We start from the raw sequence: 115,343 nt of genomic DNA, 5'->3' as shown, positions 1-115,343 counted from the left end.
GCCGCCCGACCGACTCGTCCGCGCAACCAGGGTACGGTAATGGCTCATGGAGCGTGTCGAGGTGGGGTTCGAATCGGAGGGTCACCGCTGTGCGGGGTGGCTGTATCTACCGGACGGACCGCCCAAACCGCGCCCGCTGGTCATCATGGGGCACGGGCTGGGGGCGGATCGGGAAATGGGCCTGGACCGCTATGCCCGGCGGTTCGCGGCGGCCGGAATGGGTGTGCTGGCCTTCGACTATCGACATTTCGGCGGTTCGGAGGGTGAGCCGCGGCAGGTGATCAATATCGCCCGCCAGCGGGCGGACTGGCGGGCCGCCATCGCCTACGGGCGCACCCTGCGCGGCTTCGACGCCACCCGGATCGCGCTGTGGGGCAGTTCCTTCGGCGGCGGACATGTGCTCGCGGTGGCGCCGGAGGACGACTACCTCGCCGGTGTGGTGGCGCAGTGCCCGTTCACCAGCGGCTGGTCCTCGGCCATGGCGAAGGGGCCGATCAGCCTCGCCAAAACCGGCACGCTGGCGCTCACCGACCTGGTCGTCGGACCGCTGCGCCGTAAACCCGTCGGGGTGCGGCTGGCCGGACGCCGACGCACCGCGGCGCTGATGAGCGCCGCCGACGTCCCCGAGGGGTTCGGCCGTCTCGCCGAGGAGAGCACCGCCTACCGCCCGAAAGTCGCTGCCCGCGTCGGGCTCTCGGTACTGTTCGACAAACCGGTCAAGCGCGTCAAGGACATCAAGGTCCCGGTGCTCTACGCGGTCTGCGAGCACGACAGCGTCGCCCCGCCCGGCCCCACTCTGGAGGCCGCCGCCCGCACCAAACACGCGGTCGTCAAGCAGTATCCGATCGGACATTTCGACATCTACTTCGACGACTGGTTCGAGAAGGCGGTCTACGATCAGACCGAATTCCTGACCGCGGTGCTGCGTCCGTAGCGCGGGTCCGGTTCCGTCGGATCAGCTCGACACCGTGGGGGATTCGGGTTCGTCACGGTGCGGCAGGAACGGCTCCACCTCCGGCGGCAGTCCCTGCGCGATACTGCGCGCCCGGGTCAGCTCGGCGTTGAACTCCGCGCCGAGCAGTACCGCGGCATTGGACAGCCACAGCCACATCAGGAACACCACCACGCCCGCGAGCGAACCGTAGGTCTTGTTGTAGGAGCCGAAATTGGCTACGTAGACGGTGAATCCGGCCGAGGCGACCACCCACAGCAGTACGGCGAGCACGCTGCCCGGACTCAGCCACCGGAAACCCGGCTGCACGGCATTGGGCGCGGCCCAGTACAGCAGGGCGAACACCAGACTCATCAGCAGCGCCAGCACCGGCCATTTGGCGATATCCCAGACGATCACCGCCTGCTCGGCCAGTCCCAGCCAGCCGCCCACCCGGTCGGCCACCGCGCCGGTCACCACCACACCGGTGATCACCACGGCCAGCAGCACCAGCATCAGCGCCGTCAGCCCGACCCGCACCGGCAGTTGCTTCCACAGCGGACGCCCTTCGCGCATCTCCAGAATCGCGTTGGACGCTCGCATGAACGCCCCGATGTACGCCGACGCGGTCCACAGCGCCACCAGCACACCGATGATGGCGAGCTGCCCGGCGAACGGCCGTGAGCCACGCAGCTCCTCGATGGCGTCCACCAGCAGTTCGGTGCCGCTGCCCGGCCCGATCTGGCGCACCGTGTCGACCAGCGACTGGGTGGGCTCGGGACCCAGCAGCGCCAGCCCGGAGGTGAGCACCAGCAGCCCGGGAAAGATCGACAGCACGCTGTAGAACGTCAGTGCCGCGGCGAGATCCAGCACACTGTCTTCCTGGAATTCGCGCACCGTCCGACGCAGCACACCCCGCCATGCTCGCCGACTCAGTTTCGTCGGTCCCACCGGCGCGCCCACGCCCACCGCCGCCTCGGCCATACGTCCACCTCCAGACGCCGCCGAAGTACCCCGCGTCGTACCCGGCAAACGCCCGCGCCGGGTGGGCCCTACAGGTAGGAGGTGTCGTTGACCAGACGGACCGAGGAGCCGCCGTCGGCGTAGAACTCGGCGATGGAGAGCGAGGCCAGGTCCAGATGCAGGCGGTAGAGCAGCGACGGCCCGACCCCCAGCGCCAGTTGGAGCAGGGTCTTGATGGGCGTCACATGGCTGACCACGAGCACATTCTCACCGGGATGCAGCGCCACCAGGTCGCGGCGCACCGTCTCGACGCGTTCGCGCACCTGGTCGAAACTCTCACCGCCCGGCGCGGGCAGCGACGGATCGCCCAGCCAGCGGGTGTGCAGTTCCGGATCGTGTTCACGCGCCTCGCCGAACGTCATCCCCTCCCACACGCCGAAATCGGTTTCGATGAGCCCGTCCAGCACCCGCACCGGCACACCCAGCGCGTGCCCGGCGGCCTCCGCGGTCTCCCGCGCCCGATCCAGCGGCGACGAGACGATCGCCCCGATACTGCCTTTGCCCGCAAGCATTTTCGCGGCACCCGCCGCCTGCTCCCGCCCCAGCGCCGTCAGCGGCGGATTCCCGCGCCCCGAATACCGCCGCTGCACCGACAGTTCCGTCTGCCCGTGCCGCAGCAGCAGCAACCGCGTCGGTCGCCCGACCGCCCCGGTCCACCCGGGCGCGGTGTGCGCGGCGCCGCTCGACGAGACGTCACCGGGCGCCGCCGGGACGCCTGACGGTCCCGAGGTGTCGCCGGGCGACATCTCGGATGTGCGACCGCGCGTGTCGGATGTGCTACCGCGCGTCACGATCTCACCGCTGGTTTCGCGCCTGGCACCCCGGTCGGGTGTGCTCTCTTCGCGATGCGAATCCGGGGCGGTCGTGCCCGCCGGGTGCACCGGATCGGCGGCGCTGTCGGCCAGCGCCGTGCGCACCTCCCCCACCAGATCTCCGTCGTCCATGGCCTGATTGGCAAGGCGGTCGGCGTGCGAGTTCGCCGCGCGGGGAATCCAGTCGAAGCGCACCCCGTCGAAGCCCGCGACCAGCTGCCGCGCGCGGTCGGCCAGCGGAATCATGGCCGCGTGCTTGACCTTCCAGCGGCCCGACATCTGCTCGACCACGAGTTTGGAGTCCATGCGGACCGCCACCTCGGTGGCCCCGAGTTCGGCGGCGGCCTCCAGACCGGCGATGAGGCCGCGGTATTCGGCCACATTGTTGGTGGCCACACCCAGGTACTCCCAGCGCTCGGCGAGGACCCGCGCATGGTCGGCGTCCCAGACCACCGCGCCGTAACCGGCCGGTCCCGGGTTGCCGCGCGAGCCACCGTCGGCTTCGACGATCACCTTCACCGTTGTTCGCCCTCCCCGGCGCGGCCGCTCACAGTCCCGATTGCTTGGTGCGCACCAGGATCGCGCCGCATTCCGAGCAGCGGACCACCACCTCGGGGGCGGTCTTGGCGATGCGGGCGATCTCGCCGCGATCGAGTTCGATCCGGCAGGCGCCGCAGCGCCGGGCCTGGAGCAGGGCCGCGCCCACGCCGTAGCCGGCGCGCTGCTTGTCGTAGATCGCGGTCAGCTCGGCGGGGAAGCGACCGGCCAGGGCGGCGCGGTCGGACGCGCAGCGCTGCGCGGCGGCCTCCAGATCCCGCAATGCCTCGTCGCGCTTGCGCTGGGCCTCGGCGAGCAGCTGTTCGGCGTGGTCCAGATTGGCCCCCGCGTGATCGTGGTCGGCGGCCGCGGCCTCGCGACGCTCCATCACCTCGATGAGGTCGTCCTCGAGTACCGTGCGGCGGCGTTCCAGACTGGTCAGCTCGTGCTGGAGTTCCGAGAGCTGCTTGGCCCCGACCGATCCGGCGGTCAGCATGCCGCGGTCGCGCTCCTCGCGCTTGCGCACGGCGTCGATCTCGCCCTCGAGCTTGCGGATATCGCGATCCAGGTCGTCGATGAGGATCTCCACCTTGACCGCCGCGTCCTTGCGTGCCGTCCGCTCCGACTCGAGCTGCCGCACCTCCTGCTCCTCGGGCAGCACCTTGCGGCGGTGCTCGATCCGCGTCAGCTCGGCGTCGACTGCGGCGAGGTCGAGCAGCTTGGCTTGGATCGATGGTTCGACATTCAACGCGGAGGCTCTCCTGGACGCTGTGGACAGTTCAAGACCCCCACCGTACTCCGTCGACAGCGCCGATTTTCCCAACCCGCCCGCCAGCTGGGCCGATGGTCACCGCGCGGGCCGCGGCCGTGACCCGGCCCACGAATTCCGGTGGGCAGCGGCGCGGAGATCGGACACACTCTCGGTAAGAGTGGTCCGGCGCGGAGGAGGCAGCGAAGCGTCACCACGGAGTGCCCCCACTCGTACCAGAAAGGACAACAGCGTGAGCGAACATCGGTACGAGGTCGAGGTGGTGTGGTCCGGGGCGACGACGGACTACCGGTCCTACAGTCGCAATCACGAACTGCTGACCGCGGGGCGACCGCCTATCCTCGCCACCTCCGACCCCCAGTTCCGCGGCGACCCGGAACGCTGGAATCCGGAACAGCTGCTGGTGGCCTCCCTCTCCGACTGCCACATGCTCTGGTACCTGCACCTGTGCGCCACCGCCGGGGTGGTGGTCACCTCCTATCGGGACACCGCGCTGGGCGTGATGGACGACGAACGCTTCCGCACGGTTACCCTGCGCCCGCACATCACGGTCACCGACGCGGCGATGATCGACAAGGCGCAGGGTCTGCACGCCGAAGCACACCGGCGGTGCTTCATCGCCAACTCGGTGAACTTCCCGGTGCTGCACGAAGCGACGATCGTGGCGGAATAGCGCTCACCGCAGCGGATGTCGTGCCGGGTGCGCGGCCGGGAGCCGCAGCCAGGGCGGCACGACGTCCGACACCGGGACGGCCGCCGACTGCGGGCGGCGGCGGTGCCCTCGGCGATGGTCGGGCCGTGACGCGACAGCCCTACCCGGGAACGACCGTCCGGACGTGGGGACGACATTCAGGGAGTGGGCCGACAGCAGGCCCGCGGGTCGATGGCCCGGTCAGGGTGGCGGCGAGCCGACGTCGAACGGCGCGGCCACCGTCGCTCCGGCCACCTCCGGTCAGCAGTCGGCCGCGCCGATCGTCCACGGGTCGGTGCGCAGCGTCGAGACACGCGTCTCGACGCCCGGCAGCGCCGCCCGCACGACCCCCTCGGCCTGTGCGCACCAAGGGAATTCGGTGGCCCAGTGCGCGGCGTCGATGAGCGCCGGCCCGCCCGAGCGCAGGTGCTCGTCGGCGGGATGGTGGCGCAGATCCGAGGTGAGGTAGGCGTCCACGCCGAGGCGGGCCACGGTCGACAGGAAGGAGTCGCCCGCCCCGCCGCACACCGCCACCGTGCGGACGACGCGCTCGGGGTCTCCGGCGGCGCGCACCCCCCAGGTGGTGGCGGGCAGTGCGGCGCGGACGCGGGCGGTGAAGGCCCGCAGCGGTTGTGGCTGCGCCAGCTCGCCGACCCGTCCGATACCCAGTCCGGACGGCAGGGGTGCGCGCTCGGTCACATGGTAGGCCGGTTCCTCGTAGGGATGCGCCGCCCGCAGGGCGCTCAGCACCGCCCGCCGGGCCGACGGCGGCGCCACCACCTCGATCCGGTCCTCGGGCACGATCTGGAGTTCCCCCACCGCCCCGATGGCCGGGGCGGCCCCGTCGAGCGGCCGGAACTGTCCGGTGCCGGACACCGACCAGCTCGCCTCCCGATAGTTACCCACCGCACCCGCACCGGCCGCGAACAGTGCCTCCCGCACCGCCTCGGTATGCGTGTGCGGCACCAGCACCTGCCACTCATCCTGCGCCCCAACCGGTTTGGGGTCGAGCGGTGCGGTGACGCGGAGCCCGATGGTGTGCGCCAGCGCGTCCGACACCCCCGGATCGGCGGAATCGGCATTGGTGTGCGCCGTGAACAGCGCGCAGCCCGAGCGGATCAACCGGTGCAGCAGAACGCCTTTCGGCGTGCTCGCCGCCACCGTGTCCACGCCGCGCAACAGCAGCGGATGATGCACCACCAGAGCTTGCGCACCCCATTCGAGAGCCTCGTCCACCACCGCGGCGGTCGCGTCCACCGCGAACAGCACCCGGGTCACCGCCTCGCCCGGATCGCCGCAGACCAGCCCCACCGAATCCCAGGATTCGGCCAGCCGCGGCGGATACGCCGCGTCCAAGACCTCGATGACGTCCGCCAACCGCACCGCCGTCACGATCAACCTCCTCCAACGCCCGAACGAATGTCGTTCACCGGATACCCGCGTCGGATCACAGACCGACGTCTTCGATGGCCGCGACCAGACGGTCCACCTCGGCCGCCGGACGAACCGCCACCCGCAGGCAACCGGCGTCCAGCCCCGGGAAGGTATCACCCCGACGCACGGCGATCCCCTTGTCCGCCAGCCGTTTCCGCAACAGCTCCGCGTCGGGGACACGAATCAGCAGGAAGGGACCGGCGGCGGGTTCATGCACCGCGACGCCGAGCGCGCGCAGCCGGGGAATCATGGCGGCGCGGTCGGCGGCAATGGCCTCCGCCGTGCGCCGGGTCTCGGCCACGGCGGCCGGAGCGCTGGTCGCGGCAATGGCCTCCAGTTGCAGGGAGCCCAGCGGCCAGTGCGGGCGGCCGTGGTTCAGCCGCGCCAACACCTCCGGCGCGCCGAGGGCGTAGCCGCAGCGCAGCCCCGCCAGCGCCCAGGTCTTGGTGAGGCTGCGCAGCACCAGAACGTCGGGAAAGTCCTTGCCGGACAAGGTTTCCGGCTCACCCGGCACGGCATCGGCGAAGGCTTCGTCCACCACCACGATCCGCCCGGGGCGGCGCAGCGCCAGCAGCGCCTCGGCCGGATGCAGCACCGACGTGGGATTGGTCGGATTGCCCACCACCACGAGGTCGGCCTGCTCGGGCACCAGTCCGGCGTCGAGCGTGTACGGCGGCTCCAACACCACCCGCGCCACCGGCACGTCCGCTTCCCGCAGCGCCAATTCCGGTTCGGTGAACGACGGATGGATCACCGCCGCCAGCCGTGCCCCCAGCCGCGGCAGCATGGCGAACCCCTCCGCCGCCCCGGCCAGCAACAGCACCTCCTCGGTCCGCCGCCCGTGCCGCGCCGCGACCGCCGCCCGCGTGGCCGCCTCCTCGCCACCGTCCGGATACCGCCCCAGCTCCCCCAGCCGCCCGGCCAACCGTTCCCGCAACCACTCCGGCGGCGCGGTTCCCCGCACATTCACCGCGAAGTCGACCATCCCCGGCCGCGCGTCGACATCCCCGTGATGGCGCAACCGCTGACGATCGACGGAGCCGGGCGGGTCGGTTGCCGCACGAGCCGGATCGGCGGCCGACACATCCGCCGTGTGCCGATCGGCGGGAATCACCCCGACGGATCCCCCGCGCCGGTCGACTCCTGCGGCCTCGGGCGTGGCCCGCGGCGATTCGTGCCTCGATCCCTCGACGCGCGGCGGCGCGGGAATCCCCTCGGCCGACTCCGGCCGCGCGCCACGGCGCAGCGCGGCGGGCGCGCTCTCGGCCGATCGCTCGACCGCCGCGCGATCACCCGCCGCGTCGAATTCGCGTCTCACCGCACCTCCCGATCCACGACTCACCGTTGCTCCCGACACATCGCCCGCCGCTACTCCTGATTCACTACTCGCCGCGAATCCCGACTCACCGCCGCCGCCGAAGCACAACCCACCGCAGCCCCGGACGCACGGCTCGCCGCAGCCCCGGACGCACGGCTCGCCGCGGTGTCCTCCGGCACAGCTCAACACCCTACGTGGCAGCCTCGTAGGTGGACCCGACACAATGGCTGTTGTGGGCGAGCTGCATGTGACCTTCATCTGCACCGGCAATATCTGTCGGTCGCCGATGGCCGAGAAGATCTTCGCCGCGCATCTCGAGCGTGCCGGGCTGGCGGACCGGGTGCGGGTGAGCAGCGCGGGCACCGGCAGCTGGCACGTCGGCGACGACGCCGATCCGCGTACCACCGACGAACTGCGGCGACACGGATACCCGGTCGGCCATGTGGCGGCGGTGATCGGTGACGACCACCGCGACGCCGATCTGCTGATCGCACTCGACACCTCGCACGAGCGGGCGCTGGCGCGGCTGGGGGTGCCGTCGGAGGCGCGGCGGCTGCTGCGCAGCTTCGACCCGGAGGCCGACGGTCCCGATATCGCCGATCCGTACTACGGCGATCGGCGCGATTTCGAACTGGTGCGGCAGCAGATCGAGGCCGCCGTCCCCGGCCTGCTGGACTGGCTGCGCGACCAGCTCGGCGAGCCGCGGCGGGGCACGGCATGAGCGGCCGGTCGGCGCTGCGGCGCCTCGGCTTCCTGCTGCGACCCAGCTGGCTGATCCTGGCCGTGGTGGTGGCCGGTTTCGCCTACATGTGCTTCACCGTGCTCGCCCCCTGGCAGCTGGGCAAGAACTCCGCCACCGAGCATCGCAATCAGCGGATCGCCGATTCGGTGCGGGCCGCGCCGGTCGATGTCACCGCCCTGCTCGACGGCACCGACACCGACAGCGAATGGCAGCGCGTCACCGCGAACGGCGGCTACGTGCCCGACTCCACGCTGCTGGTGCGTTTGCGGCATCTCGACGGCGCACCCGCCTTCGCGGTGCTGGCCGCCTTCCGGCTCGACGACGGCCGCACGGTGCTGGTCGACCGCGGCATGGTGGCCGCCGTCGACGGCACGAGACCCCCCGCCATCGCGGATCCGCCCGCCGGGCCGCAGCGCCTGGAGGCGCGGGTGCGCAGCTCCGAGGGCGTTCCCGAGGACAAGCTGCCGATGACCGAGAACGGCCTGCGCCAGGTGTACTCCATCGACACCACGCAGGCGGCGCAGGTGCTCGACCTGCCGATCACCGCGATCCCCACCGACGGCCGCGGTGGCTACCTGCAGCTGTCGGAGGGTCAGCCGGGCGTCTTCACCCCGGTCCCGCTGCCGCAACTCGACGCCGGGCCGTATCTCTCCTACGGCCTGCAATGGTTGGCGTTCGGCATCATGGCCCCACTCGGCCTCGGCTATTTCGTGTACGCCGAACTACGCGCCCGCCGCCGCGAGAACGCGGCGACAGGCTCCGACGCCCCGGTCACAACCGATTCGACAACCCCGCCGGACACGGTCGGAGGCCCCACCACCCCGCCTCCCCCGAACAAGGCGCAGACCACCGAGGCCCGGTTGGCCGACCGCTACGGCGGCACCCGCCGCTGAGCGCCGAGTATCACGCGAGCAACCGCACTCGGGCGACGATCCGGAGTACCGCCGCGACCACGGCGACACATTCGACTCAGTCGGTGCGGGTGACGCGCTGCGTGATTCGCATATCCGGCCACGGCGGCCGACGCAGCATCGCGGCGGTGGCGAGACCGGCCGCCACCAGCCCGATCAACTCGGCCAGCAGGGCGATCCGGGTGTGATCGAAGGCCGGTTCGAACCGCACCGTCCCCGCACGGATCACGTACATCCCGACCGGCCGGAGCGCCTTCCGGAAGTACCCTGTCCGGCTGACCGGGACGATCGTCGTCCCGTCCGGCGTCTGATACGGCGTCCCGAACACCTCTCCCTCATCCGCCGTCGGCAACTCGGCCAGTCGATCCCGCACGGTCATTTCGCCACCTCAATCGTGAGTCCCTGCGCCACATCGTGTTTCGAAACGACGCATAGACCAGGGTAGGCCGGGACACGTCGCATCCGTGGTGGGCCACGCGATCACCGGCGATTCCGCGCCCCCGAGCCGCTTTGGGCGCGTTGCACAGCCGATCCCGGATTCCAAGGCAATTCCACAAATTCGCGACAATGCGTCGTCGCCACTGTGATCCACGCCATAGATTCCGAGCCGCTCCACCTCGTCACGCTCTACCCCAGGAATACCTATGCGCCAGCGCCTCACTCTTCTCGCCGCCACCACCGCCTGCTGCCTGTTCGCCACCGGCACGGCGTCGGCCGGAACCATTTCCTTCGCCCCGGCGGTGAATTCCCCGACGGGCGGCAATTTCCCGTCCTGGGGTCCCGGCCCGGCCCCGATCGGCGTGGTCACCGCCGATTTCAACGGTGACGGCAAAGCCGATATCGTCAGCGCCGATTTCGGCGGTCCGGGTCCGGTGCTCATGACCGGCAAGGGGGACGGCACCTTCAACCCGGGGACGCGGGTCGGCACACCCGGCAATGGGTACGGCGCGGTCGCCGCCGGTGATCTCAATGGCGACGGCCGTCCCGATGTGGTGGCCCAGGCGTGGACCTTCGTCGCGACCTTCATCAACAACGGCGACGGCACCTTCGCCGACCCCAAGACCTATCCGACGCTGGAGGGGGCGCAGCAGGAGGTGATCGTCGCCGATGTGAACGGCGACGGCGAACAGGACGTGCTGAGCCTGGTGCCGGCGGGGGTGAAGACCTGGCTCGGCAAGGGCAACGGCGAACTCGACGGCAAGGGTTCGGTGACCATTCCGGGTGCCCCGACGGCCTTCACCGTCGGGAATTTCGATGGTGACGGGAAACCCGATATCGCCGTCAACAATACTGTGCTGCAACGGGTGCACGTGGCGACCAACCGCGGCGACGGCAGTTTCGACCTGCGCGGCGGCAGCACCTCCGGACTGGTCACCGAGGATATCCGTGCCGGTGATTTCACCGGTGACGGAATCGACGACGTGATCACCGCCGATTCGTTCTCGTTCAGCACTACGGTGCTCATCTCCGACGGCAAGGGTGACTTCTCGAAGACCAACCGGGTACCGCTGTCCGGGCTCGGCCCCACCAGTATCGCGGTGGGCGATTTCGACCGCGACGGCAATCTCGACGCCGTCATGTCCGCCGTACTGAATTCGAAGATCATGGTGTTCAGCGGGAACGGGGACGGCACCATCGGCCGCGCCGGTGACCACGACGTCACCTCGCAGCCGCAGACTCCGGCACTGGCCGACTACGACGGCGACGGCAAGCTGGATGTGGTGGTGGCGGGCAGCGCCAATGAGCTCTCCTTCCTGAAGAACCAGTCCTGACCACCCCGCCGCGCCCCCACCCGCCGGGGGCGCGGCGGCGCGTCGACTACCCTCGCCGAGTGCGTACCGGGACCTCGACCGCAGCGGGACTGCTGCTCGGATTCGCGCTGGACCGCCTGCTCGGCGACCCGCGCCGCTGCCATCCGGTCGCCGGATTCGGTTCGGCGGCAATGGCGTTGGAGACCAGGACCTATCGGGACAGCCGCGCGGCGGGTGTGCTGCACGAAGTGGTGCTGGTGGGTGCCGTGACCGCTGTCGGGGTGGCGGCACACCGGGCGGGATCGGGCCGGGTGCCGCTCACCGCCGCCGCCACCTGGACCGTGCTCGGCGGCCGCAGCCTGGCCCGCACCGGCCGCGCCATGGCCGACCGCCTGGAGGCCGACGACCTGGCGGGGGCGCGGGAGTTGCTGCCGTCCCTGTGCGGTCGCGACCCCACGGTCCTCGACGCCGACGGATTGGCCCGGGCCGCACTGGAATCCATCGCCGAGAACACCTCGGACGCGACGGTCGCCCCGCTGTTCTGGGGTGCGGTGGCCGGTATTCCGGGCCTGCTGGCCTACCGCGCGATCAACACCCTCGACGCCATGATCGGCTACCGGAACGAGCGCTACCGGAAGTTCGGCTGGGCCGCCGCCCGCACCGACGACGTGGCCAATCTGGTGCCCGCCCGCCTCACCGGCGCGCTCACCGCGGCGCTGGCCCCGCTCGTCGGCGGTCGCCCGGCCGCGGCGTGGCGGGCGTGGCGGCGCGATGCGGGCTCGCATCCCAGCCCGAATGCGGGGGTCGCCGAATCCACCATGGCCGGGGCCCTCGGCGTCCGCTTGGGCGGCCGCACCCAGTACCGCCACGGCGTCGAGATGCGTCCGACGCTCGGCGACGGTCCCCCGCCCCGCGTGGCGGACCTGCGCCGCGCAGTCACCCTCTCCGAAGCCGTCCAGCTCGCGGCGGCCATCACCGCGGCGGGTATGGCGGCGGCTCGGGGCCGCTGAACGGTGACCGCACCCCGCCGCCGAGGATTCCGCGGCGACCACCGCCGTACCCGCCGACGAAAGCGGGCGACCGACCGGTTCGTGTAGAAATATCCCGACGCTCCGGACGACCGGTGGCCGCCTCCCCGCAGCGGGGTGTCACACCCGCCCGTCCCGTGTCGTCCTCCTGGTACACAGGCAGTCCGTCGCCCCCGGGCGACCCGAATGAACGGCGAGACAGTGGCGACCGACAACACCCCCGACCCGACCGACCTGGCCCGGCAGTTCGAGGAGCATCGCCCCTATCTGCGCCGGGTCGCCTACAGCACGCTCGGCAGCCTCAGCGACGCCGACGACGTGGTGCAGGAGGCGTGGCTGCGCTTGCAGCGATACCACGAGAGCAATCCGGGCGCGGAGATCGAGAACCTGCGTGCCTGGCTGACCACGGTCACCGGCCGCCTGGCGCTCGACCACCTGGGTTCGGCGCGCGCCCGCCGCGAACAGTACGTGGGTGAATGGCTGCCCGAACCGGAGGTGAGCGCCTGGGAGGACGATCCGGCCGACCGGGTCACCCAGGACGACCGGGTCACCACCGCCCTGCTGGTGGTGCTGGAATCCCTCTCCCCCGCCGAGCGCACCGCCTTCGTCCTCCAGGAGGTGTTCGGCATGACCGGCCCGGAGGTCGCCGAGGTGGTGGGCCGCACGCCGGCGGCGGTGCGGCAATTGGCCTCCCGTGCCCGCAAGCATGTGCAGGAGGGCACGCCGCGCTTCCCGGCCAGCCGCGACGAGCACGCCAAGGTGGTGTCGGCCTTCGCGGTGGCGTGGCGCTCGGGCGATCTGAACACCCTGGTGGGCATGCTCGACAAGGACGTCACCTTCACCGCCGACGGCGGCGGCAAGGTACTCGCCTTCCTGGAACCCCTGCACGGCGCGCGGACGGTGGCCGACACCTTCATGTCCTTCCTGCACGCGGCCAGCGAGATCGGCACCGCCTGGGTCCGCAAGGTCACGGTCACCGGGCGGCCGGGTCTGGTGGTGTTCGACGGCAAGCACATCGGGGTCTTCTCCTTCACCGTCGACAACGGCCGGATCACGGCCATCGACGCGGTGCGCAATCCGGACAAGCTGCGCGACCTGCCGATGGACGGCGACCCGGACTGGACCCTCGGGCGTTAGCGCACCACTACGGGCAGGCCGCCGCGCCGACCACTACGAACGGGCGGCCGCGCCGACCACTACGAACGCGCGGCGGCACCGCCGATGGTGCCCAGGCCGTGCGCCTGGGCCACCTCCACCGCGTAGAGTTCGCCCGCGTCGGCCGTGAGCCCCTGCGCCAGACCCGGATCGGCATCGCACGCTGCCCGCCAGCCCAGATCGGCGATGGCCTTCGCATACGGCAGGGTGGCGTTGGTGAGCGCCGTGGTGGAGGTGTGCGGTACCGCGCCCGGCATATTGGCCACGCAGTAGAACAGCGAATCCGCTACCCGGAAAGTGGGATTCGCGTGCGTGGTCGGATGTGAGCTCTCGAAGCAGCCGCCCTGGTCGATGGCGATGTCGACCAGGACCGAGCCGGGCCGCATACGCGCCACCAGGTCGTCTGTCACCAGTTTCGGGGCGCGCGCACCCGGCACCAGCACCGAGCCGATCACCAGATCCGCGCTCAGCACCGCCCGCTCGACCTCGGCGGCGTTGGAGCCGATGGTGGTGATGCGGCCGGAGAACCGGGCGTCGAGTTCGCGCAGCCGCCGCAGGTTGGTGTCCAGCACGGTGATGCGCGCCCCCATCCCCACCGCGACGGCGGCGGCATTGGTGCCCGCCACCCCGCCGCCGAGCACCACCACATTGGCGCGCCGCACGCCCGGCACCCCGCCGAGCAGCACCCCGCCGCCGCCCTGCGGCGACATCAGGTGATATGCCCCGACCTGGGTGCCGAGCTTGCCCGCCACCTCACTCATGGGCGCGAGCAGCGGCAGCGAGCCGTCGGCGGCGCGGACCGTCTCGTAGGCGATGGCGGTGATCCCGGATCGCAGAATCGCCTCGGTGCACTCCCGCGAGGCGGCCAGATGCAGATAGGTGAACAGCACCTGTCCGGCACGCATGCGCGAATACTCCTCGGCGATGGGCTCTTTCACCTTGACCACGAGTTCGGCCGCGTGCCACACCTCGTCCGCCGTCGGCAGCGTCCGCACCCCGACCGCGGTGTAGTCGTCGTCGCCGAAGCCCGAGCCGACCCCCGCCCCGGCCTCGATCACCACCTCGTGTCCGTGCCGCACCAGCTCCCCGGCCCCGGCCGGGGTGAGCGCCACCCGATACTCCTGCTGCTTGACCTCCCGCGGTACCCCGATCCTCATACCGCCATCGTGGCCCACCCGACCCGCCCCCGCCATCACCGCCGCGCCCGAGTCGCCGGGTGGCAATCAGACGGCGGGAATCGCGCGAGATTCCAGTCGGACTGCTCGTCTACCGCACGGTCACCGTCAGCGTCTCGCCGGGCCACCGGAACGCGCAACTGCGCGGCGCGACCCGCGTACTCGAAGTTGCGCGTCAGATAGTCGAGGGTTTCGGAGAAGTGCGCCCAGCCCTCCGCGTGAACGGGCACGATCAGGGCGTCGCCGAGCACCTCGGCGGCCCGCACCGCGGTCCGGCCGTTCAGGGTGACATCGCTGTCGCCGAAGCGGTCCGGATTGGCCCCGCCCACATTGAGGATCGCCAGATCGATGCGGCCCATCCGCTCGACGATCCGCTCCACCCGCTCGACGCTGGCGTTGTCGCCGGAGACGTAGACGGTGGGCAGCCCCTCGGCCCGCAGCACGAACCCGGTGACCACGCCCGTCACCGGCTCGCAGCCCTCCGGACCGTGCAGTGCGGGCACGCCGGTGACGGTCACCTCGCCCAGCCGGACCGATTCCCAGTTCTCCAGTCCCCGCACGCCGTCGATGCGCTCGGCGGCGCCGGGCGTGGACAGTGTGGTCTCGACCCGCGACAGGAAGGCGCGTCCGGCGCGATCGAGATTGTCGGGGTGTTCGTCGTGCGAGAGCAGCACCACGTCCACCAGCCCGACCCGGTCGGCGGGCACGGCGGGACCGGTCAGCTTGTGCAGGGTCACCGGGCCCGGGTAGACGCCCGGCTCGTCGAAGGTCGGGTCGGTCAGCCAGGTCAGGCCGCCGTAGCGGAATCGGACGGTGGGACCGCCGATATGGAGCAGTTCGACGGTGGTGGCGAGGTCGATGGTGTTCGTCATGCCGACGAGTCTCGTCCGCCGGATCATGATCGATAAGTGGCCCGCAGGCCGAGCATCGCTAAAATCGGGCCATGCACACCGTGGTCACCCTCGCCTACGACGGCATCAGCCCGTTCCACCTCTCGGTACCGAGCCTGGTGTTCGCGCGGGCCGGGGTCGGTCCCGAGGACGACCCGCCCTATCACGTGGAGGTGTGCGCCGAGCACCCCGGAACCCTGTCCACCCCGGCGGGTTTCGATATCGCCGTGGCGCACGGCCTGGAGGCGATCGCGCGCGCGGACACGGTGATCGTGCCCAGTTGGCGACCGCACGCGGAACTGTCCGACGCCCTGCGCACCGCCCTGCACCGCGCCCATGAGCGCGGCGCCCGCCTGGTGGGCCTGTGCCTGGGCTCGTGGGCGGTGGCCGCCAGCGGTCTCGCGGACGGCCGCGAGGTGACCACGCACTGGTCCGCCGCGGCCGCACTGCAGCGCGCCCACCCGGCGGTGCGGGTCCGCGCCGACACCCTCTGGTCCGACCACGGCGATGTGATCACCTCCGCGGGTGTGGCGGCCGCCCTGGACTGCTGCCTGCACCTGGTGCGCGCCGACCACGGCAGCCGCCGCGCCACCGAACTCGCGCGCGCCCTGGTGCTGGCCCCGCACCGCAGTGGCTCCCAGGCCCAGTACATTCCGGTCGCGGTCCCCGAACCGCTCGACGACGACCCGCTCGAGCACGCCATGGTCTGGGCGCGCACCCATCTCGACGACGCCATCGACCTGGACGCCTGGGCGCACACGGCTCTCATGGCACGGCGCACCTTCACCCGCCGGTTCCGCGAGCGCACCGGCTCCAGTCCGCAGCGATGGCTGCTCCAGCAGCGCGTCGACCGCGCCCGGCTGCTGCTGGAGACCACCGACGCCACCATGGACCGCATCGCCGCCGAGACCGGGTTGGGCACGGCGGTCAATCTGCGCCACCATTTTCACCGGGTGCTCGGCATTTCGCCCGCCGCCCACCGCGCCGCCTTCCGCGCGGCCGGACCGGACCACGCGACCGGTTGACCGTGCTCTAGGTTCAGGCTCATGAAGATTCGTTTGGGCGAGCACGAGCCGCAGATCGACGAGAGCGCGTGGATCGCGCCGAATGCCACCGTGGCCGGTCGGGTGAAGCTCGGCGCGGAGGTGAGCATCTGGTACTCGGCGGTGCTGCGCGGCGATATGGACGACATCACCGTGGGCGAGCGGACCAATATCCAGGACGGCTGCGTGCTGCACGCCGATCCGGGTTTCCCGTGCACGGTGGGTGCGGGAGTCTCGGTGGGCCACAATGCGATCCTGCACGGCTGCACGGTCGGCGACGATGTGCTCGTCGGCATGGGCGCGACGGTGCTCAACGGCGCGGTGATCGGCTCGGGCAGTCTGATCGCGGCCAATGCCCTGATCCCGGAGGGTGCGCAGATCCCGCCGAACTCGCTGGTGGCGGGTGTGCCCGGCAAGGTGCGCCGGGAGTTGAGCGAGCCGGAGTCGCAGCGGATCAAGCTCAATGCCGCGGCGTACCTGCACAACACGAGCCTGCACCGCGACGGTCAAGAGGCGTGACTCGCCGCGGCGTGTGAGACTCCACACACTGATCAAGCGACCATATAAGTCCGCTGCTAGCATCGTGCGCAGCGCTCCCGGCGGACCGGGCTCTGCCGTCGCCTGTCGGGCGCGCGCACGGGGCTAGCAGGAGGTTGCAACGGTGTCGTACGAGCAGGACGGTATGCACCGACGGCGGATCAGTGTGGCCGATATCGCGGCCCAGCCGGGGGGCATGGAGGCGCTACAGCGCCGGGTTCACGAATTACGCACCAATGGAATCGATTTCGCGGCGAATGCAATCGAGCGGGAAATGGCCGCGCTGAACGTGCGCTGACCCTCCCGACCCGAATCGGTGGGGCGAGGAGTCCGCGCCACGCGAGGGCGATGCGATGAAATAATGACGCACGCCTTACCGCATCGACGCGGTCACCCCAACCGATCGACTGGAGATTCGATGCCTTCCGTGCCCAGCATGCTGCAGCGCATTCTCGACAAGCCGCGCCAGGACGGCGAGCAACTGCTCGAGAGCGCACTGTCCGCCTTCCTGGATTTCGGGATCAAGCGGACCAGCATGGGTGAGATCGCGCGTCGTGCGGGTATCAGCCCGGCCACGCTCTACCGCCGCTTCGAATCCAAGAACGAGCTGGTCGAGGCCGTCAGTGTGCGCGAGGCTCAGCGCTTCGTCGCCGAAATCGACAAGCGGGCGCAGGCATTCGACTCGACCGAGGACCAGTTGGTGGAGACCTTCGTCGCCTTCATCACCGCGCTGGCCCGCAATGAGTTGCTGCGGCGGCTACTGCGCACCGAACCCGATCTGGTGCTACCCCGCCTCACCACCGAGGCCGGGCCGATTCTCGAGGTCGGCCGCATCTATCTGGCGGGCAAGTTGCGCGAACTCCAGTCCGCCCAGGACACCACCGACTTCGACGCCGACCTGGTCGCGGAGATCATGGCGCGGTTGGCGCTGTCGCTGGCCCTGACGCCGGACGGTCTCATCCCGCTCGGTGACGCGCAGGCGGCCCGGGATTTCGCCCGCCGCACCCTGCTGCCCATGGTGGGTGTCAAGCCCGCCGTCCGGCGAAGCGCTTCATGATCGGCACATCGGCCCAGTGATACAGGGCGGCCGCGGCCACCAGTGACAGCACCAGGCTCAGGGCCGCGAACCCGGCCCAGCCGAGAACGCCGAACTGATTGCCGCCGATGAGATGTCGCGTGATCACCACCATCACCGGGAACTGGATCAGATAGAACGCATAGGACACGTTGCCCAGCCACACCATGCGCGGATGGGCATTCACACCGCGGATACCCGCCATATCCCGCGTGGCGAGGGTCGCCACGACGGCCGTCATGGGCACCAGCAGCAGCGCCGACATCTTGTAGTTCACCGGCACCACCCAGGTGGCGGCGTAGGCCACCGCCAAACCCAGCAGCGGCGGACCGAGACGCGTACTGCGCCAAGCCCCTTCCAGCACCATGCGAGCGGCCAGCACCCCGAGGAAGAACTCCGGCAGCCGCGACAGCGGGAAGTTGTAGCTCAGCCAGTACGACGGCGAGACGGGGATGTCCGGCTGTGCGAACCAGCGCGGATCGGCATGCAACTCGAAGAACGGCGAAGCGTCCCCGGGCAGCAGCCGCGGCGCGAAAGCGTTCGCGATCCCCTTCGGTCCCGGCACCCACAGGTAGTAGGCCGTGTGCAGCGCGAAGATGAACAGCACCAACAGCCCGGCGGCCACCAGCAGCCGCCGGGTCGGAATCCGCCGAATCAGCGGGAACGCCAGCGGAAAGCACAGATAGAACAGCATCTCCGAGGCCAGCGACCACGCGGGCACATTCAACCCGCCCACCGTGGTCCACTTCGGCACCCAGGTGTGCACCAGCAGCAGATTCGGCACCCACACCACCAGCCGCGACAACGGCACACTCGCCGCCACCACGAACACCACCCCCGCCAGCACATGCGTGGGGTAGATCTTCAACACCCGCCGCCGATAGAACCCGCGCACCGACATCCCCGGGCGATACGACCAGTAGATGATGAACCCCGACAACACGAAGAAGAACGTGACCCCCGCCGCCCCCAACTGCATCGGCACCAGATTGTGCACCTGCCGGAACAACTCCGACTTCTGGAACGGATACACCGGCAGGAACACCAGGGCGTGCAGCGCGAACACCGCGAACGCCGCCCACCAGCGCGCCCCCGTCAACGACGGCAAGGCGGGCCGCCGCTGCGCCACCGACGCGACCGCGCCACCCGCGGCGGCGGGTGCGACCTCGACCATCAGCGCCCGACCTGGGCATGGATCCCGTCGGCCACCACCGCGTCACCCTGTTCGGAGGGATGGAACGGAATGGCGTCGGGGTCGCGCGGATCCTGGAAGTCGTTGATCCACGGCTCCGGTGAGCACAGTCCGTGTCCGGCCGTCGCCGCCCGGGTGTCGTAGAAGTCGATATCGAGCAGCCGCGCCGCCTCCCGTTGCGCGGTGTCGAGCCGGTTCACGAATTCGATGGCCGCCCGCCCGCGCGGCTGCACGAAGCGCGCGACGCCGAAGGCGTCGAAGCACACCGATTCCGGTCCCGAGCCGAACAGTTCGGGATAGCCGACCATGAGAATGCGGGCATGGGGTGCGTAATACTTCACGTACTCCACCACCGGGCGAATCCGGGCGGCGTAGGCGGCGCCGGTGACCTCCCGGTAGTCGGGGATGCGCCCCTGTTCGGCGGCATCGGGCCCACAGCCCTGGATGAGATTGAGCACGCATTGTTGCAGCGCGAACCACATGGTGGTCTCGTGCGTGCCCCAGCGGTCGTTGAGTCCGAATTGCAGGGTCACCAGTTCGGTGCGCGGACCGAACGCGCCCTGCTTGTCGGCCTGTTTGGCCTCCCAGGCGGCGGTGTAGTTCGGCGGTGTGTCGAGTGACGCTCCGGGACAGGACATATCGAGGAAGTCCGAGGTGCCCGCCACGCCCATGCGCTGACTCAGCTGGGTGGGCCAGGAGGTCTCGCCGTGCCAGCAGTCGATGGTCTCGGATTCCAGTATCCAGGCATTGGAGCTGAACGAATCACCGAGTACGACAAGTGTTTTGCCCTCGGCGGGCGCGGCGGCGCCGACCCCCGCCCCTGTCCCGGACGCGGCGAGCGCCAGTACCGCCGCCGCTACCCAGCGGGCACCGATCCACGTTCCCACCCGTGCCCCCGCTCAGTATCCGGCTCGCGGCTCGAATCCCGGATCCGGCAGCGTCGGAGCGGGTTTCGGCGGTTCCGGTGCGGGCTGCTGCACCGCGGGCACGGTCGGAGCGGCGGGCGGAGCGGGGGCCTGCGGCGTCTGCGCGGCCGGCGCCTGCGGCACGACGGTGGTCGTCGGCGCGGGGACCTCCGCGGGCGGCGGCACCGGCGACGGCTCCGAGGCCCGCTCCGAGGTCGGCTCCGCGGTCGGTTCGGCCACGGTCGAGGGCGGCACACTGCTGGACGGCGCCGGAGCCCGCTCGTCATCACCCCCGGAACACGCCACCGCACCCGACAGCAGTGCGATGCCGCCGATCACCGCCACCGCGCCCCGCGTCACCGCGAGCCGACCTCGGATCCAAGACTTCATATGAACCTCGTACATAGATCTGAAACAACTACAGTTCACTAGCCCGAGAGTGTAAGCACGCCGACACACAACCCGGACCGGTTCCGCGATCATTTCCCACCCGGCGCCCGCTGCACATCCCCGAATTCCGTGGGCGGCGTGGCCGAATGCCCTGCGCAGCGCGCCCACCCGGCGTAAATCCGCCATCCTTCGTAAGCTGCCGCCATGACGAGATCGCACGCCACCCCCGCCGAGACGGCGCGGTACTGGGCCCGCTATCCCGACCGGCACGGCTGGGCAGCGGGCGAGAAGGCCACCACGGTCGTGCGACGCCGGGTACTGCCCGACCGCGTCTACGACGAATCGTTTCGCACCTGGGGCGGCTGGGCTCCCACCGCGACCCTCTACGACATCGACGACCCGCGCCCCTCGACGGTGCCGCATCTGGTGGAGATCAGTGCCGCCGAGGCCGATCTGCTACTGGGTGACCGATTCGGCGTGATCGGCGCGACCGGACAGGCGGAGTCGGTGATCGAGACCCCGGAATTGCCTGCGGCGGAAGCGGATTCGCTGCGCGCCCACTGGGACCACCTCGCCCGGGTCGCCGCCGCGACGGCGAAGACGCTCGACGAGCTGCTGGACGAACTGCCCGCGTCCTGGGCCGCACGCCGAGTAGACCTCGCCCCTGTGAAACCGCCCGAGTCGGTGCGCCGCCAGGTCGCGGTGCTGTGTTCGGAGGGCGTCGCGCTGCCCACCGCCCTGCGCGTGATCAACGACATCATCCGCTTCACCGTGGTGCTCGACGCCGACGCCTACCCCGAGGCCGTCGCGCGGATCACCGCCCTGCTGGCGGCGCGCGGATGCGCTCCGGTCCCAGGCTCATCGGCGGACTCCCGGGAGAATCCGCGCTATCGCGACCGTCGCACGCTGTGGACCGCCCCGGACGACCCGGCGCGTTTCGAGATCCAGTTCCACACTGCCGCCACTCTCACGATCCGGGAAAGCGACCAGCAGCTGCACGACTTCGCCCGGCAGTCCGAACTCTGGCCCGCCGACCCCCATCCCGGCGGGGCGGCCTTCGTCCGGCACAGCTCGTGGTGGTGTGTTCCCGAATCACCGGAGAACGGCCGTGCGGTGGCCGCCCTGCTCGGCTATCCCACCTGCGAAGAGGCGCTGCGCGATCTGGTGGCCGCGCCCACCCGCCTGGCCTATCTGCTGAATTTCCCGACCAACGACCTGTACCCGCTGCTCCAGCTGCGCCGCCTGATCACGGCCTTCGTCACCGGTCCGCCGGTGCCGCCGGTGGACGACGCCGACGCGATGGCGGCGGCGACGGTCGCGCTGACCTCGGTGCTGCGGTCCGAGATCGGCGAATCCGACGGCAGCGCGGTGATATTCGGCGTACCGCATCCGACCGCCGACGATGCCGTTCTCGAGATTCGCCGGGCCGCCCGCCTGCTCATCGGCGCGGCCGTCGTGCGGCGCGGCGATCTGGACGGCCAGCGGTGTCCACGCGCCGCCGCCCCGGCCGGGTCCAAGGCCGAGGTGGTCGCCGCCCTGCTCGGTCTCGCGGAGGCCGCGAGCGTGTACCGCGAACCCGCGCTGGCCGCCCGCCGACTCGCCTATCTACTGGGCATTCCCGCCCGCAACCCCACCGCGCTGCGCGTCCTCGCCAACGTGCTGGAGGTGTTCGTCGAGCAGGCGCGGATCCCACCGCTGGGCCATACCGACGAACTGGTGGTGCAGACCGATCGGGTGGCGGGGGCGGCCACCCCGGCGGATTCGGAGCTCTACCGCACGGCGGCGAAGGGTTTCGGCATCTCCGACCTCAGTGCCGACGGCGCCGGGATCTACCGAATCTGTTCCCACGCGGCGGTTTTCCTGTTCAAGGCGGTGTTGATCCGACGGATCGACTGAGCGACCGCGAGCGGCGCGCCCGCGGCCGCCTCGCTTCACGCCCGCACTTCGCTGCGGTCTCCGCTCCAGAGGGTGTGGAACTTGCCCTCGGCGTCGACGCGTTCGTAGGTGTGCGCGCCGAAGAAGTCACGCTGGCCTTGGGTCAGCGCCGCCGGGAGGCGCTCGGCGCGCAGCGCGTCGTAGTAGGACAGCGAGGACGCGAACGCCGGAACCGGGATGCCGAGCAGGGTGGCCGTGGACACCACACGCCGCCACGAGTCGATGGCGGTCTCGATGGCCGCGCGGAAATACGGCGCGAGGATGAGCGAGGGCAGCTCCGGATTCGCCTCGTAGGCCTCCTTGATCCGGTTCAGGAACCGCGCGCGGATGATGCAGCCGCCCCGCCAGATGGTGGCCATATCACCCGGGTTGAGATCCCAGTCGTATTCGGCGGACCCGGCCGCGATCTGATCGAAGCCCTGGGCGTAGGCGACGATCTTGGAGGCGTACAGCGCCTGGCGGATGTCCTCGGTGAACCGCGCGATATCGGTGGGCCGCGCGGCCAGGGTGCCCGACGCCAGCCCGACCGCGGCCTTACGCTGGGCCCGTGCACCCGACAGCGCCCGGGCGAACACCGCCTCGGCGATGCCGGTGACCGGAATGCCGAGATCGAGCGCGGATTTGACCGTCCAGCGGCCGGTGCCCTTCTGCTCGGCGGCATCGACGATCACATCGACCAGGGGTTTGCCGGTGGTGGCGTCGACCTGGTTCAGCACCTCGGCGGTGATCTCGACCAGGTAGGACTCCAGATCCCCAGAGTTCCAGTCGGTGAACACGTCGGCGATCTGCTTGGCGTCGAAGCCGAGGGCGTCGCGGAACAGGTGGTAGGCCTCGCCGATGAGCTGCATGTCGGCGTACTCGATGCCGTTGTGCACCATCTTCACGAAGTGCCCGGAGCCGTCGGGGCCGATGTGGGTGCAGCACGGGGTGCCGTCGACCTGCGCGGCGATGGACTCCAGCATCGGCCCCAGCGACTCGTAGGACTCCTTCGGCCCGCCCGGCATGATGGCCGGACCGTTGAGCGCGCCCTCCTCACCGCCGGAGATGCCCGCGCCCACGAAGTTCAGCCCGCGCGCGGCCATCGCCTGCTCGCGGCGGATGGTGTCGGTGTAGAGGGCGTTGCCGCCGTCGATGATGATGTCGCCGGGTTCCATGGCGTCGGCGAGCTCGGCGATCACGGCGTCGGTGGCGTCACCGGCCTTGACCATGATCAGCACCCGGCGGGGTCGTTCGAGCGCGGCGACGAATTCGGCGATGGTCTCGGTGCGCACGAAATCACCCTCGTCGCCGTACGCCTCCAGCAGGGCGTCGGTCTTGGCGACACTGCGGTTGTGCAGGGCAACGGTGTAGCCGTTGCGCGCGAAGTTGCGGGCGATATTGCTGCCCATGACCGCCAGGCCGGTGACACCGATCTGGGCACGCGCTTCCGAGGTCGCCATGAAAGAGCCTCTTTCCGTTCGACAGGTGTGAATGCGAGGCAACCCTACCTGGACGGCACGGCCGGATCACCGGGCGGTGAACTCCACCGGCAGCCGCTCCAGACCGCGGATGACCACATTGGGTTTGAACACCGGCTCCGCCGTGCACAGACTCATCTCACCCACCTTGCGCAGCAGCACCTTGAGCAGGACCTCCATTTCCAGCAGTGCCAGCGGCGCGCCCAGGCAGTAGTGGATGCCGAGGCTGAAGCCCAGATGCTTCTTGGCGGGACGCATCGGATCGGAGTAGCGCGCGACGTCCATGCGGTCCGGGTCGGAGTAGGCGTCAGCGTCGCGATTGGCCGACGTGATGAGCACGACCACGCCCTCACCGGGTTCGAAGTCATGACCCGCCACGGTGAGCGGCCGGGTGGCGGCCCGGGTGGTCATCTGCACCGACGGGTCCAGGCGCAGCAGTTCGTCGGGCGCGCTGGCCAGCAGGTCGGGTCGCTCCCGCAGGACGGCGAGCTGGCCGGGATTGCGCAGCAGGCGCAGCATGCCGGTGCCGATCAGGTTGGCGGTGGTCTCGTGCCCGGCGACGAAGGTGGTGATACAGGTCGCGAGCAGTTCCTGTTCGGTGAGCACGTCACCGCGGTCCTCGACCCGGGAGAGCACGCTGAGCAGATCGTCGGCGGGTTCGGTGCGGCGCTGGTTCAGCAATTCCCGGAAGTAGGCCATGAATCCGCGCGAGCCCGCGCTGCGCGCCCGCAGCGCCTCCTCGGGCAGGGTGTAATCGTGATCGAAGCCGCGCGCCAGATCCTGCGACCAGCGGTGCACCTGGGCGTAGGCGTCCTGCGGCACCCCAATCAGCTCGCAGGCGACGATGAGCGGCAGCGGGTAGGCGATCATCTCGACGAGATCGAATTCGCGGGCCTGGAGCGCGTTGTCGATCAGTTCCTCGCACAGCAACTCGATGCGCGGGCGCAGCCGAGTCACCATGCGCGGGGTGAAGCCCTTGGTCACCAGGTTGCGCAACCGGGTGTGGTCCGGCGGCTCCATCCACAGGAACGAGGTGGGCAGTTCCTCGGCCGCGTCGTCCGGGGAAACGGTGGGGTGCATCATGGCCGCCTCCTCCGCGTGGCTCCACGCGGTGGTGGACAGCACCGCCGCGCAGTCCTCGTAGCGGGTGAGCACGTGATGGCCCAGCGGGGTGCGGTGCAGCGGCCCGGCCTCGCGCAGCACGCGGGCCGGGGTGTAGGGGTCGGCGCGGCCGTCCGGTCCGAAGACCTGCGCCATGGCGGTGAGGATGGCCGAATCCGGTTCGGCGACGGCGGCGTTCACGTGCGGTGCGGACATGTCGAGCCCTTCTGTGAGAGGTCTACCGGAGCGCTGCGGCCAGGGGGTTGCCGCGCAGCAGGATTCGTCCCGCCGTGCGGGGATCGGCGAGTGCGGCGGGCGGATCGACCAGGTGCGCGACCCGCATGAAGGCGCGCGCCACCACCGGGTCACCGTGCGCGACCCGATGCGCCTGCGCCACATAGGCGTTGGTGAGCCGGGTGCGTACCGTGCGCGGTCCGCGCACCCCCGGGTGCCGCAGATCCGAGCCGGTCGCCATGCCCCAGGCAATGGCGGTGGCGTCGGCGGCGGCCCGATAGAAGCGGGCGGGCAGGTCGGTGGGAGCGGCGTCCAGGCTCGCGCGCAGCGCGCGGGCCTGGAGTGCGGCGACCGTCATCCCCTGCGCGTAGAGCGGATTGAAACTGCACAGCGCGTCACCGAGCACGATCAGTCCCGCCGGTGGTGCGACCAGCTGGTCGAACCGCCGCCGTACCGCGGTGCGGAAACGGTAGGGCGTCGGCGCGTCGACCGCCTCGGAGGCGGTGATGATGTCGTGGATATCGGGGGCGTCCAGACCGGCCGCGAAGCGTTCGAAGCCCGCGGCGTCCACCGGCGGGTGGTCGCCGACCATGCCCGCGAGCGTGACGTGCCAGCGGTCGCCCTCCACCCGCACCGCACCGCCGCCGCGCCCGTCCGCACCGGTGGAGATGATGACCGAGGACTGCCCGCCGAGCTGTCCGGGCCGATGCCGATAGAACCGGGAGGCGTAGCCGAGATCGATATCGAGGCGTTCCTCCCGGGGCGCTCGCGCACCGAGCGCGGTCAGCCATTCCCGGATCCGCGAACCCCGTCCGGCGGCGTCGACGACGAGGTCCGCGCGCAGGGCCGGTTCGCGGTCGGTGGCGACGGCGGACACCCACCGCGCGTCCCCGACCAGACCGCGTGCCGAGGTCCGTTCGCGCAGTTCGATATTCGGCAGTGCGAGAGTGCGTTCGCGCAGCACCGACTCCAGCAGCGGCCGGGTGGCGATGGCCGAGGTGAGTCCGGTCGGGGTGGCGGCGAGCCGGGAACCGCCCACGTACCAGCGGGTTCCGACCAGGACCTCGGCGGTGGTGGCCCCGCGCCGCACCAGATCGGCGGTATAGCCGGGATACAGCTCCTCGATGATCGTGCGGCCCCGGTCCAGCAGCCCGTGCAGATGTCCGGCCTGCGGCACTCCGCGCCGCGGGCCGGTTCCCACCTCGTCGCGTTCGAGAACGGTGACACGCGAACAGGTGTCGGCCAGCACCCGGGCCGCCAGCAGTCCGGCGACACCGGCTCCGATGACGACCGCGTGCCCGCCGTTCACAGCCGCACCGGCAGCGCCATGACGCCGCGGTGGATCAGGCTGGGCCGGTATTCGACGGTGTCGGCGTCGAGGTGCAGTTCCGGTGCGCGCGCGAGCAGCGTGCGCAGCGCCGCTTCGGCCTCGATCCGGGCCAGTGGCGCGCCCACGCAGTAGTGCACGCCGAGACTGAAGCCGAGATGCTTGCGCGCGGGCCGATTTCCGGCGTAGCGGGTGATGTCGAAGATGTCGGCGTCCGGATACACCCGGTCGTCCCGGCTGGCCGAGGCGGTGAGCACCACCACCCCGTCGCCGCGCCGGAAGCGGTGCCCGCGCACCTCGGTGTCGGCGAGCGCGACCCGGATGGTGAACTGGGTGGGGGCGTCGTAGCGCAGCATCTCGTCCAGCGCGGGACCGATGAGTTCCGGTTCGTCCCGCAGTCTGCGCAGTTGCTCGGGATGCCGGAGCAGGGCCAGCATGCCGTTGCCGATCAGGTTGATGGAGGTCTCCATACCCGCCACCAGGGTGAGCACCGACATGCCGATCACCTCGGGTTCGGTGAGCGTGTCGCCGTCCACGCTGGCGGCGACCAACTCGCTCAGCAGGTCCGGGGTGGGGGCGGACTTCTTCGCGGCGATGAGGGCGGCGAAATGTCCCATGCACTCCATGGCGGCCGTCCCCCGCGCGGCGATGGCGGCGGCGTCCAGCAGGGAATCCGGATCGCTGCCGCGGGCGATGGCCAGCTGCCACTGCCGGAAGCGGTCACCATCGGCCGGATCGGCGCCCAGCAGTCGCACCGGAACCATGGCCACCGCGAGCGGCACCGCGAGATCGGCCAGCACATCCAGGCCGCCCCGCTCGACCGCGGCGTCGACCAGGTCGTTCACCACCGCCCCGGCGACCGGTACCAGCTCGGCCATCATGCGCGGGGTGAACGCCTTGGCCACCAGCTTGCGGTAGCGGCCGTGCTCGGGCGGGTCCATGCGCACGAACGAGCCCGGGATGGCCGCGGTGGTGTCGCGGAACGGGCTGATGCCCGCGGCGTAACCGTGCCCCCAGTCCGATCCGGTCAGGATCTCGGCGCATTCCTCGTACCGGGTGACGAGAGTGACCGGCACGTCGCCGAATTGGTAGGGGAACAGCGCGGCGGCGTCGCGCACCCGCCGGTAGGCCGGATACGGGTCGGCGCGGAACTCGGGATCGAAGGCGTCGAAGGTGATGTCGGGAACGGCGGTGCTCATCGGCCCTCCAAGCGGACTCGCAGCTGTGACATGCCGCGCACGACCACATTCGGCCGGTACGGCGGTTCCTCGAGCAGGGTCAGCGACCGCACGCGGGTGGCGATGGCGCGCAGCACCGTCTGCATCTCCAGGCGGGCCAGCGGCGCGCCCAGGCAGTAGTGCAGCCCGAGTCCGAACGACAGGTGCCGTTCGGGACGGTGTCCGGGCTGGAAGCGGGTGATGTCGAAGCGGTCGGCCACCGGGAAGGCCGCCGGGTCCCGATTGGCGGAGCCGAGCAGGACGATCACCGCCTCGCCGGGCGTGAAAGTCCTTCCGCCGACGGTGATCTCGTCGTGGGCGGTGCGCGTAGTGAGGTGGACTGGCGGGTCGTAGCGCAGCACCTCGTCCACCGCCGAGGCGCTCAGTTCGGGGTGATCGCACAGTCGCCGGAACTCGGCGGGATTGCGGATCAGCGCCAGCACGCCGTTGCCGATCAGGTTGACGGTGGTCTCGTGTCCGGCGACCACCAGGATGAGCAGGGTGCCGATGAGTTCGGTCGGGGTCAGCCGCACCCCGGATTCCTCGGCCTGCACCAGTGCCGTGATCAGATCCGCGCGTGGTGCGCGACGCCGCTGCTCCACCAGATCGCCGAAGAATTCCGTGAATTCGTGCACGGCGGCGGTGCGGGCGGCCAGGTCCTCCGGGGAGAGCAGCAGATCCGGGTCCAGCCCCCGGGCGATGCCCGCGGACATGGCCCGTACTCGCTGGTGCGCCTCGGCCGGAACCCCCAGCAGTTCGCAGATGAGGGTGAGCGGCACCGGATACGCCAGCGCCTCCAACACCTCCACGTCGCCGTCGGCGAGCATATGTGACAGCAGGTCGTCGACCAGTTGCTCGGCCCGCTCGCGCAGCCCGTGCACGGTGCGTGCGGTGAACGCCTTGCCGACCAGTCCGCGCAGCCGGGTGTGGTCCGGCGGTTCCATCCAGAGGAAGGAGCCGGGCAGTTCCACATCGCTGTCGCCGTGCAGCAGGTCGGGTTCCTCGGCGTGGCTCCAGCGCGCGTCCTGCAGAATGGCCTGCGCGTCCGCGTGCCGGGTCACCAGTTGGGTATCGTGCGGACCGGGCACGAAAGGCCCGGCCGCGCGCAGGATCTCATAGCTGTCGTAGGGATTGTGCCGCATCTGCGGCGCGACGCTGTCGATCACAGCCCGCTGCACCGGGGTCAATTCCCGCACCGCGGAATGGTCCGAACTCACCGGCAACTCCTGAAAAGAATTCCACGCGATAATTCATCGGTGGTGAGCACTGTTTCGGCGTCCATCGTGCGGGCACTATCGCCCGGTCGACCGGCGCGATCGGCCACGCCTATCGCTCCATAGCCGAATTCGGTTATCGCACACGACGATTGGCCGATCGGCGCTGGTTATCAGCGCTCAGGATTCAGCGGCAGTTCAGGGCTCGGTCACCATTCGCTGCTGTCGTGGCGGATATGAATTCCTCGAATTCGCCCGATACGCTGCCGGGCCGTTTCGCGGGTATCGCGACCGACCATCCCCGGGTTTCGGCGACATTCTGGTCATCGGCCGAGAGCATCACCTACGCCGAGCTGCACCGCCGCGCCCGGGTGGCCGCGACCGAGTTGATCCGGCGCGGGCTGCGCCGCGGCGAGCCGGTGGGCATCCTCTCGCCCAACGCACCGGAATTCCTGATCGCCCTGTTCGCCGTCACCACCGCCGGTGGCGCGGCCACCCCCCTGCCGCTGCCCGCCGGTATCCGGCACGCGCGCGGCTATCCCGAGAAACTGGCCGCCATCTCGGCGGCCGCGGGGATGCGGACCATCCTGATCTCGCCGCGGCTGGCCGAGCTGGCGCCGCTCGTCGGCACCGCGCTGGACGTCGAATTCCTGGATGCCACCGCGCTCTACGAGCGAGACCTGCCGGAGAACTCGGTGCTGCCGGGAGAACCTGGGCTGCCGGGAGAGTCTGGGCTGCCGGGAGAGTCTGGGCTGCCGACCGACCTCGGCCCCGATGATCTCGCCATCGTGCAGTTCACCTCGGGCAGCACCGCCCTGCCCAAGGGGGTGCGCCTGACCCACGCCAATGTGCTGAGCGGCCTGGCGGCGATCCGCTCCGGCATCGACCTGAGCCGGGACGACCAGGGCGGATTCTGGCTGCCGCTGTTCCACGATATGGGTCTGTTCGGCACGCTCTCGGCGATCCTGCGCGGTATTCCGGCGCACATCTGGTCGCCGCTGGCGTTCGTCAAGGATCCGGCGCGCTGGCTGCGGGAATTCGCCGCCAGCGGCACCACCATCACCGCCATGCCCAATTTCGGGTACGAGGCGCTGCTCGCGGCGGTGCCGCCGGAGCGGGTAGCCGAATACGATCTGAGCCGCTGGCGCATCGCCTTCAATGGCGCAGAACCCATTTCGCACGACGTGGTCACGCGGTTCTGCGACCGCTTCGCCCCCGCCGGATTCCGCCGCGACACCATGTTCGGGGTGTACGGCATGGCCGAGGCCACCCTCGCGGTGGCCTTCCCGCCGCTGGGCCGTGCCCCCGTCTTCGAATGGGTGGACCGCGAGCTGCTCTCCGACGCCGCGGTGGCCCACACCGTTCCACCGGAACAGGCCGATGCCCGCGCGGTGGCGGGGGTGGGCGCGCCCGTGGCGGAGATGGAGATCCGCATCGTCGCCACCGATTCCGGCATCGACCTGCCCGACGGCTGGGTCGGCGAGATCCTGATCCGGGGCGCGGCGGTGACCGACGGCTATTTCGCGGTCGATCCGGAGAGTGTGGCGGACCGCTTCGAGGACGGCTGGCTGCGCACCGGCGATCTCGGATACCGCCGTGCTGGTGAGCTTTTCGTCACCGGCAGGTGCAAGGACATGATCACCGTGCGCGGCGTGAACTACTACGCCCAGGATGTCGAGGCGGCCGTGCGCGACCTCGACGGCGTGTACCAGGGCCGCTGCACCGCCGCCGTCGATCCCGACGGTGACGATGTCATCGCCCTCATCGCCGAATCCGAATACACCGGCGCGACCGCCGATTCCCTCGCCGACGCCATCCGCGCCCGCATCACGGCCGATCTCGGCCTCGCCGCGGTGCGGGTGCACCTGGTCGCGCCGCGCACCATCCCCCGCACCAGCAGCGGCAAGCTCCAGCGGCTCGCCGCCCGCGACCTCATCGCCCAGCACCCTTGACGCGCAACGCTATTCGACCCGACCCCAGGAGTCCCCGTGCACAGCTACGACGTCTTCCGCCACTACGAGCGCCTGCATTGGCAGCTGGGCGACCTCGCCCTCGACACCGTAGACCCCACCCTGGTCCGACCCGAGTACGTGACCCTGGCCAAGAGCGCCGCCATGGGCGAATCCAATGTCATCGCCGCCGTGCACGGATTCCTCCAGGAGTTCGTGGACGACTACGACTTCTCCACCTTCGCCGTGGTGTGGGGCTACCAGGAGGTGCAGCATCACTACGCCTTCCGCTCCTGGCTGCGGGCCATCGGCGAGGATGTGGCCGATACCGCGGTGGACGCCATGCGCGAGCCGTACGCCCCCGGCACCACGCCCTCGGCGACCCTGGCCACCAATATCATCTCCGAACTCACGGTCAATCACGTCTACCGCGCGGTCTCGAACTGGGTGGCCGAACCGGTGCTGAAGAACCTGCTGCTCAATGCCAGTCGCGATGAGGCCGGGCACGCCCGGGAGTTCATCCACTACACCACCGAGCGGCTGCGGCGACGGCCCGAGGAGCTGCCGTCGGTGCTGGAGACGCTGTACGTGTACAGCTCCGAGGCCAAGATCAAGCATCCGGTCAGCACCTTCAAGGCCGGAATCGCCGAACTGGGCGATCACGAGACCATCGACACCGGATTCGAGCTGTTCCTGGCCGAGGTGGCCGCGGAGGGCGAGCTCGACGTGCTGCACGACAAGGTGCGCCGCACCTTCGCCGGAATCACCGGCCTGGATCTGTCCAGCAATGCCAAGGTGCGTCGCGCACTGGCCGATGTGATCGCCTAGCCGTGCGGCACAGCGCCGACGCCGATATGGGCACCGACAGCGCCGTGCGGGTGCCGTGGTCGGTGATCCCCGACTACCGCTGTTTCGGCTGTTCACCGCACAATCCGTCCGGGCTGCGACTCACCTTCACCCCGCATCCGGAGGGACTGGCCGCATGCCTGCGGCTGGACCGGTCCTTCGAGTCCTATCCGGGTGTGGTGCACGGCGGCCTCGTCGGCGTGGTCTGCGACGAGGTGATGGGGAATCTGATCGTGCTGGCCCGGCGGGTGCCCGCCTTCACCGTCTCCCAGCGCACCCGCTTCCTGACACCGCTGCTCGTCGACCACGAATACCACTGCATCGCACGACTTTCCGACAGCGACAACGGCGACCTCATCCAGACGTCGGCCGATGTGCTCGACGCCGACGGGGCGGTGTGCGCCACCTCGTCGGCCACCTACCAACCCTTCGCGCTGACCGACGTACGCCACCGACTCACGCTCGGCGACGACGAGGTCGCCCTGCTCTCCCACGCCATCGCCACGGCGAATCCCCTCTCCCCGAATGGAGTTCAGCCATGACCACCTCCACCGACGACATCCTGCGCACCGTCACCGAGATCGCCGCCGCGGAAACCGGACTGGCCGAATCGGCACTGCTGCCCGACGCCGACCTGCGCGGCATGGCCGGTGTCGACTCGGTGCGCGTGCTGCGCATGATCGCCCGCATCGAACGCACCTACGACATCGAACTCGACGACCAGGACGTCTTCGGCACCGCCACCCTGGCCGACGTGGTGGCCGAGGTGGCCGAGGCGCTGCGCGAGGCGGCGGCGTGACGGTCACGGCGGACACCAATCAGCACTACGACCTCGATCCCGATATCTTCGGCCAGTTCCTGGACCCGCTGCGCAAGTACAGTTCGGCGCTCTACGAATCCGACGGCGACACCCTGGAGGTCGCCCAGCGCAACAAACTGCGCTTCGTCGCCGACCGGCTCGGGCTGCGCGGCGGCGAACGGCTCATGGACGTCGGCTGCGGCTGGGGTGCGCTGATCCTGTTCATGGCCGAGGAGTTCGGCTGCGACACCCTCGGCATCAGTCCCGCACCGCGCCAGCACGAGTACATCGCCGCGCAGGCGACCGCGCGCGGGGTGGCCGACCGGGTGCGCACCCGAGTCGGGCACTTCGAACGGCTCGAACTGCCCGCCCGCGGCGTGGACGCGGTGACCATGCTCGGCTCCATCGTGCACATGCCCGATCTGGACGAGGTGTTCCGGCGGGCCCGCGCGGTGCTGCGCCGCGGCGGCACCCTGTACGTCTCGGAGAGCTGCTTCCGCAATGCCGCCGCGCACCGCGCCTTCGACGAGCGGGCCGGTACCGAGTTCGTGCGCGCCGACATCTTCGGCTGGGGCGATCTGCGGCCGCTGTCGGATCTGGTCACCGCCGCCGAGGACGCCGGTTTCTCCATCGTCTCGGTGGACGATCTCACCGAGCACTATCGGCGCACCATCGACGACTGGATCGCCAATGTGGACGCCGCCGCCGACCGCATCGACGTGCACCGCACCGGGCTGGCCGCGACGCTGCGGCACTACCTGGAGATCGCCAATGCCGGATGGGGTTACACCACCAAGCATTACGCGCTGGTGTGCCGCAATGCCCGCTGACGCCCGGGAGGGATCGTGAATCTGGAATCCGCGCTGCTACCCGCGGACGAACTGACGGCGGCCGTGGACGGCTTCCTGGCCGCCTCGCCCGCCACCCGCGCCTGGGATGTGGAGACCGCGTTCGACTGGGCGGCCGCCGACGCCGACCGCCTGACCGAGGGACAGCGCTCCGCGGTGCGGTTCGTGACCTACATCGAGGACCACCTGCCCGGGTATTTCGATGTGTACCAACGGAACTTCCCGATCGACGACAGCGTGGACCTGGCCACCGCCGTGCACAATCGGGAGCTCTACCACTTCACCGTCCGCTGGGCGCTCGAGGAGGACACCCACGCCCGCGCCCTGACGCGCTACCAGGAGGCGGCGGGCCTCGCCGAACGCGGCGCGCTGCGCGAGGAACTGGCGGTCGAGGGGCGCAAGCCGTTCGACCTGCCCTACACGCATCCGGTGCAGTTCTTCGCCTACGCGCTGGTCCAGGAGAAGGCCACACAGATGTACTACCAGCAGCTGCGGGAGGTGTCCGGTGATCCGGTGCTGGGCGCGGTGCTGACCAGGCTGTCGCGCGACGAGGCGCGGCACTTCAGCTTCATGGCCGATGTGGTGACCCGCTACCTGCGTACCCAGGGCGACTCCGCGGTGGAGCCGATCCGCGACGTCATCGCGGGATTCCGCATGCCCCTGGCGGATACGCTGCGCGGCTACTGGCGGTGGGCGCTGCGCATCGCCGATGTCGCCGACTACGACCACACCGCGGCCTACGAACACCTGCTCAAGGTGATCGATCGGGCCGTGGACGCACGCTCGGACCGGGTGGACGAACTGGCCGCCTTCATCGCCCAGTGCCGTTCGCTGGCCTGACCCGCGTCGATCCCGACCGAAAGGGCCCCTCCACGAGGGGCCCTTTCCCGTCCCACTCAACCCTGCGGCCGCAGCACCAGAATCGTGGTGGTGCCGTGCGCGATCAGCTTCCCGTTGGCGTCGGTGATCCGCCCCTCCGCCGTCGCCGTGCTGCGCCCCACGTGCACCGCGGTGGCCTCGCAGGTGAGCCGACTGCCGTCGAGGGTGACCGCGCGAATGAAGTTCACCTTCAGCTCCAGCGTCGTGTACGCCACGCCGTCACCGAGTCTGGTGAACACCGCACTGCCCATGGCGGTGTCCATGAGGGTGGCGATCACCCCGCCGTGCACGGTGAACATGGCGTTGATGGTGGCCGGATTGGGGTCCAGGTAGTAGCGGGTGCACCCGTCCCCGGCGCTCTCCAGGCGAATGCCCAGCGATGCGCCGACGCCGAGGTTCTCCTGTAGTCCCCGCGCGAAGACCTCCGTCAGCTCGCTCACGCGCGTGGCGACGGTGCCGTTGACCGGGGTGTCGGTGCTGGTCATGAATTCTTCCTCCCTGGCGATCGAATGCCCGGCCATTCGATCGAATCCGGGTGAATTCCGCATGGCCGCAAGCCATTCCATTCCGATATCCGATCGGGTGATCGAGATCGCGGCCGCACCGAACTCCCCCGTCCGACCGACAAGACCCCCGCCCGGGCCGAGGTCCGAGCGGGGGTCCCTGTCCCCCCGGCGCTACGCGCCGGAGTCCTTACTTCGCCGGCTTGTTGGGCATCGGCGAATTGATGGTGGTGAAGTACTGCACGGCCGCCATGATGGCGACGGGCGCGGTGATCAGGATCTGACCGGCGACCGCGCCCAGCGATCCCATGGCCAGGATGCCGCCGATGCAGCCGACGGCGGCGGCCGGGATGAACGGACCGAACAGGCCGACAATGGTGGCCGAGGCGATGGTGGCACCGGCGATGCCGCCCAGGATGCAGCCCACGCCCGCGCCACCGATACCGCCGACCAGGGCGGCGACCGCCGCGCCCAGGCTGATGGTGGAGGTCATCCGGCTCCAGGCGTCCTTCTCCCGGTCGTATTCGGTCTTCCAGGACGCCCGGTCCTCGAACGGCAGGGCGACCGGCTTGTACTCCGCGTGCGCGAGGCTGAACAGCGGGGTGAGCGTGACGGTGCGGTCGACGATGTCGGCGGCGATCGGGAAGACGAATTCGTCCACCCGGAAGGACAGTTCGGTGCCCGCGATGACATCGCCGTTGGGGGCCTTGATCTTCAGCACGCCGTTGTCGACGTCCAGGGAGCCCGCGTCGGTGGTGATGACGGTGGAGGTTTCGGTGGTGGTCGCGGTGTAGTTGACGACGCCCTCGTCGGCCTGCGCCGTACCGGTGGCTCCGGCGGTGATGCACAGCGCGGCGGCGAGCAGCGCGGACGCCGCGGCAGTTTTCCTCATCGGTGTGTGTTTCCTTCTACTTCTCGTGTTCCCGAACGGGAGACCGGCGCGTGGGGTACGCGCACGCTTGTGTGACCCGATTCCGGCACCGACCGCGCATTACAGATCCAGGACCAGCACATCCGTGTGCGCCCGCGAGACGCACAGCATCATGGTGTCGCCGCGCTCGCGCTCGGCGGCGGTCAGGATCGTGTCGCGATGGTCGATCTCGCCGTCCAGGACGGCGGTCTCGCAACTGCCGCAGGTGCCCTCGCGGCACGAGGTGATCACCGGCAGGCCCGCGCTCTCCAGCACCTCCGCGATGGACCGGCCGACCGGCACCCGCAGGGTGCGGGCGCTGGCGGCCAGGCGGATCTCGAACTCCCGGTCGACGGCGTCGCCGGTGTCACGGGCGGTGAATCGCTCGGTGTGCACCGCGAGTCCGCTGCTGCCGCAGAGCTTCTCGACCGCATCCAGCAGCGGTGCGGGCCCGCAGCAGTACACCGTGGCGGCGGTGTCCGCGAGTATCCGCTCCAGGGGCAGCACACCGAATTCGTTCTGCGGCACCAGGTTCACCACCCCCGGATAGCGGCGGGCCAGCTCATCGGCGAAGGCCAGGTGCGCCCGGGTCCGAGCGCCGTAGTGCAGGGTCCACCGCGCCCCGGCCCGCTCGGCGGCCGCGAGCATGGGCAGGATCGGGGTGATCCCGATCCCGCCCGCCACGAAGAGGTACTCCGGGGCAGCGACGAGTTCGAAGTGGTTGCGGGGCAGCGAAACCGACAGCTCCGTACCGGGTGCCGCGGTGCGGTGCAGGTGGTCGGAGCCACCCCGCCCGCCGGGCTCGTGCAGGATGGCGATGCGCCAGCGGCGGTCGTCGCCCGGGTCGCCGCACAGCGAGTACTGCCGCACCCCGGCCGCGCCGACCCCCACGTCGATATGCGCGCCCGCCGACCAGGTCGGCAGCGCGCCGCCGTGGACTGCGGCCAGATCGAGTGCGAACACACCCTCGGCAACGTCACGGCGATCGGTCACCCGGACCGTCAACTCGGTCATCGCATCCCCTCGGAATCGGTGTCGCCAACACCCTGACCGAGCCGCGCGCCCGATCCGCTCCGGCCGAAAGGAGTCGATTAGACCGATCGAGATTGACTATCGCCCCGGTGGTGTCCCCCGCCGCCGCCACAGACTGACCCCATGAGCGCTGTACCGGAACTGGTCGACAGGACCAGACAGTTCGTACTCGACCAGGTGATCCCGGTGGAACGCGAGGTGGTGGCGGGCGGCCGCGTCACCGACGACGCGCTGCGGCTGGATCTCCAGAAGAAGGCCAAGGAGGCGGGGGTCTTCGGCCCGCTCTCCGATCCGAGCCACGGCGGTCTCGGACTCGACACCCGCGGCCAAGCCGAGGTCCTCGAAGCGGCCGGGGCCAGCCTGCTCGGCCCCCTGGCGGTGAACGCCTGGGCTCCCGACGACGGCAATATCCACCTGCTCAGCCATGTCGCCGATGCCGAGCAGCGCGAGCGCTACCTGGCCCCGCTGGCCTCCGGCGAGGTGCGCTCGGCCATCGCCATGACCGAACCGGCCCCCGGTGCGGGCTCGGATCCGCGCATGCTGCGCACCGTCGCCGAGGAGACCGACGACGGCTGGGTCATCAACGGGGACAAGCATTTCACCACCGGCGCGCAGGGCGCGGCGTTCGTCATCTGCGTGGCCGCGACCGCGGACGGTCCCACCATGTTCCTGGTCGACCAGGACAACCCGGGTATGCGGGTGGGCCGCCGCATGCCCACCCTGGACCACACCAGCGCACCGGGCGGGCACTGCGAGGTGCGGTTCACCGACTGTGCGGTACCCGACTCCGCGGTGCTCGGCGAGGTGGGCCGGGGCCTGGAGCTGGCGCAGGTGCGGCTGGCCCCGTCGCGGCTGGTGTTCTGCATGAACTGGCTCGGCCTGGCGGTGCGGGCGCAGCAGCTCACCGTCGAGCACATCACGCACCGCTCGTCCTTCGGTGTCCCGGTGGCCGAGCACGGCATGGCGCAGGCGCTGATCGCCGACAGCGAGATCGATATCGCCGCCGCTCGCGGCCTGGTGCGCGGCACCGCCGCCACCATCGACGCGCACGGCCCGTCCTCGCCGCAGGCCCGGCACGAGGCATCGATCACGAAAACCTTCGTCTCCGAGGCGGTCTGGCGGGTGCTGGACCGCGCCGTGCAGCTGCACGGCGGCCTCGGCGTCTGCGAGGACCACCTGGTGGCCCGATTCCTGGTGGAGGCCAGGGCCTTCCGCATCTACGAGGGCCCCTCGGAGGTCCTGCGCTGGTCCATTGCCCGCCGCGTTCTGCGCGGACCCCGTTGAAGGGAGTAGCACCGATGACCACGAGAACCATGTCCGGCTTCGCCGCGGCGTACCCGGAACTCGACCCCGACGCCGTGGATTACGGCTACCTGCGCGATGTCTCGCAGGCCATGGTGCCGTTCGGCCGCCAGGTCGGCACCGTCGTCACCGAGATCTCCGCCGACCGCGCAGTGGTCGAGATCCCGGCGGGCGACGCCGTGGGCAATCACATGGGCACCGTGCACGCCGGGGCCCTGTTCACCGCCGCCGACATCGCGGGTGCGGCGGCCTTCGTGGGCGGGGCGGCCACCCGGCTGCACACCATCGCGCAACTGGTACTGCGCGGCGGATCGGCCTCCTATCGCAAACCGGCGCTGGGCCGCATCCGCGCCGTCGCCACCGTCGATCCGCGCGAGCTGGCCGAGATCCTGACCACCACCGAGTCGCGGCGCTTCGAAGTGTCCGGCAAGGCGGCCCTGCTCGACGACAACGACGTGACGGTCGCCAAGTTCACCTTCGACTACGTGTGCGATGTGGCCATCGCCGGGGCGGAGGCGTGATGACCACCGCGACCCCCGAATCGCGCTCGGAGTTCGGTGACCTGGCGTCGACCCGCGTCGAGACCTCCGACGGTGTCGCCTTCACCGTGCGGTGGCTGCCCGCCGAGCGCGCCGACGCGCCCGTCGTGCTGATCTTGCCCGCCATGGCCATGAAGGCGCGCAACTACCTGCCGCTCGCCAAAGCGTTGCACGCCCAGGGACTTTCGGTCGCCACCGTCGACCTGCGCGCCCATGGTGAGGCGACGCCGCCGCTCGGCGAGCACACCGATTTCGGCTACCGCGAAATGCTGGAGATCGACCTGCCCGCCATTGTCGGCGCGGTCGAGCAGCGCTTCCCGGGCGCGCCGCTGCACCTGTTCGGGCACAGCCTGGGCGGCCAGCTCGCCCTGCTGTTCGCCGCCGCCGAACCCGAGCGTGTCGCCGGGGTCACGGTGATCGGCACCGGCACGGTGTTCTGGTGGGCCTTCGGTCCGCGGCGCTGGTTCGAGGCGCTGAGCCAGATCCAGTGGATCGGCCTGGTCGCGCGGTTCAAGGGCCATTGGCCCGGCGGGGTGCTGATTCCCGCGCCCATGCCCGGCGGCGTCATGGTCGACTGGTCGGTCCACTCGCTCACCAGCTACTACCGCCCGCGCGGCACCTCCCGGCGCTACAACAGCCTGCTAGCGCGCATGACGCTGCCCGCCCTGGTCATCTCGCTCTCCGACGACGTGCTCGGGCCGAAATCCAATGTCGATTTCCTGGTCTCGCGCATGCCCGCCGCGCGGGTGAGCCGCTGGCACATCGACGAGGACTCGGAGGTGGCGCATCGCGACCATTTCCGGTGGGTGAAGGACGCCCCCGCCATCGCGGCCGGTGTGGCGACATGGATCACGACCGGCACGCCGGTCTGAAGGAGAACCGGTGGCCCGGCTGCACATCGACGCGGTATCCAAGAAGTTCGGCACGGAGTACGCGGTGCGCGAGGTGAGCCTCGACATCGCCGACGGTGAGTTCATGGTGTTGCTCGGCCCCAGCGGCTGCGGCAAATCCACCCTGCTGCGCATGATCGCGGGGCTGGAGGAACCGAGCTCGGGGCGCATCCTGCTGGACGGCGACGACATCACCGACGCCGCACCGCAGCGGCGGGATCTGGCGATGGTGTTCCAGAGCTATGCGCTGTACCCGCATCTGACGGTGGCGAAGAATATCGGCTTCCCGCTGCGGTCGCGCCGCCAGCCGCGCGCCCGCATCGCCGAACGGGTCGCCGAGGTGGCCCGCACGCTGGAGCTGTCGGCGCTGCTGGATCGCCGCCCGGCCGCGCTGTCGGGCGGTCAGCGGCAGCGAGTCGCGTTGGCGCGCGCCATGGTTCGCGATCCGGGCGCGTTCCTCATGGATGAGCCGCTGTCGAATCTCGACGCCAAACTGCGCAGCGCCACCCGCGCCGAACTCATCGCCCTGCACCGCCGTCTCGGGGCCACCTTCCTGTACGTGACCCACGACCAGGTGGAGGCCATGACCATGGCCACCCGGATCGCACTGCTCGACGCGGGCCGGGTGGAGCAGGTCGGCACCCCCGAGGAGCTCTACGACCGGCCGCGCACCGCCTTCGTCGCCGGATTCCTCGGCTCCCCACCCATGAACCTGTTTCCCGCGGTCGTCACCCGGCGCGACGGCGGGTTGCGGGTGATGGCCGACGGCATCGACGCCGCTCTGGACATCACGGCGGATTCCGGCGAGGACACCGTGGTCACCGCCGGAATCCGCCCCGAACGGCTGCGCGTGGATGCCGCCGCCACCGCCGTGCGCGGGCGCGTGACCATGGTCGAGAACCTGGGCAGCGAGGAGCTGGTGCACGTCGACACCGGCACCCACACCCTGTGCGCCCGCGCCCCGCGACCGGCCGGGGTGCGCGCGGGCGAGGAGGTCGGCTTCCGAGTCGACCCCGCCCAGATCCACCTGTTCCATCCCGACTCCGGACTGCGCCTGACCTGGCAGGAGCCGCACGCGGATCCGACACCGACCCCGGACGCGGCAGCCGTGCCCGTCCCCTGATGTCCGCACCACCATTCGATGAGGAGAATCCCGTGAAACGCACCGCGCCCTTCCTGGGCCTGGTGTTCGCCACCGCCGTCGCAGTCAGCAGCTGCGGCCTCGGCGGCACCACCGCCACCGAGGCCACGACCACCGCACAGGTCCCCGAACTGCAACCCGACCAGCAGGTGTCGATCGTCTTCGAGTCCTACAACTACGGCCTGGCCGGGGCGTGGACCGACACCTTCAACGAACTGATCTCGGAGTTCGGCGAGCAGCACCCCAATATCAAGGTCACCGCGCAGAAGCCGCAGGGCAACAGCCCCAACCCGGCCACCGACACCATTTCCAGCATCCAGAACCAGATGGTGGCGGGCACCACCCCCGACGTGGCCCAATTGGGTTTCAGCGACCTGGATTTCACCATCCACCAGTTGCGGGCCAAGCCACTCGACGTACTGTTCGGCGCGGACGAGGTGCAGCGCAACTTCGACGGCCGGATACCGTACGCCGACCGCGCCCGCACCCTCGACGACTGGGACGGCCACACCTACGGCGTGCCGTTCGTGTTCTCCACCCCGGTGCTGTACTACAACGCGACCCTGTTCACCGAGGCCGGTCTGGACCCGGCCGAGCCTCCGGCCACGTGGGCGGAGGTGGCCGACGCGGCACAGGCCATCAGCACGAAGACCGGTAAGGGCGGCGTCTACATCGACTGCCTCACCAAGACGTCGAAGGACTGGTGCTTCCAGGCGCTGGTGCGCTCCAACGGCGGCCGCGTCATCTCCGAGGACCGCCGCACCCTCACCTACGCCGACACCCCCGTCGTCGAGGTCACCCGGATGGCACAGGATCTCGTGAACTCCGGCAGCATGCCCAAGCTCGCGCAGAAGCAAGGGTACGAGGGTTTCGCCCGCGGTGAGATCGGCATGATCCTGGAGACCAGCGCCGTGCAGGGCGTCTTCGTCAAGGGCGCGAAGGACAAGTGGGATCTGCGCTCGACCACCATGCCGCGCTTCGGCGACAAACCGACGGTGCCCACCAATTCCGGTGCGGGCCTGCACATTCTGTCCAACGACCCGGCCAAGCAGCGGGCGGCCTGGGAGCTGATCAAGTTCCTCACCAGTGAGGAGTCGTATGTGAAGATCTCGCAGAACATCGGCTATCTGCCGCTGCGCACCGGCCTCATGGACGAACCCGGCTCGCTGGGGGCGTGGGCGGCGGCCAATCCGCTGCTGGCCCCCAATGTGGCGCAGCTGGCGGCCATGGAGCCGTGGGTGTCCATGCCGGGCGACAACTATCTCCAGATCCGCGACGGCATGATGGATGCCGTCGAGGCCATCGTGTACCAGGGCGCGGATCCACAGTCCACCCTGACCGCCGCCCGCACCGAGGGCTCGAAACTCCTTCCGGCCGCATGAGATCCCACGAGATGCGGGACCTGACCGTCATCCAGCTCACCGACACCCACATCCGTCCCGCCGGTGAACGCCTCTACGACGCGGTGGACACCTACGAGAATCTGCACCACGTGCTGGACCGGCTGCGTGCCTCCGGACCGGTCGACGCCCTGGTGCTGTCCGGCGACCTCACCGACAACGGGTCGCCGGAGGGTTACCGGCGGCTGCGGGAAGCGGTGGAGCCCGCAGCGGCCGAACTGGGCGCGGTGGTGGTGTACGCGATGGGCAACCACGACGAACGCACCGCCTTCGGAGTCGAACTGCTGGGCCACGCACCCGGTGCGGTGGCACAGGACGTCCCGCACGATCAGGTGGTCGAGGTGGCGGGCCTGCGCATCATCGCGCTGGACAGCACCACGCCGCGTCGGCATACGGGCAAGCTGGAGCTCGACCAGCTGGCCTGGCTGACCGACCAGCTGCGGCGACCCGCGCCCCGCGGCACCCTGCTGGTGCTGCACCATCCGCCGCTGCGCTCGGCCATCCCGGCGGCCGAACTGCTCGGCCTCGGGCAGATCGAGCTGCTGGAGGCGGCGGTGGCCGACAGCGATGTGCGGATGATCCTGTGCGGGCACAACCATATGACCGCGGCGGGCAGCCTGGCCGGTATCCCGGTGTGGGTGGGTCCGGCGCTGGCCTACCGCATCGACGCCATGGCCCCGGTGGGCCGCCAGCGGGCGGTGAGCGGATTCGGTTACAGCCGTGTCGATGTGCTCGGCTCGGCCTTCGTGGTGAGCGCGGTGGAGGCCACGCCCGCCCCGGAGCTCTACAACCGGGCCGAGGGCGACATGCTGGAGTATCTACGGTCCATCGACCAGCGTGGCGATCACGCGGGAACCCGGTGAGCGGTGTTCGTCGTCGCTGAACGAGCTGAACGACCGGCGGCGTCGCGGCCCACAGTGGCCGCGGCGCCGCCGCCGCGTCGCCCCGTGGTCCGGCGGATCGTGCGGGGGCTGTCCCCGTACCTGTATCTCGCGCCCGCGCTGTTCCTGCTGTTCGTGTGGACCTATCAGCCGCTGGCCCAGGCGTTCCAGCTGTCCACCTACTCGTGGAACCTGCTGCCCAGCTCACCGATGCGCTCGGTGGGCACCGCCAATTACGAACGGCTGCTGGACCTTCCGGCCTTCTGGGACTCCCTGGGCCGGACCGCGGTGCTCATCGCCGGCATGCTGCCGTTCACGGTCGTGCTGCCGGTGCTCATCGCGCTGGCGAGCCGTCGGGTGCGCGGGCGGTCCCGCACCCTGTACCACGCGCTGGTGTTCGCGCCGTTCCTGGTCGCGCCGGTCGCCGCCGCGGCGGTGTGGCGCTGGCTGCTGCATCCCGGCAGCGGGTTCGTGGACCAGGTGCTGGGCACCCACCGCAACTGGGCCTACGACGCCACCACCGCCCACGCCGTGATCATCGGCATCACCGGCTGGCAGCTGCTGGGCTTCGCGGTGCTGGTGGTGTGGGCCGGATTGGCCGGTATCAGTGGGGATTACGACGAGGCGGCCCGGGTGGACGGCGCGAGCCCGGGGCAGATCCGGCGCTGGATCACCCTGCCGCTGCTGTCGCCCACGCTCATGTTCCTGGTGCTCACCACCGTGCTGCTCAGTCCCACCCTGACATTCCCGCTCATCGACTCCATGACCCAGGGCGGACCCGCGCAGGCCACCACCAACATCTACTACCTGCTCTGGGACTACGCCTTCCACAGCTTCGACGCCGGACTCAGCGCGGCGGCGGGGGTGCTGCTGTTCCTCGGCTTCGGCGTGCTCGCCGGAATCCTGGTCTGGATCTCGGAAAAGGTTGCCTTCCATGACGACTGACCGCATGACGACTGACCGCATGACGATCGACCGCGTGCGGACCCTCGGCAGCCATCTGCTGCTGGCGGCCGCCTCGCTGCTGTGCGTCTTCCCCATCTACTGGCTGTTCGCGACGGCGCTGCGCCGCCCCGAGGACATCACGTCGCTGTCCCCCATCCCCTGGCCGGTGTCGCTGGGCAACTACGCCGACGCCGCGCACAAGGTGGACATCACCGGGCTGATCGCGAACACCTTCTTCGTGGCGGTGCTCTCGGCCACCGGACAGCTGCTCATCGCGCTGCTGGCGTCCTACGCCTTCGCCATGTACACCTTCCCGCTGCAACGGCTGCTGTACCTGGCGTTCGTCGGCACCTGGCTGGTCCCCTTCCAGGTGACCATGCTCCCCAACTACATCCTGCTCAACCGCCTGGGCCTGATCAATTCCCTGATCGGCGTGGTACTTCCGACGCTCTGCTCGGCCCTGGGGGTGCTGCTGCTGCGCCAGCACATGGCGGCCTTCCCCAAGGAGCTCATCGCGGCCGCCAAGATCGACGGCCGCTCCTCCTGGTCCATCCTCTGGACCGTGGTCGTCCCCAACCTGCGCCCGGCCCTGGCGGCGCTGGGCATCCTGCTGTTCATCAACGCCTGGAACGAATATTTCTGGCCCGCGGTCGTTCTCCGCCAATCCAACAGCGTGCTGCAATTGGGCCTGCGCAGCTTCATGGGCACCGAGGGCGATCAGTGGGGCCCCATGATGGCCGTGGCCAGCCTCGCCTGCCTGCCCGTCCTGCTGCTCTACCTGGTCCTGCAACGCCACATCGTGAACGCCTTCGTTCGCTCGGGTCTGAAGTAGCGTGACCGAATACGCCTGCGGCCCACCACGGATCACTCCGTGGTGGGCCGCTCGGTTGTCAGGGTGTGCAGGACCGGACCGCCGCGCGGGTGGTGAGGGTGCCGATGAGGGCGGTGTCGTGGGTGGCGGCGCGGAAGCGGGGGTGGTCGAGGATGTCGTGCAGGAACTCGGTGGTGGTGGCGATGCCGGGACCGCGCAGGACGGTCTCCGCGAGCGCCCGGCGCATACGGGCGATGGCGGCCGGGCGGTCCGGAGCCCAGACGATGAACTTGGCCAGCAGCGAATCATAGTGCGGCGGAACGGCATATCCGGTACGGATGTGGGTGTCGACGCGGACGAAGGGGCCGCCCGGCAGCAGGCATTCACCGAGTGTGCCCGGGGCGGGGGCGAACTCGCGCTCCGGATCCTCGGCATTGATCCGGCATTCGATGGCCACGCCGTGCGGACGGACAGCGGCGGCCGTGAGCCGTTCTCCCGCGGCGACACGCAGTTGTTCGGCCACCAGATCGACGCCGGTCACCATCTCGGTGACCGGATGCTCCACCTGCAGGCGGCAATTGACCTCCATGAAGTAGAACTCGCCGTCGGGGGCGAGCAGGAATTCGAAGGTGCCCGCACCCACGTAGCCGACCGACCGCGCGCCCCGCACGGCCGCGGCCCCGATGCGCTCGGCCAGCTCCGCGGACAGCCCGGGGGCGGGCGACTCCTCCACCAGCTTCTGGTGTCGGCGTTGCAGCGAGCAGTCGCGCAGGCCGAGATGCACCACGGTGCCGTGCGTGTCGGCGAGGATCTGCACCTCCACATGCCGGGCCGATTCCAGATAGCGCTCCACGTACAGGCGGCCGTCGCCGAAGACCGCGGCGGCACCGGCGCGGGTCTCCTGCCAGGCCACCGCGAATTCGGCGGCGTGGCGGACCACCCGCATGCCGCGCCCGCCGCCACCGGCCACGGCCTTGATGATGACCGGGTAGCCGATGTCGTCGGCGAGCGCCTGCGCGGCCTCCACCCCGTCGATCGGGTCGTGGCTGCCGGGCAGCAGCGGCAGTCCGGCAGCGCTCATGAGCGACCGCGCGGTGGACTTGTCGCCCAGGCGCGCCATCACGTCGGCGGGTGCGCCGATGAAGACGAACCCCTCCGCCTCGCACACCTCCGCGAAATCCGGGTTCTCCGACAGGAATCCGTAACCCGGATGGATGGCGTCGGCCCCGGTCGCCCGGGCCGCCTCGATGATCGCCGGAATGTGCAGATAGCTGCGTTTGGCCGGACCGGGGCCGATGCGCACCGCGCGATCGGCCAGCCGGACCGCCGCCGCATCACGGTCCGCCTCCGAATACACGGCGACGGTGGCGATGCCGAGTTCGGCGCAGGTGCGGATGACGCGCACGGCGATCTCGCCGCGATTGGCCACCAGCACCGTGCGGATGCGGCCGATCACCGGACTTCCTCGAAACGGATGAGCGGCTGCCCGTACTCCACGGGTTCGGCGTCGCCGACCAGGAATTCGACCACCCGCCCGGCGCGGGCGACCGTCACCGGAATCATGAGCTTCATCGCCTCCACGATGCCGACCTGCTGACCCGCCCGCACCGGGTCACCGTCGGCGACGAAGGCTGCCGCACCGGGCTCGGGAGCGCGGTAGAACACACCGACTGTCTCCGCGTCGAGAGTGAAAGTGCCTACGTCCGAGCCGTTTCCCTGGACCGGCACGACCGCATCCGACCCGGCGGCGGCCGACAACGCATCCACGGGCGCGACCGCGCCATTGGCGACGGCGGGGGACGCACCGGCATGGGCGGCGGACGGAGCCGCATCGCACGCGCCCCGGTCCTCCCAGCTGATCCGCAACAGCACCGGCCCATTGGCGACGGTCACCGAGGTGGGTGCGGGCGCGGTCCCGGACCGCACGGTGAGCGCGTGCCGGGTGAGCACCGCCAGGCTGTGGTCCGCCTCGGCGGCGCTCACGGCGCGGCCCGCGGTTCCGGTGGGCAGGGTCTCGGTGGGTAGGGTCTCGGTCATCGTGTCTCCTGAAGGTCTTCCCGGGCGATACCGAAGGCGCGGAAGCGCTCCTGCCGCCCGGCGAGCAGGTCGGCCGTCGGCCAGGTCCGCAGTTCGTGCACCGCCAGCCGCAGGGCGCGGCCCAGCGACTCGGTGGCGGCGAGGGGATCGCGGTCGGCGCCGCCCTCGGGTTCGGGGACGACCGCGTCGGCGATGCCGAGTTCCAGCAGGGCGGCGGCGTCCACCCGCAGTGCGGCGGCGGCGCGGGGCGCGGCGGCCGGATCCTGCCACAGGATGGCGGCGCACCCCTCGGGGCTGATCACGGAGTAGACAGCGTTCTCGCACACCAGCACCCGGTCGGCCAGCGCCAGTGCCAGCGCGCCCCCGCTGCCGCCCTCGCCGGTGATCACCGACACCACCGGAACCGGCAGTCCAGCCAGCAGTTTCAGGGATTCGGCGATGGCGACGGCCTGCCCCTCCCGCTCGGCGGCCACCCCCGGATAAGCACCGGCGGTGTCGATCAGGGCGACCACCGGCAGTCCGAGCTTGGCCGCCAGCCGCAGCACCCGCGCGGCCTTGCGGTACCCGGCGGGGCTCGGCATGCCGTAATTGCGTCGCGCCAATTCCGCTGCGGTACGACCCTTCTGGGTGCCCACCACCGCCACCGGGACATCGCCCAGGCGGGCCAGTCCGGCAATCATGGCCGGGCAGTCGGCGGCCATCCGGTCGCCGTGCAGTTCGGTGAACTCCTCGAACGCCCCCGCGAGGTGATCGAGGGTGGTGGGGCGGCCGAGCCTGCGGGCCGCCCGCACCCGCTCCCACGGGTCGCGGGCGGCCAGCTGGGCCGGATCGGTGTGCACGGCACCGGGATCGGGCGCCGGGGTGCGGGTGGGCCGCACGGTCAGCCCGACCAGCCGGATCAGGGTGTCCCGCAGCGCCGATCGGTGCGCGATCAGATCGACGATGCCGTGTTCGAGCAGGAACTCGGCGGTCTGGAAGCCGGGCGGCAGGGTTTCACCGATGGTCTGGCGAATGACGCGCGGTCCCGCGAAGCCCAGGCGCGCACCGGGTTCGGCGATGATGATGTCGGTGCTGGTGGCGAAGGAGGCCGCCACCCCGCCGTAGGTGGGATCGGTGATCACCGAGACGGTGAGGATGCCCGCCTCGTCCAGGCGGCGCAGCGCCACACTGGTTTTGGCCATCTGCATGAGGGCCACGATGCCCTCCTGCATGCGCGCGCCCCCGGAGGCGGTGACGATGATCAGGGGTGACCGAGTGGCCAGCGCGGCATCGGCGGCGGCGGTCACCGCCGCGCCGACGGCGCCGCCCAGACTGCCGCCGAGGAACCGGAAGTCCATGACCGCCAGCACCACCGGGATGCCGCCGAGGGTGGCGCGCACGCAGCGGATGGCGTCCGGCATGCCGGTGCGCTCCCGGGCCTGCGCCATCCGCTCCGGATAGGGGCGGGAATCGACGAAGCCCAGCGGATCTCGCATTGCCGCCGGCGCCTCGATCGGCACCGCCGAATCCGCGTCCACCAGGTGTTCGATGCGCCGGTCGGCGGTGAGCATGCCGTGGCCGTCGCATTCCGGGCACACCCCGGCGGCGCGCTCGTAGCGTGCCGCGTAGATCATCGCCCCGCAGGCCGGGCACAGCAGCCACGCCGTGCCCGTCTCGTTCCGGGCTTCGAGTGTGGTCATGAATCCTCCCTCGGACGCGGCACGTACCGGGCGCAGACGGCGGGCAGCCGCAGTCCGGCGGTGCGCAACTGGGCGACACGGGTGAGATGGGCAGCGCCGACCATCATCTGGTGCGCCATATCGGCGACACCGCGGTTCTCGGGGGCGGCGAGATAGGTGCCCGCGGCCCAGCGGTTGAATCCGCCCATGGCGGGGCCGCACCAGATCTGGTAGTCGGCGGTGCGATCGGCCTCCCCGCGAATGCTCCAGCCCGACGACAGCCCCAGATACCACCGGAAGACAAGGGCCATCCGGGCTTTCGGGTCGTCGGCGGCGCGGGTGAGCTGGTCGGGATCGCGTTCGGTGAAGTACGCCACGCACTCGCGCCACACCTGGTCCAGCGGACGCCGGAACAGCGTGGTCTCCAGATCCCGCCGCACCGCCGCGGGCAGGGCGTCGATGCCGTCGTGCGCCCGGTACAGGTCGTAGAGGCGCTGCGCGCGAGTGGCGAACATGGTGCCGCGCCGCAGCACCTGCACCTGCACCCCGAGTTCGAACATGTCCGAGGACGGGGCCATGACGCAATCCGCGAATTCCGCCGCGGCGAGCAGCCGTTTGGTGGCCTGACACTGATTCGCCTCGCGGGCGGCCTGGTTGATGGAGCCGGTGACGATATAGGCCGCGCCCAGGGCGAAGGCCGCGGCGGCGGCATCGGGGGTGCCCATCCCGCCCGCCGCCCCGATTCGGACCCCGGCGGCCGCCGCGACCGTGCGCGCGATCCGGTCGCGGGCCGCCACGAGTTCGGGCAGCAGCACCACCAGCGGCCTGCGATCGGTGTGGCCACCCGAATCCGCCTCGGCGGTGATGTCGTCGGCCAGCGGGACGCGCTCGGCCAGCCGGGCCTGCTCGGCGGTGAGCACACCGCCCTCGACCAGCGGGCGCAGCAGCCGAGCCGGGGCCGGGCGCAGGAACAGTTCCGCCACCTCCACCCGGGAGACCTTGGCGATCAACCGATGACGGCTCTCGATGCGGCCCTCCCGATTCACCGTGAGCCCGGCGGCACGGTAGCGCACCACCTCGGGAGTGAGGTCCATGAAGGCCGACGCCTCCACACAGCGCACGCCGTGCCGCAGGCAGGAGTCGACGATCGCCCGCTCCAACGCCAGCTCCGACGGGCTGTGAATCAGGTTGCAGGCGAACGGTTTGTCGCCCAGCCGCCGCGACAATTCCGCCAGCGCGGACTCTACGGCGGCGGGCGGTACGCCCGCCGCCCCGTAGGAGGCGAGGTATCCGGCCTCGGCCATGGCCGCGACCAGCGCCGGGGAGGCGATGCCATTGGCCATGGCGCCCGCCGCATAGGCCGCGCGCACTCCGTGCGCGGCCCGGAAACCGCTGTCGCCGAGCTGTTCCGGCGGCAGCGGCCCGACGGCGGCGAGCACCCGCGTGCGGGCCGCCGTCGCCTCGTGGGCGGTGGCGGCCACCCGGCCCTCGTGCCGGATGATCCAGCAGGGGCGGTCCAGGTCGAGCAGCAGCGCGTTGATCTCCTCGGCCGTTTCGGCCACGGCCGGGTATCCGAGTGTCGTCACGGTCGGGCCTTTCGGTCGACGAGTTCGACGGCGAGGTCGACGAGTTCGTAGATGCGCAGCCCGGGCTTCCACAGCGAGCCGTCCACGGTGACGGTCACCCGCCCCGGCTCCCGCCGCACCGTTTTGATGTGCGCCTCGAGTTCGACGGTGCCGTCGGTGGGCAGGAACTGGCCGCGATAGCGCCAGCCGAACGCGACGTCGGCGGGGATGCGGAAGGCGGGATCGCCCATGTCCGAGGCGAATCCGGCGTCGATCATCCATTCCTGCACCGCATGGATCACCGATTCCACGCCCAGCGACCCCGGAATCACCGGATCGAGGTGGAAGTGGCGGGCGAAGAACCAGTCCGAGGGGTCGATCTCCCGCAGCGATCGCAGGTACCCCGCGCCGTGCTCGCCGCCGCCGTCCACCACCTCCACGCGGTCGATGAGGGCCAGCGTGCGGCGGGCGCACAGGCGGGCGGCCGGATCGGCGCGGCGGGCCGCCACGTCGACGACCCGGGTGCGCGCCTCGGGATGGCGCGCCAGCCAGGTGGGTGCGAAACGTCCTGCGTCCAAGCCGGTCTGGTTGGCCAGCGCCTCGTCGCTGAAGTAGCCGAACATGGTTTCGCCCCGGTAGAACGGCGCACCGTCCACGCTGAGCGTGTAATCGAAGGTCTGGAGCGAGGATCCGGGCAGGATGGTGGTGGACAGCAGCCGCGAGGACTGCACGATGGTGCGATCGCGCAGGTCGACCTGGCGCAGCACGGTGGCGGTACCGCCGAGGTTGCGCAGACTGAGCGTGGTGCCGGGCTGGGTCAGGGTCGGTCCCGCGTAGTAGCCCATGAGCAGCGCCGCCTGTAGCGAGGTCTCCATGTACACGAAGTGCGGCATGGATTCGTCGGCGGTGTCCGCGTAGTACCAGGAATCGGCCGGGGAGTCGTATTCGGTGGTGTAGGAGGCGCTGTCGAGCTGCCCCCGCGCACCGTCGAAGGTGAGCACCCGATCCACCAGCAGCAGCCCGCCGGTCGGCAACCGGGTGGCCCGCACCCCGGTGTACGCCTCGAATTCCGGTCCCATGGCGATACCCTGATCCCCGCGGGCCAGATGGGCCATGTGGAATTCGTTGAGCAGCGGCCCGCGCCCCGCCGCGCCGGGACCGACATCCGCACCGGCCGCCTCGATCACCATGACGGTGACCTCGAGCGCGGCGGCGTCACGGAACTCCGCCCGCGCCCGCACGAACGGCCGCGGCACGAGATCGAGTGCCTCGACCACCAATTCGACCGTGCCCGAACCAGTCACCGGCGTGCCCACCACCCCCGTGCTGAGCGTGCTCCCGGACAGGCACAGCGGCATCCCGGTGAACAGGGCGAACACTTCGGCCACCTGGGTCGCCGCCGCGCCCGTATCCCCGTCGAAACGCGCGACGACCCGGCCGTTTCCGGCACCGCCGTACAGCTCGATATCGGTGACCTCGGTCAGCACCAGCGCCCCGTGACCGGCGAGCCGCGCCGCCGAGTCGACCCCGGCCCGCCGGTAGGACGCCCCGAACACCTCGGCGACCTCCCCGCGCGCCAGCGTTTCCAGGGCCGCGCGGCCCAACCGGGTGCGCCCGCTCCGGGCGAGCGGCTTGAACGCCCCTTCGGGCGCGGTGACACGGCGGCTGTCGTTCGTCGTACCGGTGCCACCATCTCGTCCGTACGCGCCGACTCCATTCGAATCCCCGGCCGGTGGCGAATCCGCGGTGCTGCCCGCAGCAGCCGTCTCGACCCGCTCGCCACCGTGATTCAGCAGGGCCGGTGGCGTCGCGGCCCTTCGCGGTTCGCCGTTCGCATCGGGCGGTTCCGGTTGCCCCGCCCTCGAACCCACCCGCCGCCACAGCGCCCATTGCATGGCCGTCTGTGCCGACAGCGCGGCGCGATGCGCGGCCACCACTCCGGCTCGAATCTCCGCCAGCGGGTTCGCGGCCGACGCGCCGGGCACATCGACGCGCGATTCCCGTCCCGCCGCCGCATCCGGTCCCCCGGCTACCGCCGAGTCCACGGCCCGCACCTCGACCGGCGCGGTAGTCCGCTCGCCCGCCGCACCGGCACGACCGTCCGGGCCGGCCGGTACCTCCGGGGCCGCTTCGCCTCGCCGCTCCCCCTCCGCGCCCATGGCCGCGGTTTCCGCCCGCCCCACTCCCGTCGGGTCGAAGGCGATTCCGTCGAATTCCAGTCCTGTCATGCCGTCCACCGCCTCACCGAGGTCCGGAACTTCTCCGTCAGATCGGGGGTCGTCACCACGGTGACGTCCGAGAACCGTTGCAGTACCGTGCCGTCCGCGCTCAGGGCGGTGGCGTCGATGCGGGCCTCCATGCGGGCGGGCCGGGGGTTGTCGACCAGGAGCAGGAAGGGCTCGCCGGTCGGGAGGGGTGCGTGATAGTCGATGCGGCCGATGCCGAGTGGCAGGCAGGCCGTACCGAGCAGGCGGTGGCCCAGGACCGGCGGCCCTTGCAGCACGAGGTCCGCCGTGACCGGGTTGTGCAACCGGCCCGCGTAGGCCCCCAGGGCGACCGGCTCGGCCGGGAGGGAGCATTCGAAGACGATCGCGGCGTCGCTCTCCGACCGTATCCGGCGCAGCCCCTGGAGCGCGGGGGCGTGGAATTGGACGGCGTCGCGGTATATCCGCTGGGCATCCGTTGCTACGCCGTCCGGAATCCGCGGCCGGGCAGTGGGTTCCGATGCCGCGCCGTACAGCAGGGTGGCCCGGAAGTGAGCGGTGGTCTCGCCGAAGACGGTGGCGCGCACGGCATCGTGCCCGTCGATCGACCCGATCGGCTCGATCTCCAGTTCCAGCGCGGTCACGGGATGGTCGAAGACCAGCCCCTTGAGCACCTGGAAGTCGTGCACGCCCATCACCGTTCGTCCCGCTCCGGCGCGCTCGGCGAGATTGACCATCGCACCCAGCCCGAACGTCGCCGGGAGCACGATGTGCTCGCCGATCCGATGGGCGGCGATGACCGGTTCGTCGACGAGTCCGGCCAGTCCGCGGCGGGCCCGGAGCGGCCCCGTTTCCACCGCCCCCGTCGACAGCGGTGTCGCCGCGCCGACGAGCAGCACCGATTCCGCCCGCCGCGCCGTGCTGAACTGAGCCGTGAACGCCGCCGCACCGGCGGCCGGATCCAGCAGCGGGATGCCCCGGCTCCGGAAGTGCTCGCGCAGTGCGGCGGTCACCATGCCGCCGTCCCACGCGCCCCAGTCCAGCGCGGTCACCCGGCGTTCCGGGTAGCGGCGGCCCCAGCCGACGGCGAAGCGGCTCAACGCCTCGTTGGCCGCCGCGTAGTCCGCCTGCCCGGCATTGCCGAACAATCCGGCCACCGAGGTGAACAGCACCAGGTGCCGGGGTGCTTCGACGACCGCCAGCACCGCGGCGAGTCCGGCGAGCTTGGGGCGCAGCACCCGGTCGATGGATTCCGGCGTCTTGTCGGGGAGCAGGGAATCCGCGAGCACCCCGGCCCCGTGCACGACCCCGGTGATGGCGTCGCGCCACGGCAGTAGCGCCCAGCGCAGCGCTTCGGCGTCGGTGGCGTCGACCGCCACGTAGTCGGCGCGCTCGCCGAGTTCGTCCAGCACGGACCGGATCTCGCGCACCGCACGCACGCCCGCGCAGTGCCGGTCGATCTCACGCGGCGTCACGCCGTTCCCGGCCAGCGCCCGCACCGCCGCTGCCTCGAGTTCCGCATCGGCCACGCCGTGTGCCCACTCCGGGTCGGGCACCGGTTCGGTCCGGCCCAGCAATACGAACCGGGCCGGGCATACGCGGGCCAGCGCCCGCACACAGGTCGCCGTCACCCCGCGCGCACCACCGGTGACCAACAGCACGTCGTCCTCGGTGAGGTCGTCGACCTCGAAGTCGGTGTCGGCGTGCACGATATCGCTGTCCCGCGCCGCCGCGTGCCGACTCGGCACCGGGGTGCGCCGCCGGCCCGCCGCGTCCACGCCGACCTCGACGGTGTCCCGCGCCGCATCGCACAGTTCCTCGAGCACGATCTCGGCCAGCTGCCCCGGCAGTACCGCCGGATCGATGTCCAGTGCCCGGCAGAACAGCGATGGCTGCTCCGCGGCAAGGGTTTTCACCATGCCGCCGAGGCCGCCCAACAGGGCCGCAACCGGTGCGGCTCCCTGGAATCCGAGCTGCCCGTCGATCCGCGTGACGGTGACGAATCCGGCCCGGCCGCTCGCACCGCCCAGTACCGGCAACGCCCGTCCGGCCACCAGGATGCCGTCGCTCAGGACGCGTTGCGCCTGTTCCCATTCCGACGCTACCCCCGCGACCACCACGCACACATCCGCCGGAGCCCCGCCGAGGTCGGCGGCGCCGTCGGCTCGCCGTACCTGCCAGCCCCGCTCGCGCAGTTCCTCCTCCACCGCCTCGCAATCGGTTTCGGCGGAGTGGTCCAGGCACACCACCACGGCGCGCCCGGCCGTCCGATACGGATCCACGACGAGATCCACCGGCGCGAGTTCGACGAGTTCGACGAGGTGCCGCGGCGTCCGGGCCGCGGCCTCAGCTTTTGGGTGGACATCACCCCCGACCAGTTCCGCCACGATCTGATCGAGAGTGCGCAGCGTCCCCAGTTGCTCGGGGCCGAGACTCGGTAGCGCGGGGAAGCGTTCCTGGAGTGCGCCGATCACCTGCACCCGCTTGATCGAATCCACCCCGAGGTCCGCCTCCAGATCCATGGCCGGATCGATCATCTCCACCGGATAGCCGGTCTTCTCGGCCACGACCTCGAGCAGGGTCCGCCGCAGCGCGTCGTCCGACGCCGCCTCGGAGACGGACGGTCCGTCCCCCGGTGCCTCCGCCGTATCAGGCTGTTCCTTCGCCGTATCGGGCTGTGCCTCCGCCGATCCCGCCAGCAGTTCCGCGATCTGATCCAACGTGCGCAGTGTGCCCAGTTGCTCGGGACCGAGACTCGGTAGCGCCGGAAAACGTTCCTGTAGCGCCCCGATCACCTGCACCCGCTTGATCGAATCCACCCCGAGGTCCGCCTCCAGATCCATGGCCGGATCGACCATGTCCACCGGATAGCCGGTCTTCTCGGCCACCACGTCACGCAGCGCCTGCCGCAGAGTGTCGCTGGAGACGACCGAATCGGCCGCGGCCGCACCGGGGACGGATTCGATCCCCGGCGACGCGGACTCGGCATCGGCCCGATGCGACGAGTTCGCCCCGTTCCCGGTCGACCGCGATGCGGTATCCGCGGGCGGCGGCACGATCGCCCCATTGCCGGAGACCAGCGACCGCTGTGCGGTGTCTTCCACTACCCGCGCCGTGTGGCCCGGCGCGAGCGACCGCATCGGGTCGGCGTCCACCGTGAAGGCGGTGGCACGCGGCGACACCGACCCCCCACCCTCCAGCTCGGCCAGCTGCGCCAGCACCTCGCTGGCTCGCGAGTGGCTGTCGCTGATGGCCACGCCGTGCTCCTTCACGGCCTCGATGGCGCGCACGGTCAGATCGTCGAGCGCGCCGTCGCGCAGCGCTCCCGCGAGCCCGCGCGCCAGGTCGAGCTGGCCGTCCAGGTAGTGGCGGTGGGTGTGCAGATGCTGGGCGAGGGCGCTGTCCAGGGCGCTCGCGGGCTCTCGGTACTGCGGGTCCGCTGACACGTGGTTCTCCGATTGTCCGTTCGAGGGAATGATCGCGGGCGAGGGGGCGGGCACCGGCACGGGAGCCGGTGCCGGTGGCGCGGGAGCGTCCACGGTGGCGCGATAACCGTCCGACAGGGCGGCGGCGTAGGCGGCGCGACGGCTCTCCGGCACGTACTCGGGAGCCGAAAGCGTCACCGCCATGGCGGGTTTCGAGGTGACCGCCGGCGGTTCGGCGACGGCGAAACGATTGATGCCGCGAATATCGAAGCCCAGCACGGCCAACCGCACCGCGGCCCGCTTGAGCGCGAGGTCACCATTGCCGATCGGCCCGGAGTCGGTCGCGATGGCGATCACCTGGTCGCCGTAGGTGCGGCGTACCAGCGAGGTCAGCACCTGCTTGGGACCGAATTCCACGAAGACGGTGCAGCCGTCGGCCCGCATGGCGGCCAGCGCGTCGGCGAACTCCACCGGATTGCTGAGCTGCGCGGTGAGGGTGGCGCGATTGCCGTCGTCGTCCTCGCCGTAGGCAGCGCCCCGGGTATTGGCGTACACCGGCGCGTCCGGCGCACCGATCTCCACCTCCGCGACCGCCGCCCCGAACGTCGCCACCGCATGGCCGACGTACGGCGTGTGGAACGCACCGGACACCGGCAGATGCCGGAGCGCCCAGCCATTTTCGGCACACCGCTCGGTCACCGTCGCCACTCCGTCGGTGCCACCGCCGACCACGACCTGATCGGGCGCGTTGTGATTGCAGATCCACACGTCGTCGATACCGTCGATGAGCGCCTCCACCACGTCGCGTGCGGCGGCGATCGCGACCATGGTGCCCGCGTCCACGCCGTCGGCCACCGTCATGGCCGCGCCGCGCGCCCGCGCCAGCCCGAAGAACTGCTCGGTGGTGACCGCACCGGCGGCCCACAGCGCGGTGAGCTCACCGAAGCTGTGCCCGAGGTACCCGTCCGCCCGGAATCCGTACTCGGACAGCACCCGGTACTGCCCCGCCGACAGCGCCCCGATGGCGGGCTGCGCGAATTCGGTGCGGCGCAGGGTGTTCTCCTGCTCCTCCCGCGTGGACTCGTCGAAGGCGGGCGGCGGGAACACCACCGCGCCGAGTCGCACCGGCGCATCGGCGAATCCGGCGTTGGCGGCGTCGAAGGCCGCGCCGACGGGTGGATTGTTCAGCGCCGCGTCGGCACCCATATCGACATACTGGCTGCCCTGACCGGCGAACAGCGCGCCGACCTTGCGGTCCGGCAGCGCCGCCGCCCGGAAGTACACGCCCTCCGGGTGATCCCAGTGCGCCGCATCGGGGTTGCGCACCAACTCGTCCACCGCGAGCGCCCGCAGATGGTCGGTGGAGTCGTCGTCGATCGAGACGAATCCGATGCGGGCGTGGTCCTCCGGAATATCCCCGCCGTCTCCGCCCGCGCGGTCGCGCACCGCGTCGATGAGCGTGGCCACGTCGGGCGCGTGCCACAGGTGGGCGCGCGGCACCCGGTGCAGCACCGGCCCGCGCGTCGCGTCCGCCTCCTCCAGCACCAGGTGGAAGTTGGTGCCGCCGAAGCCCATTGCCGAGGCCGCCGCCCGCCGCACCGGCCGCCTCGGGTCCCGGATCCACGGCCGGGTGCGACTGTTCACGTAGTACGGCGCGGTCGCCGCGTCGATCTCGGCATTGGGGGCCTCGACATTGATGGTGCCGGGCAGCACCTTCTGGTGCAGGGCCAGCGCGAGTTTCATGACGCTCGCCGTGCCCGCCGCTCCCTTGGTGTGGCCGATCTGCGATTTCACACTGCCCAGCGCCGCGAACCGGGTTTCCGAACTCGCCTCGGACAGCAGACCTTTCAGCGCCGTCAGCTCGGTCTTGTCACCGACGGCGGTGCCGGTGGCGTGCGCCTCGATGAGTTCGACGTCGGCGGGCGAGCAGTCCGCGTCGGCGTACGCGCGATCCAAGGCCACCCGCTGTCCTTCGGCCCGGGGCGCGTAAATGCTCTTGGAACGCCCGTCGCTGGAGGAGCCGAGACCGCGGATGACCGCGTAGATCCGATTGCCGTCGCGCCGGGCGTCGGCGAGGCGGCGCAGCGCCAGCATGGTGATGCCCTCACCCAGCAGGGTGCCGTCGGCCCCGGCCGCGAACGGGCTGATCCGCCCGCTCGGCGACAGCGCGCCCACCTTGGAGAAGCACAGGTAGATGAATATGGTGTTCTCGGTGTCCACCCCGCCGGTGATCATCATGTCGGCCCGGCCGTCGCGCAGCTCGGCGATGGCGGTGCGGATGGCGGCCAGCGAGGCCGCGCAGGCGGCGTCCACGGTGCAGTTCATCCCGCCCAGGCCGAGGCGGTTGGCGACCCGCCCGGCGACCACATTGGCCAGCAGGCCCGGGAACGAGTTCTCCTCCCAGGGGGCGAAGGCCGCGACGAATCGGTCGGCGATGACATCGGCGTCCCGGTCGGTGAGCCCCACCGAGCGCGCGGCCTCCTTCAACACCGGCGTGGACAGCCGCGCGGCCAGCGGATGCATGAGCGGGACCGGCCCGGTGGTGCCGAGCACCACGCCCGTCCGGGCCGGGTCGTACCACGGCGATCCGGTCGCACCGGCGTCGGATAGCAGATCCCGAGCCACACCCAGGCTGAGGGTCTGCATGGTGCTGGTCACCTCGAGCTGGTTGGGCGGCAGCCCGAACTCGAGCGGGTCGAAGTCGATATCGGGCAGGAAAGCGCCACGGCGCGAATAGGTTTTGTCCGGGGCGGCCGGATCCGCGTCGTAGTAGTCGTCCAGGCTCCACCGCGACGGCGGCACCTCCTCGGTGCAGTCCACGCCGTCGATGATGTTCTGCCAGTACTCACGGTGATTGCGTGCCTTGGGCAGCAGGCCCGACATCCCGACAATGGCGATCGGGTCGTGTGCCAGGCGTCTGTCGTCCGTCACGGTATTCCTCTCGAACCGGGGCTGATCCGCCGCTCAGGCGGCGACGATGGAGGCGGTGCTCGATGCGATGAGTTCGGCCGCACCGGCGGCGAACAGGCGGTGGCCCAGCGGGCTCGGGTGCAGGCCGTCCTCGGTCCACACCTGCGGGCGGGCCCATTCGGCGTCCTCGGCGATCGGCAACACCAGCGTGCCGGTCGCCGCGGCCACCCGTCGCACCGCGTCATTGGCGACGTGGAATCGTTCGCGCAGCAGTGCGCGGAAGCTCTCCGGAACCGGCAGGCGCGCCGGAATATCCGGGTAGTCGGCGGTGAACACCGTGGCGCCGCCGCGCGTCAGCGTGCCCAGAATCTCGGCCAGATTGTCCTCGAAACGATCCGGGTCGTAATCACTGACGAGATCGTTGACGCCGACCACGACCCCGTACAGCGGCGCGTTGGACGCCGCCGCCGACGGCAGCTGGGTGCGCACCACATCACCGGTGGTGGCCCCGTGCGTACCCAGGTTGCGAATCATGCTGGGCCGCAGTCCCAATTGCCCGCCGAGCCGGACCACCCAGCCCCGGTACCCCCCGGACGCGGCCGGATCGCCGCGTCCCTCCACGAAACTGTCCCCGACCGCGGTCAGGCTGGTCATAGCGCCGCCTCGGGCGTATTGGTCACATGCCGCGCGTGCTCGGGGAACCCGACCTGCTCGTACAGTTCGGCCAGCTCCTGCTCGCCGAAGAACTTGTCCGGCGGGTACAGGCCCGCGATCAGGCCGAAGAACTTCTTCGAGTAGTCCGGGCTCATGCTGGCGGCGCGGAACACCGAGTCGTAGTACGGAGTCAGCGTCAGCTCGGAAATGCTCTGGGTCAGCTCATAGGTGCTGGCGCTCTGGGCGTCACGCTCACGCTGGTACTCCGGCATGGTCTCCTCGAAAGGCCGGTCGCCGGACAGGCTCTCACCGGCCAGGTCGGCCAGCAGCTGCGCGTACTTGAAGGCGTCGGTGATGCCCCAGCCGGTGAACGGGTCCTTGTGGTATCCGGCGTCGCCGACCAGCGCCCAACCGGGCCCGTAGGACTGGCGGCGGTAGTTGTCCGGGTACAGCATGGGCCGGAAGGGCTCCACGCGGCGGCCCGAATCCCGCAGGCGCGCACCGATCTCGGGGTCGATCTGCTCGACGATCTCCTGCACGCCAGCGTCCGGATCGGCGCGGAACTCCCGGAATCGGTCGCGCTTGCGCATGACCGCCACCAGCGACAGCTCGTCATTGGTGGGCCAGGCGGCGAACTGCTGCTCACCGAATCCGGTGCGGTGATGCATGCCCCAGTCCACGCCCTCGTAGTACGAGTAGTAGATGAAGCAGGCGGCCGGGGAGCCCTCGTAGACCGGTGCGCCGACCTCCTTGGCCACGATCGAGTTCGCGCCGTCCGCGCCGATCACCAGCGGAGCGCGGAACTCCCGCTCCGCGCCGTCGCCCACCCGGCCGCGGATGCCGGCGACCCGGTCGCCGTCGCGCAGCAGTCCGGTGACCGTGAAGCCCTCGATCAGTTCGGCCCCGGCCTCCCCGGCGGCGTCGACCAGGACCTTGTCCAGCACCGTGCGGCGCGGGCAGTACACGGCGTCGATGCCGTCGGCCGACGGATCGGCCATACCGTTGATGACGATATCGGTGTAGGTGAAGTTCAGGTGGCGGATGGGCGGGCAGCCGGTCGCGGTCACCCGATCCAGCAGACCCCAGGTCTTCAGCAGACTCAGCCCGGCCTGGTGGACGTAGTGGGTGGAGGGGGTGTCGCTGGGGAAGGTGGCCCGGTCCACGGCCAGCACCCGGAAACCCTGGCGCGCCAGCAGCATGGCCAGTGGCGCACCCGCCACGCGAGTTCCGACAACAATGACGTCGTACATGATCGCATCACTTTCGGTGGTCGAATGTCGTATTCGAGTCTGCGGCCGAATTCATGCGGAACTACTGTGGGGCAAAGCAATTCATCGGCCGATCGGTCCCGGCTATCGTCGGCGGGAAGTGGGCGGAATTTCGCGCGATGTCACCCGCGCGACATATACAGCTGATCGATATCGGCGGCGAATGCGGCCGAAATGGCCTCGCGGCGCAGTTTCTGGGACGAAGTGAGCAGGCCGTTGTCCACCGTGAAATCACCGGAGACAATGCGGAAAGACCGAATGGATTCGGCCCGGGACACCAGTGAATTCGCCTCGTCCACGGCCTCCTGCACGGCCGCGGCCGGATCCTGTCCCGGACGGTCCGCGCGCCACTGCTCGGCCCGCTGGGCGTCCAAGGTCACCAAGGCGGTGATGAAGGGCCTGCCCTCGCCCACCACCATGCAATTGCTCACCAGCGGATGCAGCCGCACCCGGTCCTCCAGCGGCGTCGGCGCGACATTCTTCCCACCGGAGGTCACCAGGATCTCCTTCTTGCGCCCGGTGATGCGCAGGAAGCCGTCGTCGAGTTCGCCGATATCGCCGGTGTGCAGCCAGCCATCGGCGTCCACGGGACGCTGGTCGGCCGCCGCGCCCCAGTAGCCGGGCGACACGTGCGGGCCGCTCACCAGCACCTCGCCGTCGGCGGCGATGCCCACGCCGGTGCCCGGGATGGGGCGACCCACGGTGCCGAGCCGATTGGTCTCCGGAGCGCTCACCGTCACCGCGGTCGCCGCCTCGGTCAGCCCGTAGCAGTTGAGGATCACCACGCCGAAGCCCGCGTAGAACCCGGCCGTCGACTCGTCCAGGGACGCGCCGCCGGAGATGACGTAGCGCAGCCGTCCGCCGAAGGCGTCCGCCACCGGATGGTCCACCGGTTCGGGCGCGCCACCGGCGGTGAGCAGCCGCACTCCGCGCTCCACCGCCGCACGCTCCTCGTCGTCGGTGAGCAGCGCCCGGCAGTGCTTGCGAATCTTCTCCAACGCGTAGGGAATCAGGGCCAGGAAGGTGGGCCGCAGCCGCGCCAGCGCCGGCACCAGGTCCGGCACGCTCGGCAGCAGGTGGGTCCGGCTGCCGCCGTACAGGCAGGCGAACAGGATGGTCTGGCCGAAGACATGGGACAGCGGCAGCGCCAGCACGGTGGTGCCGTCGAAGATGCCGCCGGTCTGGCGCACCGTGTTCGCGGCCGTCACCGTCATATTGCGGTGGGTGATCATGCAGCCCTTGGACAGCCCGGTGGTGCCGCTGGTGTAGACGATCATGGCGAGGTCGTCGGCGCGCACCCGCTCGATCCGGGCATCCAGTTCCGGGCTCGCCGCACCCTTGGCCCACACCGCGACGTCGTCGAAGGTCCACACCTCCCCCGCGCCCGCGGCCGCCAGCCGGTCGGCGTCCGCGCCGGTCTCGGCGGCGAAATGCGCACTGCCGCTGTCGCGCAGGATGTGCTCGATCTGGGCGGGTGACGAGGTCGGGTACACCGGCACCACCACCGCGCCGACGGCCAGCGCCGCGCAGTTGAGCAGAGCCCACTCCAGCCCGGTGCGGCCCAGCACGGCCAACCGGTCACCGGCCGCCACCTCCCGCTCCAGCAGCGCGGAGGCCAGTGCCCGCACACGGGTGTCGAGTTCGGCGCAGGTGAGTGGGGTGCCGTCGGCGCCGCACAGCGAATCCCGTTCCGGATCGCGCCGCGCCGCCTCGGAGACGATCGTGTACAGACTCGCGGTATCGGGTGGGTCGAATCCGTCCGGGGTGAAAAACACTGTGTTCACGAGTTGAATTCTTCACGGCGACAATGATTCTCGTCGCCGTCGATACCGCGGTTCCTACCGCGCGAGTGTCATCTCCTATCGAACCGCTCAGGCCGACAGCGCTTGGGCATCATCGAGCTGTGCCGGTTCCGCGGATTCCATGCAATCGAGAAACAGCGACACCGCCGGATTGGTTTCCGCGGCCCGCCATACCGCGTACAGATCCAGGGTCGGCACCGGATCCGACAATTTCACCGCGACCGACGCACTGCCGGGCGCACCCATTCCCATCGAAATCGCCCGGGGCAGCGAGGCGAAGCCCACGAACGGGCGCACCGACACCATATGGGCGGTGGCGCCCGGATCGTCGGCGGTATGCGAGACGGTGAGCGAAATCCGATTCTGCGCGGCCGCCCGGAAGATGGAGTCGTACATGGCGGGACACTGTTCGCGGGCGAAGAGCACGCACTCCTGCCCCTGGAGTTCGGCGAACGGCACACTCGGCCGGTCGGCCCAGCGGTGCCGACGGCCCACCACCGCCACCAGCGGCACCCGGTGCAGCAGCCGCCGATACCGGAATTCGGCGGTGGACGGGTGGCCGTAGACGAGGGCGAGGTCGAGCGAACCGTCCGCCAGTGCCGCCAGCTGCGGTCCGGTGCGCTTCTCCCACAGCGACACCACGATATCGGGGTGCCGTTCGGTCATTCGGGTCAGCGCGTCCGGCAGCACGTGTCGGCTGGCGGGCAGGTTGTAGCCGATGGCGAGGGTGCCCGCGCGGCCCTCGGCGGTCGCCTTCGCCACCTGCGCGGCCCGATCGAGTTGGGCGACGATCTGGCGGGCCTGGAGTTCGAACTCCCGCCCCGCCGCGGTGAGCCGCACCTCGTGCGAGTTGCGGGCCACCAGTTGGACTCCGAGGGATTTCTCCAGCTTCTGCAGCTGGGCGCTGAGACTTGGCTGGGTCAGATGCAGGCGCTGCGCCGCGCGGCCGAAGTGCAACTCTTCGGCGATCGTGATGAACGAAACGAGATGTCGGAATTCCATGACGCCGACTCCTTCCGAGTACCCGTCACGGTAGCCGGAGCAGGTAACAGCCGATGAATCACGGCCGCACAGACACCGCCATCCGGCTTGCCGAACAGTGAATCTCACTTGTAGCGAGAACCTCTGTGCTAGTGAGGAAGTGCGGGCGCGTACCGGCGAACAGCCGCTACACCTGCGGAAAGGCGAGAAGAACCACGGTGGCGATCATCGACGTGTGGGCGCAGCACCCCACACCACGACTCATCCAGCACGACATGTTCGATTCACTGCGGCGCTGGGGCGCCCCGCTGCCGACCGAACCACTGCCGGTGTCGGCGACCGTCGCCGCCATGGCGGCCGGTAGCGTGGACATTGCCCTGATCAGCGCCTGGTACGCACCGGAGGGTGTGCTGGTCTCCAATGACGAGGTGGCCGAATTCGCGGCGGCGTCGCAGGGCCGTCTGCTCGGCGTCGCCTCGGTGGATCTGCGGCGGCCCATGGCCGCGGTGCGGGAACTGCGCCGGGCGGTCACCGAGCTGGGTCTGCGGGCGCTGCGTGTGGTGCCGTGGCTGTGGGGGCTGCCGCCCAACGACCGCCGCTACTACCCGCTCTATGCCACCTGCGTGGAGCTGGGCATTCCGTTCTGCACGCAGGTCGGGCACACCGGCCCGCTGCGCGCCTCCGAAACCGGCCGCCCCATCCCCTATCTCGACGAGGTGGCGCTGGAGTTTCCCGAACTCACCATCGTGGGCGGGCATATCGGCTATCCGTGGACCACCGAGATGATCGCGCTGGCCACCAAGTACCCGAACGTGTACATCGACACCTCCGCCTACACGTTGCGCCGCTACCCCGAGGAGCTGGTGCGGTACCTGCGCGGACACGGCCGCCGGAAGGTACTGTTCGGGACCAACTTCCCGATGATCACCCCCGAGCACGCCCTGGCCGGGCTCGACGACCTCGGCCTCGACGCGGAGGCCCGGGAGCTGTTCCTGTCCGGCAATGCCCGACGGGTGTTCGGACTGCCGGAGTAGACCGCGCGGGTCAGCCGCGCCCGTGTCGTGCCTCGTAGGCCGCGCGCTCGGCGGCCTGGCGCTGGCGTTCGCCGATATCGGCGAGCTCCGGGTCCAGGCCGTGCTTGAGCAGCCGGTGGCGGCGGTACACGTACATGAGCGCGATGGTGAAGTACACCAGCGGCAGGTACAGCAGCGCCATCATGGACAGGCCGATCCACAGCGGCCCCGGCACCAGCAGGAACAGGCAGAGCACCGGCAGCACCGGGATCAGAAAGCGCAGCAGGTAGCGGCGCGCCGCGCCCGGGCCGGTCAGATCCGCGAGCACCCAGTCCCGCATATCGGGCGGCAGCGTCGCACCGCAGATATAGCGCACGCGTTGAACGAGATTCGGCTTGCCGGCGCTCACATGTTCTCCCTGTGCATCGGTGCCGCTCGCCGCGCGGCCTTGTTCACGCGGGTGAGCACGTCGCGCAACTGTTCGAGATCCGCCAGGCTCACCCCCAGTCGCTCCACCACGGCGGGCGGAATCCGCTCCGCCTCGCGCCGCATGGCCCGCCCCCGCTCGGTCAGGTCGACCAGCAGCGTCCGCTCGTCGCGGCGATCGCGGCGGCGGGTGATCAATCCGGCCGTCTCGAGCCGTTTCAGCAGCGGCGAGAGAGTGGCCGAATCCAGTTCGATGGCCTCGGCGATGGCCTTCACCGACATCGGCGACTCACCCCACAGCGCCAGCATCACCAGATACTGCGGGTGGGTGAGCCCCAGCGGTTCCAGCAGCGGCCGGTACACCGCGAGCACGGAGCGGTTGGCGACCGCCAGCGCGAAACACACCTGCCGATCGAGGCGCAGGGGATCGTCCGGTGCGTCGCGTCCACTCACGGCCGTGAGCTTAACGCGCTAATAGTTAATGCACAAACTAATGTCCGTCAGCCCAGCACCGGCAGCTCCCGCTCGTCGGCGAGCGCGGAGAGTCCGCGCTGCATGACGCCGGTGCGAAACCCGTGCGGCCCGCGAAGTCGATGCGGTCCGACTCCGCCGTGGGCCGCATCACCTCCCAGTCACCGCCGGGATACACCAGCACCGCCGCGCCCGTCCGCAATGCCGCGCGCGCGTTGTCCGGTGCGGCCGCGAGGGTTCCGTACCTGCGCGACGTCACCCACGCCGGGCAGGGTGACCAGCAGGTCGTGGGCCAGCTCACCGTGTCGATCGGCGATCGGGTCCACCATGCGTTCATCACCACAGACGTGCCCGCCCGCACACAAGCGAAACCCGGTGCGCGAACACCGGGTTTCGATAACCAGAACCGCGAGGCCTAGGGCGTCGGCGTCACACTCGGCGTGGTCGTGGTCGTGGTCGTGGACGACGACGGCGCGGTGGTCGTGGACGACGGCACGGTCGTCGGAACCTCCGACTCCTTCGCGATCGGCGCGTTCGCGGTGGTCGACTCGGCCGACGTGGTCGCGGTGGTCGACGGCGCGACCGACGTAGACGGCGCGGTGGTGGACGACTCCGGCGAGGTCGTGGACGATTCGGGCGAGGTCGTGGTCGACTCGGGCGCAGTCGTAGTGGACTCCGGCGTAGTCGTGGTGGACTCGGGCGAGGTCGTGGACGACTCGGCCGGTGTCGTGGACGGAGCCGTCGTCGATGACGTCACCCCACTCTTCGACACCGTCGTACCGGTGGTGGCACTCGTAGCCTTCGTCGTCGACGTCGTCTTGCTCGCCGCCGCCTGCACCGAGTTGGTGTACCCCTGCACCGCGGGCAGCGGCTCGGCCTTCCGCTCGACCGGCTCACCCGCCTGCGCCTTCTTGGCCAGTTCGGTCAGCCACGCCGCCGCGTACTCGGCGGAGGTCAGCTCCTTGCCGTCCTCGGGCTTGGCGTCGCGCCAGTAGTCGAAGTGGTGTCCGCTGCCGTTGGGGCCGAGCGTCAGGTTGTACGGATCGCTGAGGATCACCGGGATGGTGTTCTGATTGGTCACGATCAGACCGACGATCTCGTTGAAGATCTTCTGCGGCAGATAGGCCAGCGGCGAGAGGCCCTCGGCGGCGACGTTCTCCGCCTGCGCGGGCGCCCGGTGCTCACCCGGCTTGTAGGCCGGGTCCGACACCCGCAGCAGCACTTCCAGGAAGGTTTCGTCGCTGGCCATCCAGTTCGGCTGCGCGGCGATATCGGAGAAGGCGGTCATGGCGATGCGGCCGAGCACGACCGCGACGTCCTGTCCGGTCGCGGGGGTGAGCCCCTCACGTTCGAGCTGATCGGCATTGACCTGCCGACCGACATTGACCACCAGTTGCAGCAGCGAGATGTTCTGCGGTGCGGCGCAGGTCAGGTCGCCCTCGGAGCAGAACGAGGCGATCTTGCCGTTGAGTTTGCCGAAATCACCGCTGGTTCCCGGTAGCGCGCCCTGCCCGGAGATCGGGTTGGCGCCGTTCTGGTACTTGCGGTCGAATCCGTCGGGATTGCTGAACGGATCCTCGGCGCCGATGAACGGGCCCTCACCCGCCTGCCGTCCGGAGTCGGCGAGGATGACCACGCCGAGCACATCGTCCGGATTCACGCCGGACTCCTCGTTGCCGATCTTCATGGCGACGCGGCGCACCACGTCGGCGCCCTCGCTGTAGCCCACGATGGAGAATTTGGTGTCCGGGCAGGCCGCCGAGATCTCGCCCATCACCTGTTCGGTATTGGCCACACCGGTGTTGACGGCGTCCTCGTAGGTGGCCATATTCGCCGGATACGCGATGTACACGGCGGCGTACGAGCCCTGCCCGACATCATCGGACGGCGCGTTGACCACCGGGTCGAGCCATTCGCTCTTGTGGTCACCCGACAGCGCGGCGGGCAACGGGTTCCCGTTGGCGTCCACCAGCAGCGCGGTAGTGCCCTCCTTCGGGGTGTCGCCACGACCGGCCACCGAAATGGTCACCATGTCGTGGCATTCGGTCACCGACGACCTGAGCTGTGTATCCACCACGGGCTGCTCCGATTCCGGAGCCCAGATCACCGCGGCGGCGGCCGCCACACCCAATGTCGTCAGCGCCGCGGCCGCGGACGCGGTGCGGTGCCGCACGAAGAAATCACCGAAGGCCATGCCCTTGATCCCCATTCCAGTACCGATGAGCACACGGAAGGCCCTCCCCGGACGGGCCGTATGTCACCGGAGACGTCGTCGCGGGGCACGGGAACGTTACGGATCGCTAACCGACCGCAATTCCGCGGCGCATCGAATGTGGTTCAGGTCACAGTGATTCGATATGCCCGTGTGGCGACCGCGCGCCCGGCGGCACCCCGCATGCCATGGTGAAGCCATGGCCTCCTGACCCCGTCCGACGCCGAGGAGGTACTGGGTGCGCCGCGCCTGGCTGTCGGCTCTGCACGGCGTCGGGCCGAAGGCCGTGCGCATTCTGGACGAGACGCTCGCCGCGACCGGACGCACGCTCGCCTGACCGCGCGGCCCCGCCGTAGAGCTCGAGACGATAACTGTCTCAGACAATCCTTGTCCATCGTGTGGTATTGCCGCTACCGTTGACACATGGACGCACATCTCCGATCCGAGGTCGAACTCCCCGCCGGAGTCGAAGGCCGCGCCGCCGCCGGGTATGCCTCCGTCGCAAGGCTTTTCGCACGAATGTTCGCGGGCAAGCGAGGCAACGGCGCGGGGCTCGCCGTGTACCACCGCGGTGCGCCGGTGCTGAACATCTGGGCGGGTTCGGCCGACGCCGCGGGGACACCGTGGACCCGCGACACCGGCGCGATGGTGTACTCGGCGTCGAAGGGCGTCACCGCCACCGTCATGCACCGGCTGGCCGATCGAGGGCTCATCGACTATCACGCCCCGATCGCCGAGTACTGGCCCGAGTTCGGCGCGAACGGCAAGGGCGACATCACCATTCGTGACGTGATGACACACCGGTCCGGACTGTCCGCGCTCCCGGCGAACACCTGGGAGGAGATCCTCGACCACGAGCTCATGGAACGACGACTGGCTGCGGCCGCACCGGATCGCTTGCGCGGCAAGCCGATCTACCACGCGCTCACCCAGGGCTGGATGCTGGCCGGAGTGGCCCGCGCCGTCACGGGCCTGTCCATGGCGGAGTTGTACCGCACCGAGGTCGCCGAGCCGCTCGGCGTGGACGGCATCCACCTCGGCCGACCGCCCGCCGACGCGCCCACCGTCACCGCGGATCTGGTCGGCTCGGCGAAAGCGCTGTGCGAGAGCGCATATGCGCGCCCCACCGTCAGCCTGGCCGCCCGCCTGCCCGGCCCCTTCCGCGCCCCGCTGCGGTCGATCTACTTCCCGGGCCTGGAAGCCGCGTTCGCCGGCGAGGAGCCGCCGATTCTGACCACACAGCTGCCCGCGGGCAATGCCGTCTGCACCGCCGACGGGCTCGCCAAGATGTACAGCGCCCTCGCCTGCGACGGCATGGTCGACGGGGAGCGCTACCTGTCGCCCGAGACCGTGCGCACCCTCGAGATCGTGCAGACCATTCAACCGGATCGCACCCTCATCGTGCCGTGTTGGCATCTCGGCTACCACATCTTCCCGTCCCCGCGGGCCCCGCGCGGATACGGCCACCTCGGTGCGTTCGGATCCGGCGGCTGGGCGGATCCGGCCTCGGGCATCTCCATCGGCTTCGTGCACAATCGCATGTCCGTCGGCTGGGTCTCCGCGGATATGACCCTGCTGGCCTGGCTGATTCCCACGATCCTGGCGGGAGCCCGCGGCAGCGTGGCCACCGCGGCGGCCGCCGACGCGGCCACCCACGTGGCGTGACGCTACTGCCCGTCGCTGAGCGGGCGTCCGGTCAGCACCCGCCCGGCGACACCGAGCAGCCGCCGGTAGCCCGCCAGCGCGCCGCTCGAAAAAGCCAGTGACCACACAGTTTTCGGAGCCGAGGGCGGCAGTGGTTTGCCCGCCAGCCGATCGGCCAGCCACTCCGTCACCAGCGGCGCCGCGATGACGGCGAGTGTCACATGCCCGCTGAGCCGGTCGCGCACGTACTGCACCGACGCCCCCGCCGCCCGGTAACGCCACACCTGCTCGTCCATATCCTCCACGGCCACGACGGCGTCATTGGTGGCCTGCACCACCAGCATGGGAAACGCCGGTGCCGAGGTGACCGGGCGCAGCGCCTCGAAGATGGCCTCGAATTCGGGCCGGGTGATCAGCTCGGCGATCGTCACCGCGCTGTGCCGGTCGAGATCGCGGCGCAGGCTGCGGAAGACGATGGGCAGGATGGTGCTCGACTCGGCGTGGGCGATCAACTCGTGGAACGGACCGTCGAAGTGCGAGCGCACGGCGGCGCGCAGATCCGGGTAGGCACGGCAGAGCGCGGACAGCACCAGCACGATGAGCCCCGCGTACACCGTGCCGTTGAGCCGGGCGAAGACACTGCGCGGATCACCGACCGGAGAACCCGCCGACGCCCCGACGATATCGAGCTCCGGCGCGTACTCACCCGCCATTTCCGCCGCCCACGTGGTGGCCAGCCCGCCGCCCGAATAGCCCCACAGCGCCACCGGTGTCCGTGCGGTCAGACCGAGCGGTTCGAAGGAGAGCGCCGCGCGAATCCCGTCCAGAATGCGGTAGCCGGGTTCCCGGGGCACCCCGAAATGTCCGTCCGTGCCGACGTGATCGGGCACCGACAGCACCCACCCGCGCGCCAGCGCGTTCGCGAACAGGAACAGCTCGAGCTGCGGCACCGAGCCGAAGGCCCGCGCGCCCTGCCGCAGGTTGTAGGACGGCAGCCCCTTCGCCACCACGGCGTCGATGGCGCACTGATACGACACCAGCGGCCGCCGCTCCCCCGGCTCGGCGTGCTCGGGAAGCAGGACCGTGGTCACCACCGCTTCCGGCGTGCCGTGCACGGAGGTGGTGCGATACAGCAGCTGCCATGCCGCGATCCGCTGCGGCACCACGCCCAGCAGTCCGAGCTCCACCTCGCGGGACCGGATGACGGTGCCCGGGGCGAGCGCCGCCAGATCCGGCGGCGGCAGGTAGAAGGGGTCGTCCAAGGGTGGCAGCGGCCCCTCGCCGGTCGTGTCACTCGCGATGGCGTCGGCCTCGACGGTCGCGCGCAGCGGCACGACCTCCGATGCGGTTGCCTCCGCGGAGTTGGTGATATCGACGCTCATGGCCGCCCCTCCTCATTTCGTCCGGCGATTGCTCCCGGACCGTAGCAACAACCACCGAACGCCTCCGTAGACCGAAACATGCACAGTCCCAAGGGCATTGCGTACAGCAACCGGGTATCGACACCGATCGGCCGAAGCGATGCGGTGCGACGCGAATGCCGTGCAATCCCGCCGAATAGGGGATTTCTAGGGGCCGATGCGCGCCGAGCGCGCATCGGTCGCGCGTCCGGGCTGGTACGTTTCCAGGTGGCCGGGCAGTCGATCCAACGGACAGCGATACAGACCGGATTCCATCAAAGCTCGGCCATAACCACGGCCGCGTGCCTCCGGGGCCGTCGCGATCGCGAGCAGATGCCAGTGGGGTTCGAGCACATGCGATGTCCAGACCCGAATCGCCGATTCCGTCACCTGGCGAGGCCGTGGAATCGACCACGCAGTCAGCGGATCGTCCATGAACGACCGGGCAATCACGAACCAGCCGATGTCATCGGATATCCAGCGTCACCCGGGCGTTGAGGGCGGTGGTCAGGGAGGCGCCGAAGGTGCGGCGGATGGTTTCGCTTAGGTGGGAGGGGGAGGCGAAGCCGGCGTCGGCGGCGCAGCGGGTGAGGTCGTATCCGGCGGACATGCCCGCCAGCACGATTCGCACCCTGGCCCACTGCCGGTAGCGGCGGAAGGTGGTTCCGGTGTGTGCGGCGAACAGTCGCAGGAAGTAGTGCTCCGACATGCCGGCATCGGCGGCCGCGCGATCGGCGCGCGGATGCGCGGTCGGATCCGCTCGGATATCGCGCATGACCGCCTCGATCCGCGGATCCAGCACGGACGGCGAATCAGGCTGGGAGAGCAGCGCGTCCAGGCTCGGCACGCCCGCGCGGGCGGCGGCGACACAGGCGGCCTCCGCGGCGGGATCGAGGGCGCGCGGCTCGACGGCGTCGCGCAGCCCGGCGATCACGGCGCTGCCCGGCTCGGCGAACACCAGCGCGATCCGGCCCGCCGAGACGATCCGATGCCGAACCCGGGCCTGGACGAAGACGCTGCGGGTGACGAGCGTCCCGTAGTCCTCGGTCTCCACCGTGAAGGATCCGTCCAGGCTCAGGCCCAGACATGCGATGGCGGTGGCATGCATGCCCACGCCCAGATCCGGCCCGAGATATCCGGCGTGCCGGGGCCGCATCCACACCACGGGCGCGACAGCGCAGGTTTGTGAAAGCGCGGCCCCGGTCATATCGGCCAGGCTAATCGGTACCCGGCGCGGACGGCGTCGGCGAGTACGACAGAGGGATGCGCCATGACCACCGACCCACACGCGAAGCCCAGTTGGCGGACCCGAGCGGTCACCGCACTGTTGCGGGCGGGCGGCCAGCGGAAACTGCTCGCCACCCCGGAGGGGGTGCACGCGGAGATCGCGAAGCGCGACCGGCGCGACACCGAGGTGCGCCCGCCCGCCTCCCTGCGCAAGCGGGCCACCGTCACCCGGGAGGACCTCGACGGCTGGCCCGTCTACCGCATCACGCCGAACGACGTCACCACCGACGTCTCGGTGGTCTTCCTGCACGGCGGCGGTTTCTTCCGCGAGATCGTCGGCGCACATTGGAAATTCGCGGCCCGGCTGGCCGCCGCCGTTCCGGCCGAATGCGTGGTCCCGATCTATCCGCTGGTCCCGCACGGCCGCGCCGCCGAGATGGTGCCCACCACCGCCGCCATCCTGGCCCGCACCATCGAGCGGCGCGGTACGGGATCGACCGTGGCGATGGGTAATTCGGCCGGTGGCGGCCTGGCATTGGCGGCCGCGCAGGCCCTCCGCGACCGGGGCGGCCCGCAGCCGTCCCGCCTCGTCCTGATCTCCCCCTGGCTCGATATGACCATGTCCGACCCTGCCCAGGCGGAGATCGAGCCGACCGATCCGCTGCACCTGCGCCCCGGCCTGGCGGAGATCGGCCGCTGCTACGCGGACCGGCTCGCCCCCGAGGACCCCCGGGTCAGTCCGCTGTTCGGCCGCTTCGAGGGGCTCCCGCCGATCACGGCCTTCGCCGGTACCCGCGAAATCTTCGTCACCGACACCCGCACCCTCGCCCGCCGCGCGGCGGAGGCGCACGTGCCGATCGACTATCACGAGGCCCCGAACCTCCCGCACAATTACGCCCTGTTCCCCGCTCCGGAGGGCCGCGCGGCTCGCGAGATCATGGTCGCCGCCTGCCGCGCCCCCGTGCCCGCCGGGCGGCGCTGAACCGACGACCAGCCGCCGGATACCCCCCTCCGATACCCGGTGGCTGGTCTTCGGCGGCGAATCCAGTTAGGACGCAGCCATATTGAATCAGGAATCCGGGCCGCGTTCGGTGAACCGGCAGCGGTTGACCACGGGTGCCGGCACCACGGGCACAGCATGCCCACGAACGTCCGGGTTCGGGCAATATCTTGCCGAAACCCGCGTGCCGTCACGAGCCGGTGCAGAGGTCTTCCGCGGGGACGCCGGGGAGGTACCGCTCCCACTCCTCGGCGGTGAGCGGAGTACTTCCGCCGCCGCACAGTTCGGCCGCCACCCGATCCGGATCGGTCGCCCACAGCTGCACCGTCATGGCGGGTCCGCCCGCTGCCAGCAGCGCACCGCCGTGGCCGTACACCACCTCGTTGACCCGCCCCTCGTAGCCGTTCAGCACCGCGGCCCGGCTCGGTGCGCGCGGATCGGTGATATCCCACACCCAGATGCCGCCGCCCCCACCGCCTCCGGCGACGCGGGTGCCGTCGGGGCTGAAGTTGAGCGTGATGACCGCGTCCGCCGGACCGCGCAGCACCGCCAGCCGCCGCGGCTCGTCCGGGTCGGCGAGGCCGAACAGGCGGACGGTGCGATCGGCCCCGGCGGCCGCGAGCAGTCCGTCCCGCGGACCGAAGGCGACGCTGGCGACGTCATTGCCGAATCCGGTGAGCGACGGCACTTCGCGCGGGCGACGCCGGTCGGTGATATCCCACAGCCGCACCGACTCGTGCGAGGTGGCGACGGCCAGCAGGGTGCCCGACGGGTCGATGGCGACGATCGAGGGCAGACCGGGCCCGACGTCCAGCGTGCCGAGCGGCGCGGGCCGCGCGATATCGCCGACGTCCCAGAGCGTGACGGTCCGTTCGTCCTGCCCCGCCACGACGAGCAGGGTCGCGTCCGGATCGAAGGCGAGCGCGCTGACGAGCCCACGCACACCGGGGATTTCGGCTCGGTGCCGAGGTTGCCGGGGATCACCCAGATCCCACAGGTGGACCCGTCCGGTGCGGGCCCCCACCGCCGCCACCGACCCGTCGGCGGCCAGTGCGACCGCACCGGTGGTCTGTTCCTCCGGTCCGACGCCCAGCGTCGAGTACTCGACGGGTGCGTCGGGTTCGCTCAGATCCCACAGGCGCGGATGGCTGTCGGCCGCACCGGTGCCGACCAGGAGCCGAGTTCCGGTGCGGTCCATCGGCATCTGATAGACCACCGACCGCGCACCGCGCAGTACCGGGCCGGGCAGCGGCCACACCCGGGCCGCACCGTCGATCCCGCCGGTGACGATCCCGGTGCCGTCGCCGACGAACACGACCGACACCACGATCACCGGATTCGGCAGCGTGGCCTCGAGCAGATCACCGTCCGTCGCCCAGATCCGGGTCGTATTGTCCGAACTCGTCGCCGCCAGCCGATCGCCGTCCGGACTGTAGGCGAGATCGTTGACATAGCTGGTGAATCCGGTGAGGGTGGGCAGCCCCACCGGCCGCGCCGGATCGGCCACCGACCAGCGTCGTACATCCCGGCCGCGCCCGCCCGCGGCCAGCACCGTCCCGGTCGGATGGAAGCTCAGCGCGGTGAAATCGTCGGTGCTGCCGTCCGGCCCGCTGTCGTGCACCGGCGTCGGGCCGTCGCGCCGCCGATCCCAGATCCGCAGTGCCGCACCCGCTCCGCCCGCGGCGAGTAGCAGACCGTCGGGACTGTAGGCCACCACCGAACCCTCCGTGGGAAACACCAACGGCGGCCGCGCGACGGGGCGCGCGGGGTCCGAAACAGTCCACCGGTGCACGTCGTTCGTGACGAGCCCACCCCCGGCCAGCTCCGCGCCGTCGGGACTGAACGCCAGATTCTTGACCGGCACCGCGGTCGCGCCCAGCACGGCCAGCGGTGCGGGCGCGTCGCGATCGGCGATATCCCACAGGTGGATGCCACGGTCGGTCGCCGCCGCCAGCCGGCGACCCGCGCGGTCCACCGCCAGCGCGTCCAGCCGCGTCGCACCCTCCGACCCGATCGACACAGCGGCCAGCGACCGCAGCGGAGTTCGTGACATCCGCTCGTACAGCATTACCGACCGGTCCTGACGGCCCACCGCGAACACCTCGCCCGTGGCATCGGCGGCGATGAGCGCCCCGCCCGGTGCCCCCAGCAGCCGCACCGGTGTGTGGGTGGCGCTCGCGTCCAGCACCGCCGAGCGCGCCTCGAGGGTCGGATGCACCCGGTAGGCCGCCAGCGCGAGCTGGGCGGCGAGGGCCGGATCCTTCGCTCGCAGCGTGGCCGACTGCACCGCGATCTGACGCGATCTGGCCTCGTCGCGCGCCCGATTCGCCGTCGATCTGGCGATCAGGGCAACACCCGCCAGCACCATGGCGACGACCAACGCCAGCGCCAGCCCCGCCACCAACCGGCGCAGTATCCGGGTGCGCCGTCGTTCGCTCGCCACCAGTTCTTCCTGATGGGCGATGCTGGCGCGCAGATACTCTCGCTCGTCCCGGTTCAACGCGGTGTCGTGGTCGTCGGTCTCGGCCCACTCCCGCATGAGCGCGAGTCGCCCGGTGCCGAGCAGTGCTCCGGGCTCGCGGTCGGCGTCCAGCCAGGTCCGGGTGGCCTGGGTCAGCCTGCGGTGCACCAGTAATCCGGTGCGGTCGGTATTGATCCAGTCGGTGAGCCGCCGCCAGCCGCCGATGAGGGCCTCGTGTGAGATCTCGATGGTGTCCTCGTCCACGGTGAGCAGCCGATGCGCGGCGAACCGTTCGATCACCGTCTCGACATCGGCCACCGATTCGGTGTCGAAGAACAACTCCCCGTGCTGCACCCGGCGGCGCGTGGACAGCTCCTCCTCCACGCTGACCAGCCGCAGGAAGGCGCGCCTGGCGAGTTCGCGCTGCCGGTCGGTGAGCGTGGTGTACACCGCTTCGGCACTCTGCTGGACAGCACCCCCGATACCTCCGGTGGCCAGGTAGTCGGCGACGGTCATGCGCCGCCGGGTGCTGTGCCGCCACGTCTCCAGCAGGGCGTGCGACAGCAGCGGCAACGCGCCCACATCGTGAGCGGCGGCCGAACCGTGCGGAGCCAGTTCCACCAGCAGCAGGTGTACCAACTCTTCCTCCACCGTCCATTTCGCCTTGCGCGCGGGTTCGACGATCACCTCGCGCAGGGCCGCGGAGGTCAACGGCCGCACCAGCATCGCGTGGGCGGCGAGCGCGTCGAGCAGTTCGGCCTCCTCGGCCACCTGCCGGTAGAAGTCGGCGCGCAGGCCGAGCACGTACACGCACCCGGTCCGCGACCCGGTGATGGCATCGAAGAATTCGCGCCGCTGCTCGAGGTCCTGGCACTGTGTCCACGCCTCCTCGAACTGGTCGACGATCAGGACGTCGACCGTCGGTGCCGCCGCCAGCGCCGCGGCCGGACGCGTTCCCGGCCGCAGCACCGCCACGGAGCGGCCGTGCCGGCACAGCAGGGGGACCAGGCCCGCGCGCAGCAGCGAGGACTTACCCGACCCGGAAGCGCCGACGACAATGAGGACCCGTGCGGGTTCCGAACCGGTGCGCAGGGCTTCGACCCGCTGAAAGAGTTCGGCGGTGGCGTCGGCTCGCCCGAAGAACCATGCGGCGTCCTCGGCGGCGAAGGCGGCCAGGCCGCGGTAGGGCAGCTCGCCCGCCTCGCGCCGACGCCCCGTGGTCGGGCGTACCCGCCGCAGCGCGGCCAGCCACGAATCCTGTTCCGCCACCGGCACTCCGCAGCAACCGAGTACATCGCGAAACATCCGCTCGTTCGCTTCGGTGGGCAGATGCTGCCCGGCGAACCAGCCGCTGACGGTGCCGTGCAACGCACCCGAGCGCTCCACCACCTGCCGCACCGTCAAACCCGCCGACCTGCGCAAAGCGGTGAGGGCGGCGGCGAATTCCTCCCGTGTCGACACTCGACTCAGGTCCGGGCCCCGACCGGCCACGCTGGACATGGCCCGACCCTAGCGAGCGACCCACCGGGCCCGCAGGAGCCGTATGGACCTTGTATCGAGTTCTTTCAGCCGTTGCCGGACCCGTCGGACGATCGTCGCGACACATCCGAATACGGCCGCCGCCACAGGTTTCGGCCGACCAGGGAAGGAGCAGCGATCGTGTCCGCCCCCATCTGCACCCCCGTCGAGGCCGAACCCGGCTTCGCTCGTGCGCTCGATCTGTTCCAGCGCACCGCGCGACATGTGCCCGCGTACGCCGAATTTCTCACCGAGCACGGCATCGACCCGAGCGACGTCCGCACACCCGAGGACTTCGCCGCGGTACCGCCCACCACGAAAACCGACTACCTGCAACGCTATCCGATCGACCGGTTGCTGTGGCACGGCGACATCACCGGCGCGGGCACCTGGTCGTGCAGTTCGGGTTCCAGCGGCCACCCCACCTACTGGCCCCGCGATATGGTGGCGCTGGACGAGGGCGCCGAACTGTACGCCAGGATCCTCCGCCACTGCTTCGAATCGCCGCGCCGGTCCACCCTGCTGGTGATCGGCTTCGCCATGGGCAACTGGATCGGCGGATCCTACACCTACGCGGCCGCACTCGCCCTGCGCCGACGCGGACTGCGGGTATCGGTCATCGCACCCGGTATCGAGCCGGACACCATCCTGAAGAACATCGAGCGGCTCGGACCGCACTACGAGCAGGTGGTGCTCGCCGGCTACCCGCCCTTCGTCAAGGATGTGCTCGACCGAGCCCCGGAAACGGTGCTGCGCCACGATATCCGGCTGCTGCTGGCCGGTGAGGCGATCACCGAGCGGTGGCGGGACCACATGCTGGACCGGATCGGCAAAACCGACCGGCCGACCGAGATCTGCCTCGTCTACGGCACCGCCGACGCGGGCATCATGGGTCACGAGACGCCCACCACGATCGCGGTTCGCCGCGCCGCCCGCGCCGACGCGGCCCTGGGGCGGGAACTGTTCGGCGGCGACCCGATTCAGCCCACCTTCGTCGAGTACGACGCCGGGTATCGCTTCACCGAGGTGGACCCCGACGGGTACTTCCTGTTCACCTCCGACAGCTCGATTCCGCTGGTGCGCTACCGGATCAACGATCAGGGGCGCGTCCTGTCGGCCGACACGCTGGCCGAGGCGCTGCGCGAGCACGGGCACCGGATACCCGTGCGCCCGTCCACCGCGTCCTGCGGATATCTGGCCCTGCATCGCCGCACCGATATCGCCGCGGCCTTCTACGGTTTGCAGATCTACCCCGAGAATATCCGCGCCGCACTGGAACACGCCGAGATCGTGGATGTCGCGAGCGGAAAGTTCGTGCTCTCGGTGCTGAGCGACGAACAGTTCACCCAGACCCTGGCACTGCGCGTCGAATTGCGATCGGGATCCGTCCCCTACCCGGGCTTCCGAGATCGGTTGCGGCAGCGGGTGATCGAGACGCTGGACCGGACCAACGACGAGTACCGCCGCCTCCACCGGACGCTCGGCGCGGCCGCCGAACCCCTCATCACCGTGCACGATTTCGGCTCCGCCGGATTCGGACCCGGTGTCAAACACCAGTGGACGGACACCCGCTCATGATCGAGATCCTGCACCCCGCACGCGATTACGCCCGCATCACGGCTTTGCGCGCCACGGCGTCCGGTTACCGATACGTCGACGGCTGGACCAGCGCACTGCCCGAACTCCTCGCCATCCGGCATCCGCGTCTGGCGGTCCGCCGCAACGGGGGCGCCGACGACTTCGCGGCCCTGGCGGCCATGGCGCAGGCGGCCGGATCGCTCGACGAGATCAGCCGCTACGTGGCCTATCCGTGGCGTCGCGTGCTGGTCCGGCTACCGGACGACGAGCATTTCCACCGCCTGCGCACCGCGCGCAACCGGTGGCTCATCACCGCCGCCGAACAGCGGCTCTGGTCGTCGGCGCCGATCGGCATCGCCGGGCTCAGCGTCGGCGCGTCCGTGCTCACGGCGTGCTCGCTCACCGGGGCGCGGCGCTTCCGGCTGGCCGAGCACGACACCCTGGGGCCGACGAACCTGAACCGGTTGCCCGCGTCGGTCTGCGACCTCGGGGAGCCGAAACTCCTGCTGGCCCAACGGCGCACCTGGGAGATCGACCCCTACACCGAGTTCACGACCTTCTCGAACGGGTACCGTGCCCGCGACGCGGCGGCCTTCCTCGGCCGCGGAGCCGGACGGCTGGCGGTGGTCGTCGAGGAGATGGACGACCTCCCCATGAAGGTCGATATCCGGGTGCGGGCGCGCGCCGCGCGCATTCCGGTGGTCATGGCGACCGATCACGGGGACGGCGCCTTCCTGGACGTGGAACGCTACGACCTGGAGCCGGACGCGCCGCTGTTCGGCGGGCGGGCGGGTGATCTCACCGCGGATCGGGCGGCGCTGACCGACCCGGCCCGCAGGCTGGAGATGGTGCACGCCATCGTCGGTGACGCTGTCTCACCGCGCACCCGCGCCTCGCTGACCGAGGTGGGCCGGACCCTGCCCACCTGGCCGCAATTGGGGACCGCGGTGGGCGTGGCAGGTGCGCTGGCGGCCGCCGCGGCCCGGGCCATCGTCTGCGGTGCGCCGATGCCGTCGGGCCGCTATCGGGTCGATCCGGACGAGTTGACCGCCGCCGTCCGGGCGTGAGCCGTCAGGACCGCTGCCAGGACATGCCCGGTGAGCGTTGCCCGGCGCGCAGCACCTCCGGGTAGCCGTTGCGTCGGCACCAGCTCACCAGGTAGCGGGAATGCAGTCCGCACCACCGGTAGACGGCCCCGAGGGTCAGCGGCAGCGCCGGATCGTGTTCGGCCCGCTCCCTGATGATCGGCCCCAGATAGACGTTGGTGATCTTGTTGGCGGTGTTGCGGCCCACCCCGGCGGCGTGGGCGAGACTGGACGCGTCGGTGGCCCGTCCCGCGGCGATGGCCCCGGCCATCCGGCCCGCGGTCGCGCCGCGTTTGCCCTGGAAGCATTCGTACAGCGAGCGCGGTCCGCCGGGCGTCGGCGATCCGCCGCGGCGTGGGGCGACGGCCGCCGTGCGGATCATGGCCAGCAGGACGTCCACCCCGGCCGACTTCTCGAAGACCCCCACCACGGCCGGTGACAGGCGCGCCTCGTCCAGGTGGTCCTGCTCCATGGTGTGGCCCTGCGCCGCGAGCAGCACCCGCGGATCTCGATCGATCAGTGCCACCATATCGACGACATCGAGGCCGTCGAAGCTGTACTCGAGTTCCGGTTTGTTCCAGATCAGGTCGGCGACAACCACATCGAAGCGGACCGTATCGGTGATCGCCGCCAGCACCTGCCGCCGGTCGGCGGCCACCGCCACCTTGGACACGCCCGGCGCCTGCCGCAGGATCGGCTCGACGACCTTCCCGAGCGGAGAGGCGACCAGGATTCTCATCCCCGTCCCCACGCGTCGAGTCTATCCCGTGGTCAGCGCGAAAACCCGGGCGGTACCCGGGTTTTCGCGATCGCACCGACTACTGGGCGACCAGTTCCGGAATCTCGGCGGCGCTGTCGTGACCACCCGTGCGCGGGTAGGTCGGGTACTCGATGCCCGAGATGTACTGCACCGTGCGCACCACCTGGCACGAGTAACCGAATTCGTTGTCGTACCACAGGTACAGGATCGCGGTGTCGCCGTCGACGATGGTGGCGTTGGCGTCCACGATGGAGGCCGCGCGCGAACCGATGAAATCGCTGGAGACCACATCGGTGGCGGCGGTGTAGTCCAGATTGCGGCTCAGCGGACCCGACAGCGACACCCGGCGCAGGTACTCCAGCACCTCCTCGCGCGTGGTCTCGCGCTGGAGCTGCAGGTTCAGGATCGCGACCGAGACGTCCGGGGTGGGCACGCGGATGGAATTGCCGGTGATCTTGGCCTTGAACTCCGGCATCGCCTTGGCCACCGCGGACGCCGCACCGGTCTCGGTGAGCACCAGGTTGAACGGCGCGGAACGACCGCGGCGGTCGGCCTTGTGGAAGTTGTCCAGCAGGTTCTGGTCGTTGGTGAACGAGTGCACGGTCTCCACGTGGCCGCGGACGATACCGAATTCGTCGTCCATGGCCTTGAGCGGCGGGACGATGGCATTGGTCGTGCACGAGGCACAGGACACGACGCGCTCCGACAGGTCCAGTCCGCGGTGGTTGACCCCGTGCACGATATTCGGCACATCGCCCTTGCCCGGTGCGGTGAGCAGCACCTTGGCGATGCCGGGGCGCAGATGCTGGGCCAGGCCCTGCCGGTCGCGCCACTTGCCGGTGTTGTCGATGAGGATCGCCTCGTCGATGCCGTAGGCGGTGTAGTCGATGGTGGTCGGGTCGTCGCTGTAGATGAACCTGATCACATTGCCGTTGGCGATGATCGCATCGTTCTCGGCGTCGACCTTGATCGTCCCGTTGAACTGCCCGTGCACCGAATCCCGCCGCAGCAGCGAGGCGCGCTTGGCCAGATCACCCTCGCCGCCCTTGCGCACCACCACGGCCCGCAGATTCAGCCCGTTGCCGGAGCCGGTCTTCTCGATCAGCAGTCGCGCCACCAGCCGCCCGATCCGCCCGAAGCCGTACAGCACCACATCCCGCGGCCCCTGCTCGGCCTTGTTGCCGTCGGTGACCTCGGCCAGCACGGCGGCCGTGAACTCGGCCACCGACCGCCCGCCGCCCTCGGCACGATAGGCCGTCACCAGCCGCCCGAGGTCGATCTTGCACGGCCCCAGATCCAGCCCGGCGAGCACCTCGAGGAACGGCAGCGTCTCCTCGATCGACAGCTCCTCCCCCTCGATCTGCCGCGCGAACCGATGCGTCCGCAGAATGCTGATCACCGACTTGTTCACCAGCGATCGGCTGTGCAGGAGAATGGTCACCCCCTTCTCCCGATACAGCTTCCCGATAATCGGAATCATCGCCTCCGCGGAAGCCTCGTGAGCGTTCCAGCGGTCAAGGTGCTCGGTAGTCAACACACGTCCTAGGGGTGTCCTCGATCAGTACGAAAATCGACTCTAGCCAGGCCCGCGGTATCACACGGGCCCGCCTTCCCTTTGTGAGGTTCAGCCCGCGCACATGGCGGACCGGACGAACCGGTCCACGGCGGCGGTGAAGCCGTAGCCGGTGGTGTCGGTGATCGAGAGTGCGACGCTGTGGCTGCCGTCGGGGCTGCGCAGGGCGAGGGAGCCGAAGCCGTTGACGTAGCCGTTGTGGCCGTGGCCGTGGCAGCCGGGGGCGAGGCGGAATTCGTAGAGGCCCAGGCCGTAGCCGTAGGAACCGTTCACGTGCCGGAAGGCGCGCATCTCGGCCAGCAGATGCGGGGGCAGCAGGCGGCCGTCCAGCAGGCCGGTGAGGAAGGTGTGCAGGTCTTGGGTGGAGGAGACGATGCCGCCGGCCGCCCACACGTACGAGGGGTTCTGGTCGGTGACGTCGGTCAGGCCGCCGCCGTAGTCGTAGTAGCCGTGGGCGTGCGGGCCGAGAATGCCATCGAAGGTCTGCGGTACACCGGTGCCGAACATGAGCAGCGGCAGCGTGATCCGGGTGTAGATGTTCACGTGGTACGGCAGCCCTGACGCCCGCTCGATGAGCAGGCCCGCCACGATGTAGTTGGTGTTCGAATAGGCCCACCCGCTGCCCGGCTCGAATTGCAGCGGCTTCTCCGTCGCCCACCGCACGAAATCGGGCGGCTGCCAGGTGCGCCGGATATCGCCGAGCGTGTCACCCACCATCGGCGGGTAGCCACCGCCACCGTTGAGATAGTCGAGCAGGCCGCTGCTCTGCGCGAGGACCATGCGCACGGTGATCCGCGGATCGACCCCGAATTCGGGCAGCCAGCGGCTCACGGGATCGTCCAACCCGATCCGGCCCTCGCCGACGAGCTGCAACAGCGCGGTCGCGGTGAACGTCTTGGTGATACTGCCGATGCGGAACCGCCCGCCGCTCGGCACCGGTTCCGGCCGCCCCAACCGCACCACCCCCGCGGACCCGTCCCACACTCCCGCGGGCGTGCGCACCTGCGCCTGCACCCCCGCCGCCCCATGCGCGACGATGTCCTCCAGCGCCCGCTGCCAGCCGCCGGGTTCGGCGACGGCGGACGTGTGCGCGGATCCCGCGCACAGCAGAGCGGCGGTGAAGACGAGCAGAACTCGACGCATTTCGCGCACAGTAATAGTCAGACCGCATCGAGTACGGTCAACACGCCCGACACACCCCCAACGACCGAAGGAGCATCCCCCATGCGCGCCCTGTTCCCGATATGCGTGCTGGCCGTCGCGGTCGTGGCGGTCAGCGGTTGCGCCGACTCCGATCCGGAACGCACCGAACTGACATTGACCGTCGCCGCTCCGGACAACCGCGACACCGCCCGCACGGTGACCCTGCGATGCTCACCCGATGTGGGCGGCGACCACCCCGCCGCGGACCGCGCCTGCGCCGAATTGGACGCCGTGGACGGCGACTTCGACGCACTGAACGTCAACCGGCAGGCCATCTGCACGCAGGAGTACGACCCGGTCGTCTACGCCGCCAGCGGCACCTGGCGCGGCCGAGCGGTCGCTTTCACCAAGACCTTCCCGAACGACTGCCACGGCAAGGGCGCGACCGGGAGCGTATTCGACTTCTGAGCTCGGGAGAGTGATCCGCGGAACAGCGCCGGAAGGTCCTGATCGACACCGGCGTGGATTACCATCGGGCACGACGCCGAGAGGGGGTGGTGAGCGTGGCCGCGGAACAACAGGGTGCCCACGCTCAGCGAATCGACCGGGCCATGTCGACGGTGCGCGGACGTGCCGAGGCGTCCGGGGGCATGGTGATCGTCGAATCCGATGCGTACGGGACGATCACCGACCTCCAGATCTCACCCGCCGCGATGACCGTCGAACCCGCCCGACTCGCCGCGGCCATCACCCGGTGCCATGAACGCGCCAGGGAGGAAGCCGAAGCCGCCGCGGCCGAACTGCTCGGGCAACTCGCCCGGGACAGCCGTCCAACACCGCCCGCCGCGGCGACCGAGCAGTGGGAAGACGCTGCCCCGGTCCGGATCACGTACCGGCTGTAGGAATGACGAGGGAGGGCGACAGTGTCGGTTGACGGGTTGCAGGTCGATCCGGCGGCGTTGGAGCAGACCGCCAAGGGCATCAACGGCATGATCGACGCACTGGCGGAGGTGGGGATCAAGGAGACCGCGTCGTCCGGGCGCGGGTTGGCGCTGCTCACCCTGTCCGCTCTGGAGGCGGGCAAGCAGTCGGTGCAGTCCGAATTCGAGTCCTACACCGAGCGGTGGTCCTGGGGCGTGCGGGCGCTGGTGCAGGCGGGCAATCAGATCGCGCAGGCGCTGGGCCTGAGCGCGGGCCGCTACCAGGCCATGGAGGACAAAGCCTCCACCATGTTCAAGGTGCTGTGGACCAGCATGGCGGGCAACCCGCACCTGACCAAGGACCAGATCGCCGCCCGCGACTGGGGCGAAACACTCGCCGACAACTCGTTCAACCACATCCGCAATCCCGACTACAGCCGCGAATCCTTCGACCGCGCGGCCCTTGCCGCGCAGATGAATTGGGAGATCGTGCAGGCCGTCGGCCCACAGGCGGCCGCTAACCTGGGCGTGCTGAGCAATCCGGCCACGATCGGCACGGGCGGTGCCCCGGACGGACTCCCCGCGCCGGGCTGGAATACCGGCGCGGCCGCCCAGGTCGAGCAGATTCAGCAGAAGTACGCGCCACTGCTGAATCCACAAGGCGGCCAGGGGGAGTAGTCCGGGCGTGGGTATCGGGGACTGGCTGGAGGACAAGGCCAATCAGATCGGGGAGGCCGTCGAGAACGCGGCCGAATCCGCCACCGCGGCGGTCGGCGAGGCAATCGACGACGTACTCGACGTCGGCGCGGACGCCGCCCGCTCCGTCGGCTGGGACGGGGTGGGCGAGGCGCTGGACGACGCCGGCGACCAGGTGTCCTCGGCGCTGGGCGGGGCGGTCGAGGAGCGGGAACTCGGGGAGACCGAGGACCCCAAGGAGCTGATCCGCGGCGAACCGTCGGCGATCACGGAGGCCGGAAACAGTCTGGGGAAGCTGTCGCAGGCGGCCGATCAGACCGGTGAGGGGTTGCGCGCGGTCGGGAACATCAGCGACTGGCACGGCTTGGGCGCGGACGGGTACCGGGTGGGATTCTCACCGCAGCCCGGCAATTGGACCGAGGCCGCCGATGCCTTCACCGATGCCAAGACCGCGCTCGAGGCCTGGGCTTCGGCGGTATCGGCGGCCCAGGGTCTGGCCGCCGACGCCATCGCCGAATGGAAGGCAGCGGTGCAGGAGCGGCGGCGGGTGCTGGCCTGGTGGAACTCGCTCACCGACGAGCAGAAAGACCGGGCGACGGTGACCGACACCTGGTCACCGCGCTTCCAGGCCGCGCGCGACATCCTGTCCCGGGCACGCACCAATCGCGACACCGCGGCCGATCAAACGGTGGCCTCGTTGTCCGCGGCCAAAGCCGCGGCGCCGGAGGAGCCGCCGTTCGTCTCCCGCATGGCGGCCAACCTCGAAGACGCGGCGCAGATCGGCGAGTACGCGAATCTCAGCTTCACCGACGGTGTACTCAGCGGGGCGTCGGGGCTGCTGCAATTCGTCCGCAAGCTCAACCCCACCGACACCTACAACCTGACCCATCCGGGTGAGTACCTGGAGAACATGTCGAATCTGGCCGGGGGCCTGGTGACCACCGCGGCCGATCCGGGGCCGATGGTGGACGCGCTGATCGACGACGCGCGGGCCAATCCGTTCGAAGCCCTCGGCACCGTGGCCTTCGATGTCGCGACCGCCGTTCCGACCGGCGGTGCCGGACTGGCCGCCAAAGCGCCGTCGCTGCTGAACAAGGTCGACAATCTGGCCCCGTCGGTCCGGCCGAGACCCGAGGTGCCGACCCGCGCACCCGTCGATCGGGCCGCGCCGGAAGGGTTCAGTCCCGCTCCGATCCGGCGGCCACGAATCCGCGTGCCGATATCGATACTACTGCGCCGCAACGGGATACGCCCGGCACGGACGCTCCGCCTCGTGACGCCGACGCCCCGGTGCAAGACCGGGGCGCGGGCGCTGCTCCAGAACCGGATCGCCCCGACTCCAGTGTGCAGGCCGCCCAACATGATCAGCCAGCCCCGGCGCGCGAACAGCCCGCCGATCGCGCGGATGACGACGGGCAGGTCGAGGTGTCCGCCGATCAGCCTCGGGGTGAACCGGATTCGCCCGCGACGCGCCCCGATCCGACACCGGAGGCACCGGCGCAGCGCCCGGACACTCCCTCGGCGGGACCGGCCCGCGTCGATGATCCCGGCACGCCGGGCACTCGCCCGGACTCCGATCCGCCGGGGCCACTGCGCGATACCTACACGCCGCCCACACATCCGGACATCTCCGATACCCCGGGCGCGACGCGACCCGACGTCGATCCGGCCACGACACCCCGCGATACCGCCCCGGACGGGCCGCGCGGCAACGACCCGGCCGGTACGAACCCGCCGCAGAACCAACCACATTCCGATCCGGCCGCGAATCGACCGGAGCAGCAGCCGCATTCGGATACCGACGTGGATGCGGGCGACAGGCAGCCGGACTCCACTCTCAGCCCGGCATCGACAACTCCGGACAACCCGCACGCCGACAACAGCGGACGCACACCCGCAGACGCGGCGACCCGTCCCGACAGCATGAGCCCGGCCGACACGCCCGGCACCCGCACATCCGACACGACCGCACCCGCCCACACCCATTCGACACCCGCCAACACGCACACTGCCCCGCCCCGCGACGCCCCCACGCCGCGCGCTGATCCGGCGCCCGGTCCCGCACGCGCCGACACCCCGGCGAGCCGAGGGCCGGTGTCCCCCACCGCGACAACTCCGCACAGCCCCGCCCCGCGTCCCACTCCGGACGCTCCGGCCGGTCCACGCGCCCAGCCCGGGGATACGAATCCGCGAACCAACCTGGACGCCGGGACTTCCGCCCGCCCGCTCCCCGACAGCCCGAATGCCCCGCGCGCCGACCTCGCACCCGATACGCGACAGGCACCCGATCAGGGTTCGGCACCCGACCGCCACCCCGCCGACGGCCGCGAACCGGACACGCGAAACGACGACGGTGCCCGGGACCGCGACACCGACGACCATCGTGACCAGAGCGACGACGGCCGCGACGACACCGGCGACCGCGATACCGATCCCAACCGTGACAACCAAGACGGACAAGAGGATTCGCACCAGTCGGATCCCGATGTGGCCGACGCCGCGAAGGACCCCGCGCATACCCAGACCGACGCCGATGTCGCCAAATGCGGCGACCCAGTCGATGCCGCGACCGGTGAATTCCTACTCCCGGAAACCGATCTCACGCTGCCCGGCGTGCTCCCCCTGATCCTGACCCGGCGGCACCGCTCGAACTACCGCTGGGGCCGCTGGTTCGGCCCCACCTGGTCGTCGACCTTGGATATGCGCGTCGTGGTCGACGAGCACCAGGTGACCTTCCTCGGCGAGGACGGCCTGCTGCTGGCCTACCCGCACGCCGATCCCGGCATCGCGGTGGAGCCACTGGTCGGCGGCGCGCGATACACGTGCGCCCGCACCGATACCGGCACCTACCGCGTCTCCGATCCTGAGCGCGAAATCATCTGGCATTTCAGCCCGGATCCGGAACTCGACGGGCTATTCGGGGTGTACCCGATCTCCGCGATCACCGACCGCCACCACAACCGTGTTCGCTTCCACTACGCCCCCGACGGCACCCCGACCGCCATCACGCACACCGGCGGCTACCACATCGAGGTCGCCACCGATTCCGCCCTCGGACGCGTGACCGGCTTGACCGTCGTCGACACGACCAGCCCGGACGGTCCCGAATCCAGGACCGCCGTCCGCCGATTCGACTATGCCGCAGGCAATCTGGCAGCGGTCACCAATGGTTCCGGCGCCACCACCCGCTACACCTACGACGACCGTGACCGCATGCTGTCGTGGACCGACTCCCGCGGCACCACCATGGTCAACACCTACGACAGCGCCGGTCGCGTCATCCTCCAGCACGGCACCGACGGCGTCCTCAACGCCGGATTCGACTACCTCGACTACCCCGACGGCACCGGCCACATCACCCGCCACATCAACTCCCAGGGTGCCGTCACCACCCGGGGTTTCGACCACGACCTGCGCGTCCGCGACATCATGGACCCGGCGGGCGGCCACACCCGCATCGACTACAACGCCGACCGCCGCCCCCTCCAGGTCACCGCCCCCGACAACGCGGTCACCCGCTACACCTACTCCCCCGACGGCGACGTCACCCGCATCGTCCGCCCCGACGGCCGTTCCATCGATATCGCCTACGCCTGGCGCAACCGCCCCGAAACCATCACCCACCCCGACGGCACCACCGCCCGCCGCGACTGGGATGCCCACGGAAACCTCACCGCCACAACCACTCCCGGCGGCATCCGCACCACCTACACCTACCACCCCAACGGCGCGGTAGCGACCGTCACCGAACCCAACACGGCCCGCACCGCGGTCACCGTCGACGCCGCGGGCCTCCCCGTCACGGTCACCGACCCCCTCGGAGCCACCACCCACATCACCCGCGACGCCTTCGGCCGCCCCACCGCCGTCACCGACCCCCTCGGCCACACCACCCGCTACCACTGGTCCCCCGACGGCAAGCTCCTGCGCCGCCTCGACCCCGACGGCCACCACGAGTCCTGGACCTACGACGGCGAAGGCAACCTCCTCACCCACACCAACCGCGCCGGCGGCATCACCCGATTCACCTACGCCAGTTGGGATCTCCCAATCTCCCGCACCGACCCCGACGGCGCCACCACCCGCTACACCTACGACACCGAACGCCGCCTCACCTCGGTCACCAACCCCCTCGGCCACACCTGGCACTACCGCTACGACACCGCCGGCCGCCTGATCTCCGAAACCGACTACAACGGCGCGACCACCACCTACACCCACGACCCGGCCGGCCGAGTAGCCACCGTCACCCCCGCCACCGGCATCACCCGCCACCACCGCTACGACATCCTCGGCCGCCTCACCGAAATCACCACCGACTCCGGCCACTGGCGCCGCTACACCCACGACCCCCTCGGCCGCCTCCTCTCCGCCACCAGCGGCGAAGCCGAAACCCCCATCCACACCCTCGATTTCACCCACACCCCCGACGGCCAACTCGCCACCCAAACCCTCGACGCGGGCACCCCCATGCGGTTCGAATACGACCCCCTCGGCCGCCGCGCCCGCCGCATCACCCCCACCGGCTCCGAAACCCGCTGGCGCTGGGACTGGTCCGGCCGCCCCACCACCCTCGAAACCGACGGCCACACCATCGGCTTCACCCACGACCCAGCGGGCCGACTGACGGAATGGACCATCGGCGAACTCGCGATCACCCACACCCACGACCCCCTCGGCCGCCTCCAACAACAAACCGTCACCGGCTTCCCCACCCTCCTCTCCACTCTCGGCCTGGACAACAGCCCCCGCCCCGAACCCCGCCACCTCCGCACCGACGAATACACCTGGCGCCCAGACGGATACATCACCACCCACACCACCCACACCGAAAACGCGACCACCCACGTCGACTACACCCTCGACCCCATCGGCCGAGTCAACACCCTCACCCGCAACGGAGTTCTCGCCGAGCAGTACGGCTACGACGCCCTCAGCAACATCACGGAGAGCTACACGCCGGGTGCGCCAACCTCTCCCACCCCCGAACCACCCGCCGCCACCCTCAACCAATCAACCATCGGCAGCACCCGCCGCGAATACCACAACAACCTCCTGATCCGAGACGGCCGCACCCGCTACCACTACGACGCAGCGGGGCGCCTGATCCGCAAAACCGCCGCCCGGTTGTCGCGAAAGCCAGCGATCTGGCACTTCCGTTACGACGCTTTCGATCAGCTGACGGATGTGTGGACTCCGGAGCAGGAGTGGTGGCGCTACACATATGACGGGCTTGGCCGACGTAGTTCAAAACAGAAACTCACCACCAATGGCACCGTTCTTGAGCGCATTGATTTCACGTGGGATGGAACCCATCTCGCTGAACAATCCTCAAGTGGCGTGTCAACCCGTTGGCACTATCAACCCGGCACCCATACACCACTGACGCAGTCCACGATCAACCGCGGTTTCTACGCTGTTGTGTCCGACCTCGTCGGTGCTCCCACCAACCTCGTCGACCCGATCAATGTTGAAGCCCGCGCCACCGCAACTACAGATCTCTGGGGTGTTACTACCTGGGCTGGCGTGACCACGCTTCTGCGTTTTCCCGGTCAGATATACGACCCCGAAACCGGGCTTCACTACAACCTTCACCGGATTTATGATCCCGCCACCAGTCGATACCTCACCCAAGACCCCATCGGGCTCGCACCTGCGTCCAACCCGAATATCTACCCCCACAACCCCACAACGTGGAGTGATCCACTGGGGCTGGCGCCAGAAGCGTGCAGCTACCGGGACTTCGCACACGGTACGTCTCAGCGACACGCGGAAAGTATCGTCGGCAATGGGTTGAGCGCCGAGGAAGGACGGGCTGCTACACACCGCGGACTAATGAGTCGCCCTGGTTCTTTCTTCACCCACGAAGTCGACGGCGGCAACTCGCCAGGCGTCCAATCTGCATACGAATGGGGGTTGCGGGTGGATCCCAACTCTCCTTCTACCGTTATCATTGGGAGGTTGCCTGAATCGATATACCAGCAGCTTGTCGACAGTGGATTGGTAAAGGTCAGAGATGCAGGCGAGGGAGTACCCGCAGAGACGATCTTCCACCCCGATTCATTTGAGGTGTTGAATCGCGAAATGGAGTGGATAGCCAAGTTTACACCCGGACATTAAGGATAAGGTTGCTGATATGAATTCCAGTTCCAATGAGTACTCCTCGTCCAATATCCGAAAGACGAAATGGGGTGACTTCAGAAGGTGGGACGATGGCCAATGGGAAACGATCTGGCACCTCAGCTTCACCGAAGCGCAGGACCGCGGGACCACGACAATACACCAAGAGGAACTAATAGGTTTTAGATCCGAATTGGATATTCACGGTACCCACAATGGAATACTCCGCGTTGTGACGCGCGAGTGGGCCATGTCGGCAGAATACTACGGACCCACCTTCAGGTCTTTCGCTATCGTCAACGACACGATTGCAGAAATTGCGACGATCCAGAATCTACCGAGAGACTGGTATGCCCCGTTCCGGAATCGAAATCGGCCCTAACCCCAGAAGCGAGAGCTGAGTTCTCTCATTCGATAGTTCACGAGCAAACGGATGAACTTGCGCGAGCGACGAGCCATCAGCAGAGCCTCGACTGCGACCGCAGATTGCGTCCACCATGAATGGGTGCGGATTTTAAAATTGGTTCGGTACGTCGCTCGATCTCGGCTTTCGTGTCGCGACTATCGCCAGTAAATCGAACATATGAGCGATACCGCCGAGCTCGAGTACACTAGCGACGAAGCTGGTGGCGCGACTGCAAGCGGTCCACGCCGAGGCGATGGCTGACGACCGGGACGTATCAGGACCGATGCCTGCTGGTCACCGTGCGATTTACCCGACACGGTCGATGACACTGTCCGAGTTTCAAGACCTGTACGCCAGCCTGCCCTGGCAGTACGGCGGGAGGATCAAATAGGTGAATGATGGATTCCGATTCAGCCTGGGGCAGCTTGGTCGAAACAGAGCGGGAATACTATCGCCTCAGACATAAGCTATGGTCATCACCTGATGCCGAGAACGGATTCCGAGCAGCCTTGAAGAATATCGAACGAAGAGGCACCGCGCTGCGCGTTCTCCAAGATGCACCGGTGGAGCTCATAGCGGCACTGTTTACAGAAGTGTTCGATTTAACGCTAGGCGATCCAGAGAATATCGGACCCGCTAGAGCCGCACTACTGCGACTCAACAGAAATACGCTGCTCGATAAGCTACATCGACACATTGAGGAACTACTCAACCGCGATAATCTAACAGATTGGGAGTACCGACGAGTATGTGAACTCCTAGAGGAATCCGCAGCTTTCGAGCTATTGCGAACTATTGTTGAGAATGCGTCAACCTCTTCAGACCTAGATATCATAGAAGTGGCTGAAGATTATCAGCAGAAAGCAACAAAACCGATACCAAGGCCGCCACCATCTCTGCAATTAGATCACCAAACCATACCTATTCCTAAACCAAGAGGATAGAATGAGCGGTACAGCTGAAATAGACAGCAACCTTCGGGACGCACTGTCGTCAGCCGGCCTTGAAGTCGTTTCCGCTGCTCAGTTGCATCACATTTATTCCCAGCAGGTAATTAGCACCGTTGCCCGGTACGAAGTCGAACCCAGGTTCACAGTTCCCATTGCGTCGCCCAATCCTATCGATGAATTGGACCGACTTTGGACGAGTGAAGCTCACAACACAGGCATCTTCTCGGATGATGGAAAATTCTTACTGGGACTTCCTGGGCGAGGCTCTCGACACCAAATCCTACATGTGCGGGACCTCATTCGAGAACACCTTCCCTCTCGGATTGCTGGCGTAACTGGATCCCCGGAATTCGATGCGGTATCTCTGGATGAGACTAGACTGTGCTCGGTCTCAGAAGAGGAGTACCACTTCTGGATAGTCAGTCTCACTCTCGATCAGCATAACGAATCTACACCCCGATCCGCTCCGGCTGACCATGAGCTCTTATGCGACTTCATAGCCGCAGGCTGCTCATTCCAAGACACCATTTCGCACATTCGAGCCTCAGGCGCAATACCAGTGCAGAAAATGCATGTCATGCGTCTATTGCACAACCAATGCGGGATCCCTCCCGAAAGTCTGCGGCTAATATTCTCGATGGTTGACCAAAACTGTATCGCCATGGAGCGCAGTACAGAAGTCGAGAAGATTTGGCAAGAAGTGATTCACAATCAAGGGGACGACGCGCCGAAATAGTGACCCCCCATTCAATTCCACTACCACCTCCACCACAAGCCTTTGCGTTACTTGCAGAAAGATCCATCAATGGAGATCACGCTTCTAGAAGAAGCCTACCCAGGACAAATGACCGCTGTCCGTTCCCGAAGCGGAGACTGGACGGCCGTCTGGAAAGGAGAATCGACAGCGCGCAAAGGTGATACCTACAGCATCGAACTACAAATCGAAGGATTTACACTGGGGGCCACGGCCGGCACTGAATCAGAATCTGTCGGCATCAAGACATCCGGCGACAGGACCATAGTATGTGGCCTAGTCTCCGTTATATACGACGATGGGGTACTAGCACTCGATCTCGCGCCAGGCATTGTTCTGATCGATCCCGTGATCCCATCTGATGTGCAGATAGGCCAACGCATCTGGGTATCCCCCCACACCCTGGCAATATTCCCGACAACGACATGAGCCCGGCGTAACCACACAATCCATCCGACGCGATCGATGTGTGCAATCGATCTATTGCACGCTGGAAGACGCCGTAATCCTGATTTCCCGCGGGCCGGGAGCTTGCGTGGCTTGGCAAGTTACCTGAGCGGCAGCAGAGCCCCGACTATCACGCAAAGCGCGTTCCACCATGAGTGTGTCCAAACCTTCTCAATCGGTTCGGCATGTCGCGCGATCTCGACTTTCGTGTCGCAACCCACGCCGGTAGAGTCGAACATATGAGCGATCCCGCCGAGGTCGAGCCCACCAGCTACGAGCTGGTGGCGCGACTGCAAGCGGTCCACGCACACATCGCTGCCGCGCAAGCCGAAGAGGTCGCGTTGATGACCCGGCTGTACCGGCTGCGGCGGACACAGCAGCTCGAGGCCGGGGTCGCGGCGCGGTACGCCGGGGAATCGGCGGCCACCGAAATCGGTGTGGCGGTACGCGTCTCGCAGCGCAGCGCGGACGGATTGATAGCGCTCGGTATGGGATTGCAGCGGCTGCCCGCGACCCGACGGGCCTTCGCGCAGGGCCGCATCGACCTGGCGCGGGTACGCGCGATCCACGACACCCTGGTCAACGTGCCCGACGAGACCGTGCCCCAGCTCGAGGACACGGTCGTCGCTCGTGCCGAACGCTGTGATCCCGTCCGATTGCGGCGCACCATCCGTAGAAAATTGCTCGAAATTGACCCGGCCGGACAGACGCGCCGCCGCCAAGAGGCCGAACGCGAGCGCTACGTTGCCGTCCGCGCCGCCGACGACGGCACCGCCGTGGTCGACGCCGTGCTGCCCGCCGCCGGCGGATGGACGCTGTTCGAACGCCTGCGAGAGATGGCGATCACCCAGTGCTGCACCGCCGACCCGCGCACCATGAATCAGCGTCGCGCCGACGCCCTGGTCGCCCTCGCCGACGGCAGCGGGCAACTCACTTGCGGCTGCGACCTTCCCGACTGCTCGCGCCGCGACCCTGATCATCCGGTCCCGACCGCGCGTCGCGCGCTGGTGCAGGTCGGTGTCAGTGCGGCCACCCTGCTCGAAGTGCAGGACAACCCCGCACTGCTGGCCGGGTTCGGCGCGATCGACGCCGACCTCGCCCGTCAGATCGCCTGCCACGCCCGCTTCCACGTCATCCCCGAGACTGCCAGCGAGACCATCGACGACAACCTCCCGTCAACGGCGATCGACCGCGCCGACGGCGGTCCGAGTGCGAGCGACCGCCATGCGGACTCATCCTCGCCCACCGCCACTCCCCTTCCGTCCCCGACCGAGTCGCCGGAACTGCGGTACCGCCCCAGCGCGAGCCTCGCGGCACGGGTGCGGGCACTCGACGGGATCTGCCGGGCTCCCGGCTGCCACGCCCCGGCCGCGGTGACCGATCTCGATCACCAGCAGCCTTTCGACCACCGCTCCCCCGATTCGGGTGGCCCCACCACCGAGCAGAACCTCGGCTGCCGCTGCCGCCGCCACCACCGACTCAAAACCCTGGCCGATCACGGGCTCAACGGCTGGACGGTGACCCATCACCCGCACCGGCGCATCGAATGGCGCACCCCCACCGGCGACACCATCACCACAAACCCCGAAGGCGCGAACTTCCTGTTCCCCCACATCCCGATACCCGCAATGCCGGTGAAACCCGTTGACCCACAACCCGCGCCACCACTACTCGACCCCGGCCCGGTAATCAACACACTCACCGAACTACTCCACGTCTACATCCCACCGGGACGACGCAACCTCCGAGCTCACCACGACAGTCACCGCGTCGTGGTCGGAAACACCATGTGCGGTATGGGCGGTACCGCTGGGGGTACGGAGCGCCCACCCTTCTGATGGATCGAAGCCGATCCGCCACACCACCGGGAACCCGGACACGGCCGGGTTCCCGCGCGCACAACCGTCAGCGAGTAGCGATAATCGCAGATCCGTGTCCGAACAGCCCCTGATTCACCGCGATACCGGCCCGCGCACCGTCCACCTGACGGCCGTCGGCCTGCCCGCGCAACTGCCAGGTGAGTTCGCAGATCTGCGCGATCGCCTGCGCGGGAATCGCCTCACCGAAGCAGGCGAGTCCACCGCTGGGGTTCACGGGCACGCGCCCACCCAATGTCGTTGCGCCGCTGCGCAACAGCTCCTCCGCACCGCCCACTTCGCAGAGACCGATGTCCTCGTACCAATCCAGTTCCAACGCGGTGGACAGGTCGTAGACCTCCGCGAAGGACAGGTCGGCGGGCCCGATCCCGGCCTCCTCGTACGCGGCGTACGCGATGGCGGAACGGAACGTGCGCGGCGGCGGCTCAACGGCGACAGCGGAATCCGTCGCGAAATCCGGCAGGTCGAGCACGGTTTTCGGGAACGTCGGAGTCACCGTCGACAGCGCCCGGATGCGGACCGGGTCGGCGATACCGTGCCGCCGCGCGTACTCCATGGACGTCAGCACCAGCGCGGCCCCGCCGTCACTGGTCGCGCAGATGTCGAGCAGCCGCAGCGGATCCGACACGACCGCCGAGGCGGCGACCTCCTCGGCCGACACCTCCTTGTGGTAGCGGGCATACGGGTTGTTCAGCCCATGCTTGGCATTCTTCACCTTGACCGCGGCGAAATCGTCGAGCGTGGCACCGTGGATCGCCATCCGGCGTCGAGCATAGAGCGCGAAGTAGATCGGATTGGTGGCACCGAGCAGGTGGAAGCGCAACCAGTCCGGGTCGTCGCGGCGCTCGCCGCCGACCGGCTGGAAGAAGCCCTTCGGGGTGGCATCCGCGCCGACCACCAGCGCCACATCGCAGAGTCCCGCCAGGATCTGGGCACGGGCATTGGCGATCGCCTGGGCGCCGGAGGCGCAGGCGGCGTAGCTGCTCGAGATCCGTGCACCCGACCAACCCAGCGCCTGGGCGAACGTCGCGCCCGAGACGAAGCCGGGATAGCCGTTCCGGATGGTGTCCGCTCCGGCGATATAGCCGACCTCGCTGTGGTCCACTCCGGCATCGGCCAGCGCGGCGCGCGCCGCGACCAGTCCGTACTCGATGAAGTTCCGCCCCCACTTGCCCCACTGGTGCATGCCCGCACCGAGGACGGCGATATCGCGATTCGTATCAGTCATTGACCGGCCTCCACATCCACACCGTGCGCTCCGCCTCGTCGTCCTCGTACAAGGTGCCGAGCGCCAGCTCGACCGGCATGCCGACAGCCAGGTCGTCCACCGCGAACCCGCGCACGACCTGCCCGAGTATCACCATCTGCTCGACCTCAAGTTCCACGGCCGCGACGACGTACGGCTCGAATGGGTCCGGCGAGACGTACGGCGCGGGCGGTTTGTATCGCGCATCGGCATAGGACCAGATCCGGCCACGCGTGGAGAACAGGTACTCGACCAGCTCGGAGCCGTCCTTCGGAGCCGAACACCGCGGATTGCGGCAGGCGAGGGTGTTCCGAGGGAAGTACGGCGTGCCGCACACCTCGCAGCGGCTCCCCTTCAGACGTACCGCACCGTCCTCCGCAGTGAACCAGTCTGCCACGGCGGGGCGTTGTTCTTTCTGCACAGACCGACCGTATAGGAACACGTTCTACTTTGTCGCGGAAATCCCGCCCAGCGGGGCGGGGGCGGGAGTACGGTGGGGCCGGATTGGGATGCTGGGCATCCGCGCGTCGATCTGGAGTACCGCACCGCGATGGGCACCAAAGCTATTGACCCGCAGGCGATTCGCAATGTAACGGTGATGGGGCATCCCGACGAGACAGCGCGGGTGGTCCACCGGCTGTCCCGCCACCTCGACAAGGTCGGCGCGGCGACCCCGGTCGCGTTCCGCTGGACGGCCGACGGGGTCGACCACACGATCCGCCTCGCGGAGCTATCGAGCCACACACCCATCCCCGATATGGAACGGGCGATCCGTCTGGCGGATGGCGTTGTGGCTGTCGTGAATGCTGCTTCGAACCGACCAGCACGGCTCGAAACGATGCTGCGGGTCGCCGACGACCATCAGATCGCACGATTGTGCCTGGTCACCGGACTCGATCAGCCAGGCGCCGATTTCGATCGCTGCGTGCGAGCGGTCGCCGACTCACGCGGCGCAGCGCCATTGCCGCTGCAGATGCCGATCGGTATCGATACCGAGTTCGCGGGTGCCATCGACCTGGTGGCGATGGTGACATACGAAGCGGCAGACCGCGAGCCTCACGGAGTCCAGGCGGTACTAGCCGAGCAGAGGCGTCACAGACTCCTGGCTACGGTGCTCGGCCGGCCCGCCCTCCCGAACCCCCGAACGGTCTCGACCGAAAGAGTGCACCACCTGATCCGGTACCGCACTCGCATCGGTGACGTCGTCCCGATTCTGTGCAGTGTGGCACCGCGACGTATCGATGATGTCGCCCCGCTCCTGGACGCCCTGGTCCGCTACCTTCCATCACCCATGGATGTCTGTCAGCCGACACACGTGCTCGATTACTGAGGATCTGTCAGCGATCATCGAATTCGGTCTCGCGCTGGACGTTGGTGATGAACCACGATGCGACGGCTGCGGTAACCACGCCGACAACGGCGATACCCACGATCATCAGACCGACCGCCAACAATCGACCCTGCCACGTTACGGGATAGTGATCGCCGTACCCCACAGTGGTCACCGTGACCGATGCCCACCACAGCGCGTCACCGAAGTTCGTGATTCTTGTCCCCGGCGCCTCCTGCTCGGCATCCAATACCGCAATCGCGCCCAGGAATACGGTCAGCACCGCTGCTCCGGTGACATACATCGATGCGCGTCCCGCAAGAGATCCGACGACCGAGCGATTGAGCAGCCGCATCACAGCGAGGACTCGAAGGAGCCGGAAAGCGCGCAGCATCGGTAGCACGAGTAGGGCAACGTCATACCAGCGCCGCAGCGCATACCGCCCGCGACGTTCGGCGAGAAACAAGCGGATCGCGAAGTCGACAGCGAAGGCACCCCATACTGTCCAGGACAGTACATCGAGTGATGTGCGCAGGTCGGTGTCCAGAGTCGGGTCCAGCACCGGCCATGCATATGCGAGCAAGAACGCCACCGCGAAAAGCAGCATCGGGATCTCGGCACGACGCTCCCAGTTCGCCACGCGGTCGCCGAATTCGGAGCCTGACGAGGCGCGCGAGTCTTTTCCGATCACGAACAGGTGGTGGTCGCCGGGATGCCGTTGAGGCGGTCGGCGAGCCAGTCCAATGCGGCGCCGGAACCGACGGTCTCGGCGCTGACATGTTCGGTGCCAGGGTATTTGATGTAGCTGACGGGTACGCCGCGGGCGCAGTAGTCGGCGATCAGGGCATCGGTGTTGGCGGTGATGGCGATCTGGTCCTGTTCGGCCATGAACAGGTACAAAGGAGCGTTGGGTGTGCCGTAGCGACCGGCCTTCAGGGTTTCGAGCACCGCCGTGACCTCTGGCTCGCCCAGCGGCCAGGCGCGGTCCACCGTCCGGTCCTGCATCCAGGTGAACGGATATGACGCCAGGGTTTGGGCCTGGCACATGGACGCAAGGGTCCGTTCGAAATTCGGATCGGCGAAGAACGCGGCTATGTTTAGTTCGGGGTAGGCGCGGGCCAGACCGAACGCCGCCTGATAGTTGATACCGGCGAACGGTCCACCGTTGATGAAGGCGCTGGTGGCAGCCATGTCGGTAGGCAGGCCACCGGCCGCGGTACCAGCGATATTCAGTTCGGGCGCGTAACCGTCGGCCAGCTCGGCGGCGAACTCCGCACCGCGTGAACCACCGGAATAGCCGAATACTCCGACCGGAGTGTCACCGGTGAGCCCCGCGGGAGCGAAGCTCAGAGCAGCGCGAATTCCGTCCAAGGTGTTGCGACCCTCGACATACCCTGCGGCGAAATGGTTTTCCGGTCCCAGGTAATCGGGAACGACGACGGTCCAGCCACGATCCAGAGCCGCGCTCAGATTCGTCATCTCCCCGATCATTCCGGAGGACGCCACGTACGAGTAATCGGTCCGCAACTGATACGAAGGATTGCACGTGGTGTCGAGCACGTCGATCCACGGTAGGAAAGCGAGTAGCTTCGCGGGACCGGGCCGACCGGCGGGCCGGATGATCGTCGCCATTGTCGTCCAAGGCTTGCCCTTGGTGTCCTGGCTGACGTATTTCACCTGCCACGAACTGAATTGGGTGCTGGTCGGGATCACACCGACGCTGACGGGACGACTGTCCACAACCTGCCCCATCGACAGTCCCCTCAAGGACTCCGGCTGCGCATAGAAGGGATCGTTCGCCGGCACCGGCGGTTGCCCCGGATCGGCACTACTCGCCGGCGCGGTGAACAGTCCAGCGACGGCAAGCACAACAGCAAATCCATAGCGACCACACCGCTTCATGTGCCGGGAGTGTAATGAGTGTGCCCGGCCGCAGCTTGCACGACACGGCCCGTGTGCGCACCGGAACGCCTGTGTCCGACTTCTTTCACTCAGCCGGATTTCCCAAAGAGCAGATCGGGTCGGGCGACGATTGGATGGCAAACGGCCATGCAGCGGTACGACCCGAAAATGCGGGGCGCTGCGGAGCGAGTGCCTATCCTAGCCTTCGTCGCAGTCTCCCTAAGGGCCGTCCCTCGTCGCCGGAGATCGGTGGGTGCTACCGCAACCCGGCGTGACGTGGTGGGCGCTCGGCTACTTGGTCGTCGCCGGGTCGGTGCTGAATTTCGTCTTCGGCTCGTTGGCACCTATGGCTTCTCCAAGACACGCGGCCCGCCCCCGGACCTCAGGACGCCGGCAATACGCGCGAGATTATGCTTCCCCTTCCAGCCGGATTGCTGAGCAAGCAGAGACCTAACCCATTGACTGACCGTGCATACGAAACAAGTGATCTAGTTACCCTTCCTCCGCCGTAGCGCATCGAGGACGATCGATGCCGAATCACCCGGCGGCATCGGCGGCTGCTGCTCGAAAACACTCCATGCCAATCGAAGCCGGAAGCCCTCGTCCTCCGCCGCACGAAACTTCCGCGTCAGCCCCAGCATCCGATCTGCCAGCAGATCGACGTCGACCACGGCCACCTCCCGCGATTCAAAGGACTTCCGAAGTCGACTGCGAGCTACGTAGAAGATCCGATGGTCTGATGGACTGTTGCGCGACCTTCGAACAGAGTCCTCAGTCCGATCTTCCACATCCCAGTCACCGTGAACAAAGAAGTTGCGCTGCCGATTCAGATCCTGAGCCTCGGCAAGAAGCGCTTCGAACCAGTCACAGTCGTGAAGTTGAAACTCACGAGTGCACTTCAGCTCGCCCAGCACGGCCCTGCTTGATGCGATCATCCACTCGACAGACTGGCCATCGAAAACAACCCCCGCCTCCTCAACACCCGCGAGCCAACACAGGAAACTCCGCAGGCAAGTCTCCAACCGGCTGCTATTGACAACCAGCCTTCCCAGCGCCGGGTAGAGCTCGTCGAAGTGCGGATCGCTCGCCGTCCCGTCCATCGACAAAGCATGCACCGACACTTCGGCACTCCGCAGCCCAATATCTACCGCCTAGCGCACCTCCCGCCGCATGGCCAGGCTTCGACGACGCTGGCTCGGAGCAGCCCGCCAGGCGCAACCAGGCGGCTAACATCGGCTGCCCCACGTGTGCCCCACGAATCAGCGCGTGGGGCAAAGGAAGTCCGGCAGGCACCTGTCGATACCTGCCGGTTCGGAGTGGGCGCAGAGGGGTTCGAACCCCCGACCGCTGGTGTGTAAAACCAGTGCTCTACCACTGAGCTATACGCCCTCGGGGCGCCGGCGGACCGGCGCGACGGTTTATGAATCTAGCGCGGCGAGCGCTTTCTCCCAAGCTGCCTGGTCACGGGGCTCTCCGGGGCCGTTCATTTCGGAGAATTGGATGATGCCGTCCTTGTCTACGACGAAGGTGCCGCGGTTGGGGTAGCCGGACTTCTCGTTGAAGACGCCGTAGGACTGGGCTACGGCGCCGTGCGGCCAGAAGTCGGAGAGGAGGGGGAAGGTGTAGCCTTGTTCGGCGGCCCAGATCTTGTGGGTGGGCGGGGGGCCTACCGAGATCGCGAGGATTTCGGCGTTGTCGTTCTGGAACTTGGGCAGTTCGTCGCGGACCTTGCAGAGCTCGCCCTGGCAGATGCCGGTGAAGGCGAGGGGGTAGAAGACGATGAGGACGTTCTTCTCGCCTCGGTAGCTCGACAGGGTGACTTCCTGGTTGTTCTGGTCCTTCAGGGTGAAGTCCGGGGCGAGCGTACCGACCTCTAGCGGCATACGGTGAACCTCCATCGGATTCGGGCTTGCGGCGGGCGGGCACAATCGTCCGCCCGATCGAAAACCTTAGCGAAGGCAGGGATCAGCGCTGCTTCGAGGGCGTCTTGGGTTGGGTCAGCTTGGTGCCGGTCCAACTACCCAGGCTGACCGGGGTGGTCGAATTCAGGCCCGCAGACGGTGCGGACTCGGCGATCTCACTGGGATCGACGTGACCGGGCTGGCCGGTCTTGGGGGTGAGTACCCAGACGATGCCGTCGTCGGCCAGGGGGGTGATCACATTGAGCAGTTCGTCGACCAGGTCCCCGTCACCGTCCCGCCACCAGAGCAGCACGACCTCGACCACCTCGTCGGTGTCCTCGTCGAGGAGCTCCGAACCGATGGTCTCCTCGATCGAGTTCCGCAGCGTGTCGTCGGTATCTTCGTCCCAGCCCAGTTCCTGTACCACCATGCCGTGCGAGATGCCAAGCTTGTGAGCGTAATTCTGCGCGTCCGCCGCGGCGACCACGGTGGTGTCCTCCTCGAGTCCCGACAATAGGTAGTTGCAAGCGAACATGGTTAAGAGCCTCAGCGCAAGCCGATCGGCCGAAATCGCCGAGGAAATTGTCGCGAGTGTTATCGGGCCGGGCAGGCGTCGCGGACCGCGTTGAGGGCGTCGTTGACCTTCTTGCTGGCGTCGTTGAGCGCCGCGACCGGGGAGGTGTAGGTCATGACGCGGGCCTGGGCGGCAAGCTCTCGAGCAGCGTTCACGTAATCGGTGAGCTTCTGCGCGAGGTCCGGCGGCAGTGCCTCGCCCGCCTCCTGCACCCGCGTCTCGACGGTCCGCGCGGCATCCTCGATCGTGTTCGCGGCGGTGTCTCGTTTGGCCGCGTAGTCCGGCGCATTTGCGTCATGGGCGTCGACGAACTCGTTGTAGCGCGTCACCGCGGGGCCGGTGGTGTCCCGGAACGGATCGCAGTTGTCGGCGATCGCCTTGGCCTGTGCGGCCGCCCTGCGCGACGAGGTGGCCGCCGCCGAACTCGACGACGCCTCAGCGCGATACGACGTAACCTGGGCCTCGTTGGCCGTCGGTGTGCCCTCGATGCGATCGGCACATCCCGCGACCGCTAGACCAGCGGTTACCGCCAGGCTCGCACAGACCAGACCGAACCCCCGCGGGTTCAGCAGCTTCATCGATCCTCCCGGTTCGACTGCCATGACGGTTCCCTACCGAACCGTACTGGATTTCCGGCTGACATGATGATCCAGGACGCATCGTGCACGAGGATGTGAGATGCGCCCTAGAAACCATCGTGAACGGGTACCCGCCGACCAGCGGTCACCCGGGGTAATGACGCCACGCTTGTCCCACCCCATGTACGAGGAGCAAATGTCTTGACCGACCTGATGCACCCCATTTCTTCGTCGAGTCCTACAAACGGGCCGGCACGCAATCGCCCGGCGGGGGGCCGGGTCCGAGTGATCCGCGAGGGGGTGGCGTCATACCTGCCGGACATCGATCCGGAAGAGACCAGCGAATGGCTCGAGTCCTTCGACGAGATGCTCGAGCGCGAAGGACCTGGCCGGGCGCGCTACCTGATGCTGCGGCTGCTCGAACGCGCCGGTGAACGCCGTGTCGCGATTCCCGCACTGACCTCCACCGACTACGTCAACACCATCCCCACCGAGAACGAGCCCTGGTTCCCCGGCGACGAAGAGGTCGAACGCCGCTACCGGGCCTGGATCCGCTGGAACGCGGCCGTCATGGTGCACCGCGCGCAGCGGCCCGGAATCGGTGTCGGCGGCCATATCTCGACCTACGCCTCCTCCGCCGCGCTCTACGAAGTCGGCTTCAACCACTTCTTCCGCGGCAAGGACCATCCCGGCGGCGGCGACCAGGTGTTCATCCAGGGGCACGCCTCCCCCGGTATCTACGCCCGCGCCTACCTCGAGGGACGGCTGACCGAGGATCAGCTCGACGGCTTCCGCCAGGAGTACTCGCACGGCGGTCCGGGCCGCGGCCTGTCGTCGTACCCGCATCCGCGGCTCATGCCGGACTTCTGGGAATTCCCCACGGTGTCCATGGGTCTGGGCCCGATGAACGCCATCTACCAGGCGCGGTTCAACCACTACCTGAACGATCGCGGTATCAAGGACACCTCCGATCAGCACGTGTGGGCGTTCCTGGGCGACGGCGAGATGGACGAGCCGGAGTCGCGCGGCCTGATCCAGGTGGCGGCCAACGAGGGCCTGGACAACCTGACCTTCGTGATCAACTGCAACCTGCAGCGCCTGGACGGCCCGGTGCGCGGCAACGGCAAGATCATTCAGGAGCTGGAGTCGTTCTTCCGCGGCGCGGGCTGGAACGTCATCAAGGTCGTGTGGGGCCGCGAGTGGGACTCCCTGCTCCAGGCCGACCGCGACGGCGCGCTGGTGAACCTGATGAACTCCACGCCCGACGGCGACTACCAGACCTACAAGGCCAATGACGGCGCGTACGTGCGCGAGCACTTCTTCGGGCGCGATCCGCGCACCAAGGAGCTGGTGAAGGGGCTGTCCGACAGCGATATCTGGAACCTCAAGCGCGGCGGCCACGACTACCGCAAGATCTACGCGGCCTACGCGGCGGCCATGGCGCACAAGGGACAGCCGACGGTCATCCTGGCCAAGACCATCAAGGGCTACGGTCTGGGCAAGCACTTCGAGGCGCGCAACGCCACGCACCAGATGAAGAAGATGACCCTGGACGATCTGAAGGCGTTCCGCGACGTGCAGCGCATTCCGATCACCGACGCCGAACTCGAGGCCAACCCGTACCTGCCGCCGTACTACCACCCCGGCCAGGACGATCCGGCCATCCAGTACATGATGGACCGCCGCAACTCCCTGGGCGGTTTCGTCCCCGAGCGCCGCACCAAGGCCAAGCCCCTGCAGCTGCCGGGCGATGAGCCGTACCGCTCCATCCGCAAGGGTTCCGGCAAGCAGAACGTGGCCACCACCATGGCCTTCGTGCGCCTGATGAAGGAACTGCTGCGCGACAAGGAAATCGGCAAGCGGATCGTGCCGATCATTCCCGACGAGGCCCGCACCTTCGGTATGGACTCGTGGTTCCCGTCGCTGAAGATCTACAACCGCAACGGCCAGCTGTACACGTCGGTCGACGCGGAACTGATGCTCGCCTACAAGGAGTCGAGCGTCGGGCAGATCCTGCACGAGGGCATCAACGAGGCCGGTTCGACCTCGTCGTTCACCGCGGTGGGCACCTCGTACGCCACCCAGGGCGAGCCGATGATCCCGCTCTACATCTTCTACTCGATGTTCGGGTTCCAGCGCACCGGCGACGGCCTGTGGGCGGCGGCGGACCAGATGGCGCGCGGATTCGTCCTCGGGGCGACCGCCGGGCGGACCACGCTGACCGGTGAGGGACTACAGCACAACGACGGTCACTCGCTGCTGCTGGCGTCCACCAATCCGGCCTGCGTGCCGTACGACCCGGCCTTCGCCTACGAGATCGCCCACATCGTGCGCGACGGCCTGCGCCGCATGTACGGCGGCGGTGTCTCCTCGGGCTACCAGGAGGCGCTGCCGGGCACCGATCCGGAGGCGCACTCGCGCCACCACGAGTTCGGCGGCGAGGACATCTTCTACTACATCACCCTGTACAACGAGCCGCAGTCGCAGCCCGCGGAGCCCGACGACCTGGATGTGGAGGGCCTGCTCCAGGGCATCTACCTCTACAAGAAGGGCGGCGCGGGTGATGTTCGCGCGCAGATCCTGGTGGCGGGTGTGACCATGCCCGACGGTCTGCGCGCCCAGGAGATCCTGGCGCAGGAGTGGGGCGTACAGGCCGATGTGTGGTCGGTGACCTCGTGGGGCGAGCTCCGCAAGGAGGCGCTCGCAGGCGAGATCGCCAAACTGCACAACCCGACCGCCGAACCGGCCGTGCCCTATGTGACCAAGGTGCTGTCGCAGGCCGAGGGTCCGTTCGTCGCGGCCTCGGATTGGATGCGGGCCGTGCCGGATCAGATCCGGCAGTGGGTTCCGGGCGACTACATCACCCTCGGCACCGACGGTTTCGGTTTCTCCGACACCCGCCCGGCCGCGCGCCGCGTATTCAACGTGGACGCGCAGTCGATCGTGGTGGCGGCGCTGTCGGGGCTGGCGAAGGCCGGGAAGATCGATGCGGGCAAGGTCGCCGAGGCGGCCGCGCGCTACCGCATCGACGACGTGAACGCCGCGCCGAAGGCGGCACCGGGTACCGAGGGCGGCGACGCATAACGGACGATAGGCATCGTGGAACGTAAACCGCCGAGGCCGCGCCGGATTTCCGAGAGCACCTCCTCCCACGAGGTGTACCTCCCCACCGGCGCGCTCTCCCCGAACCGGCAGACCCGCGACCCGCTCCCGGACACGCTCCTCAAGCGGGTGAAGCAGTTCTCCGGTCGACTCTCGACCGAGGCCGTGGCGTCCATGCAGGATCGGCTGCCGTTCTTCGCCAATCTGGACGCCGCCCAGCGGGCCGGGGTGCAGATGCTGGTGCAGACGGCGGTGGTGAACTTCCTCGAATGGCTACAGGACCCGGAAAGCGATATCCGGTTCAGCCTGGACGCTTTCCAGGTCATCCCGGACGACCTGGCGCGGCGGCTGACGCTGCGCCAGACCGTCGACATGGTCCGGGTGGCCATGGAGTTCTTCGAACAGTGGCTGCCCGCGCTGGCGCGCAACGACCGGCAGCTGGTGGCGCTCACCGAGGCGGTGCTGCGATACGGGCGTGAGCTCGGTTTCGCGGCCGCCTCGGTGTACGCCAGCGCCGCGGAATCGCGGGGCGCGTGGGACACCCGGCTGGAGGCCCTGGTGGTCGACGCCGTGGTGCGCGGCGATACCGGGCCCGAAATGCTCTCGCGCGCGGCCACATTGAACTGGGACGCCACCGCGCCCGCCACGGTGCTGGTGGGCACGCCGCCGAAGGATCAGATGACCGTGGTGGGTTCGGTGCACGGCATCGCCGCCCGGCACGGTCGCGCGGCCCTGGCCGTGGTGCAGGGTTCGCGGCTGGTGATGGTGGTGAGCGGACATCTGGGCGACACCATGTATCCCTCGCCGTTCCTGGCGGATCTGCTCACCGAGGTGTTCTCCGAGGGCCCGGTGGTGATCGGACCGACCACGCGCACCCTGTCCGCGGCGCATGTGAGCGCGGTGGAGGCGATGGCCGGGATGGAGGCCGTGGTGGGCTGGCGGGGTGCGCCACGCCCGGTGCACGCGTCCGAACTCCTGCCGGAACGGGCACTGCTCGGCGATCGCGCCGCCGTGGACGCCCTGAACGAGAGTCTTGTGCTACCGTTGGCCGCCGCCGGGGCAGCGCTGTCCGACACCTTGGACGCCTACCTGGACTGCGGTGGAGCCGTCGAGACCTGCGCCCGCCAGCTGTACGTTCATCCAAATACCGTCCGCTATCGGTTGAAGCGAATCGCCGATATCACGGGACGGGATCCGATGAATCCGCGGGACGCCTATGTGCTCCGAATCGCCGCCACCATAGGTCGGCTGACACGAACCCGTAACGAATCGCCTACTTCAGCCTCAGAAGTGACTCCCGTCACAGATCCGAAAGATGGGATGTAACGCGATCCCGGAATCGGACGATCCGGACAACTCACTTGCGCTTTTGTGGGGTCCATACAAAAGCTCCCCGCAAGCTTCATTCGCGCCGACATCTCTGGAGACCCCCCTCACAGTGTTCTCTTAGAGGCGTGATCGCGTTGTTCGCCCCAGGACAGGGCTCTCAGACACCCGGCATGCTCTCTCCGTGGCTCGAACTGCCCGGTGCGGCCGACCGCATCGAGCTGTGGTCGAAAGCCTCGGGACTGGACCTGCTGCGGTTGGGCACCACTGCGACCGCTGAGGAGATCACCGATACGGCGGTGACTCAGCCGTTGGTCGTCGCGGCTGCCCTGTTGGCTTTCGCGGAAATCCCGCAGGACTCGCTTCCCGCGGATACGATCGTCGCCGGCCATTCGGTCGGCGAACTCGCCGCCGCTGCCGTCGCCGGAGTCATCTCCGCCGATGACGCGGTGGCCCTGGCCGCCATCCGCGGAGCGGAGATGGCCAAAGCTTGCGCACTCGAACCGACCGGCATGTCGGCGGTGCTCGGCGGTGACGAAGCCGCCGTGCTCGCCCGGCTCGACGAGCTGGACCTCGTTCCGGCCAACCGCAACGCGGTGGGCCAGATCGTGGCGGCGGGCCGGTTGGACGCCCTCGCGGAACTCGCGGCGAATCCCCCGGAGAAGGCCCGGATTCGCGCGCTGCCCGTGGCGGGCGCCTTCCACACCGCGTTCATGGCTCCGGCCCAGGACGCCGTGACGAAGGCCATTTCCACGATCACCCCGGGTGAACCGACCCGGGTGCTGCTGTCGAACTTCGACGGCACACCGGTCGCCTCCGGTCAGGACGCGATCGACAAGCTCGCCGCCCAGGTCACCCGACCCGTGCGGTGGGACCTGTGTAACGAAACCGTGCGCGCGAGCGGTGTATCCGCGGTAGCGGAGCTGCCGCCCGCGGGCACCCTGGTGGGTATCGCCAAGCGGGAGCTGAAGGGTACGCCGAATCTGGCGCTCAAAACCCCGGCCGACCTCCCCGCGCTGGCCGAGTTGGTTGGCACGCATTAACTTGTCCTCGGTCCGCATCCGACAACGACGTCGGAGTATCGCGGAGCATCCATAGAAATATCCGTTCCCCGCACCAGCGGGGATGATCCTCACGAAGGGAGCCACGAAGTGGCCGCTCTGACCCAGGAACAGATCGTCGAAGAGCTCGGCAAGATCATCGAAGAGGTGACCGGTATCGAGCCCTCCGAGGTGACGATCGAGAAGTCCTTCGTCGATGACCTGGACATCGACTCCCTGTCGATGGTCGAGATCGCGGTGCAGACCGAGGACAAGTACGGCGTCAAGATCCCGGACGAGGATCTGGCCAGCCTGAAGACCGTCGGCGACGCCGTGGCTTACATCCAGAAGCTCGAGGCCGAGAACAGCGAAGCGGCCGCGGAGCTCAAGGCGAAGTTCGGTAGCGAGTAAAGGCCGACATCGTGACCACTCCTTCCACCCGGAACGGGAATTTCCCCAACGTCGTCGTCACCAGCATGGCGGCGACCACATCGATCGCAGGCGACGTTGATGCGACCTGGAAGGGCCTGCTCAACGGCGAAAGCGGCATCGATGTCCTCGAGGACGATTTCGTCGCCGAGTACGACCTTCCGGTCCGCATCGGCGGCCACCTGAAGGTTTCGCCGGACACCCTGCTCAGCCGGGTCGAGATTCGCCGGATGGCGTATGTCGAGCGGCTGGCGACCGTACTCGGTCGCGAGGTGTGGAAGAACGCCGGTTCCCCCGAGGTCGACCCGCTGCGGCTGGGTGTGGCCATCGGTACCGGTCTCGGCGGCGGTGACGCGCTGATCGATTCGGTGGACAAGCTGAAGAACGGTGGCTATCGCAAGATCTCGCCGCTGGCCGTTCAGATGGTCATGCCGAACGGCCCGTCCGCCGTCGTCGGTCTCGAACTCCAGGCCAGGGCAGGAGTGGTCACTCCGGTCTCGGCGTGTTCGTCGGGTTCGGAGGCCATCGCGAACGCGTGGCGCATGATCGTCATGGGTGACGCCGACATGGTCGTCACCGGCGGTGTCGAGGGCTTCATCGACTCGGTGCCGATCGCCGCCTTCTCGATGATGCGGGCCATGTCGACCCGCAACGACGACCCGAAGGGTGCCTCGCGGCCGTTCGACTCCGAACGCGACGGTTTCGTCTTCGGTGAGGCCGGTGCGCTCATGGTCATCGAGACCGAGGAGCACGCCAAGGCTCGTGGAGCCACCATCCACGCCCGACTGCTGGGCGCGGGTATCACCTCCGACGGCTTCCACCTGGTCGCCCCGGATCCGGAAGGTTCCGGTGCGGCGCGTGCGATGCAGCGTGCCATGCAGACCGCCGGTCTGTCCGCACAGGACATCACCCACGTCAACGCCCACGCGACCGCCACCCCCATCGGTGACACCGCGGAGGCCAAGGCGATTCACAAGGCGGGCGTCCAGCACGCCTCGGTGTACGCACCCAAGTCCGCCCTGGGCCACTCGATCGGCGCCGTGGGCGCGCTCGAGTCGGTGCTCACGGTTCTCAGCATCCGGGACGGCATCGTCCCCCCGACGCTGAACCTGGAGAACCAGGATCCGGAGATCGACCTGGATGTCGTGAAGGGCGAAGCCCGCCGTCAGGACATCGAGTACGCGATCAACAACTCGTTCGGTTTCGGTGGGCACAATGTCGCGCTCGCCTTCGGCCGGTACTGACGACACCGGTCGTTAGCCAAGCGGTCCCGGCGGGGGCTCGGTAAGGGCTCCCGCCGCCGAAACCACCGCCGGGACTTCGACATTCGCAGCCGCTCTCAGCGACCGCGCTTCCTTTCACAGGAGTTCGCGATGACCATCATGGCTCCCGCGCATGCGGATACCACCACGACCGATCCCCGCGACCCGCTGGGCCGGTTGCAGCGCTTCTTCGATCCGGGAACCGTGCTGCCCCTGCACCCCCGCGACAAGTCCGGCGTACTCGCCGCCATCGGCGAGGTCGACGGCGTGCGCACCGTGGCCTACTGCTCGGACGCCACCGTCATGGGCGGCGCGATGGGCGTCGAGGGCTGCAAGCACATCGTCGACGCGATCGACACCGCCATCGACTCCAAGATTCCCGTTGTCGGCCTGTGGCATTCGGGTGGCGCCCGCCTCGCGGAAGGGGTGGAGGCGCTGCACGCGGTCGGCCTGGTCTTCGAGGCCATGGTCCGCGCGTCCGGCCAGGTCCCCCAGATTTCCGTGGTGCTCGGCTTCGCCGCCGGTGGCGCCGCCTACGGTCCCGCGCTGACCGATATCGTGATCATGGCTCCCGAGGGCCGCGTCTTCGTCACCGGCCCGGATGTAGTCCGCAGTGTGACCGGTGAGAACGTGGACATGGCGACCCTGGGCGGGCCGATCACCCACGGCAAGAAGTCCGGCGTCTGCCATATCGTCGCCGACGACGAGTCCGATGCCATGCACCGCGCGAGGCGTCTCGTCTCGATGTTCGCCGAACAGGGCGAATTCGATATGACCGCGGCCGCGCACGGCGACGTCGACCTCAAGGCCATGCTGCCGCAGTCGGCCAAGCGCGCCTACGACGTCAAGCCGATCATCCACGAACTGCTCGACAATGTGGACGGTGAGAGTTCCTTCGAGGAGTTGCAGGGCGGCTACGCCCGCTCCATCGTCACCGGTCTCGGTCGCCTCGGCGGCCGTACCGTGGGTGTGCTGGCCAACAACCCGATTCGCCTGGGCGGCTGCCTCAACTCCGAAAGTGCCGAGAAGGCAGCACGTTTCGTGCGATTGTGCAATGCCTTCGGCATTCCCATGGTGGTCGTCACCGACGTGCCCGGCTACCTGCCCGGTGTGAGCATGGAGTGGGAGGGCGTGGTGCGCCGCGGCGCGAAGCTGCTGCACGCCTTCGCCGAGGCCCGCGTCCCGCGCGTCACGCTGGTGACCCGCAAGATCTACGGCGGCGCGTACATCGCCATGAACGCCCGCTCGCTCGGTGCCACCGCGGTCTACGCCTGGCCCGATTCCGAGGTCGCGGTCATGGGCGCCAAGGCCGCCGTCGGCATCCTGCACAAGAAGGCGCTCGCCGCGGCTCCCGAGGAGGAGCGCGAGGCCCTGCTCGAGCGCCTGACCGCCGAACACGAGGCCATCGCCGGCGGTGTCGGCCGCGCCCTGTCCATCGGCGTGGTGGACGAGGTCATCGACCCGGCCAAGACCCGCTCGACCATCGCCGCGGCCCTGGCCGCCGCGCCGTCGCGGCCGCAGCACAACAAGAACATCCCGCTCTGAGCGGAGCGGCGAACCGAAAGCGGGGCGGTCTCATGCGAGGCCGCCCCGTTCCGCATTCTCGATCCGCTCACGTGCCGGACGCACGTCAGTCGACGTCGAGGTCGATGACGGCGTCGTGGCGATAGCGCAAGTGCAGGATGGCGGCCTTGAGCGGTCTGCTGCCGGTCACCCGATTGGTGTAGCCGCAGGAGCGGCAGGTGATGGCGGGGACGTACGCGGTGGGGGTGCCCACCGCGTGGTATCCCGTCTGGACGATGTGGTGGCCGCCGTCGCGATCGGAGGCACTGACGGTGTGCCGCCGACGATAGATCTCCATGTCCCACGGTACGGGCTGGTGCGCCAAGATCGCCGATCACGATCGGGACATCGGAGTGGTCACTCCCGGTCGAGGACGGCGTGCAGGAATTCCCGGGTGCGCGGGTGGTCGGGTTCGCTGAAGATCTTCTCCGGTGCGCCGTCCTCGATGATGCGGCCGGAGTCGAGCACCATGACGCGGTCGGAACTGGTGCGGGCGAAACGCATTTCGTGGGTGACACAGAGGAAGGTGATATCGGTATCGGCGGCGATGTCGGCGAGCAGGCCGAGGACGCCGGTGACGAGTTCGGGGTCCAGGGCGGAGGTGACCTCGTCCAGCAGCAGCACCTTGGGGTCCATGGCCAGGGCGCGGGCGATGGCGACGCGCTGCTGCTGACCGCCGGAGAGCTGGGTGGGGTGTGCCTTCACCTTGTCGGCCAGCCCGACCATGCCCAGCAACTCCACGGCGCGCGCCTCGGCCTCCTCCTTCGAACGCCCCAGGCCGCGGATCTGGCCCTCGGTGATATTGCGCAGCACGTTCATGTTCGGGAACAGGTTGAACTGCTGGAACACCATGCCGATATGGCGGCGCGCGTGCCGCAGATGCTTCTCGTCGGCGGGCACCAGCTTCCCGCGCCGCTCCATATGGCTGAGCGGCTCCCCGGCGACCTCGATGACGCCGGAGGTGACCCGCTCCAGGGTCATGAGCAGGCGCAGCACCGTCGTCTTGCCGGAGCCCGACGGTCCGATGAGGGTGACGAACTCCCCTGGTGCGACCGCGAAATCGAGCGCCTCCAGGCACCTCACCTCGCCGTAGCGCTTCACCACGTCGTTGAAGCGGATCATGGGCTCGGAGCCGCCGCCCACGACGGCGACGGCGGATTCAGATGCTACGGATTCAGATGCTTCCGACACGGCGTTCCAGCTTTCGTACCAGGAGGGAGCAGGGATAGCTCAGCATGAGGAAGGTGAGGCCGACCGCGAACCACGCCTCCGGCCCGGCACCGCCGGTATTGGCGGCGTAGACGGTCTTCACCTGGTAGACCATGTCGAGCACGACGATCGAGGACAGCAGCGGCACCTCTTTGAACATGGCGATGGTGTAGTTGCCGAGCGCGGGCAGCACCCGCGGAATCGCCTGCGGCAGTACCACATCGATCCAGGTGCGGGTGCGCGGCAGATTCAGCGCCGTGGCCGCCTCCCATTGGGCGCGCGGCACCGCGTCGATACCGGCGCGGTACACCTCGGAGGTGTAGCAGGCGTAGTGCACGCCCAGCGCGGTCACACCGACCAGCAGGCGCTGAGTCTCGATCGGCAGCTCGCCCAGCAGCGGCGGGCGAACTACCCAGTACAGCACGAAGATCTGCACCAGCAGCGGTGTGCTGCGCACGAATTCGATGAACAGCCAGAGGGCCTGGGTGATCACGGGAATACCGAGGCGGCCGACGACCGCGAAGATCAGCCCCAGCGCATACGCGACCAGCGAGCCCAGCAGGGTGAACTGGATGGTGACCTTCAGGCCGTCGAGGATGTAGGGGAACGCATCGAAAAACCGGTCCCACTGCCACTTTTCCATCAGACCGCCACCGTCCGCACGCCACGCCAGGTCGCCTGGCGGCCGACTCGCCGGGCCGCCAGCATCTCCACCACGCGCATGATCGCCGTGACCGCCACCGCGATCAGCAGATAGAACACCAACTCGATGGCGTAGATCAGCCCGAGTTCCTGCGAGAACTCCGGTACCGCGCGCAATTCATCGGTCTTCTTGAAGATCTCGGGTGCGGCGATGAAGCTCAGCAGGGCCGTCCCCTTCACCAGTTGGATGAACAGCGTATTGAACGAGGGCACCATCTCGACCACGGCCTGCGGCAGCACCACCCGCCACATGCGTTGCCACGGAGACAGATTCAGCGCCACCGAGGCGTCGATCTGCCCGCGCGGCACGGATTGGATGGCGCCGCGCACGATTTCGGCACCGTAGGCGCCGTGGTTGAGCCCGAGCACCATGATGCCGATGAGCAGCAGCCCTTCGGCCGTCGCACCGAGCGCCACCCCGAGGAAGATGGGCAGCGCCACCGCGAAGAAGAACAGCTGCACGACCTCGGAGCTGCCGCGGAAGCCCTCGACGTAGACGCGGGTCACGAAGCGCACCGAGCGCCGCGGCGAGAGCAGGGCGATGCCCGCCGTGAAGGACAGCACGATGGTGAGCGCGATACCGCCGGCCGTCGCCCACAGCGTGAACGGCAGACCGGCGAGCATCCGCTCCAGATAGATCGGAATATTGTCGGACACGGAATTATCAGGCCGTGCAGTACGACTCGGTGGTCATGGCGGGATCGGGCTCGTTGGCGGCGGTCAGGCCGTAGGGCTCCACCAACTGCAGCCACTCCCCGCTCTCGTGCAGGGCACGCAGTTCGCGGTTGAAGTCCTCGCGGAATTCGTCGTCGTCCAGTCGGAAGTTGAAGGTGCCGACGTCCGGACGGTCACTGAAGTTGAAGGAGGGGGTGACCTCCAGTCCCGCACCGGGGTTGTTCTTCACCAGCCAGGAGGCGGTGACGTCGAGGATGGCGGCGCCGTAGACGTCACCGTTGTCGACGGCGCGCAGAATGTCGTCCTGCTTCGCCATGGGCTCGATCAGGTCGCCGGGCACACCGGCCTGTTCGGCGTAGCCGTTCTCCACCGCTCCGCCGAGGGTGGCGACGCGGACGTTCTCCCGGGTGATGTCCTCGAACCGGGTGATGTTGCGGGGGTTGCCCTCCGGCACCATGAAGGCCGAGCCGACCTGGTAGTCCGGGATGGCGAAGTCGGAGTTCTCGCAGCGTTCCGGGTTGATGAACATGCCGGCGGCGACGAAGGCGTAGTTCTGGGCGCGCAGTCCGTCGATGAGACCGCCGAAGTCGGTGACCACGCCCTCGACCTCGTCGATGCCGAGCTTCTTCAGCACGGCGCGGGCGACGGTCGGCGCGTAGCCGGTCAGCTCACCGTTCTCGTCGAGGTAGGCCCAGGGGGCCTCGTTGGCGAATCCGACCTTGATGCGGCCGGAGGACTTGGCATCGGCGTAGGTGGTGGCGGCCGCGTCGTCGCCGCCGACACCGCAGCCCGTGACGGCGAGCAGCGCCGCGGCGGTGAGAGCCAGGATCGGGCGGAGGCGGCCGCGCGGTCGCCCGCTCGTCGACGACGTCCGCACCGTCCGGCGGGATGGAATGGCCCATTGTATGAATCGTGTCCGCATAGACAGTCGAGCCTTGCGCATCGACTTTGCGAACAGACCGTCGATTGATTTGCGGCTGTGTGACGGACGACACGCGGCCGTCGTCTACGAGTAGAGGTGGATCTGGTCGGCGGACTCGTTCTGACTGCCGCACTCCTGGTACGGATTGGGATCGCCCTGCCGTTCGGCGCAGACCCAGCGGATATTGTCGACGGTGACGGCGATATCCCCCTCGGGCTGGGAATCACGTTGTGCCGCATACTCGTTCACCACGTCGAGGGCCATGGCGCAGAAGTTCGGGCCCTTGGTGGTGTAGACGACGACCGACAGGCCCCAGGGGCCGGTTCCGCACTGTACGGGTTCGCCGGGCAGCGGGGTCGCGGGCCTGGTCGACGTGGCCGAGGTTGTTGTCGAACTCGTGACGGACGACTCCGAGGTGGAATCGTCACCGCAGCCCGTCACCGCGACCAGGGCGACGGCCAGACCGGCCAGCGCCGATGCTCCGATGGCACCTCGCATACGCACTCCTCTCTCTCGAACTGCTCCCTGTCGAGCGTCCAGCAGCAGGCGCTCAGCCGACGTCGCGGCGCAGCCAGGTGACCTCCGCGCCCTCACCGCCGAGGCGGAAGGGCTCGAGCGCGTCGTCCCAGGCGCTGCCGAGCGCACGGTCGATATCGGCGGCGATATCGGCGGCGATGTCGGCGGCGGTGTGGCGACCCGCGCCGCGGGCCTGTTCGACAATGGCGCGCAGGCGCATCTCGCCGACCACCACATCGCCGCTGGCGGATGTCGCCCCGTTCCAGAGACCGAGGCCGGGGACGAAGCAGTAGCGTTCGCCGTCGACGCCCTCACTGGGGTTCTCGGTGACCTCGAAATAGAGTACCGGCCAATCCCGCAATGCTCTGGCTAATCTACCGGCGGTGCCGACCGGTCCGTACCAGTCGATGGT

At 69.1% G+C, this 115,343-nt stretch carries 101 protein-coding genes, 1 tRNA gene and 1 other RNA gene (2 of these 103 running past the window's edge); 47 read left to right on the top strand and 56 right to left on the bottom strand.

Going from position 1 to position 115,343, the window contains the following annotated elements:
* Positions 1-17, bottom strand: an RNA gene (rnpB, locus tag QJS31_RS06975) — RNase P RNA component class A (it extends 396 nt beyond the left edge of the window).
* A gap of 29 nt (positions 18-46) precedes the next feature.
* Between rnpB and QJS31_RS06970 the strand changes: the two genes are divergently transcribed.
* On the top strand, positions 47-934 hold the full coding sequence (locus QJS31_RS06970) for an alpha/beta hydrolase (RefSeq protein ID WP_282784980.1): 888 nt from the start codon (positions 47-49) through the stop codon (positions 932-934).
* 21 nt (positions 935-955) lie between these two features.
* On the opposite strand, the gene QJS31_RS06965 is transcribed toward QJS31_RS06970, so the two are convergent.
* The 3 genes from QJS31_RS06965 to QJS31_RS06955 form a co-directional block, all read right to left on the bottom strand.
* A complete protein-coding gene (locus tag QJS31_RS06965) occupies positions 956-1,915 on the bottom strand; it encodes a YihY/virulence factor BrkB family protein (protein ID WP_306356235.1) in 960 nt (319 codons plus the stop codon).
* A 68-nt stretch (positions 1,916-1,983) separates the two neighbouring features.
* Positions 1,984-3,285 carry a bifunctional RNase H/acid phosphatase gene (locus tag QJS31_RS06960; protein ID WP_306356234.1) on the bottom strand — a complete coding sequence of 434 codons (1,302 nt, stop codon included), beginning with the start codon at positions 3,283-3,285 and terminating at the stop codon, positions 1,984-1,986.
* Between the two features lie 28 nt (positions 3,286-3,313).
* Positions 3,314-4,051, bottom strand: coding sequence for a zinc ribbon domain-containing protein (locus tag QJS31_RS06955; RefSeq protein WP_029932596.1), 738 nt, complete (start codon positions 4,049-4,051; stop codon positions 3,314-3,316).
* A 253-nt stretch (positions 4,052-4,304) separates the two neighbouring features.
* On the opposite strand from QJS31_RS06955, the gene QJS31_RS06950 reads away from it, so the two are divergent.
* Complete coding sequence (locus QJS31_RS06950) at positions 4,305-4,745, top strand: OsmC family protein (RefSeq protein ID WP_306356233.1); 441 nt, start codon at positions 4,305-4,307, stop codon at positions 4,743-4,745.
* Between the two features lie 279 nt (positions 4,746-5,024).
* Here QJS31_RS06950 and QJS31_RS06945 read toward each other — a convergent pair whose 3' ends face one another.
* The gene (locus QJS31_RS06945; protein WP_306356232.1) at positions 5,025-6,155 is read right to left on the bottom strand and encodes a Nif3-like dinuclear metal center hexameric protein; all 1,131 of its coding nucleotides are present in this window, start codon (positions 6,153-6,155) and stop codon (positions 5,025-5,027) included.
* Between the two features lie 55 nt (positions 6,156-6,210).
* Entirely contained in the window at positions 6,211-7,281 is a 1,071-nt protein-coding gene (gene cobC, locus QJS31_RS06940) for an Rv2231c family pyridoxal phosphate-dependent protein CobC (protein ID WP_372341583.1), read from the bottom strand.
* Between the two features lie 457 nt (positions 7,282-7,738).
* Here cobC and QJS31_RS06935 point away from each other — a divergent pair, with 457 nt between their 5' ends.
* Both QJS31_RS06935 and QJS31_RS06930 read left to right on the top strand, forming a co-directional pair.
* The gene (locus QJS31_RS06935; RefSeq protein ID WP_306356230.1) at positions 7,739-8,236 is read left to right on the top strand and encodes a low molecular weight protein-tyrosine-phosphatase; all 498 of its coding nucleotides are present in this window, start codon (positions 7,739-7,741) and stop codon (positions 8,234-8,236) included.
* Between the two features lie 14 nt (positions 8,237-8,250).
* Positions 8,251-9,150, top strand: coding sequence for an SURF1 family protein (locus QJS31_RS06930; protein ID WP_306356369.1), 900 nt, complete (start codon positions 8,251-8,253; stop codon positions 9,148-9,150).
* 76 nt (positions 9,151-9,226) lie between these two features.
* Here QJS31_RS06930 and QJS31_RS06925 read toward each other — a convergent pair whose 3' ends face one another.
* Positions 9,227-9,547 (bottom strand): GerW family sporulation protein, encoded by a 321-nt coding sequence (locus QJS31_RS06925; RefSeq protein ID WP_282786064.1) that lies wholly within the window; start codon positions 9,545-9,547, stop codon positions 9,227-9,229.
* A 265-nt stretch (positions 9,548-9,812) separates the two neighbouring features.
* Here QJS31_RS06925 and QJS31_RS06920 point away from each other — a divergent pair, with 265 nt between their 5' ends.
* The 3 genes from QJS31_RS06920 (at position 9,813) to sigJ (ending at position 13,084) form a co-directional block, all read left to right on the top strand.
* A complete protein-coding gene (locus QJS31_RS06920) occupies positions 9,813-10,940 on the top strand; it encodes a VCBS repeat-containing protein (RefSeq protein WP_282786065.1) in 1,128 nt (375 codons plus the stop codon).
* 59 nt (positions 10,941-10,999) lie between these two features.
* A complete protein-coding gene (locus tag QJS31_RS06915; RefSeq protein ID WP_306356229.1) occupies positions 11,000-11,929 on the top strand; it encodes a cobalamin biosynthesis protein in 930 nt (309 codons plus the stop codon).
* A 204-nt stretch (positions 11,930-12,133) separates the two neighbouring features.
* Positions 12,134-13,084, top strand: a complete 951-nt coding sequence (gene sigJ, locus QJS31_RS06910; protein ID WP_306356228.1) for an RNA polymerase sigma factor SigJ — start codon at positions 12,134-12,136, stop codon at positions 13,082-13,084.
* A 59-nt stretch (positions 13,085-13,143) separates the two neighbouring features.
* Here sigJ and ald read toward each other — a convergent pair whose 3' ends face one another.
* Both ald and QJS31_RS06900 read right to left on the bottom strand, forming a co-directional pair.
* Positions 13,144-14,259 (bottom strand): alanine dehydrogenase, encoded by a 1,116-nt coding sequence (ald, locus tag QJS31_RS06905; RefSeq protein WP_306356227.1) that lies wholly within the window; start codon positions 14,257-14,259, stop codon positions 13,144-13,146.
* Positions 14,260-14,294: 35 nt separating this feature from the next.
* The gene (locus tag QJS31_RS06900) at positions 14,295-15,149 is read right to left on the bottom strand and encodes an MBL fold metallo-hydrolase (protein ID WP_306356226.1); all 855 of its coding nucleotides are present in this window, start codon (positions 15,147-15,149) and stop codon (positions 14,295-14,297) included.
* Between the two features lie 71 nt (positions 15,150-15,220).
* Between QJS31_RS06900 and QJS31_RS06895 the strand changes: the two genes are divergently transcribed.
* The 4 genes from QJS31_RS06895 (at position 15,221) to QJS31_RS06880 (ending at position 17,804) form a co-directional block, all read left to right on the top strand.
* Positions 15,221-16,192, top strand: a complete 972-nt coding sequence (locus tag QJS31_RS06895) for a GlxA family transcriptional regulator (RefSeq protein WP_282785049.1) — start codon at positions 15,221-15,223, stop codon at positions 16,190-16,192.
* Between the two features lie 21 nt (positions 16,193-16,213).
* Positions 16,214-16,729 (top strand): gamma carbonic anhydrase family protein, encoded by a 516-nt coding sequence (locus QJS31_RS06890; RefSeq protein WP_282785050.1) that lies wholly within the window; start codon positions 16,214-16,216, stop codon positions 16,727-16,729.
* Between the two features lie 142 nt (positions 16,730-16,871).
* Positions 16,872-17,045: a hypothetical protein gene (locus tag QJS31_RS06885; RefSeq protein ID WP_162836502.1), complete on the top strand. Its 174-nt coding sequence runs from the start codon at positions 16,872-16,874 to the stop codon at positions 17,043-17,045.
* A gap of 120 nt (positions 17,046-17,165) precedes the next feature.
* On the top strand, positions 17,166-17,804 hold the full coding sequence (locus QJS31_RS06880; protein WP_306356225.1) for a TetR/AcrR family transcriptional regulator: 639 nt from the start codon (positions 17,166-17,168) through the stop codon (positions 17,802-17,804).
* Here QJS31_RS06880 and QJS31_RS06875 read toward each other — a convergent pair.
* From QJS31_RS06875 to QJS31_RS06865, 3 genes are read right to left on the bottom strand one after another with little or no spacing between them, the layout of a single operon-like run.
* Positions 17,773-18,996: an acyltransferase gene (locus QJS31_RS06875; protein ID WP_306356224.1), complete on the bottom strand. Its 1,224-nt coding sequence runs from the start codon at positions 18,994-18,996 to the stop codon at positions 17,773-17,775. The genes QJS31_RS06880 and QJS31_RS06875 overlap by 32 nt on opposite strands.
* Positions 18,996-19,901, bottom strand: a complete 906-nt coding sequence (locus tag QJS31_RS06870) for an SGNH/GDSL hydrolase family protein (RefSeq protein ID WP_282785053.1) — start codon at positions 19,899-19,901, stop codon at positions 18,996-18,998. The genes QJS31_RS06875 and QJS31_RS06870 overlap by 1 nt, the downstream gene beginning before the upstream one ends.
* A 12-nt stretch (positions 19,902-19,913) precedes the next feature.
* Entirely contained in the window at positions 19,914-20,309 is a 396-nt protein-coding gene (locus tag QJS31_RS06865) for a hypothetical protein (RefSeq protein WP_306356223.1), read from the bottom strand.
* Between the two features lie 204 nt (positions 20,310-20,513).
* Here QJS31_RS06865 and QJS31_RS06860 point away from each other — a divergent pair, with 204 nt between their 5' ends.
* Positions 20,514-22,205: a hypothetical protein gene (locus tag QJS31_RS06860; protein WP_306356222.1), complete on the top strand. Its 1,692-nt coding sequence runs from the start codon at positions 20,514-20,516 to the stop codon at positions 22,203-22,205.
* Positions 22,206-22,240: 35 nt separating this feature from the next.
* Here QJS31_RS06860 and gndA read toward each other — a convergent pair whose 3' ends face one another.
* From gndA to QJS31_RS06835, 5 genes are all read right to left on the bottom strand, one after another.
* Positions 22,241-23,683 carry an NADP-dependent phosphogluconate dehydrogenase gene (gndA, locus tag QJS31_RS06855; protein ID WP_282782083.1) on the bottom strand — a complete coding sequence of 481 codons (1,443 nt, stop codon included), beginning with the start codon at positions 23,681-23,683 and terminating at the stop codon, positions 22,241-22,243.
* 66 nt (positions 23,684-23,749) lie between these two features.
* Positions 23,750-25,018: a cytochrome P450 gene (locus QJS31_RS06850; protein ID WP_306356221.1), complete on the bottom strand. Its 1,269-nt coding sequence runs from the start codon at positions 25,016-25,018 to the stop codon at positions 23,750-23,752.
* A gap of 22 nt (positions 25,019-25,040) precedes the next feature.
* On the bottom strand, positions 25,041-26,345 hold the full coding sequence (locus QJS31_RS06845; protein WP_306356220.1) for an NAD(P)/FAD-dependent oxidoreductase: 1,305 nt from the start codon (positions 26,343-26,345) through the stop codon (positions 25,041-25,043).
* A complete protein-coding gene (locus QJS31_RS06840; protein ID WP_306356219.1) occupies positions 26,342-27,562 on the bottom strand; it encodes a cytochrome P450 in 1,221 nt (406 codons plus the stop codon). Before QJS31_RS06840 ends, QJS31_RS06845 begins: the two co-directional genes overlap by 4 nt.
* A complete protein-coding gene (locus tag QJS31_RS06835; protein ID WP_282782090.1) occupies positions 27,559-28,797 on the bottom strand; it encodes a cytochrome P450 in 1,239 nt (412 codons plus the stop codon). The genes QJS31_RS06840 and QJS31_RS06835 overlap by 4 nt, the downstream gene beginning before the upstream one ends.
* Positions 28,798-29,030: 233 nt before the next feature.
* Between QJS31_RS06835 and QJS31_RS06830 the strand changes: the two genes are divergently transcribed.
* The 6 genes from QJS31_RS06830 to QJS31_RS06805 are packed head-to-tail and all read left to right on the top strand — an operon-like array spanning position 29,031 to position 34,076.
* The gene (locus QJS31_RS06830) at positions 29,031-30,746 is read left to right on the top strand and encodes a fatty acyl-AMP ligase (RefSeq protein WP_306356368.1); all 1,716 of its coding nucleotides are present in this window, start codon (positions 29,031-29,033) and stop codon (positions 30,744-30,746) included.
* A 36-nt stretch (positions 30,747-30,782) separates the two neighbouring features.
* Positions 30,783-31,571: a ferritin-like domain-containing protein gene (locus QJS31_RS06825; protein ID WP_282782093.1), complete on the top strand. Its 789-nt coding sequence runs from the start codon at positions 30,783-30,785 to the stop codon at positions 31,569-31,571.
* Positions 31,572-31,573: 2 nt separating this feature from the next.
* On the top strand, positions 31,574-32,131 hold the full coding sequence (locus QJS31_RS06820; protein ID WP_282782095.1) for a PaaI family thioesterase: 558 nt from the start codon (positions 31,574-31,576) through the stop codon (positions 32,129-32,131).
* Positions 32,128-32,388: an acyl carrier protein gene (locus tag QJS31_RS06815; RefSeq protein ID WP_306356218.1), complete on the top strand. Its 261-nt coding sequence runs from the start codon at positions 32,128-32,130 to the stop codon at positions 32,386-32,388. Before QJS31_RS06820 ends, QJS31_RS06815 begins: the two co-directional genes overlap by 4 nt.
* Positions 32,385-33,218, top strand: a complete 834-nt coding sequence (locus QJS31_RS06810) for a cyclopropane-fatty-acyl-phospholipid synthase family protein (protein WP_306356217.1) — start codon at positions 32,385-32,387, stop codon at positions 33,216-33,218. Before QJS31_RS06815 ends, QJS31_RS06810 begins: the two co-directional genes overlap by 4 nt.
* A 15-nt stretch (positions 33,219-33,233) precedes the next feature.
* Positions 33,234-34,076 (top strand): acyl-ACP desaturase, encoded by an 843-nt coding sequence (locus QJS31_RS06805; protein ID WP_282782100.1) that lies wholly within the window; start codon positions 33,234-33,236, stop codon positions 34,074-34,076.
* A gap of 56 nt (positions 34,077-34,132) precedes the next feature.
* On the opposite strand, the gene QJS31_RS06800 is transcribed toward QJS31_RS06805, so the two are convergent.
* From QJS31_RS06800 to QJS31_RS06790, 3 genes are all read right to left on the bottom strand, one after another.
* A complete protein-coding gene (locus QJS31_RS06800) occupies positions 34,133-34,600 on the bottom strand; it encodes a PaaI family thioesterase (protein ID WP_306356216.1) in 468 nt (155 codons plus the stop codon).
* A gap of 208 nt (positions 34,601-34,808) precedes the next feature.
* Entirely contained in the window at positions 34,809-35,510 is a 702-nt protein-coding gene (locus QJS31_RS06795) for a hypothetical protein (RefSeq protein WP_306356215.1), read from the bottom strand.
* Between the two features lie 99 nt (positions 35,511-35,609).
* Entirely contained in the window at positions 35,610-36,542 is a 933-nt protein-coding gene (locus QJS31_RS06790; RefSeq protein ID WP_306356214.1) for a PDR/VanB family oxidoreductase, read from the bottom strand.
* Between the two features lie 141 nt (positions 36,543-36,683).
* Between QJS31_RS06790 and QJS31_RS06785 the strand changes: the two genes are divergently transcribed.
* The 8 genes from QJS31_RS06785 (at position 36,684) to QJS31_RS06750 (ending at position 44,490) form a co-directional block, all read left to right on the top strand.
* Positions 36,684-37,844, top strand: a complete 1,161-nt coding sequence (locus QJS31_RS06785; protein WP_282784090.1) for an acyl-CoA dehydrogenase family protein — start codon at positions 36,684-36,686, stop codon at positions 37,842-37,844.
* A gap of 14 nt (positions 37,845-37,858) precedes the next feature.
* Complete coding sequence (locus tag QJS31_RS06780; RefSeq protein ID WP_282784088.1) at positions 37,859-38,383, top strand: YiiD C-terminal domain-containing protein; 525 nt, start codon at positions 37,859-37,861, stop codon at positions 38,381-38,383.
* Positions 38,383-39,273 (top strand): alpha/beta fold hydrolase, encoded by an 891-nt coding sequence (locus QJS31_RS06775; RefSeq protein WP_282784087.1) that lies wholly within the window; start codon positions 38,383-38,385, stop codon positions 39,271-39,273. The genes QJS31_RS06780 and QJS31_RS06775 overlap by 1 nt, the downstream gene beginning before the upstream one ends.
* A gap of 10 nt (positions 39,274-39,283) precedes the next feature.
* The gene (locus QJS31_RS06770) at positions 39,284-40,414 is read left to right on the top strand and encodes an ABC transporter ATP-binding protein (protein ID WP_306356213.1); all 1,131 of its coding nucleotides are present in this window, start codon (positions 39,284-39,286) and stop codon (positions 40,412-40,414) included.
* A 32-nt stretch (positions 40,415-40,446) separates the two neighbouring features.
* Positions 40,447-41,814 (top strand): ABC transporter substrate-binding protein, encoded by a 1,368-nt coding sequence (locus QJS31_RS06765; RefSeq protein ID WP_282784083.1) that lies wholly within the window; start codon positions 40,447-40,449, stop codon positions 41,812-41,814.
* A complete protein-coding gene (locus tag QJS31_RS06760; RefSeq protein WP_306356212.1) occupies positions 41,811-42,695 on the top strand; it encodes a metallophosphoesterase in 885 nt (294 codons plus the stop codon). The genes QJS31_RS06765 and QJS31_RS06760 overlap by 4 nt, the downstream gene beginning before the upstream one ends.
* Positions 42,696-42,779: 84 nt before the next feature.
* Positions 42,780-43,658, top strand: a complete 879-nt coding sequence (locus QJS31_RS06755) for a carbohydrate ABC transporter permease (RefSeq protein ID WP_306356211.1) — start codon at positions 42,780-42,782, stop codon at positions 43,656-43,658.
* Between the two features lie 19 nt (positions 43,659-43,677).
* The gene (locus tag QJS31_RS06750; RefSeq protein ID WP_282784092.1) at positions 43,678-44,490 is read left to right on the top strand and encodes a carbohydrate ABC transporter permease; all 813 of its coding nucleotides are present in this window, start codon (positions 43,678-43,680) and stop codon (positions 44,488-44,490) included.
* A 58-nt stretch (positions 44,491-44,548) separates the two neighbouring features.
* Here the strand turns inward: QJS31_RS06750 and QJS31_RS06745 are convergent, their stop codons facing one another.
* The 10 genes from QJS31_RS06745 to QJS31_RS06700 all read right to left on the bottom strand — a co-directional run bounded on the left by QJS31_RS06745 (position 44,549) and on the right by QJS31_RS06700 (position 62,994).
* Positions 44,549-45,925, bottom strand: coding sequence for an acetyl/propionyl/methylcrotonyl-CoA carboxylase subunit alpha (locus QJS31_RS06745; RefSeq protein ID WP_282784077.1), 1,377 nt, complete (start codon positions 45,923-45,925; stop codon positions 44,549-44,551).
* A complete protein-coding gene (locus QJS31_RS06740; protein WP_306356210.1) occupies positions 45,922-46,506 on the bottom strand; it encodes a biotin/lipoyl-containing protein in 585 nt (194 codons plus the stop codon). Before QJS31_RS06740 ends, QJS31_RS06745 begins: the two co-directional genes overlap by 4 nt.
* On the bottom strand, positions 46,503-48,185 hold the full coding sequence (gene accD / locus QJS31_RS06735; protein WP_306356209.1) for an acetyl-CoA carboxylase, carboxyltransferase subunit beta: 1,683 nt from the start codon (positions 48,183-48,185) through the stop codon (positions 46,503-46,505). The genes QJS31_RS06740 and accD overlap by 4 nt, the downstream gene beginning before the upstream one ends.
* Entirely contained in the window at positions 48,182-49,750 is a 1,569-nt protein-coding gene (locus QJS31_RS06730; protein ID WP_306356208.1) for a PfaD family polyunsaturated fatty acid/polyketide biosynthesis protein, read from the bottom strand. Before QJS31_RS06730 ends, accD begins: the two co-directional genes overlap by 4 nt.
* Entirely contained in the window at positions 49,747-51,957 is a 2,211-nt protein-coding gene (locus tag QJS31_RS06725; protein WP_306356207.1) for a beta-ketoacyl synthase, read from the bottom strand. Before QJS31_RS06725 ends, QJS31_RS06730 begins: the two co-directional genes overlap by 4 nt.
* Positions 51,954-58,289, bottom strand: a complete 6,336-nt coding sequence (locus tag QJS31_RS06720) for a polyketide synthase (protein ID WP_306356206.1) — start codon at positions 58,287-58,289, stop codon at positions 51,954-51,956. The genes QJS31_RS06725 and QJS31_RS06720 overlap by 4 nt, the downstream gene beginning before the upstream one ends.
* 33 nt (positions 58,290-58,322) lie before the next feature.
* Positions 58,323-58,922, bottom strand: a complete 600-nt coding sequence (locus tag QJS31_RS06715; protein ID WP_306356205.1) for an SGNH/GDSL hydrolase family protein — start codon at positions 58,920-58,922, stop codon at positions 58,323-58,325.
* On the bottom strand, positions 58,919-60,172 hold the full coding sequence (locus tag QJS31_RS06710; protein ID WP_306356204.1) for an NAD(P)/FAD-dependent oxidoreductase: 1,254 nt from the start codon (positions 60,170-60,172) through the stop codon (positions 58,919-58,921). The genes QJS31_RS06715 and QJS31_RS06710 overlap by 4 nt, the downstream gene beginning before the upstream one ends.
* 140 nt (positions 60,173-60,312) lie before the next feature.
* On the bottom strand, positions 60,313-61,974 hold the full coding sequence (locus QJS31_RS06705) for a long-chain fatty acid--CoA ligase (protein WP_282779588.1): 1,662 nt from the start codon (positions 61,972-61,974) through the stop codon (positions 60,313-60,315).
* An 87-nt stretch (positions 61,975-62,061) separates the two neighbouring features.
* Positions 62,062-62,994 (bottom strand): LysR family transcriptional regulator, encoded by a 933-nt coding sequence (locus QJS31_RS06700; protein WP_143980059.1) that lies wholly within the window; start codon positions 62,992-62,994, stop codon positions 62,062-62,064.
* A gap of 254 nt (positions 62,995-63,248) precedes the next feature.
* Here QJS31_RS06700 and QJS31_RS06695 point away from each other — a divergent pair, with 254 nt between their 5' ends.
* Positions 63,249-64,007 (top strand): amidohydrolase family protein, encoded by a 759-nt coding sequence (locus QJS31_RS06695; protein WP_306356367.1) that lies wholly within the window; start codon positions 63,249-63,251, stop codon positions 64,005-64,007.
* 10 nt (positions 64,008-64,017) lie between these two features.
* On the opposite strand, the gene QJS31_RS06690 is transcribed toward QJS31_RS06695, so the two are convergent.
* Together QJS31_RS06690 and QJS31_RS06685 are read right to left on the bottom strand one after the other, a co-directional pair.
* Positions 64,018-64,395: a DUF5313 family protein gene (locus QJS31_RS06690; RefSeq protein ID WP_282779585.1), complete on the bottom strand. Its 378-nt coding sequence runs from the start codon at positions 64,393-64,395 to the stop codon at positions 64,018-64,020.
* On the bottom strand, positions 64,392-64,865 hold the full coding sequence (locus QJS31_RS06685) for a MarR family winged helix-turn-helix transcriptional regulator (RefSeq protein WP_039811768.1): 474 nt from the start codon (positions 64,863-64,865) through the stop codon (positions 64,392-64,394). The genes QJS31_RS06690 and QJS31_RS06685 overlap by 4 nt, the downstream gene beginning before the upstream one ends.
* 140 nt (positions 64,866-65,005) lie before the next feature.
* On the opposite strand from QJS31_RS06685, the gene QJS31_RS06680 reads away from it, so the two are divergent.
* Entirely contained in the window at positions 65,006-65,302 is a 297-nt protein-coding gene (locus QJS31_RS06680; RefSeq protein ID WP_282779583.1) for a hypothetical protein, read from the top strand.
* Here QJS31_RS06680 and QJS31_RS06675 read toward each other — a convergent pair.
* Entirely contained in the window at positions 65,299-67,077 is a 1,779-nt protein-coding gene (locus tag QJS31_RS06675) for a cutinase family protein (RefSeq protein WP_282779596.1), read from the bottom strand. The two genes, QJS31_RS06680 and QJS31_RS06675, sit on opposite strands and share 4 nt — an antisense overlap.
* 441 nt (positions 67,078-67,518) lie before the next feature.
* On the opposite strand from QJS31_RS06675, the gene QJS31_RS06670 reads away from it, so the two are divergent.
* The gene (locus QJS31_RS06670; protein ID WP_282779582.1) at positions 67,519-68,760 is read left to right on the top strand and encodes a serine hydrolase domain-containing protein; all 1,242 of its coding nucleotides are present in this window, start codon (positions 67,519-67,521) and stop codon (positions 68,758-68,760) included.
* 2 nt (positions 68,761-68,762) lie between these two features.
* On the opposite strand, the gene QJS31_RS06665 is transcribed toward QJS31_RS06670, so the two are convergent.
* The 3 genes from QJS31_RS06665 to QJS31_RS06660 form a co-directional block, all read right to left on the bottom strand.
* Complete coding sequence (locus QJS31_RS06665) at positions 68,763-70,121, bottom strand: lipase family protein (RefSeq protein ID WP_282779581.1); 1,359 nt, start codon at positions 70,119-70,121, stop codon at positions 68,763-68,765.
* Between the two features lie 186 nt (positions 70,122-70,307).
* Positions 70,308-70,574, bottom strand: a complete 267-nt coding sequence (locus QJS31_RS37340; protein ID WP_372341576.1) for a GNAT family N-acetyltransferase — start codon at positions 70,572-70,574, stop codon at positions 70,308-70,310.
* 31 nt (positions 70,575-70,605) lie between these two features.
* The gene (locus QJS31_RS06660) at positions 70,606-71,346 is read right to left on the bottom strand and encodes a helix-turn-helix domain-containing protein (RefSeq protein ID WP_282779579.1); all 741 of its coding nucleotides are present in this window, start codon (positions 71,344-71,346) and stop codon (positions 70,606-70,608) included.
* A 63-nt stretch (positions 71,347-71,409) separates the two neighbouring features.
* On the opposite strand from QJS31_RS06660, the gene QJS31_RS06655 reads away from it, so the two are divergent.
* Positions 71,410-72,348 (top strand): alpha/beta fold hydrolase, encoded by a 939-nt coding sequence (locus tag QJS31_RS06655; protein ID WP_282779578.1) that lies wholly within the window; start codon positions 71,410-71,412, stop codon positions 72,346-72,348.
* Between the two features lie 208 nt (positions 72,349-72,556).
* Here the strand turns inward: QJS31_RS06655 and QJS31_RS06650 are convergent, their stop codons facing one another.
* Positions 72,557-76,327, bottom strand: a complete 3,771-nt coding sequence (locus QJS31_RS06650) for a hypothetical protein (protein ID WP_306356203.1) — start codon at positions 76,325-76,327, stop codon at positions 72,557-72,559.
* Between the two features lie 159 nt (positions 76,328-76,486).
* Between QJS31_RS06650 and QJS31_RS06645 the strand changes: the two genes are divergently transcribed.
* Together QJS31_RS06645 and QJS31_RS06640 are read left to right on the top strand one after the other, a co-directional pair.
* Positions 76,487-77,923, top strand: coding sequence for a phenylacetate--CoA ligase family protein (locus QJS31_RS06645; RefSeq protein WP_306356202.1), 1,437 nt, complete (start codon positions 76,487-76,489; stop codon positions 77,921-77,923).
* Positions 77,920-78,990 carry a ThiF family adenylyltransferase gene (locus QJS31_RS06640; RefSeq protein WP_306356201.1) on the top strand — a complete coding sequence of 357 codons (1,071 nt, stop codon included), beginning with the start codon at positions 77,920-77,922 and terminating at the stop codon, positions 78,988-78,990. Before QJS31_RS06645 ends, QJS31_RS06640 begins: the two co-directional genes overlap by 4 nt.
* Before the next feature lie 4 nt (positions 78,991-78,994).
* Here QJS31_RS06640 and QJS31_RS06635 read toward each other — a convergent pair whose 3' ends face one another.
* From QJS31_RS06635 to QJS31_RS06625, 3 genes are all read right to left on the bottom strand, one after another.
* Positions 78,995-79,759 carry a response regulator gene (locus QJS31_RS06635; RefSeq protein WP_306356200.1) on the bottom strand — a complete coding sequence of 255 codons (765 nt, stop codon included), beginning with the start codon at positions 79,757-79,759 and terminating at the stop codon, positions 78,995-78,997.
* 67 nt (positions 79,760-79,826) lie between these two features.
* A complete protein-coding gene (locus QJS31_RS06630) occupies positions 79,827-81,302 on the bottom strand; it encodes a glyceraldehyde-3-phosphate dehydrogenase (protein WP_282778480.1) in 1,476 nt (491 codons plus the stop codon).
* Between the two features lie 90 nt (positions 81,303-81,392).
* On the bottom strand, positions 81,393-82,484 hold the full coding sequence (locus QJS31_RS06625; protein WP_306356199.1) for a serine hydrolase: 1,092 nt from the start codon (positions 82,482-82,484) through the stop codon (positions 81,393-81,395).
* Between the two features lie 81 nt (positions 82,485-82,565).
* Here QJS31_RS06625 and QJS31_RS06620 point away from each other — a divergent pair, with 81 nt between their 5' ends.
* From QJS31_RS06620 to QJS31_RS06585, 8 genes are all read left to right on the top strand, one after another.
* Positions 82,566-82,952 (top strand): subtilase-type protease inhibitor, encoded by a 387-nt coding sequence (locus QJS31_RS06620; protein ID WP_282778476.1) that lies wholly within the window; start codon positions 82,566-82,568, stop codon positions 82,950-82,952.
* Between the two features lie 95 nt (positions 82,953-83,047).
* Positions 83,048-83,386 (top strand): YbaB/EbfC family nucleoid-associated protein, encoded by a 339-nt coding sequence (locus QJS31_RS06615; protein ID WP_306356198.1) that lies wholly within the window; start codon positions 83,048-83,050, stop codon positions 83,384-83,386.
* A gap of 21 nt (positions 83,387-83,407) precedes the next feature.
* The gene (locus QJS31_RS06610; protein WP_039811755.1) at positions 83,408-84,082 is read left to right on the top strand and encodes a hypothetical protein; all 675 of its coding nucleotides are present in this window, start codon (positions 83,408-83,410) and stop codon (positions 84,080-84,082) included.
* A 7-nt stretch (positions 84,083-84,089) separates the two neighbouring features.
* A complete protein-coding gene (locus QJS31_RS06605; protein ID WP_306356197.1) occupies positions 84,090-86,027 on the top strand; it encodes a putative T7SS-secreted protein in 1,938 nt (645 codons plus the stop codon).
* A 167-nt stretch (positions 86,028-86,194) separates the two neighbouring features.
* Positions 86,195-90,220: a DUF6531 domain-containing protein gene (locus QJS31_RS06600; protein WP_306356196.1), complete on the top strand. Its 4,026-nt coding sequence runs from the start codon at positions 86,195-86,197 to the stop codon at positions 90,218-90,220.
* Positions 90,221-91,021: 801 nt separating this feature from the next.
* Positions 91,022-91,570, top strand: a complete 549-nt coding sequence (locus QJS31_RS06595) for a hypothetical protein (RefSeq protein ID WP_306356195.1) — start codon at positions 91,022-91,024, stop codon at positions 91,568-91,570.
* Positions 91,571-92,381: 811 nt separating this feature from the next.
* On the top strand, positions 92,382-92,759 hold the full coding sequence (locus QJS31_RS06590) for a hypothetical protein (RefSeq protein WP_306356194.1): 378 nt from the start codon (positions 92,382-92,384) through the stop codon (positions 92,757-92,759).
* A gap of 257 nt (positions 92,760-93,016) precedes the next feature.
* Complete coding sequence (locus tag QJS31_RS06585) at positions 93,017-94,615, top strand: HNH endonuclease signature motif containing protein (RefSeq protein WP_306356193.1); 1,599 nt, start codon at positions 93,017-93,019, stop codon at positions 94,613-94,615.
* 67 nt (positions 94,616-94,682) lie between these two features.
* Here the strand turns inward: QJS31_RS06585 and QJS31_RS06580 are convergent, their stop codons facing one another.
* Both QJS31_RS06580 and QJS31_RS06575 read right to left on the bottom strand, forming a co-directional pair.
* The gene (locus QJS31_RS06580; RefSeq protein WP_306356192.1) at positions 94,683-95,882 is read right to left on the bottom strand and encodes a lipid-transfer protein; all 1,200 of its coding nucleotides are present in this window, start codon (positions 95,880-95,882) and stop codon (positions 94,683-94,685) included.
* Positions 95,875-96,297 (bottom strand): Zn-ribbon domain-containing OB-fold protein, encoded by a 423-nt coding sequence (locus QJS31_RS06575; RefSeq protein WP_306356366.1) that lies wholly within the window; start codon positions 96,295-96,297, stop codon positions 95,875-95,877. Before QJS31_RS06575 ends, QJS31_RS06580 begins: the two co-directional genes overlap by 8 nt.
* Positions 96,298-96,450: 153 nt before the next feature.
* Here QJS31_RS06575 and QJS31_RS06570 point away from each other — a divergent pair, with 153 nt between their 5' ends.
* Positions 96,451-97,230, top strand: a complete 780-nt coding sequence (locus tag QJS31_RS06570) for a GTP-binding protein (protein WP_306356191.1) — start codon at positions 96,451-96,453, stop codon at positions 97,228-97,230.
* A 7-nt stretch (positions 97,231-97,237) separates the two neighbouring features.
* On the opposite strand, the gene QJS31_RS06565 is transcribed toward QJS31_RS06570, so the two are convergent.
* From QJS31_RS06565 to QJS31_RS06535, 7 genes are all read right to left on the bottom strand, one after another.
* Entirely contained in the window at positions 97,238-97,921 is a 684-nt protein-coding gene (locus QJS31_RS06565; RefSeq protein ID WP_306356190.1) for a potassium channel family protein, read from the bottom strand.
* On the bottom strand, positions 97,918-99,132 hold the full coding sequence (locus QJS31_RS06560; protein WP_306356189.1) for a lipase family protein: 1,215 nt from the start codon (positions 99,130-99,132) through the stop codon (positions 97,918-97,920). The genes QJS31_RS06565 and QJS31_RS06560 overlap by 4 nt, the downstream gene beginning before the upstream one ends.
* A gap of 488 nt (positions 99,133-99,620) precedes the next feature.
* Positions 99,621-100,253, bottom strand: coding sequence for a hypothetical protein (locus tag QJS31_RS06555; protein ID WP_306356188.1), 633 nt, complete (start codon positions 100,251-100,253; stop codon positions 99,621-99,623).
* 196 nt (positions 100,254-100,449) lie between these two features.
* A tRNA-Val gene (locus QJS31_RS06550) sits at positions 100,450-100,521 on the bottom strand.
* A 29-nt stretch (positions 100,522-100,550) separates the two neighbouring features.
* Positions 100,551-101,015 carry a peroxiredoxin gene (locus tag QJS31_RS06545; protein WP_029932672.1) on the bottom strand — a complete coding sequence of 155 codons (465 nt, stop codon included), beginning with the start codon at positions 101,013-101,015 and terminating at the stop codon, positions 100,551-100,553.
* Positions 101,016-101,097: 82 nt separating this feature from the next.
* Positions 101,098-101,520, bottom strand: coding sequence for a DUF3052 domain-containing protein (locus QJS31_RS06540; protein WP_282775985.1), 423 nt, complete (start codon positions 101,518-101,520; stop codon positions 101,098-101,100).
* A 107-nt stretch (positions 101,521-101,627) separates the two neighbouring features.
* Positions 101,628-102,185, bottom strand: coding sequence for a hypothetical protein (locus QJS31_RS06535; protein ID WP_039811663.1), 558 nt, complete (start codon positions 102,183-102,185; stop codon positions 101,628-101,630).
* A gap of 213 nt (positions 102,186-102,398) precedes the next feature.
* On the opposite strand from QJS31_RS06535, the gene aceE reads away from it, so the two are divergent.
* The 6 genes from aceE to QJS31_RS06505 all read left to right on the top strand — a co-directional run bounded on the left by aceE (position 102,399) and on the right by QJS31_RS06505 (position 110,889).
* On the top strand, positions 102,399-105,269 hold the full coding sequence (gene aceE, locus QJS31_RS06530) for a pyruvate dehydrogenase (acetyl-transferring), homodimeric type (RefSeq protein WP_306356365.1): 2,871 nt from the start codon (positions 102,399-102,401) through the stop codon (positions 105,267-105,269).
* 45 nt (positions 105,270-105,314) lie between these two features.
* Positions 105,315-106,613: a PucR family transcriptional regulator gene (locus QJS31_RS06525; protein ID WP_372341582.1), complete on the top strand. Its 1,299-nt coding sequence runs from the start codon at positions 105,315-105,317 to the stop codon at positions 106,611-106,613.
* A 128-nt stretch (positions 106,614-106,741) separates the two neighbouring features.
* Positions 106,742-107,656: an ACP S-malonyltransferase gene (locus tag QJS31_RS06520; protein WP_306356187.1), complete on the top strand. Its 915-nt coding sequence runs from the start codon at positions 106,742-106,744 to the stop codon at positions 107,654-107,656.
* Between the two features lie 108 nt (positions 107,657-107,764).
* Positions 107,765-108,064 (top strand): meromycolate extension acyl carrier protein AcpM, encoded by a 300-nt coding sequence (acpM, locus tag QJS31_RS06515; RefSeq protein ID WP_029932678.1) that lies wholly within the window; start codon positions 107,765-107,767, stop codon positions 108,062-108,064.
* Between the two features lie 11 nt (positions 108,065-108,075).
* Entirely contained in the window at positions 108,076-109,326 is a 1,251-nt protein-coding gene (locus QJS31_RS06510; RefSeq protein WP_039811658.1) for a KasA/KasB family beta-ketoacyl-ACP synthase, read from the top strand.
* Positions 109,327-109,455: 129 nt separating this feature from the next.
* Positions 109,456-110,889, top strand: coding sequence for an acyl-CoA carboxylase subunit beta (locus tag QJS31_RS06505; protein ID WP_282775927.1), 1,434 nt, complete (start codon positions 109,456-109,458; stop codon positions 110,887-110,889).
* A gap of 85 nt (positions 110,890-110,974) precedes the next feature.
* On the opposite strand, the gene QJS31_RS06500 is transcribed toward QJS31_RS06505, so the two are convergent.
* The 7 genes from QJS31_RS06500 to QJS31_RS06470 form a co-directional block, all read right to left on the bottom strand.
* Positions 110,975-111,205 carry a hypothetical protein gene (locus QJS31_RS06500; protein WP_282775929.1) on the bottom strand — a complete coding sequence of 77 codons (231 nt, stop codon included), beginning with the start codon at positions 111,203-111,205 and terminating at the stop codon, positions 110,975-110,977.
* A 59-nt stretch (positions 111,206-111,264) separates the two neighbouring features.
* Positions 111,265-112,029, bottom strand: coding sequence for an ectoine/hydroxyectoine ABC transporter ATP-binding protein EhuA (ehuA, locus tag QJS31_RS06495; protein ID WP_306356364.1), 765 nt, complete (start codon positions 112,027-112,029; stop codon positions 111,265-111,267).
* A gap of 52 nt (positions 112,030-112,081) precedes the next feature.
* The gene (ehuD, locus tag QJS31_RS06490) at positions 112,082-112,759 is read right to left on the bottom strand and encodes an ectoine/hydroxyectoine ABC transporter permease subunit EhuD (RefSeq protein WP_282775931.1); all 678 of its coding nucleotides are present in this window, start codon (positions 112,757-112,759) and stop codon (positions 112,082-112,084) included.
* Positions 112,759-113,475, bottom strand: a complete 717-nt coding sequence (locus QJS31_RS06485) for an amino acid ABC transporter permease (RefSeq protein WP_282775933.1) — start codon at positions 113,473-113,475, stop codon at positions 112,759-112,761. Before QJS31_RS06485 ends, ehuD begins: the two co-directional genes overlap by 1 nt.
* A gap of 7 nt (positions 113,476-113,482) precedes the next feature.
* Positions 113,483-114,370 (bottom strand): ectoine/hydroxyectoine ABC transporter substrate-binding protein EhuB, encoded by an 888-nt coding sequence (gene ehuB, locus QJS31_RS06480; protein ID WP_306356186.1) that lies wholly within the window; start codon positions 114,368-114,370, stop codon positions 113,483-113,485.
* Positions 114,371-114,499: 129 nt separating this feature from the next.
* The gene (locus tag QJS31_RS06475; protein WP_282775937.1) at positions 114,500-114,913 is read right to left on the bottom strand and encodes a hypothetical protein; all 414 of its coding nucleotides are present in this window, start codon (positions 114,911-114,913) and stop codon (positions 114,500-114,502) included.
* A gap of 52 nt (positions 114,914-114,965) precedes the next feature.
* Positions 114,966-115,343, bottom strand: the 3' portion of a protein-coding gene (locus QJS31_RS06470) for a DUF3145 domain-containing protein (protein WP_306356185.1). The gene runs 168 nt beyond the window's last position; 378 of the gene's 546 nt are visible here — the last part of the coding sequence; the start codon falls outside the window, past its right edge; it ends in the stop codon at positions 114,966-114,968.

The organism is Nocardia sp. CC213A (assembly GCF_030766805.1).
GTDB classification, from domain to species: domain Bacteria; phylum Actinomycetota; class Actinomycetes; order Mycobacteriales; family Mycobacteriaceae; genus Nocardia; species Nocardia otitidiscaviarum.
The sequence above is the reverse complement of the archived record's forward strand: the minus strand, read 5'-3'. Positions and strand labels throughout refer to the sequence as shown.

Coding starts and splice junctions, on each gene's coding strand:
- QJS31_RS06970 (WP_282784980.1), top strand. CDS start 47: ATGGAGCGTGTCGAGGTGGGGTTCGAATCGGAGGGTCACCGCTGTGCG.
- QJS31_RS06965 (WP_306356235.1), bottom strand. CDS start 1,915: ATGGCCGAGGCGGCGGTGGGCGTGGGCGCGCCGGTGGGACCGACGAAA.
- QJS31_RS06935 (WP_306356230.1), top strand. CDS start 7,739: ATGGCTGTTGTGGGCGAGCTGCATGTGACCTTCATCTGCACCGGCAAT.
- QJS31_RS06925 (WP_282786064.1), bottom strand. CDS start 9,547: ATGACCGTGCGGGATCGACTGGCCGAGTTGCCGACGGCGGATGAGGGA.
- QJS31_RS06920 (WP_282786065.1), top strand. CDS start 9,813: ATGCGCCAGCGCCTCACTCTTCTCGCCGCCACCACCGCCTGCTGCCTG.
- sigJ (WP_306356228.1), top strand. CDS start 12,134: ATGAACGGCGAGACAGTGGCGACCGACAACACCCCCGACCCGACCGAC.
- ald (WP_306356227.1), bottom strand. CDS start 14,259: ATGAGGATCGGGGTACCGCGGGAGGTCAAGCAGCAGGAGTATCGGGTG.
- QJS31_RS06900 (WP_306356226.1), bottom strand. CDS start 15,149: ATGACGAACACCATCGACCTCGCCACCACCGTCGAACTGCTCCATATC.
- QJS31_RS06895 (WP_282785049.1), top strand. CDS start 15,221: ATGCACACCGTGGTCACCCTCGCCTACGACGGCATCAGCCCGTTCCAC.
- QJS31_RS06890 (WP_282785050.1), top strand. CDS start 16,214: ATGAAGATTCGTTTGGGCGAGCACGAGCCGCAGATCGACGAGAGCGCG.
- QJS31_RS06880 (WP_306356225.1), top strand. CDS start 17,166: ATGCCTTCCGTGCCCAGCATGCTGCAGCGCATTCTCGACAAGCCGCGC.
- QJS31_RS06875 (WP_306356224.1), bottom strand. CDS start 18,996: ATGGTCGAGGTCGCACCCGCCGCCGCGGGTGGCGCGGTCGCGTCGGTG.
- QJS31_RS06865 (WP_306356223.1), bottom strand. CDS start 20,309: ATGAAGTCTTGGATCCGAGGTCGGCTCGCGGTGACGCGGGGCGCGGTG.
- QJS31_RS06860 (WP_306356222.1), top strand. CDS start 20,514: ATGACGAGATCGCACGCCACCCCCGCCGAGACGGCGCGGTACTGGGCC.
- gndA (WP_282782083.1), bottom strand. CDS start 23,683: ATGGCGACCTCGGAAGCGCGTGCCCAGATCGGTGTCACCGGCCTGGCG.
- QJS31_RS06850 (WP_306356221.1), bottom strand. CDS start 25,018: ATGTCCGCACCGCACGTGAACGCCGCCGTCGCCGAACCGGATTCGGCC.
- QJS31_RS06840 (WP_306356219.1), bottom strand. CDS start 27,562: ATGAGCACCGCCGTTCCCGACATCACCTTCGACGCCTTCGATCCCGAG.
- QJS31_RS06830 (WP_306356368.1), top strand. CDS start 29,031: ATGAATTCCTCGAATTCGCCCGATACGCTGCCGGGCCGTTTCGCGGGT.
- QJS31_RS06815 (WP_306356218.1), top strand. CDS start 32,128: ATGACCACCTCCACCGACGACATCCTGCGCACCGTCACCGAGATCGCC.
- QJS31_RS06800 (WP_306356216.1), bottom strand. CDS start 34,600: ATGACCAGCACCGACACCCCGGTCAACGGCACCGTCGCCACGCGCGTG.
- QJS31_RS06795 (WP_306356215.1), bottom strand. CDS start 35,510: ATGAGGAAAACTGCCGCGGCGTCCGCGCTGCTCGCCGCCGCGCTGTGC.
- QJS31_RS06790 (WP_306356214.1), bottom strand. CDS start 36,542: ATGACCGAGTTGACGGTCCGGGTGACCGATCGCCGTGACGTTGCCGAG.
- QJS31_RS06785 (WP_282784090.1), top strand. CDS start 36,684: ATGAGCGCTGTACCGGAACTGGTCGACAGGACCAGACAGTTCGTACTC.
- QJS31_RS06780 (WP_282784088.1), top strand. CDS start 37,859: ATGACCACGAGAACCATGTCCGGCTTCGCCGCGGCGTACCCGGAACTC.
- QJS31_RS06775 (WP_282784087.1), top strand. CDS start 38,383: ATGACCACCGCGACCCCCGAATCGCGCTCGGAGTTCGGTGACCTGGCG.
- QJS31_RS06760 (WP_306356212.1), top strand. CDS start 41,811: ATGAGATCCCACGAGATGCGGGACCTGACCGTCATCCAGCTCACCGAC.
- QJS31_RS06750 (WP_282784092.1), top strand. CDS start 43,678: ATGACGATCGACCGCGTGCGGACCCTCGGCAGCCATCTGCTGCTGGCG.
- QJS31_RS06740 (WP_306356210.1), bottom strand. CDS start 46,506: ATGACCGAGACCCTACCCACCGAGACCCTGCCCACCGGAACCGCGGGC.
- accD (WP_306356209.1), bottom strand. CDS start 48,185: ATGACCACACTCGAAGCCCGGAACGAGACGGGCACGGCGTGGCTGCTG.
- QJS31_RS06725 (WP_306356207.1), bottom strand. CDS start 51,957: ATGACAGGACTGGAATTCGACGGAATCGCCTTCGACCCGACGGGAGTG.
- QJS31_RS06715 (WP_306356205.1), bottom strand. CDS start 58,922: ATGACCAGCCTGACCGCGGTCGGGGACAGTTTCGTGGAGGGACGCGGC.
- QJS31_RS06710 (WP_306356204.1), bottom strand. CDS start 60,172: ATGTACGACGTCATTGTTGTCGGAACTCGCGTGGCGGGTGCGCCACTG.
- QJS31_RS06700 (WP_143980059.1), bottom strand. CDS start 62,994: ATGGAATTCCGACATCTCGTTTCGTTCATCACGATCGCCGAAGAGTTG.
- QJS31_RS06695 (WP_306356367.1), top strand. CDS start 63,249: ATGTTCGATTCACTGCGGCGCTGGGGCGCCCCGCTGCCGACCGAACCA.
- QJS31_RS06680 (WP_282779583.1), top strand. CDS start 65,006: ATGCGGTCCGACTCCGCCGTGGGCCGCATCACCTCCCAGTCACCGCCG.
- QJS31_RS06675 (WP_282779596.1), bottom strand. CDS start 67,077: ATGGCCTTCGGTGATTTCTTCGTGCGGCACCGCACCGCGTCCGCGGCC.
- QJS31_RS06670 (WP_282779582.1), top strand. CDS start 67,519: ATGGACGCACATCTCCGATCCGAGGTCGAACTCCCCGCCGGAGTCGAA.
- QJS31_RS06665 (WP_282779581.1), bottom strand. CDS start 70,121: ATGAGCGTCGATATCACCAACTCCGCGGAGGCAACCGCATCGGAGGTC.
- QJS31_RS37340 (WP_372341576.1), bottom strand. CDS start 70,574: ATGGACGATCCGCTGACTGCGTGGTCGATTCCACGGCCTCGCCAGGTG.
- QJS31_RS06660 (WP_282779579.1), bottom strand. CDS start 71,346: ATGACCGGGGCCGCGCTTTCACAAACCTGCGCTGTCGCGCCCGTGGTG.
- QJS31_RS06655 (WP_282779578.1), top strand. CDS start 71,410: ATGACCACCGACCCACACGCGAAGCCCAGTTGGCGGACCCGAGCGGTC.
- QJS31_RS06650 (WP_306356203.1), bottom strand. CDS start 76,327: ATGTCCAGCGTGGCCGGTCGGGGCCCGGACCTGAGTCGAGTGTCGACA.
- QJS31_RS06640 (WP_306356201.1), top strand. CDS start 77,920: ATGATCGAGATCCTGCACCCCGCACGCGATTACGCCCGCATCACGGCT.
- QJS31_RS06625 (WP_306356199.1), bottom strand. CDS start 82,484: ATGCGTCGAGTTCTGCTCGTCTTCACCGCCGCTCTGCTGTGCGCGGGA.
- QJS31_RS06620 (WP_282778476.1), top strand. CDS start 82,566: ATGCGCGCCCTGTTCCCGATATGCGTGCTGGCCGTCGCGGTCGTGGCG.
- QJS31_RS06595 (WP_306356195.1), top strand. CDS start 91,022: ATGATGGATTCCGATTCAGCCTGGGGCAGCTTGGTCGAAACAGAGCGG.
- QJS31_RS06590 (WP_306356194.1), top strand. CDS start 92,382: ATGGAGATCACGCTTCTAGAAGAAGCCTACCCAGGACAAATGACCGCT.
- QJS31_RS06585 (WP_306356193.1), top strand. CDS start 93,017: ATGAGCGATCCCGCCGAGGTCGAGCCCACCAGCTACGAGCTGGTGGCG.
- QJS31_RS06580 (WP_306356192.1), bottom strand. CDS start 95,882: ATGACTGATACGAATCGCGATATCGCCGTCCTCGGTGCGGGCATGCAC.
- QJS31_RS06570 (WP_306356191.1), top strand. CDS start 96,451: ATGGGCACCAAAGCTATTGACCCGCAGGCGATTCGCAATGTAACGGTG.
- QJS31_RS06560 (WP_306356189.1), bottom strand. CDS start 99,132: ATGAAGCGGTGTGGTCGCTATGGATTTGCTGTTGTGCTTGCCGTCGCT.
- QJS31_RS06545 (WP_029932672.1), bottom strand. CDS start 101,015: ATGCCGCTAGAGGTCGGTACGCTCGCCCCGGACTTCACCCTGAAGGAC.
- QJS31_RS06535 (WP_039811663.1), bottom strand. CDS start 102,185: ATGAAGCTGCTGAACCCGCGGGGGTTCGGTCTGGTCTGTGCGAGCCTG.
- aceE (WP_306356365.1), top strand. CDS start 102,399: ATGCACCCCATTTCTTCGTCGAGTCCTACAAACGGGCCGGCACGCAAT.
- QJS31_RS06505 (WP_282775927.1), top strand. CDS start 109,456: ATGACCATCATGGCTCCCGCGCATGCGGATACCACCACGACCGATCCC.
- QJS31_RS06500 (WP_282775929.1), bottom strand. CDS start 111,205: ATGGAGATCTATCGTCGGCGGCACACCGTCAGTGCCTCCGATCGCGAC.
- ehuA (WP_306356364.1), bottom strand. CDS start 112,029: ATGATCCGCTTCAACGACGTGGTGAAGCGCTACGGCGAGGTGAGGTGC.
- ehuD (WP_282775931.1), bottom strand. CDS start 112,759: ATGGAAAAGTGGCAGTGGGACCGGTTTTTCGATGCGTTCCCCTACATC.
- QJS31_RS06475 (WP_282775937.1), bottom strand. CDS start 114,913: ATGCGAGGTGCCATCGGAGCATCGGCGCTGGCCGGTCTGGCCGTCGCC.